The following is a 115,343-nucleotide window of genomic DNA, read 5'->3' on the forward strand; positions in this document are numbered from 1 at the left end:
GGTTCCAACCCAGTTAAAGCCTGGATGGCAATCATACCCAAAGCATAAATATCACTGTTGGGCTGTGTTTCTCCAATAAATTGCTCTGGCGGTATATACCCCAATGAAGTGACAGGAATTCTATGAATGGGCAATTCCGCACCTATGCCAAAATCGATAGACTGGATTGAGCCAAAGTCAATCAAAACTAACTTGCGTTCGGCATCACTATTACGTCTAATCAAGTTTTCCGGTTTGATGTCGCAATGGATTACGCCTTGAGAGTGAACAAATTCCAGAATACCTAAGACATCTATCAGGAATTCTACAACTTCCATTTCACCCCACAGACACCCCCATTCTTGATCGATAGGCAATTCCGCAGCCAACGCATGTCCTTCAATCCACTCTTGGACTAAATAAAATCGCTCGTTTTCTTCAAAGCAGGCGATAAATTCAGGAATTTGGTGATGGCTTCCCAAAAGCTTGAGGGTTTGGGTTTCAGCCTGAAACAGTAACCTCAGCATCTCCAAGTAGTCAGATTCGGAACTACTAACTTTAATCTGCTTAATAACGCATTTGGGATTCTCTGGATAATCTACATCTACAGCTATGTATGTTTGTCCAAATACTCCTGCACCCAGGCTTTGGATAATTTGGTAACGCCCTTGTAGTAATTTACCGATTATGTGGTAGGTCATGACCTGGTTACTCAGTAGTTCTTTTATTTACTTTTCCTGCCATTCCCACCGGTTTCCGGAATACTTTAGAAATAAATGACTAAATTTTTGATACTGGAATATAAGTTTAATTTTTAAGTATTTTTGCTTAATGAAATATAATTTTTTATTAAAATTCGTATCTTTTATTTCATTGATTATTTTCGATGAAATTCAAGCAAAAATGTCTGATGTGCAACCTGAGTTACCCTTGAGTTATGAGCAAATAAGTTTAAATTTTGATTTTGGGATTGAGGACTACTTATGTTCAACTACAATCCGCTAGACTGCCTACCTTCATCGGTAGAATTACCAGATTCTGATGATACACCTGTGGATAACGAACTGCAAATACTAGTTCCTAATTTGTTATTAGCTACTTTAGCTTTAATCTGGCAAAACCGTGATGATTGGTTTTTCGGCATTAACATGGGAATTTATTATACACCGAGTAACCCTGCCATTGTTCCAGATGGATTTCTCAGCTTGGGTGTAGAACGGTTTGTTGGAGAAAATGGGCGTTCTAGTTATGTTCTTTGGGAAGAAGATGGAATTGCGCCAATTTTAGCTTTAGAGGTTGTTTCTCAAACTTACAATGGTGAATACGAACAAAAGAAAATAGATTATGCCAACTTAGGTATTTTATATTATGTAATTTATGCTCCAACACGTCTGCGACGAAAGCGACAACGTTTAGAAGTTTACCGTTTAGTTGAGGGTAAATACATTTTACAACCAGGAGATAAACTCTGGATGCCTGAAATTGGTTTAGGTATTGGAATTGAAAGAGGAACCTATCAAGGAAAAACACGGGAATGGCTATATTGGTATGACGAAAATAATAGTAGGTACTTAACACCAGAAGAACAGTTGCAAAATCTTTTAGCTAAATTACGACAGCAAAAAATTGACCCTAACACGCTTTAAATCTACGTTTTCAAGAGTTGCTGTTTGATTCATATCTTTTTACTTTGACTTTTACCCGCCTAATATTTGAATTTTGAATTATTTAATTATTGATTTCTTCATCATGTTCGACTAATTCAGCTTTATCTTGTAACGGCTTCACTACCCGCGCGATCGCTTCTTGAATAAAAGCCTTAATAAACTCATCTCTGCGATTAATTTGAAACTGTCGCTGCACAACTTCTGTCATGCCACCATCACCCCAATCTTGATCATGACGAAAATATTCGATAAAACTTTTACCAGCAATTCGCGTTAAATAAGCTGCTGTTACGCCTTGAATTGCTCTACCAATAATAAAAGTAGCAACATTGAGTTGCAAAGCTGTAGATAATAATTGAATTGCTCCCTTAACAATGCCCAAACTAGCGATGGTTTTCGCTAAAGAAAGGGCTAACTCTCGTCCCCGTTCCATATTCAATTCACAGCCGTAAACTCTGCCAATTTCCACAACCATTTGAGCATTAACAGCAGCTGTCGCTAGTAAATCTACGACTGGTATCGGCGTGACTGATACCACACCAGCACCAATCCATTGAAAGCGTTCTACTATTTTGTCAGCTTGACGGCGACGCTGACCATCGATGAGTTTTCGCGCTTCGTCTCCCAATCGCAGAGATTGTAAAAGAATGTTATCCGCCACCAAATCTTCACCTTCGGCGCGTAAAACAGCAGCTGTGCGCCGCAGCAAAGGGACAATATCGGGTTCCGGCTGGAAGGTTTCGCCAGTTTCTAATTGTGCAGGTTGGGGATTAGCAGCGATCGCTACCACATCATTAGTAGCAATAAATCCCCGTACCCGTTGACGCAACCTTGCAAGGATGGATTCTTTATCTTCATCTGTATATAAATCAGTTTTGTTGAGAACTAGGAGCGATCGCTTGCCAATTTCTGCTAATCCCCGCAATGGTTCATATTCTGAGCGTCGTAAGTCATTATCTACCACAAACAAGAGTAAATCGGCTTCTGTTGCCAGTTCTCGCGCCATTTGTTCCCGTTCCGTTCCCGCCACCCCTGCTTCTAAAATTCCTGGTGTATCCGTAATTAAAATCTTGCGTTCTAATCCCTTCAACCGCAGACAATAGGTTTCTCCAACCTGAGTTGTACCCATCGGTGCATCCACTTGACCGACCATGCGTCCCATAATCGCATTAACTAGGGAAGTTTTACCAGCGCTCCCCGTACCAAATACCACTACTTGAATTTCACCCCGTGCTAAATTTGCTTCAATCTCCCGCGATTTACTTAATAAAGCTTGGCGTGCAACTTCATCTTGAATTTGCCCTACCTGTTGGCGCACAGCTTGGAGAGTTGTAGATGCAGCATCAGATTTGCCAGCAGGAATTTGCGCCGCAGTTACTCGCTTCGGGTTACGGCGCGATCGCTTTTCCCCAGCTTGAATCACCAATACGTAATAGACAAAAGCGGCAACCAACGCTCCAATGAGGACAATTAGCAGCAATAGCAGCAAATTGCCTAGCAACGGCGAATAGGACAATTGCCAATAGAGGCGCGATAGGGAATCAATTAGCCATAGGGCTAGTCCCAAAATGACAATCAGACCAACAATCAGCGTTACTATGCGTGACAGAGGCATGGCTGGGAAATATTAGTGGATATTCAGTAGGCAGATGCTTCTGATTTTAATAGTTTCAGTATTTTTTACCAGAGTAGTCAGAAGCAGTTTTTGATTCAACCAAGAATTCTCATCTGCTTGACTAACAAAATTCTAAATCTCGCACTGCGTTTCTATCCCGCCTCGGAATGAATTTTGAGTCTCATAGTTGAAGTCCAGAACTTCAGTTCTGGGCGGGATGTCGTTCAGAATACAGATACTTGTAATCTTCATACTTTCAGTATTTTTGACCAGGGTAGAAAAAGCCCTTTTTGATAAACTGAGAGCGCATTTTGTATCAAATGTGTTCTCACCGAAGAGGCAAAGGGGCAGTTCTTGCTCTTAGCTGGGGGAGTACAAGCTCCGTTTCAGCTTTCTCCCCTGCCCCCTGCCCCCTGCTTCTTTTGACTTGCGGCTGGATTTCTTGTTTTTGATAAAAAACCGTCTACTAAAAACATTCAACAGCGAGTTATGCCATGACTGCGACACCTAAATTCAGATACTTTAACTGGATTCAACAAAAATTTCACCAGCTTAGTATTCGGCAAAAAATTTTTTGTGGGTACGGATTGGCTTTGGGAATTGCAGTATTGGGAACAACGGCGGGGTTGATAATAGGCGATCGCTATTTCCAACAAGCTAGACAACAGATGAGCTTGGCAGATGAAGAGGGAAGCTTGTTAAGTAGTTTGCAAGGAGAACTGTTGGAAATACAGATCCGCCAGCAAGAAATACTGCCTTTTTTGCAGCAGCCGCAAGCGTTGCAAAAGAAAATTTCTAATTTCAAAAGTGATTTGGCGGATGCGGAAACGTTACTTTCTCAGGCACAAGAATTTAGCCAAACTAGTTCCCAAGAGGATTTACAGGCTCTGCTCACGAAGCATAACAGCACGATAACCGGATATTTTGAACAACTCAGGTCGCTGATTCGGCAAATTTTACCATTAACTTCACAGCCACAGGGAGTTATAAAAGCACAGCAATTAATCTCGAAATTCAGTCAAAGCCAGGATGCTTTAAAGTTTTATCAATTTGCCCATGAGTTAACTGACTTTGCCAAAACAGTTCAAGAACGTCAAGAGCAAGCTGATCTAGCCCAACAAAAGGCTGCACTCATGCAAGCTCAGATTATTATTGGTATTATGCTGCTGTCAGTGGCGATCGCAGCCATCCTGGCTTTCTACACAAGTAAAATCATCGCCCATCCCATTAACGCGGTGACAAAGATTGCCCAAAGAGTTACCCAAGAAGCCAATTTTGACTTGCAAGCGCCTGTAACCACAGAAGATGAAGTTGGGGCATTAACTAGTTCCCTTAACCAGCTTATCCAACAAGTGAAGCACCTTTTAGAAGAACAACAAGCCGAAGCGCAAGCCCGACTAATTCAAAGTGAGAAAATGTCTAGTTTAGGACGGATGCTGGCTGGTGTCGCTCACGAAATTAATAATCCGATAAATTTCATTTCTGGCAACCTCATACACGCGAAAACTTATACTGACGACCTGTTATTGCTACTACAAACATACAAAGCTGAAGTTCCTCATCCTTCCACTGCTTTGCAAACTTTAACAGAAGAAATTGATTTAGAGTTTCTTGAAGTAGATTTGCCAAAACTCTTCAACTCTATGACAATTGGTACTGACCGCACGCGAGAAATTGTCCGAAGTTTGAAAGATTTCTCTCGTTTAGATGACGGAGAAGCGCACTTAGTAGAGCTACACGCTTGTTTAGATAGTACACTGTTGATTTTAAACAATCGCCTGAAAAATCGTATTAACCTTGTTCGCAGCTATGGAGAAATTCCACCGATTCCAGGCTACACAGGCTTACTTTATCAGGTATTTATGAATATTCTTAGCAATGCCATTGATGCTTTGGAGCAAAAATCGGCTGATAATCCCGAATTTATGCCTGAAATTACCATTATTACAGAATGTTGGCAGAATGAGTTGGTGATAGTGCGAATTGCAGACAACGGCTCTGGTATTTCGCCAGAAAATCAGAAAAAGATATTTGATACATTTTTCACAACCAAACCACGAGGTATTGGTACTGGTTTGGGGCTAGCGATCGCACATCAGATTGTGGTAGAAAAACATCAGGGTAAAATTACTTGCCAATCTGAGTTAAATCGAGGTACAGAGTTTGTATTGGCTCTGCCTAAAGCAGGTATTGCTTAATCGATTTATCATCCTTAAGCTAGTAGCTTTTGAAATTTTATTCGTTCACTATGAAGCTCGCGTGTTCTAATTTATTAGTGGACTTACGCCAGTTTTGGCAACTTTTTTGAGAACAAAGAGAGAAAACTTATGGGACTTTTTGATCAAATTCTTGGTGCCGTTGCTAATCCCAATCAACAGGGCAGCTTAGGTCAACTGGGAAATATTGTTAACAGTGTACAGCAAATGAGCGATCGCACTGGCACAGACCCTTCTACCATCCAATCAGTTTTGTCAATTGTCGGTAGTCAAGTGCGTTCTGCTTTACAACAAAAGCAAGCCATAGATGGTAATGAAGCTGCACAAAGTCTAGTTAATCAATATGCTGGGACTTCACCTAACCCCCAAGCCGTCAATTCGTTGTTTTCTCCTCAGATACAACAACAGGTAGCTCAAGTTGCTGCCGGGCGCACTGGATTGGATGCTGGTATAGTTCAACAATTGCTGCCTTTAGCAGTACCTTTAGTACTAAATTTTTTGCAATCAGGTGCAAATGCTCAAAATCCCCAAGGTGGCGGTAATTCTGTATTAAATTCCTTCTTGGATGCTGACGGCGATGGTGATGTTGATATCGCTGACGCCATCCAAATGGCTAGTCGGTATATGAAACGCTAATACTTCTTAACCCCCACTCCTAACTCCCCACTCCCCACTCCCTTAAACATCAACAGTTAGCCCCTTGCTAGAGTTTTAGCTAAGGCATAATAGGCTGAGAAGATAGAAAAGTAGTAAATATATATCAGACAGTCTATGGCTAAAGTTTTTGACTGTATTACTGAGGAACAGCAAGGCTTTATTGCAGCCCAACACCTTTTTTTTGTTGGCTCTGCACCCTTGAGTCCTACAGGTCATGTTAACCTGTCTCCTAAAGGTTTAGGCTGCTTTCGCGTCCTCTCTCCCAACCGAGTAGCTTATTTAGACCTTACAGGCAGTGGTAACGAAACATCGGCACACTTGCAAGAAAACGGGCGAATAACCTTCATGTTTTGCGCCTTTGAGGAACCTGCTTGTATCCTCCGTCTTTACGGTCAAGGAAAAACGATTTTACCGAGTTCTCCAGATTGGGACTCTCTGTATTCTTTGTTTGTGCCGATGCCTGGAACTCGTCAAATTATCGTCGCTGACATTGAAAAAGTACAGACTTCCTGTGGTTTTGGCGTACCACTTTATGAATATCAAGGTGAGCGCCAGACTTTAGTAAACTGGGCTAGTAAAAAAGGCGAAGAGGGAGTTCGAGAATATCAACAGCAGAAAAATCTCGTCAGCATTGACGGTTTAGCCACACCACTGAGTAAATTATCTTAAATTTTACAAAAGCGGACTTTGGGGCATAAGTTATGGATTATTATATTCGTCCACTCGCACAAGAAGATGAACCTTTTCTTTGGCAAATGCTTTACGAAGCAGCCCATCTGGTAGAAGAAGGTAATTTGACAGTGCAGGATGCAATGAATAATCCTGATTTGGCAAAATATGTTAAAGATTGGGGACTTAAAGATGATAGCGGCTTTGTCGCTATTTTGAAAAGTAGTAATCAACCAGTAGGAGCGGCATGGCTGCGTTTATTGACAGGTGAAAATAAAGGATATGGCTATGTTGATGACGAAATTCCTGAACTAGCTATTGCTATTCTTCCTCAACATAGAAATAAAGGTATAGGAACGCAGTTACTCACACATTTGTTAGCAGCAGCTAAAACATCTTATCCATCGATATCACTTAGTACCAGAGCGACAAATCCAGCCGTGGGTTTATATAAACGATTTGGCTGGGAAGTTCTTGCTAACAGTGAGATAATCAATCGAGTTGGTAGTATCTCTTTTAAGATGAAAATTGATTTTTAAGCTCAAATGCCGCTTGTAGGGAGTGTAAACTAAGAAAGCCGCCAAAGCGATCGCAGCTTGCAAGCGGCTTTTTCGTGTAATATCACAATAGTTGTGAAATTTCTATCTTCATTGGAAATTTTGCATTTATGACCCTTTAGGATCGGTGTCACCACCAATTATTACTTGAAATTAAGTTTCCTAATATAGAGAAAAACGCCGAAACGAACACTATTATCATTAAACTAGCAAGGGCAGCAAAGGGAGAGATGATGAATAAGAGTAAGAGTGCAAGCATCAAAATTGTTAGTAATGTCTTATTCATCTTTTTCACCTTTAATAGTTACTACTCTCAAGCTAACCAGCTAAGTAATGATATTGACCACAGTCAATAGAAGGAATTAGTCTTAGTTCTATGGGAAGATTTTGCAACAAAATTGATTGCCAAAGTCTAATGTCAATTCGCAATTCGCAATTCGCAATTCATAATGGGCTAGCCCCGCTACGCTAACGCAATTAAGAAACTTAGATGCAGTAAGGCTTTCGTGATTTATATCTGTTACCTCTTTTTGGAGAATTGGTATATTTTATAAATCAATAATCGGTGACTTCTGCCCTGTTAGACTTAATCTGTCCGCGCTTAGTTTTGTAGTCAAGGCGCTTTCTTTGAGAACTGCGAGTTGGTTTCGTAGGTTTGCGTTTTATCGTCACTACAACTGCGCTTTGAATGAGTTCTTGAAGTCGTTTCAAAGCTGACTCTCGATTGTTCTCTTGGCTTCGGTGTTCTTGCGCTTTAATTACAACAACTCCGTCCTGAGTGATGCGGCGATCGTTTAGCTTTAAAAGCTGTTCTTTATAATAATTGGGTAATGATGAAGCCGCAATATCAAAGCGCAAGTGAATCGCTGTGGAAACCTTATTCACATTTTGGCCTCCCGCTCCTTGCGAACGAATCGCACTAATTTCAATCTCACTCTGTGGGATAATAACTTTGTTGGAAATTTGCAGCATTAATCACAAGGGAAAAGAAGAACTTGTAAATTTAAGATAACAATTATTTACTCGATTTCTTCGGTAGAATCTATTACTACGTCTTGGTTTTCATTGTTGTCCAAATTCACCTCTAAAGTATTTCCTGCTATTGTCACTTTATCACCCGGCACTAGTCGCCGCCCTCGTCGGGTTTCTAGCATACCGTTGACTTGGACATCACCACCTTGAATCATCAGCTTGGCTTGGCCTCCACTTGGCACTATACCCATCAACTTTAAATATTGATTTAACTTAATTGTGTTGTCTCTGATTTTCTTCATACTAAATAAAACTACTTCATCTTAATTGTATCGTGGCGTTATCAAGCCAAAACGTGAATTATTTGCATAGTCAGGCAATAGGCAACAGTCAAGAAACCTGTTTGAGTTCTACTGAACTTTTTCACGCAATCAAATATGAGTTCTATATTGCAATGCAGTTCAGTTAAACATTTCTTTTTTTCTTTGCGTCCTTGGCGGTAGGCTGCGGCAAGCCGTTCGCGTAGCGTCTCGTAGAGAAGCGTCTACGTTCAAAAAAACTGACTTTGACAAAGGATTTTAGCGTTAACTGAACCGTATTGCCCTATATTGCACCACATAATTACCTAAGTAGAGTATTTCATGAATTTGTAGCGAATTTAGCAATACCTTGTAATGCAATGCCAATGCGTCCCGATGTATTTAAAAATGCTACTGCTTAGGTAAACTTTTAGAACGAAAATCAACGTTTGGGCTGATTTTACTAATTGGAGGTTGTGTAATAGTTTTCGGATAAGCCTAACAATCTTCCTTTTGGTCTGGAAAAAGGTTAAAGAGCAAGGGGGAAAGGAGAATTTAAACCCTTCCCCTTGGGCTATGGCGATCGCTATAACAAAAACTGTGATGCCAGTTTATTATCTATAATGTTGATCGACAAAACTGCCAGATGTAGGCGAACAAACTAGTCTGGAAGGTTCTTTTAGTGTGTTCAGGGGACTGGATCTATGATTAAGCTCGGTTTATTGGTACAGTCCCAGAATAACTATTTGGGTATAGGAAAAGTTACCGAAATATCTGATACCAATGCGAACGTTGAGTATTTCTGCTCGATAGGGCAACGTCTGCAAAAAACTTTACCTTTAAGTTCTCTCTCTCAAGTCAGGCTTGAACCCCAAGCTAGATGCTATATTAAGTCCCAAACGCAGGATAAATGGATAGTTGGCAGAGTTTTCATCTGGGATGATGATACAGAAATGTATCAAATTGATTTACCAGATAAGAAAACTGCGATCGCTACTGAAGAAGACATTTACGTTCGTTGTAATCTCCCAAACACTGACCCCATCGAAACTCTGGCGATGAAGGGTCACGAAACCCCCTACTTCCACGACAAAAGATTGGCTTTCGTCAAATCCTTGATTAAGCAACGCGCTGTCAGTCGCGGGATGACGGGATTGATTTCGGCAAATATCAATCTTTATCCTCACCAAGTTGAAGTTGTGCGGCGGGTACTGGAAGACCCAATTCAACGCTACTTGCTAGCAGATGAGGTGGGACTAGGAAAAACCATCGAAGCGGGGGCGATTCTGCGTCAGTTCCTTCTGGATGAACCGAAAAAAAATGCGGTGGTATTAGTTCCGCAATATTTGCTCAAACAATGGCGGCTTGAGTTAGAAAACAAGTTTTACATTTCCCATTTTGGCAAACGGGTGGCGGTGCTGGCGGTTGAAGATATTCATAAAATCAACCTGAAAGCGAAGATAGGCTGCTTAATTTTAGATGAAGCCCATCATATTGCAGCAATGGCAACCTCTAAGGATGCAGCAGTACGCGAACGTTTTCAGACTTGCAAAGAACTTGCTCATAAAAGCGATCGCTTACTTTTATTATCTGCCACTCCTGTTCTCAATCACGAGCAAGATTTTCTGGCTATGTTGCACTTGCTCGACCCGACAACCTATAAACTTGGTGATTTAGCAGGTTTTCGCGCCAAAGTTGCCAGCCGTCAGCAAATTGGTAAAGTTCTGCTTTCTTTTAAAGAAGGTGCGGAGCCTGCTATCCTCAAAAGCAATTTGCAGCAACTACGAAACCTCTTTGCTGAGGATGAGTATTTACTGAAGCTGGCGGATGATTTAGAAAATTCACCAGCAAATTCAACCGAGCAAGAGCAAATCCTGCAAGCGATTCGCGTCCATGTCAGCGATATCTATCGACTACACCGCCGAATGCTTCGCAACCGTCGCGCTGCGGTGGAAGATGTGATCTTTGACCGCAATTTTACGCCGAAAGAAGAGTATGATTTAGACGAGCGATCGCTTGATATCCACGAGCTGCTCAATCAATGGCGTAGTGTTGCTCCTGGTGAAAAGCAATATCAGCGAATTTTTCTGTTGTTATTTCTAGCTGCTGGTACTTGGTTGGGCATTTTAGAGCAGGTAATTACCGCCCGGTTAACTGGTAAACCCCATGCTAAACTCATCCACGAGTTTAAAGAAGATGATATTCGCCTATTAACTACAACCCCCAAATTTTTAGAGGAAGAAGAGATTCTGCAATCCTTACTAAAAATTGTTCGTCAACCTCAAGAGGACGGACAACGGACGGAAAGTTTGAAAACATTGCTACTGAATCAGTTAGGTACATACTTCAAAATTCCCGCAAACGTTCGGAAGAATCAAAAGGAATTCATCACCAGAATACAGCAGAGAATTAAAAGACCAATTACTGGTGATATTCTGCCCAAATTTATTGTATTTACCAGTTTTGTGCAAACTTGTGGCGAAATCGTCCGGTATTTATCTGATAGCTTTGGTGCAGAGACAGTAGCCAGCCATCAATTTGGAGAATCACCCGATAAAGTTGAGGAAGGCTTAAATAGGTTCAAGAATAACCCAAACTGCTTTATTTTAGTATGCGATCGCTCTGGAGAAGAAGGGCGTAACCTCCAGTTTGCCGATTGGTTAATTCATTTTGACCTTCCTTGGTCGCCTAATCAATTAGAACAGAGAATTGGCAGACTTGACCGCATTGGCAGCAAAATTGGCATCCAATCTAGTGCCTTGATTGGCCCCTACTTGGAAGATAGCCCTCACAATGCTTGGTATAAAGTATTGAAAGATGGGTTTGGTATATTCCAACAATCAATTGCCAGCCTCCAGTTTTATGTAGATGAAAAACTTGCAGAATTAGAAACAGTTTTGTTTCAATCAGGTGCTGCTGGACTGTTAGAGATGATTCCGCCAATTCAAGAGCAAATTGAAGCTGAAATAGCAAAAATTAGCGAACAAAATGCTCTAGATGAAATTGACGCTAACGATGAAATTGCTACCGAGTATTTTCAAGAGCTAGATAATTACGATGCTTGTCATCTAGAAATTAAGAGAGCAATTGAAGGCTGGATTTGTGATGCATTGGGATTTAGAGGACTCAATAATCCAGATTCATCAGAGATGCGACGTTATCAACCGACAACACGGACATTGGTTCCCATAAATGACTTAAAAAACCGTTTTGCTGAGAGTTTTCTAGACCAATTTGGTACTTATAATCGCAGGGTAGCAAACCAAAATCCTGGTATTAAACTCTTTCGAGTTGGGGAAGGATTTATTGAAGCACTCTGGAACTATATAAACTGGGATGACCGAGGTGAAGCCTTTGCAATGTGGCGCACTGATGCATCTTGGGACTCTAAAGAAGGAAAAGAGTGGTTCGGTTTCCAATGCAATTATGTAGTCGAGGCAAATTTAAAACTTGCCAAACAAGTTTTACTAGATAACAAACTAGATAATTCTCAATTCAAAAACTTGCAGCGACGTGTTGATGCTCTATTTCCGCCAATTATAGAAACTATCTATGTTGATGGTCGCAAGGAGCCAATACGCACTGTTGAAGATAAAGCGCTCTTAAGTATTCTGCAACGTCCATATAAAGATAAAAACAACAATCAAGGACGAGATTACAATCTAGCAAAAGAGCGCTTAGGAATTATTGACGATTTTGTTGACCCTAGTAAATGGCAAAATTTCTGCTATCAAGTGCGTAATACTTCTTCAGAATTACTCTCTAATCGTCCCGATTTTATTGACTTATGCCAAAGTTGTGCGAAAGTCGCCGAAAAGAAATTAGCCAATAGAGTCGAACAATTACGGCTGCGTCTGAATCAGCAAAGTTGGGATAATGCATTAGCTGAAGAATTGCAGATAGAAACTGCTTTAAATGCAGCCATTCTAGAGGGAATTCGTCAGCCCCAAATTAGGCTTGATTCTGTCGGTTTTATTGTTGTATCGGGGCGATCGCTTGTGCAATTTGAGTGATATGGTCTCTGGTTAGATACCAACAATACCCGCGCTAACCCCGCCTGCAAATAGGGGTTACGTGGGTTTTCATTCTCGTTATCGTTCGCGCTTGTGGTTAAATGAGCGTAAACAGTTGACAATTACAGCTAAAACTCGTGAGTTAGTTATAATAAATAGCTTAACGCCTTTGCTTATTCCTACTCAGTAAAGTAAAGCAGCATTATGTTGGTCACGCATAAGAGATGGAGATTCAAATAGTTCTTTACATTTATTCATTTCCTTCGTATCTGCGGGAACAGCCACGAGTTAAAATTGGCAGAACTTCTGGCAGTATTGATGCTGAACCTAAAGAATTAGCATTGCAGCGCATACGTGGACAGATTAGAACTTCACATGCAGAAGAACCTAAATTGTTGGGTGCAGTAAAAGTTCCGGGCGAATGGGTAGAAACAACAATTCATTCTCAATTGAAAAATCAGGGATATCATATTTCAGAAGCACCTGGAATCGAATGGTTTAGGTTTCCCAATCAAAAAGAATTACAGTATTTCCTAGATAGGATTTATCGAGCTGTAATTATTGATGATTTCTCAGAATTAGGTGGGGGACGAAAAGATATTGAAGGAGACTCATTCGATTCTATCGTTTCTGCATTTGGGGTAAGAAAGCTTAGTGGTAGCGAGTTTAGGCGTGAGATAAAATTAGTCAAAGTCCTTGATGATGAACTATCTCCGCTTTATCCAGGCTTTCCTCAATGGTTCGATAGAACAATGAGCAGTTCAGATGCTGTTTTTAACGTAGCTTATAGAGATAGACAAGCTATTGGAGTTGCTATTTGGAAGCCGAAAGGGAATGGAATAGCAAAACTATCAACTCTTTTTGTTACTGATAATTACCGACGTAGTGGTATCGGAAGAAACTTAATCTTAACTTGTTTTGAGCAATGGAAATCAGAACGAATTAGAAGAGCCTTTGTTACCACAGCCAGAGTCGAACTCGTTAAATTCTTTGAACGTTACGGGTTCTGGGTAGAAGGCATAGGGAGGGAAATATATGAACGTGAAGCTCATCAACCGGAATGGTTCTTAACAAAACTATTCTTTTATGAATCTGATAAGAGTAGTTTAGACGTAATAAATAAGGCAAAGATTCTATTTCCATCAATAATATCGACTTCTTATAATCCTACGGGTAGAGAAGAAGTTGAACAAATTCAGTATAGCGATGCAACAGTTCGGCTAAGTGCTTATAATGGTAGTTTAATTAACCAATTTTCTCTCCATTCTTGGCTCAACTTGACTTATCCAGCAGAGTCAGTTTACACTCCTCAAACAGCTTATGTTATACCAATTCGCCCTCAATTTTTAATTCAGATATTTCAAGCTGGTAAGACAGTTTACTATGGACGATGTAGTTGTAAACAAGATGACATGAGAGGATCATTAATATTGTTCTATGCCAGCCGTCCTATATCTGGTATAGTAGCGATCGCCAGAATTGTTAATCGATACATTGGAACACCCACTAAACTCTATAGTGATTTAGGTATGAAGGGTGTTCTTACCTTAGAAGAGATCGGTAGTGAGGAACAAGAACGGCACGCTGTTGAATTTGATTTCCTAATGCCGCTTAGTCAAGTAGTTCATCTAAATGACTTACTCAGCAATGGTGTTCTCAATGGCCCACCGCAAACAATGCACAGCCTTCGCATAGAACGTTATAAACTAGCTGTTGAACTTGGAGGTTTTTATGCAGGTTAAATACATTAAAGCTCTAAGCATCAAACGAATGTATGCTGAACGCATTATTGATGGGACTAAAAAAATCGAGTTGCGAAAGCGTTCAATTGGGATGGAATTAGGTGATCTAATTCTTTTGTATGAAACGACACCTGATTCTATTATAAGGGGAGGTTTTATTGCTGATAAAACTATATCCTTACCTGTTTCTAAGATGTGGAGTAAGTATCACCACATTCTGGGAGTAGACAAAGAGTTTTATGATATGTATTTTGAAAACTGTGAATTTGCATACGGCACTTTTATATATGAAAGCTTTCTTTTTCCTTCAATTTCTCTGAAACAAATACACGAAAATTGCCCTAATTTTACTCCACCACAAGCCACAATCAACTGGCGTCAGGATTGGTACATTAAGCCTGAATGGATTGATGCAGTTAACAAGGGAAGAAATCAGTTAATGCAGGAAGGCAGGCTAAGTGAACAGTTGAGTTTATTTGCATTGCAGTAAATAAATTTGATTAATTTTACTCGAATTTCAGCGCCAAATAAAATGATCGTGTGGTCAGGTATGTAGAGTTGACGGGTCAATAAATTGTTGTGTATATTGAGAATTCATCATGTATGTTGTTTTTTATAAATAAACAATATGGTAAAACGGAAAATAATTTTCGTTGGTGGAGTGCATGGTGTTGGTAAAACAACGCTTTGTAAAAATATAGAATCAAGATTTAACATCGAACATTTTTCATCGAGCAATCTGATTGCCAGAGAAAAGACGGAGGAACATCTTCGTAACAAACGAGTTGAGAATATTGCAGGCAATCAAGACATTCTAGTAGAAGCGATAAACAAGTATTTAAATAATGAAAAAACGTATTTAATTGATGGGCATTTTTGTCTCTTAAACAAGGATAATAAAATCACTGAAATTCCATACTCAACATTTGAAGGCATTTGCCCTAGTGCTATTATTGTTTTAGTTGACGAACCTGAAAATATTTATACTCGCTTAAGCTCAAGAGACGGTGTTAAACATGATCTAGCTCTGCTGCGATCTTTTCAAGAACAAGAAATTTATAACGCTGAGTACATCAGGGATAAATTAAACATTCCCTATCTAATGTGTAATGCTGCTAAGAGCGAGGACAAAATATATACTTTCATTGAAGGTTTAATAGCTCAAGCAGTATCGGAATGAGAATTTTCTCAGTCTTAATATAATGAAACGTTCAAATCGCCTTGCTTGGATAGGAGTGATCGCTTGTGCAATTTGAGTGATATTATCTACGGTTAAATAGCTTTAGTCATTGTAACAACCCCACCCTATCTTAGGGGTGGGGTTTTTTAGCAACACATCCTTGGGTAAAGACGCGATGAATCGGGATATAATCGATTGCTTTACATTTTTGCTGAAAGTCAATCAAAGCCAGTTCTGCAATGACTCAAACCGAGCAAATTCCGACTCTAGCTGCCATTGAATCCGGGCGCGATCGCTCTTTTGCAAAAAAGCACTGCACCCTTGAGAAACAGAGGTTTCACCAGGGGTATCGCTTGCACAAGCTGAAACCATTGCCTTAAACTCAGGCGACTTCCAGAGACTATCTCCCGGAGCGAAACTATATTCTAAGCCATTGCGAGCTAGTCGCTTGAGGTCTTTATATCCCAGCTCATATCTTGTTGCTGCTAACAAATACTCATGACTCAAATCGATACGAGAAATGCCTTCATCATCAGAAGCAAGGGTCATTGGTACTCCAGCCTTCCAATACTCCCTAAAAGGATGCTGATCTCCCTGGACATTCAAAATGACCTCATTACTGGTCAGGCAGATTTCGACCAAAACGCCGCGTCGCCGCATTTGCTCCATCAACTCGAAGGGACGCTCTTCAAAAAGTATATCTACGCCATGTCCGATGCGAGATGCCTGCGCCACTTCTACAGCTTGCCGAATATGGAAACGTAAAGCCTCTGTCGGAACCAAACCCAGAGTTAACTCTCCGGCATGGAGCGCGACCTTGACATTGGGATATTGGCGTTTTAAAAATTGCAGCATTTGCATTTGCAGGGTGTAGTCGCGCAGTGCAATCGGGTTGTCTTCTGGAGCGACGAGATTGATGCCAACTACCCGCTTTTGAGATGAAGCTAGTGCAAAGGCATAAGCTAACTGAGCAAACACTTCAACGGGCGACTTTGTTCTTGTCGTTTGCTGCAAATAGCGCACCGTCACTGCACATCCAGGCTGTGCCAATGGAGTGCCGCAACCGAGTGTTTTCGAGACTTCGCGCTCCAACTGTGCTAATTGCTCGCTGCCGAGTGTCACTCGCTCGGTTAATCCTCGTTTGAGCAATTGACGGTACATCTCTTGCAAATCTTTATTCCAACCAACTTCACGCCCTAGCTGTCGAACCTCACTGCCCTGAACGGTAAGCATTAACTCTAAATAGGTAATATGCTGCGATGCTGCCCGATTTGCTACTTCCGCAACCATATCATCCCGACGGCTTGTAGAGTCTGATATTGTCCCAAAACCACTAAAAGCCTCAAAAAATTGGTCGTGTCCTGATTTTCCAGCAAATCGGAGGTTACGAGTAGACCAACGATTTATTAGGGAATCATAAACAGATGTTCGGTTTAACAATTCTGAGGCGGGAAAATAGCTACTGTCCTGACCGCAAGCCTTAGGTTCAACTAAAGTCCCCGCCTGTGGATTTACACAATAGCCATCGGTAGCAGCCCACTCTAGATAGTGTTCTGCATATACAGCCCCGCTTAGATGGCTGTGGATATCTCCTCCCTTCGGCATTCGCTGTACAAATGCTCGTAAAGCGGCTGGCTGGGCGCGATGGGCTTCAAACCAACTAGCAGTTTCAGCTTCACTCCGAGTTGAGGACTGCTGCAAATTAGATGGGACTTGGGCTACTACACTGAAGATAAAACAGCTAGAACTCGTTAGTACTCCTAAAAACAAAGATAACCGCGCTCGTCTATGCATATAGATTTATTTTTTTGTAAAACATGACCAGAATTATCTGAGTTCTCATGCTGTTCAAAACCATCAACTATCAATCTTTATAAGCTAGATAAACTATAGCCTAAGATAGATACGTATTAATAAATTTTCTTATCCGCTCAATAAATTAGGGCAACCTACCAGTTTGGTGCGATCGCATATACTCTAATGTGCATAATTAAAATAACTTGTATGGTTTTTTACCACAGGTGTTTTAATCAGGATTTAAGAAAATTAATAATATTTTTGACTTTCCCTGAAAAATAAGTAAGTATTAACACTACTGATCCTGAAACACAGTGATTATAGTGATCGAAGATGAAACGTTCAAATCGCCTTGCTTGGATGGGAGCGATCGCACTCGCTGCGATCGTTTTACTTAGTTTATTTGCGGCTCCCAATAATACTAAAATTAGCACTGGCTCTACTTATAACCGTGCCTCCGATGGCTATGGTGCTTGGTATGCTTTTATGCAACAACAGGGAACTTCTATCAAACGCTGGCAAAAGCCTTTTAGTGACATTCAGCCAGATAACAACCCTATTACCTTTCTACAAATAGGCGGCGATCCAAAGCAGACAACGCTGGATAGTCAAAAGCGTGAATGGGTAGAAAAAGGAAATACTTTGGTAATTTTAGGTGCGGGAGCGCGGGTTACAGAAGCGCAGTTTAGCACTATGCAAAAATCCCCCCAAGGCAATATTAAAATTGATACACGTAGACGATATAAAAAAGCTAACTCTAAGCAAGTTGATTTAGGCGATCGCTTTGGTGCTGTTGTCTGGGAAGAAAGTTACAAGCAGGGAAAAGTAATTTTTTCTACCACTCCTTATTTAGCCGCCAACGCCTACCAAGATTATTTAAGTAATTTCAAGTATTTAGCTAATTTGGTTATTCAAAAAGGTAACACAGTATTTGTTGATGAATACATCCACGGCTATAAAGATGCCGATGTCAGAAAGAAAGAAAGCGAAGCAGATTTATCTAGTTTCTTTGCTAAAACTCCTGTATTTCCAATAGTGGTACAAGCAAGTATCCTGCTATTAGTATTAATTTGGGCGCAGAATCGCCGCTTTGGCAAGCCAGTAGCTTTAGATACACCAGTTTTAGACAACAGCGAGGCATACATCCAAGCTTTAGCAGGAGTCTTGCAGAAAGCTGATACCACCGACTTTGTTGTAGAGATGGTAGGTAAACAAGAACAACTACAACTCCAAAAAGCCTTGGGATTAGGGCAAATACCTTTAGAACGTGAAGCCTTGATCAATTTCTGGATAGAAAAAACAGGCGCAAGTGCAACAGAACTAGATGCAGTTTTAAAGCTACAATCTCGCAAACAAGCTATCAGTGAACGAGAACTGTTAAGCTGGTTGGGGAAATGGCGGAACATTAAATTAATTCGTAATTCGTAATTCGTAATTAATTTTTGGAATTATGCATAATATTTCTGCGTTAGTTATTTATCAATAAAAAATATGAGCGAAACCCATCCTATCTTAATTCGCCTCGGTCAAGGTCTTAATCAAGTAATTGTCGGACAATCGAGCCTAATACAACAGCTTTTAGTAGGACTGCTAGCGGGTGGACATGTAATTTTAGAAGGAGTACCGGGGACTGGTAAAACTCTGCTAGTAAAAGTATTAGCGCAGTTAATCCAAGGAGAGTTTCGTCGGATTCAACTAACACCAGATGTCTTACCTTCAGATATTACTGGTACAAATATTTTTGATTTGAATAGCCGCAATTTTACTTTAAAAAAAGGGCCAATATTTACCGAAGTGCTGCTAGCAGACGAAATCAACCGTACTCCTCCCAAGACACAAGCAGCGCTATTAGAAGCGATGGAAGAGATGCAGGTAACATTGGATGGTGAAAGTTTACCCTTACCAGATTTATTTTGGGTGATTGCAACCCAAAATCCTTTAGAATTTGAGGGGACTTATCCCTTACCAGAGGCGCAGTTAGACAGATTTTTATTTAAGCTGATAGTAGATTACCCAGATCAAGCTGCCGAAAAGCAAATGTTACTGAATCGTCAAGCGGGTTTTGCAGCACGGCGTTTGGATATTAGCCGTTTGAAACCAATCGCAACAGTAGCCGACATTTTGCAAGCACGACAAGCAGTCAAAGAGGTTAAAGTATCAGAAGCGATCGTTGATTATTTGTTGGCGTTGGTGAGAACATCGCGTCAATATCCTGATTTAACTTTGGGTGCATCGCCTCGTGCTGCCGGTGCTTGGTTGCAGACATCTCAAGCATTGGCGTGGTTAGCTGGAAGAGATTTTGTAACACCAGATGATGTTAAAGCAGTTGCATCGCCACTGCTACGTCATCGTCTCATTTTGAAACCAGAAGCGATGCTGGATGGTTTACAAATGGATGCGGTAATTGCGTCGGTAATTAATCAAGTACCAGTTCCCAGGTAAAAGTAACGCCTGAAAGGAGGGAGGCGACTTAAGTTTCCTCTCTTTAATTAGAAATTATGAATTAATAATTATTTAACCTTTAAACGCTTCTTATTGCTAAGAATACGCCGATTTGGATGCAAATCATTCCGGCGATCGCACTGCCAACCCAATAAATTAATAGCATCGTGATACCTCATTTTTATAAAAAACCTTTTGATTCCAAACCATAGGTAGAAAAAGTACTATATGCGCCACAGAAACCTGTTGTCGTCATCAAGCGAAGTTCAGTTGAGATAATGCGAATATTCTTGACCACTAGAGTCAAAATATAATACCAATTTGAAAAAAGAATGCAACAAATAAACTATTTGTAGAGACGCGATTCATCGTGTCTTTAACCAAGAATGTGTTGCAATCATCAATTGAAATAGTATAAGCAATCAATAGACAGCCAGACACGTTAATTAAGAATGTGCGGAAAAGCCAATACGAAAAGCTTGGCGATCGCTACTCCAACAATCACTGCTCCCAAAGCTAAAATTGCACTCCCAGCCCAATAAAAAGCTGTGGCAACGGTTCGTTTGCTACGCCATAAAGTTAAAGTATCAAACCCATAGGTTGAAAAAGTGGTGTAATAACCTAAAAATCAAGTTCTAATAAGTAAATCCAATTCCTTGGGAAATCGTGAAAAAGAAGCCCATCGCTAAACATCCAATCAAATTAATAGCAAATGTTGCGTAGGGAAATTTTGTCCCCAATTTAGCTTTTGTCCATTCTGTAATATGAAACCGAGATAACGCCCCAGGAACCGCACCTGCCGCGATTGCTAAAACATTAGTTATGTCTGACATTAGTTACTATTTATCCTATGCTAAGGTTTGTTTATTATAAAAATAAAAATAGTGTGTCACAGTTACCTGAAACACACTGAAAATAGGCTTTTGGATCGCAACTTCACGATCGTGATCGCACCCCTACACTTTAGGCTTTTGGAAAGTAGACCAAAAGGAGGCTAAAACTAACTACCTCCACAAGTTATAAAGTATGTGTAGATAAGACAGCAAGTATGTTGAGGAAAAAATCTCTATGACAAGCTACCAAGAAACCGTACCTAGTAACGAATCCATTAATGAGCTAATTGCCGAGACGGCAAGCATTAACCATCTGGAGGTAATTGAGAATGTCATCGATTCTTTGGAACAAGATGACAGTGCGATGGTTAAGCGCACTCCAGAGGGTGGTCATCTCTGGAAGTTTAAGTACGGAAGTGTGGAAGTATTTGTCCAACTCAACGGGACAACCGATGAAGACACCATAACGGTTTGGTCTGCGGTGCTAAATTTACCTGCAAAGGATGAACCTAAGTTAATGCGGTATCTTTTAGAGTTAAACTGCTCTAGTACATTTGAAGCGCGTTTCGGTATTATTGAAAACCAGGTGGTTGTAATATCAACACGCACCTTAGCTGAGTTATCTCCAGGCGAAGTATCTCGACTCATTACCATTGTGGCAACGATCGCTGATAATAACGATGAAGCTTTACAATCTGAATTTGGTGCAACTTAAGGAATTTTGGATTTTAGGTCGCACCTTTGGTGTGCTTTCAGCGCAACTTGGATTTTAGATGGGGTAACTGTTGCATCGGATGCATACTAATCAGGTTTGGCGACTAATTCCTTTGCTAGAGGCAGACGGCAATGTGCAGATGGCGATTGACCGATGGTTGCTAGAACAGCACTATTCGGGAAAGCACCCGCCAACTCTGCGCTTTTATACCTGGTCGCCACCTGCCATTTCTCTCGGCTATCATCAACGCCAATATCCTGAATATTGGCAACATTTAACTTGGCAAGGGCAAAAACTGGATTTAGTGCGGCGTCCCACTGGTGGACGAGCGGTGTTACACCAAGGTGATTTAACTTACGCTGTAGTCACATCTGGATTTACAGGTAGTCGCCTCCAAGTGTACGAAAAAATTTGTGAGTTTTTGATTCAAGGATGGCGATCGCTCAACGTAGAATTACATTACGGTACAGAAGGGCGAGGTTACATCCATAACCCTAATTGTTTTGGTACTGCTACCAGTGCAGATTTAGTTTTGCCAGATAGTACCAAACTCATTGGTAGCGCTCAACTGCGGCGTGGTGCGGTAATTTTGCAACATGGTTCTATCCGTTTGCAACCCGATGCTGAACTGTTTGCTCAAGTATTTGGCGCAGAATCTTTTACAACTGTACAACTGCCTCAAAGTCTGAGTGTGGAAAATATTATTGCAGCTTTAGTTGCCGCAGCTAGCGATTGTTTTGATATGCAAATAGAGTTGAAACCCCTCTCGCAATCTGAGTGGGAAGCAATTTTGGCGCATCAGCCCTAAATCTTGAGAGTAGAAGTTTCTTTAAGATATCCTGCTGTCACACAATCATCAATCAGTTGTAAAACAAACGGCCACAGTTCTGGCGCACCTGTTTCTACTGGCGCTACTCGTTTCATCACCTGATCGCGCCTAATGCCATGAATGCGCCAACTGCCGCCCTGAGTTTTTTGATTGTGCAGCAAAGGCTGTATACGGTCTAGGGCTGCGGCAAACTTGGCAGTAGTTGTTTCTCCCGCTTCAAACTCATCCCAGAGTAAACGCAACTCCTTACCTTGATCTGCTGGCAAAAGTCCAAATAAGCGTAACGCTGCTTGTGCTTCTCGTTCTGCCTTGCTGTCATTACCCTGCACATCGTAGCAGAAGGTATCACCTGCATCAATTTCTACCAAATCGTGAATTAGCAGCATTTTGATGGCATGGAATATATCAACACCCTCCGGGGCATATTCTGCTAATACACTTGTCATCACCGCTAAATGCCAAGAATGTTCTGCACTATTTTCTCGGCGTGATCCATCAGTGAGTAGGGTTTGGCGCATCACCTGTTTCAATTGGTCAATCTCGATGATGAACTGAATTTGTTGAGTCAGCCGACTATTTTGCACCTAGATTTCTTATTGGGGTGGGGTTGATTAGATTTTGGACTGTAGGTGATTATCTCAATAATTCTGGCGAATCTGCAAGGACTTTTTTTTGCATACCAATTAAAAAGCGCCTGGGAGTGTTGCCGTGTTTCCACCCCAAACGCTTTTTATTTTTAACTTGCTCCTCACACAATTAGATAATATCACTGTTTCTATCAAAAGGCGAGTATATTGAGTGACACTTTCAAAACTGCACCTACAATCCAATTTTTATATTTGTATATATAAATTAAAAAATGCCTGGGAGTGTTGCCGTGTTTCCACCCCAGGCATTTTTTATTCTTAACTTGCTCCTCACACACAAATAAACATTATCACTACTTCTATCAAATGGCAAGTATATTGAGTGAAATTTTTTGACAAATTAAAAAGCGCTTGGGAGTGTTGCCGTGTTTCCACCCCAGGCGCTTTTTACTTTTAACTTGCTCCTCACACACGACTAAAACATATCATTAATTCAATCAGAAAGCAAGCATCTTATGTGACACTTTCTAAAGTGTACATTTTACTGTGACTGTTTTAGTGTAAAAAGTGACGTATACCAGTTAATACCATCACTAAACCCAGTTCGTTAGCAGCTTTGATTGAATCTTTATCGCGTACACTTCCCCCTGGTTGGACAATGGCTGTAATTCCTGCTGCTGCGGCTGTTTTCACAGAATCATCGAAGGGGAAAAATCCATCGCTGGCGAGAATTGCACCTTTGGCTTTTTCTCCAGCTTGTTCTAGGGCAATTTTAACCGAGCCGACGCGGTTCATTTGACCAGCACCTACTCCTAGTGTAGTGCGATCGCTTGTTACAACAATGGCATTAGATTTAACGTGTTTGCAAACTTTCCAAGCAAACAGTAATTCGGCTAATTCGCTGTCGGTGGGTTGACGTTCGGTAACTATTTGCCATTGACTGGTGTCAGCAATAATGTCATCGCTAGCTTGGACAAGAAAACCACCTGCGATCGCTTTCACTGTATCCTTAGGGCCACTGCTCAAATCAGCTAGAGTCAAAACCCGCACGTTAGATTTCTTAGCCAAGATTTCTTGAGCTTCTGCATCACAACTTGGTGCAACCACACACTCTAAAAATGTTTTGGTTAACTCGCTGGCTGTAGCCGCATCTATAGGACGGTTGAGTGCGACAATACCACCAAAAGCAGAAGTAGAATCAGCATTAAAAGCTTTTTGGTAAGCTTCTGAAATATTGCTTCCCAATGCCGTACCACAGGGATTTGTATGTTTAATTATCGTTGCAGCTGGAGTATCAGTGAACTCAGCAATAATTCGGCGTGCGGCTTCTAAATCCACTAAGTTATTGTAACTAAGTTCTTTGCCTTGCAGTTTTGTTGCAGATGTCCATCCTGTTGGAGTAGTACCAGGTTGATACCAGGTGGCGGGTTGATGAGGGTTTTCACCGTAACGCAGAGATTGCAATTGTGTGCCGCTAAGAGTATATTGCTGTGCTTCTGAGAGGTAAGATGCTATCGCGCGATCGTAACTAGCAGTGTGCGAAAATCCTTTTAATGCCGCCTTTTGCCGAAACTCTAGGGATGCTTCGCCGTTATTTTGCCGCAATTCCTGTAAATACTCGCCATACTGTGCTGGATCGCATAATACAGCCAGATGAGCGAAGTTTTTCGATGATGCCCGCAGCATAGCAGGCCCGCCGATATCAATTTGTTCTACAGCTTCTAATAATGTCACCCCTGGTTTAGCGATGGTTTCCTCAAAAGGATATAGATTCACCACCACTAAATCAATCGGGCGAATTTGGTTATTTTCTAAATCTGTAATATCTTGGGGAACATCTCGCCGCGCCAAAATTCCGCCATGAATTCGGGGATGTAGCGTTTTAACTCGACCACCTAAAATTTCTGGTGAACCTGTATAATCTGCAACTTTGGTGACAGGGAGTCCCGCATCTTTGAGTGCTTGGGCTGTTCCCCCACTGCTGATTAAATCAAAGTCGAATTCTTCAACCAAGCTACGGGCTAGGTCAATTAAACCAGTTTTGTTAGATACACTCAGCAGGGCTAGACGCGCCATTGATCGATTCCTTAAAAGTAGGCTGTGAAGCAAAGGATCTCAAGTTTTGCATAAGCCTTGGTTCACTTCAAGACCATGAGGAATAATATTGACTTGTGTAATTTATATGGTTACATCCCTCAGAGTCAGAACTGTCGAAAATGCTGGAAATAAGGAATAAGTAGGCTTAGTCTCTAATATTTGCGATCGCCTAAACTAAAAGTAAGCATCTTTTACCCACATAACACCTATGGTTCAGTCTTCTAATCAACGCCTCACCCTAGAAGAATTTCTTGCACTTCCCGAAGGAGATATTACATACGAGTTTGTTAACGGTGAAGCTGTACCCAAATATAAAGATAATGAGATGTCACCAAAATTTTTTCATGGCTCGACTACTGGTGCTTTATTTATACTACTGTCTACATGGGCACAAGCAAAAGGTCGGGTTGTGATTGAATGGGCAATTAAACTAACACGAAATCAACAAGATTGGATGCCTGTGGCCGATCTGATCTATATTTCTTATAACCGTCTTCCTGCTGATTGGCTATTAGACGAAGCTTGTCCTGTCGCACCTGAATTAATCATCGAAATCATTTCACCTGGTCAAACTTTTGGTGAAATTGCCGAAAAATCGACTGATTATCTGAAAGCTGATGTTTCTCGTGTTTGGGTGGTTGATACAAAAGCTAGAACTGTAACTGTATTTGCGCCATCTTCCTTACCGATTACTTATCGATCTCATCAAATAATTACTGATGATTTGCTACCAGAATTGGAAATTACCCCGCATGCAATCTTTCAACAGGCTGGATTAAATTCATAAATTTTTATTAAGAATCAGAAGAATCTAAATTAGTTAGTAAGGAAAAAACAATTTATAATCTGAATTTAATGGCACTAACAAAAGCATAAAAACTTAATTTTTAATAGATAAACTTGGTAAATATTTCTTAGTGAAATAGCATTTTTATTTATTGTATATTAAGTTAGTTATTATTTAAAAACTTTTCTTATCTATTTTAAGAGGATGCCTGAAAAGTTTTAGATAGGTAATTTTAATTACGCAAGTTGCTTCAACATCAAAGGAATCATAGCTACCTATTCAACCGAGGATCGCCCACAATCTAGTTTCTGCATTTATTTTCTAGTATCGGATGGAAGAGTTAGCAATATTAACTGGACTGAACGCGCTCATCAGCATTTGATAAATCCCGAACAAAAGTCTCATATTCATGACTGCTTAGTGCGCTAGGACGTTCTCTAACTCCTCAAGCCTTAATCATACCTGTAGGGCTACAATCGGTAAACCACAAAGGCGTACTGGCTTCTCTGTAAGTCAAAGAGACAATCTTCAAAGAAAAATTTGTAACTCTCAAGGTTGACATGAAAGAACGTCTAAATGTCAACATTCGGCTAATTTTTGTGCTATACAGCCTTAACTGCAACTTGAGAACTTAATTTACTCGAAAAATCGATTCAGGTAGGAAAAAATTATGGCAAATATCATTAGAATCAAGGGGAATGATACCCTAGTCGGCACTAACAGCGCAGATACAATTAATGGTAATGGTAATGGTAACGACTCATTTGTTGATCAGGATAACGATAGTCTGACTGGTGGCGGTGGCAAGGATAAATTTGTCTACAACTTAAACTATTACTCTAATAGCAACACCGATATTATTACTGATTTTGGTGGCGTAGGTAAGGGTATAACTCCCTCAGCAGCAGTCATTGCCGAAGTGGATACCATCCAATTCCAAGGCTATTATTATACTCCTCAATATCTGCTGCTTACTCAAAACGGCAGCAATCTGGAAATCACCTTTGAAGGGCAGGCTTTTTCAAAAGTTATCCTTCAAAACTTCCAATTAGAAAACCTGGATAATCTGCCAGCAACTTCTTCACAACCTGCTATTGGCAATATCCTGTTTAATGGACAAACCAGCATCACCGACAGTTTTGATGTGTTTAATGCCAACTCCACTCAAACTAACCTGTTCAATAAGAACACAGTGACATTCCTCAATGACCTTGACAACAAGATTACAGGTTTCGACAACCCAAATGATGTGGTGAATGGTCAAGGGGGTAATGACAAAATCGATGGCTTGAGTGGTGACGACCTGCTGCGTGGTGGTACGGGCAATGATACTCTCATTGGTGGTGAAGGGGATGATCTCCTCAACGGTGGTACGGGCAATGATTCCCTCAACGGCGGTGAAGGAGATGACTATTGCTTTCAATAGTTTCAATGAAGGCATTGATAGACTGTATAACTTCGATGCAACTAATGAACTTATTCAAGTATCGGCTGCTGGCTTTGGTGGCGGGTTATCACCAGGTTCACTTCAGACAAATCAGTTTAGCATCGGAGCATCTGCAACCACTAGCACTCAGCGATTTATTTACAACGATGCTACAGGTGCATTGTTCTTTGATCAAGATGGCAGTGCAAGTGCCTTTACTCAGGTACAATTTGGACAACTTTCGAGTGGGTTGGTACTAACCACAAACAATTTTGTGGTTGTTTAATTGTGATTAGCGCTCTATCACTCTAAGCAGAGAAAAGAGAAAATGGTCGGATTGTGAGGTGTCTAAAATAGCAACTCGCATCCGATTTATCAATGCAATTATAACAAGCGATCGCGCGTGGAATTCTTTACCGGAGGGAGTTTACAAACAATATTGGTACTCCTTTTTGATTTATGCAAGAGGTTTATTCTTTAGGCAGGCAACAAATACTGCTAAATACTAAGTCCACTTGAAGAGATAGGATCTATGTACAAAAAGATAATTTTAGGAGTAAACCTCTGTCTTTACAAGCTATCACCGTTAAGAGAGATTCTCAACCCCCCTCCGGCTTAATTGTCACCTTGCATGGTTGGGGTGCTAATGCTGAGGATGTAGCATCTTTGTTACCTTTGCTCAACTTACCCGATTACCAATTCGTATTACCCAATGCACCTTATCCTTATCCCTATTCTCCAATAGGGAGGGCATGGTATGACCTACGGGTGGAGAATATGTATCAAGGATTGCCAGAAAGTCGGCAACTGCTAATAGATTTTTTGCAATCTTTAGAAAGTACCACTGGCGTACCTTTGTCACGCACCATTTTAAGTGGGTTTTCTCAAGGCGGGGCAATGACTTTAGATGTCGGTTCAAAATTGCCTTTAGCAGGTTTGGCTGTTATGAGTGGGTATTTACATCCTGATGCAGTAACGGCAGATCAAAAAGGGATTCCGCCAACTTTAATCACTCATGGGAGATATGATGAAGTTGTGCCCCTGCAAGCTGCTTTGAAGGCACAAGAAACCCTCAAGTCTCTAAAAGTGGCAGTAGAATACCACGAATTTGATATGGGGCATGAAATAAATCCACAAACGTTAGAGGTGCTACGAAATTTCGTTGTAAATACAATTGCTTAGTCAGGATTACGAATTTTTTATAAATTATGGTACAAATTCTGACAATTTTCACGAAATTAATGACTTCTAATGAGTAATATATATTGGGTGGCTGCGAAAGAGCGCAACTTAACCCATGCTGAAGGCGAGTGCTGCATAAGGGAGGGGCAAGCATTATGACAACTCTAAGCATTTCCAGGAAAGAAATTGCTGCCATGACTGTGGCAGAAGTAGAAGAACTGGCTACACGTCTGGAGCTAGATAATTATAGTAATGCTTTTGAGGGTTTAAATGATTGGCATTTATTGCGAGCGATCGCATTTCAGCGTCCAGAGTTAGTTGAACCCTATATCTACCTCTTAGACTTGGAACCTTACGATGAAGCGTAACAATTTTGGATTTTAGATTTTAGATTTTAGATTGGGGTCAACTGGCTAAAATCGAAGATTATCAGGGTTAATGTATTACCTGGTTGCTTTGAGAGTTACAATGCCCTTACCACTTAATCCAAAATTCAAAATTCAAAATCCAAAATTGAACAGAGTTCTAATTGCTGTAGGTGGCGGTATCGCCGCCTACAAAATCTGTGCATTAGTTTCGACGCTGTTTAAAACTGGGGTGGAGGTTCGAGTTATCCTCACCCGTTCGGCGCAAGAATTTATCACACCTCTGACAATAGCCACACTATCTCGTCATCCCGCCTACACAGATGATGATTTTTGGCAACCAACTCACTCTCGCCCGTTGCATATTGAGTTGGGTGAATGGGCGGATGTCATGGTAATTGCCCCCTTAACAGCTAATACATTAGCAAAGCTAGCCTACGGAATGGCGGATAATTTGCTCACAAATACCGTGCTGGCTTCTACTTGTCCCGTGTTATTAGCACCCGCAATGAATACGGATATGTGGGAACAGTTATCAGTGCAGCGAAATTGGCAACAGCTATTGACAGATAGCCGATATCATGGAATGAATACAGCATCAGGATTATTAGCGTGCGATCGCGTCGGTGCTGGTAGATTAGCAGAACCTCCAGAAATTTTGGCTCACATCCAATCGCTGTTACACACTCAAGGTAAACGAGATTTAGTAGGGAAACGAGTATTAATTAGCGCTGGAGGAACGCGAGAATATCTTGACCCAGTGAGGTTTATTGGTAATCCTTCCACAGGTAAAATGGGATTAGCTTTAGCACAAGCGGCACTTCACCGAGGCGCAAGTGTCACGCTAGTACATGGCCCAGCTAATTGGGATGTACCATTAGGAGTCCAAGCAATTCCCGTTATTAGTGCCGAGCAAATGCAGCAGGCTATGCTGGAATATTTACCCAACGCTGATGTCATTGTGATGTCAGCAGCCGTTGCAGATGTGAAGCCACGAGATTATAGTACAGAGAAATTACCCAAGCGATCGCTCCCCCAAGCTTTACCCCTAGAACCTGTACCCGATATAGTCGCCCAATTAGCAAAACTTAAACAGCCGCATCAGATATTAATTGGTTTTGCAGCACAAACTGGGGATATTATCAAGCCTGCATTAGAAAAATTACAGAGTAAAAAACTTGATGCTATTGTTGCTAATCCCATCGATCAACCTGATAGTGGTTTTGGGAGTGATAATAATCAAGCAATATTTTTAGATAATCAAGCTAATAAGCTTGCAATTGCACCTTGTTCTAAATTAGAAATGGCCCATCATTTATTTGATTTTGTCCTATTTTGATCAACAAGTTCCCTAATCCCTAGTACTGCGCCAAGACACAAAAATAAATTTATTTTTGCGTCTTACAGATAGATTGACATTTTAAATTACATCATTTAATGTAACTAGAAATTGATGTAAGAAGTCAAGCTTTATATATCAAGCTTTTAATCAGCTTGATTGTTCAAAAATCAAATAGGAACCTTATATAAATAGTTCACAAAATCTTGATTTATTAGATTATAGCGCAGTTAACAACATGATAATAGAATCCCCTTTAGTTTCTGTTATTGTACCGGCCTACAATGCTGATACTTTTATTGAACGGACATTGAATTCTATACTCACTCAGACGTATATAAATATTGAAGTGTTAGTTGTTGATGACGGATCTGAAGACAGAACTGGTGAAATCGTAAAATCTTTTATTGAGAAAGACAATCGTGTAATTCTATTGAAACAGAAAAATGCAGGGGTAGCCGCTGCTCGCAATTTAGCAATTGAAAAGTCTAGGGGTGAATATATAGCACCAATTGACGCCGATGATATTTGGTATCCCCAAAAACTAGAAAAGCAAGTGCAATACATGTTGGAAGCAGACCAATCTCTAGGATTAGTCTACGCCTGGTCACTGAGGATTGATGAAAACGATTTAATTTTTGGGATAAGTAATATTGAAGATTATAAAAATTTCCTTACTGTGGAGGGAATTGTTTATCCTGCGCTAGTTTACACCAACTTTATAGGCAATTCTAGTGCACCTCTGATACGGCGCTCTTGTTTAGAAAAAGTCGGTTTTTACAACTGCAAGTTTAAGGCGTATAATGCTCAAGGTTGCGAAGATTGGCATCTTTATCTGCGTATTGCTGAACATTATAAGTTTGGGGTAGTAAGAGAATTTTTGATTGGTTACCGTCACGTAAAGGGAAGTATGTCTTGTAATTATCTTTCAATGGAAAAATCTTACAATCTGTTGATAGCAGAATTTCGACAAAGGCATCCACAAATTCCTAATTATATTTACAATTTGTCTGCTAGTAATTTTTATTTCTACTTATTAAGAGCAAGTCAGGAGTGTGGAGATTATTGGAATACTCTGATTTTTGGATATAAAGGCATAAAATTAGACTATATTCAAGTTTTTACATTATTCAAATACCAGTTTTGGATTAAAGTTGTTTTAAAAATTGTACTTGAACCAATTATGTCTTTCATGGGTCTTAAACATGACTATTTGTATAAATATTTCAAAATTAGAAAATATCATAAAATATCATATGTAGATTTTGTAATTGCAATTACAGAGAATCAGATAGAAATTAACAAACAGCAAAACTCGGCGAAGCAATACGATAAAATTAAATTGCAAAGATGGTTGCAAATTTTGCGGTTTTCTCAAGCATTTGAATTATCAATCAATTAAGAATAGGGTTCCTCAAAAAGATTTTGAGTAAAAAACTTCAAATTCCAGAAATTAAGTTAATTAAAAGGCTATTGCCTTTACTGAAAAATTATCCTATGGCAATAGTGATCGTTGTCATTTTAGGGATACTATCATCTTTTTTTGAAGGACTGGGAATCAGCTTATTTATTCCACTGTTGCAAAGTGTGGTTCAGACAAGTTCATCAGTTGCAAGCAGCAATTTTTTTGTAGATTTTCTCAATCGAATATTTATTCATGTTTCAACGAATAACCGTTTTATAATTATTACTCTTTGTATTTTAGGCAGTATTTTTTTTAAAAACTGCTTGGTTTATGGTAATTCAATATTATTTGCTTGGTTAAATGCACAAATTAGACATCGGTTGCGATCAGGAATTTTCCAACAATTGTTGACTTTAAGCTATAGCTTCTTAGAAAAGAATGAATCAAGCGAGTTGATGAACACGCTGGCTAGTGAAACTTGGCGAACTGGGCAGGCTTTATCTACCCTAATTGGGATCATCATCACTAACTGTACAGTTGTTGTTTATACAATTATATTGCTGCTGATTTCATGGCAATTAACTTTGTTAGTATCTGTCTTAATAATTTTGGTTTCTCTTGGGATTAGGTTCGTTACACGTCAGGTAAAATATCTGGGAGAACAAGCAGTAGAGGCTAATTCTGCTCTGGCAAAACGGATGTGGGAAGGGTATTCAGGGATGAAAGTTATCAGAGCTTTTGGGCGTGAAGCTTATGAACAAGAGCTTTTTGATACTGCATCAAATAAGGTAGTCAATACATTTTTTAAACTTGATATTGTATCAGGAATAGTAGAACCGATATCTGAAATTTTATCGGCAGTTATACTAATGTTAATCCTCGTGATTGCACTGTTGATAGACCGGAATGCATTACCTAATTTACTAACTTTTATATTTATTCTCTATCGCCTACAACCTCGGGTACAGCAATTAGATAGCTCTCGTGTCAGTCTACTGGCTTTAAGTAGTTCTGTAGATGAAGTAATGTCCCTTTTAGAATCCTCTGATAAACCTTATATTCATTCTGGTAGTATTCCTTTTAAAAGTTTGGAGCAAGGAATTTATTTTGAATCTGTTGAGTTTCGCTATAATCCTCAGGACAAACTTGCAATTCAAGATATTTCAATTTGTATTCCCAGAGGTAAAACCACTGCTATAGTAGGCCCTTCGGGAGCAGGTAAATCCACAATCATTGGCTTGATATGCCGATTTTATGATACTAGCTCAGGAGAAATTTATATCGACAATTTCCCCATAAAAGAATTGAATTTAACTGACTGGCGTAATCAAATTGCCATTGTCAGTCAGGATATCTACATGTTTAGTACAACGGTGCTGGAGAACATTGCCTATGGTCGGTTAGATGCGACAAAAAAGGAAATTATCGCAGCTGCAAAACTTGCCAATGCCCATGAATTTATTAGTCAACTACCTCAAGGTTACGACACTAAGGTAGGCGATCGCGGAATTCGCCTCTCAGGAGGACAAAGACAGCGCATAGCCTTAGCTCGTGCTATTGTCCGCAACCCAGAGATTCTGATTTTGGATGAGGCGACGAATGCTCTCGATAGTATTGCCGAACACTTAATCCAAGATGCTCTCAATACCCTCAGTCAAGATCGCACAGTTATTGTCATCGCCCACCGCCTATCTACTATTGAACAAGCAGATCAGATCGTTGTGTTGGATGAGGGACGGGTGATGGAACAGGGTAATCTTCAACAGTTACTTAAGATCAACGGACTATTTGCCCAGCTTTATCACTTGCAATACCGCAATGCTAGCAATTAAGGAAACAACCTTAACTTTACTATGTCCTATAGCATCATAGAAATCGAAGTAACACAACCTTTACCTACCATATCGCTCTCAAACAGAGATACAGGTATTGCTATAATTTTGCGACGCAAAGATCGGCCTATCGGTTTTTTGATGAAAGCACTACCAGCAAGTAGTCAAATCACCCCAGAAAACCTAAGTCAATTTATCGCCGAAGAGGCAGGAGCTAAACTACTTCAGGAGAGTATTCGGGAAGAATTGACGGCTTTAGAGCATCAACAAGAAGAGGCGGGGATACAGGTACACGGGGACACTACCCCTGCGAGTCTCTTCTTTAAAATACCTTTGCCTTCTTTAACGGTGGCAATTTGTACCAAAGATCGCCCAGAAAATTTAGCTCGGTGCTTGCAATCTTTACTAAATTTGCAACCATCTGCGTGGAAATGGGAAATTTTGGTAATTGATAATGCTCCTAGTGATGAACGCACCAAAGAACTAGTAGCCTCATTCCCTAAAGTCCGTTATGTTCGAGAACTAAAACCTGGTTTAAACTTTGCCCGAAATTGCGCTTTGCATTCAGCAATGGGAGAGCTTGTGGCTTACTTAGATGATGATGTTCTTGTAGACCGAAAATGGCTAGAAGGTTTGATGGAAGCATGGACAGAAAATCCTGATGCTGCCGCTTTTACCGGACTGGTACTGCCTTACGAGTTAGTTGCAGACGCTCAAATTCTCTTTGAACAAAGAGGCGGCTTTCGTCGCGGTTTTGAAAAAATTCGCTACGGTCAAATTTTACCAGGTAATCCGCTACACCCTTGTGGAGCAGGAATCTTTGGAGCAGGTTGCAATATGAGTTTGCGCCGGAATATTTTATTAGAAATCGGCTGCTTTGATGAGGCTTTGGATACAGGAGCAACTTTGCCAGGTGGTGGGGATTTGGATATTTTTTATCGGGTGATTCGAGCAGGTTATCCACTGGTATACGAACCCAAATATTTGGTGTTTCACCAGCACCGTCGGAAATATACCCAACTGCGTCGCCAATATTGGACTTGGGGATTAGGATTCATGGCTTTTGTAGTTAAATGTTACCAAAGTGACCCTCCCCAACGTTCCAAATTGCGCCGTCTTGTCTGGTGGTGGTTTAGGGATCAATTGAAGCAATTAAAAAATAGTTTGAGGGGTCGTCATGTCTTACCGCCAAACATGATTTTAGCAGAATTGTGGGGGGGAATTGTAGGCATTCTAGGAGAATATTCCCGCTCTTTAAGGCGTATTGAGCAGATTCGCAGGTAATTTTCTTAAATCTTAATTAATCATGTCTAAAAATGAGATAAAGATAGATTTCACCAAGCCAGCTAATGTCGATTTCCTCCAAAACCTACTGGTTTGTCCATTATGTCAAGCCAGACTAAATTTTTATCCTGATGCGATCGCTTGTACCTCATGCGCTCAAAAATTTCCTCAGGTTCAGAAAAATTGTATCGACCTTCTCCCCCATCATTTAGTAGAAAATGAATGGAATCAGTGGGGAGAGCGTCAGCAGGAGATGGAGCAATGGTACAGTGACTTGATAGCTATCCCCCTCCATGCAGAATGGTGCTTTGCCAACGATTACACCCCCTATGCTCCCCTTTTAGCCACACTATCAGGACTTGTCTTAGATATTGGTGGAGGAAATGGAGTTGTGCGTCACTTTCTACCTAAAGATGTGCAATATATCCTGCTGGAACCGAGCTTAGAATGGCTCGGTACTGAGTGGACATTAATCGCCAAGCGTTATCCCTGCATGGAGACGAAACCCTTGTTTGTCCGGGGCATCGGAGAGTATCTACCATTCCCTGAGCAATCGTTCGATGCCGTACTGTCCTTCTGGAGCATGAATCATGCCCATCAGCCAGAACAAGTTTTTCATGAGGTTTATCGAGTACTGCGAGCAGGAGGTCGTTTCCTAGTTATTTTGGAGGATATGGAACCACTTTGGCGCGATTTCGTGGCTCGAAGCTATATAAATCTGGGTGTAACTCATTGGGCACGCACATTTGTTCAGAAACTCTCTTGTCTCGGTAGACAAAAATGGCCTTTACAAAGCGATCATGTCCGGATTCGAGAATCAGAAATTCAGCAATGGATAGCGGGAAATTTTCAGATTGTGCGGCGATCGTGGATTGGACAATACCTGACATTTGAACTGCAAAAAATTTAAATAAGTTGGAATTTGAGAATTTGCTAACTTTCTATTCACATTAGGCGTTAGTCATGCATTTTGTTATTACTGGTGGTGCTGGTTTTATTGGTTCTCACCTCGTAGAAGAGCTTTTATTAGAAGGTCATAGCATAACTGTGGTAGATAATTTGACTACAGGTAGCCAACTCAATCTGCCTAAGCATCCTCGTTTAGAGCTGTTGGAAAAAGATATCTTAACTTGCCAGCCCAAAGATTTTGTCAGTCGTATTGATGGAATTGCCCACCTGGCAGCAACTTCATCTGTTAGAGAATCTTGGTTGCGACCACTAGAGACTCATCACAATAATCTCTCGACAACAATAGCTGTCATTCAACTGTGCGAAGCCTTAAATATCCCTAGATTCGTCTTTACTAGCTCGGCTGCTGTATATGGAAATGTATCAAAGCCCTTAATTACCGAAGAACTAGACTCTTATCCTACTTCTCCTTACGGTTTGCACAAACTAGTTAGTGAGCAATATGGCAATTTATTTACCAAAAAACTTAACTTTAGCTTTGTAGCACTACGCTTATTCAACGTATTTGGCCCACGACAAAAACCAGATTCTCATTACGCTGGTGTTATTTCCTTATTTGCTACAGCAATGCAGCAGAATCTTCCCATTACCATTTATGGCGATGGTTCTCAAACGAGAGACTTTGTTTATGTTAGAGATGCAGCGATCGCATTGACCAATGCCTTAACTATTCCCTTGTCTCCTGGCACAAGCTTAACTTGTAATGTTGGTACAGGAAAGTCAACTTCTATTATCAAACTTATGGATATTTTGAAAACTTACTTCCCCCAATGGAAAGCAAAAATTAATTATGCTTCACCCCGTTTAGGAGAAATTCAGGATTCACAGGCTGATATATCAAGAGCCACATCGACTCTGGGTTTTAGACCTCAATGGTCTATTGAGTCTGGGTGTCATCTTTTAATCGAATCAATGCATAAAGAAAGAATGACATGAAAAATCTAATCAAGCTGATAGCACGGCGGACATTGCCTGCTGCCTACAGTTGGCTAGCGGCTCAAAGGCAAGATGATCGCTATCCTCCATCAGTGGGGAAGGTGAAATTCGGAAGCCTGCGGCGGGTAGAACCTATCAGCCAAGAGTTTGGCTTTGACCGAGGAGATCCGGTTGACCGTTACTACATTGAAAATTTTCTCGCTGATTATGCTGAAGACATTCACGGGCGCGTCTTGGAGATTAAAGACAACTCCTATACCCAAAAGTTTGGCGGCGATCGCGTTGTCAAAAGCGATGTGCTTGATGTCATCGAGGGCAATCTAGAGGCGACAATTATAGCAGACTTGACCTGTGCCGACCAGATTCCATCAGACAGCTTCGACTGTTTAGTAGTGACGCAGACGCTGCAAATGATTTACGATACCAAGGCAGCACTCAAAACGATCCACCGCATCCTCAAACCAGGTGGAGTAGTGCTGGCTACCTTTCCTGGCATCAGTCAGATCAACAACGATGACGACGAGTACAACGGTTCTTGGTATTGGAGCTTTACAAGCTTATCAGCACAACGGCTATTCGAAGAAGTCTTCCCTAAATCTAATGTCAAAGTCGAGAGTTATGGAAATGTACTAGCAGCAATTTCCTTTCTCCAGGGGCTGGCAGTAGAAGAACTACGCCGAGAAGAACTAGATCACCGCGATCGCCATTATGAAGTCATTATCACAGTTAGAGCCGTGAAATCGGAGGTGATATGATTAGCTTACCTGGTTTAAGTAAACTGCGGCAGACTGCTCGGCGGATCAGAAAACGACTCACACCAGGCGGACTCATCCTGCTTTATCACCGCGTTGCTCAAGTGGATTCTGACCCGTGGTCGCTATGCGTTAGCCCAAGTCACTTCGCCGAACACTTGGAAGTTTTACACAGATTTGGTCGCGTGGTACAGTTGCAGCAATTGACCCAGACTCTTGAGCAGGGAAAGCATCCACATCGACAGTTTGTGATCACCTTTGATGATGGTTATGCCGATAATCTTGATAACGCTAAACCATTATTAGAACACTATGACAAACCAGCAACGGTCTTTGTGACTAGTGGGCATATAGGGAGTCAGCATGAATTTTGGTGGGATCAACTAGAAAGGCTGTTGCTGCAACCAGGGACATTACCAGAAAAACTTGTTCTCACGATTAATGGCAGCAGCTATGAATGGGAATTAGGCGCATCGACCTACTACAGCAAGGAGTCCTATCAACACCATCATTCTTGGCGTGCTTCAAGACAGGATAGTCCCACTCCTCGCCATTCTCTTTACTGCTCGCTTTATCCTTTACTGCGCCCTTTGCTGGAAAACGAACGACAAAAGATTCTCGATCAACTACTGGTATGGACAGGCGCGAAGCCGTCAAACCGCCTGACTCACCGCTCTTTAACACCAACCGAATTATCTGTTCTAGAGCAAGGAGGACTCATAGAAGTTGGCGCTCATACAGTAACACATCCGTTTCTCTCTGCCCTACCAGCGCCTTTACAACAAGAGGAAATCCAGCGTGGCAAAGCAGAGTTAGAGGAGATTTTAGGACACTCAGTATCTAGTTTCGCTTATCCCTATGGGGATTATACGGCCGAAACAATCCCCATTGTGCGAGCAGCCGGATTTGCCCGCGCCTGCTCCACTACTATTGCTTATAGTATCGGGCGACACGCCGACTGTTTTCAGCTACCTCGTGTTGTAGTCGAAGATTGGGATGGAGATGAGTTTGCTCGTCAGCTAAAGGGGTGGTTGTTTGATGAGTGAGCGATCGCTCGATACTGCTTCAACAAATATGAATTTATACAAGGGTGGAAATCTAATGATTCACAAGCCATTAGTCTCCGGCATCATTATCTTCTTAAATGGTGAGAAATTCATCCAGGAAGCGATCGAAAGCGTGTTTGCTCAGACCTATAAAAATTGGGAACTTTTGCTAGTAGACGACGGCTCAACCGACAGCAGCACTGCTATTGCTCTAGGTTTTGCCCAACAGTACCCTGGTAAAGTACGCTACCTGGAGCATGAAGGACACCAGAATTGCGGTATGAGTGCGGCGCGCAATCTAGGTATCAGCAATGCTAAAGGTGAATATATCGCCTTCGTAGATGCTGATGATGTCTGGTTGCCGCACAAACTAGAACAACAGGTGGCAATCCTAGACTTACAACCTGAGACAGGCATGGTTTATGGGTCTACTCAGTTTTGGTTTAGCTGGACAGGAAATCCAGAAGACCTTCAGCACGACAGTCTACGAAGAGTTGGCATTCCGTCCAATACGCTGATGCAACCGCCAGATTTGCTCGTTCTTGTCTTGCAAGACGAATTCCAGACACCAACACCAGGAATATGTAGTGTTCTCATCCGAAAGCAGGTAATCGAAGATATAGGTGGATTTGAGGACACATTCCGAGGTATGTATGAGGATCAAGCCTTTTTCGCCAAAATTTATCTCAAGTCACCCGTCTTCGTGCTAGGTGATTCCTACGACAGCAGATATCGGCAGCATCCAGATCAATGCTGCTCTGTTGCTACAAAAACAGGACAATGGCATGGCTCACAACCTAATCTAGCACGCCTGACTTACCTCAACTGGCTAGCAGATTATTTGTCTGTACAAGGAATTGAGGATACCGAAGTCTGGCAGGTTCTCCAACACGCGCTCTGGCCGTATCACCATCCTATCTTGTACCGCCTGTTAGAACTGAATCAATATTTGGCAATGCTGATACAAGAAGGATTCCAGTATATGCTGAGGCAGATGAAAGATTTATTGAAACTAATAGGACGGTGGATATTGCCCGTACCCACGCGTCGTTGGTTACAGGCACAACGGCAGCGTAATAGTGTGATTAAGTAATGCTTGTTTAATTTTCCATGAGTAAGAAACATTTCTATCCTACTGCCATTACACCCGTTCCAGATGGAATGACCCGCCCTCTGTGGTCGGTAATGATTCCTACCTTTAATTGTGCCAATTATTTGCGCCAGACATTGGCTAGCGTGTTAGCTCAAGATCCTGGAGCTGAAGTCATGCAGATTGAGGTGATTGATGATGGCTCTACTCAGGACGATCCAGCTACAGTTGTTGAAGAATTGGGACAAGGCCGTGTTGGTTTCTACCGACAGAAAGCAAACGTAGGCTATATCAGAAATTTTGCAACCTGCTTGCAGCGATCGCGTGGCAAATTGATTCATCTGCTACATGGAGATGATTATGTACGTGATGGCTTTTATCGCAAGCTGCAACAAGCTTTTGAGCAGAAACCAGAGATAGGCGCTGCCTTCTGTCGCAGCCTTTACATTGATGAGCAAGGACACTGGCAAAGCATTTCCCTCTTAGAGCTACCTGAAAGTGGCATTCTCAGTAATTGGTTGGAGCAAATTGCTGCTGGACAACGCCTAACCACGCCTTCAATTGTGGTACGACGCGATGTCTATGAAAAACTCGGCGGATTCAACCCTTGTTTTTCCTGTGCTGGTGAAGACTGGGAAATGTGGGTGAGAATTGCTGCCCATTACCCAGTCTGGTTTGAAGTCGAGCCACTAGCGGCATATCGCGTCAAGCGCTCTGGCTCTCTGACTGGAAATTCTGCGGCTACTGGTGAGTTAGTTCGAGATATGCGTATAGCAACTGAGATTATTGAATCCTACTTGAGCGCCTATTTGCCTAAACGCCACGCTCAGGAACTTTTAAATAAAGCAAGAAAGGAATATGCTCGCTGGGCCATTGAAATAGCACGGCAAATGTTGATTGTGGGTAACTTGAGTAGGGCGATCGCTCAGATTCAAGAAGCGTTTAAATGTAATTCCTCCTTGAGAATTATCTGTTCAGTTATAAAGTTTTTCTTACTGGAAGGAGGACGTTGCAGTTGGCGGTATTTACGCAAGGGTATGCCATCTCGCCAAAAAAAGACATAGTTTTTTAGCATATTGTTATATCAAGTCTAGTAGATTGAAATGAAGAAGAATTCAGAAGTCAGAAGTCAGGAGTCAGAACAAGAAAGTGGGGGATTCAGACCCGCCACTACGAAAGTTGACCACCAAATCTATGATTTGGAGGGGGTGCAAAAACGCCGCTTATTCATCCACTTTTTCGTGACGCTCGTAGACTCGCTATCGCTGCGCTATCAGAATTCAATTCTGAATTCTGGCTCCTAACTCCTGAATTCTGTTTGATAACTTCGTCTCGCTTAAGGGAATTGGTTGTGGAAGTTAACGGCGCGTTGAGCAAATGAGTGAAGGTGATGCTTATGAAGCCCTTTAGGCCTTGGCAGGTTCTACACCTAGAACTGAGTCAAAAATTCTCCAAGTTACCCTTAATACCTGAGCTTGGGGGACTTTATGTGGTGTTTTGGTGGCAAGGCGTTCCTCTTGGTCATCAAGAGATATTAGCTGCCCAGTTACCAATGCCTGCTACGCAACTAGCTAATCTGGCTGTACAAACCATCGCTTTGGCAGTTGGCGATCGCCTTTTTAGCTCCAGTAGCAAAACATCTAAATTGTCTAAACTGGAAAACTTCCAGTTTCTGATGGCATTAAAGCAACCTCTCAAAGAACTCCAGGAAACTTGTTCGCAACCTGTAAGTGCTACTGTTTCTGTAGTCGTCTGTACGCACAACCGACCAGAGGAGTTGGCAAGATGTTTGCGATCGCTGCAAAATTTATCCCCGGTTCCCCAACAGATTATAGTTGTAGATAATGTTCCAAATTCCGATGTTACACATCAACTAGTTGCTCAATTCTCCGATATTCAATATGTCTTAGAACCACGTCCTGGGCTGAGTGTAGCCCGCAATACTGGCATTTCCCACAGTATCGGCGACATCATAGCCTTTACCGATGATGATGTCGTGGTTCATCCTAATTGGATTGCACGATTGCAGCAAGGCTTTCAAAACCCAAAAGTCATGGTAGTCACTGGGTTAATGCTACCCGCGGAACTAGAAACAGAGGCACAATTAATTTTTCATAGAGGTGCTGGTGGTCCAAGTTGGGGATACCGCACTGTTACCTTTGATCCTCAGTTCTTCACCGAGATGAAATCTCAAGGTGTCCCGGTTTGGCAAATTGGTGCTGGAGCTAACATGGCATTTCGACGTCAGGCTTTTGATCTGGTAGGGTACTTTGACGAACGTCTTGGAGCAGGAGCTTCTGGATGTAGCGAAGATTCCGAATTCTGGTACAGAATTCTTGCAGAAGGCTGGCTTTGTCGCTACGAACCAACGGCTGTGATTTATCATTACCATCGCCGAGACATTGATAGCTTAAAAGACCAAGCATATCAGTATATGCGGGGACATGTTGCAGCGCTTTTAGTGCAGTTTGCTAACTACAAACACTGGGGCAATATCCGCCGTCTTTTTTTAGTTTTGCCAATTTACTATTACCAGCGGTTTTTACAAGAACTTAAAACAGGCTTTCAATTCAGACACAGTTCCCTCTTCGCAGAAATTTCTGGATGTTTAGCAGGGGTCAAATTTTATATGGATAACCGTAAGGTTGCAGCTTTTCAAGCCCTCCCCAGTCAGCCAAAACATAACCACATAACAAAAAAAGTTAAGTTATAAATATAACCATGTCAAATTCTTATTTAACTTGGTTGTTTGAGTTTATTAATTCTACTTTTTATTCTTCAGTAGATGTGTTTAAGCAAGCTTTAAAATTTGCACTTAGACGCGGCAATCTGAAATTTGCAGATATCGCCATCACCTGGGCTTTTGTGCGCGGTAAATGGGTAGGAAAAGCTTGAATGCTCTGCATGGAAGTTCAAGAGCGGCAAGCTTTATTAGAATGTGCCAAATTAGCTAATGCAAAAAATTAAAAATATCGTTTATTAATTACCAATTCTAATTATGTTAACTTTATCATCCAAGCAAAATAAAGCTGATAAAACACCTTTAGAAAAGTTTCTCGCACATAATCCTTTCCCCGAACCACTCACCCAAGGCTTTTTTTATCGGGAAAAAATGCGTGCTATTCATAACATTGCTCCCAACCAACCATTACAAATAATTCTCGAAATAGGTGGTGGACAAAGTGGCTTAAGTGCCTTGTTATATCCACAAGCACAAATTACCAACTTAGACTTAAATCCCGAGTATGCTCAAGCTCCCTGCAACCAACAAGAACGGGTATGCTTTGTCTGTGGAGATGCAACTGCTTTACCTTTTGAAAATAACTCCTTTGATGCGGTGACAATGTTCGACCTTTTAGAACACGTCCCAGATCATCAAAAGGCAATAACAGAGGCTTTGCGAGTGCTGCGACCAGGTGGTTTTATTTTGATTAGTACTCCCAATGAAAATTGGCGGTTTCCCTACTACAAATTTATGAAATCCATCTGTCCTAGTGAGGCAGAAATTATGGCAGAATGGGGTCATGTCCGGCGTAGCTATACTTTGACAGAACTTCAGGTTTTGATAAGTTTACCTTGTCAGGAGTATGCCACGTTTATCAATCCCCTCACAGTACTCGGTCATGATATTTCATTTTCACGGTTATCTCACCGTCAGCGTCAATTTTTGTGTAAGATGCTTAGTCCTCTGACATGGCTAAGTTATTACCTGCACCAGCCGCACTCAATGGGTACAGAAACCGCATCGGTTTGGCAAAAGCATGAATAATCAGTTACAATCGACAATCGCTTTGCTACACTGGGGCGATTTAATCGAAGACTTTTTGGACACCATCGGGGTTTCGTTTGAGGCTTTTTGCAACGAGATGACAGGTGGCTGGATGTTTGGTTACATCAGTGCTTTGAAACTAGCTGGTGTGGGGACGGTGCTGTTCTGTATTTCTGCTCGTGTTACTGAACCTATGCGCTATACCCACAAGGTTACAGGTGCAACTATTTGTGTGTTGCCTGCTCCCAAAATTTACCACGTTGCTCGGCATCATATACCCAATCCTTATGCTTGGAATCTCAACGAAGCAATTGGAGAAATTCATGGTATCCACCGCATCCTCTTAGCAATCCTCAAAGACATATCACCTTATCTGGCAACACCTCTAGTCGGACTGGCGCGGGAACTGCGGCACCAAGGTTGCCAAGCAATTCTCTGCCAAGAGTACGAATATGCTCGTTTTGATGTATGCGTACTCTTGGGAAAGTTAATCGGTTTGCCTGTATTTGCAACTTTCCAGGGAGGTGACTTTCAATTATCACGATGGGAACGTCCTTTGCGCCCTCTGACAGTGCGACTTTGTGCTGGTTTGATTGTGGCAACTCAAACCGAGGTGCAGCGAGTGCAGTCCTCCTACGGCATCCCGTCTGCAAAGCTAGCACGAATTTTCAACCCATTGGATGTCATAAATTGGCAGGCTATAGATCGTAGTGAAGCTAGAACGGCGTTGGATATCCCCCTTAATGCTCAGGTGGTAGTGTGTCACGGGCGTATTGATATACACCGCAAGGGTCTGGATATTCTCTTGGATGCTTGGAAGCAGGTATTGAGCGATCGCCCTGAAAGAGACTTGTGGTTGCTACTTGTAGGAACAGGCAGCGATGCCGCCAAGTTACATCAACTGATTGGCGAAATGCAACTACATAGGGTGCTGTGGGTAGATGAATATGTGCGCGATCGCACTGTAATTCAACGTTACCTGTCGGCTGCTGATGTTTATACTCTCCCCTCCAGACACGAAGGCTTTCCCGTAGCTCTTATCGAAGCCATGTCCTGTAGCTTACCTGTGGTAGCGACTGACGCGCCCGGAGTGCCTGATATCCTAGAGGGCGGTGAGGCATCGGGTGGGTTGGTAGTGCCGCGTGGCGATGCTATGGCACTGGCTTTAACTCTAGGTCGTATCTTAGACAACCAGGCTTGGGGGCGCGAACTAGGTAAGCTTGCCCGATGTCGGGTGGTGGAGTGCTTTTCTTTGGAGGCAATTGGTAAGCAATTGCGTGACTTTTTGTTCAGTTGATAATCTATCTTACCTCTTAGGGACTTCCAACTAAAAAAATATTCTATTGTGGTGTAGGCAGTTCTTGCTGGGAGCAAGGGGGAAAACCGAGACGGAAGCTCAGACTCTGCCCCGGTCAAGCTCCGTGAAGAGCGGGGCGGAGTACCCATGTTCCGCTCCGCTCTACTTCTAGTGTTGGGCTTGCTCCCCCAGCAAGAACTGCTCCCTTCCCCCCTGCCTCTTCCGGTCAAACTCCAGAACAAGCCCAAAAGCTGGGAAAGGAAACTACTACTTTGAATTGGGTATAACCCGTATGCTCTATGGCTTCAAGTCACTTTTCTAGATTTTACAATATAAGTAAGAGATAAAGATAACGCTTCAATTATATGAAAATACTCTCATCAGAACTAGTCCATTTGGGATTTGGCAAATATGTGCGTTCTGACCAAGTGACAGCAGTTATACCAATAGAAGAGGAGCGGGGCCCAGGGCGACGAACCTTTGTTCATGTTCAAGGGCAAAATGATCCAATTATCGCCTCTCGCGCTGAAGATACCATCGTGCGTGATTTGGTACAGGAACCACGCGAAGTTACCCAAGCTCGTCAGCAGCAGGAAATTCTTCAAGATTTATTGGTTAATTTAGCTAATGTTAATTCAACTGTGCGCCGAATTAACCGTGATGAAGGCAGTTTGGATCTTGATTTGTTAGAGCGACGAATTAAGCAAGTCCTGGAAAATTAATTGCAGAAGTCAGCAAACTAAATAACGGAGAAAGATATTGCTGAATACCATTACAGACCAAGTTTCAGTATTAGAGACACAAACAAGATCACCAAGGTTGTGGATACCTGAACGGGTACTGTTTACACCTGCTGCCCTAGATGAGGATTGGGGGCAGCAGATTCTTAAACGTGTGCAGTCACTCAACTTACCAATAGAAGAACTATCACAGAACCGTCTGAAGGGTCTGCGCGGTGAATCTGAGCGGGATACTTACAACATCGCCAAGCGTACCTTAGCGGTAGTTACTGCACCACCCAGTTCTTTTAAATTGAGTCCCATCCCACCCTCTGCGGATTGGCAGTTTCACCTTGCCGAAGGTTGTCCAGCTCACTGTCAATACTGCTACCTAGCGGGTAGCCTGTCGGGGCCACCTGTCATCCGCGCTTTTGCCAATTTACCGCAGATATTAGAGAACTTAGCTAACTACGAGCAACAGGGTAAAAACACAAGTTTTGAAGTTAGCTGTTACACAGACCCATTGGGTATTGAGCATTTAACTGGAAGTCTTGCCGAATGTATCCGTTACTTTGGCACTCGTAGCAATGCACATCTACGTTGGGTATCGAAGTTTGATGCTGTGGATGGATTACTCGACTTACCGCACAATGGGAATACTCGCTGTCGGATGAGTGTTAATGCAGCACCAATTTCTGGGAAGTTTGAAGGTGGCACGGCATCCGTAGCATCTAGACTGAATGCGTTACGACGGTTGGCGCTACCACAAGAGCGTGGCGGTGGAGGTTATCCAATAGGTTTGGTGATCGCGCCAATTATGCCGATAGACGATTGGCAGATACACTATAGTCGTTTGTTTGACCAGATAAACGAGGCACTAGATTTTGACTGTAACCTTACCTTTGAGTTAATCTCTCATCGGTTTACACCTGGGTCAAAAGAAGTGTTACAAACTTGGTATCCGCAATCCAAATTAGAGATGGATGAGGCAAAACGCAGCGTCAAGCGTAATAAGTTTGGCGGGACTAAATACGTTTATGAAAAAGACACAATGAAGGCGTTGCGTAGCTTTTTTGAGGGTGAGATTAGTAGGCGCTTTCCAAATGCTGAAATTCTTTATTGGACTTAGAAGAATACTTCGCTTAAATACAGTTTGAACTCTTAACCTACTCATTTGAAGGGCTGCCAGATCCCCGACTTCTTAAGAGCAGCCCTCCCGTAGTAAAGCTACGCTGTACACACAAGTCTCTTGACCTGCACCTTTGTTGCATCGACCTGCACCTTTGTTGCATTGACCTGCACCTTTGTTACATCGACCTGCACCTTTGTTACATCGACCTGCACTTTTGTTACATCGACCTGCACCTTTGTTGCATCGACCTGCAAAGATTAACCTACCCTATGTTAAGCAGTAACTTTAAAAGATTTGTGTGTACACAGTAGACATCTCCGAAAATGAATTGTTTTGACGTTGCAATGCAATGAATGTAGAGACGTTGCATTGCAACGTCTCTACAAGGGTTTCAGGTAACGCATAATTAATTTCACCAGATGTCTAGTAGCCCACCCAAAGCAGGATAATTTGGGCAGATTACAGGCGGCGTTATACATTAATAAGTGTATCTGCAATACCGGACTTGTTCTGGCTTAGTCTCAATAGCAAAGGTTTGGAGATGTTTACTTTATCAGAAACTTCTATCCTGGCGGCAATCCTACTGGTAGCTTTAGGCATTTTGGGCTGGGGCTTTTATCGCGCCAGACCTTTTGGTAAACTGGGAATCTTAGCCTGGTTACAGTCGGTGGTGTTGATGACTCCCTGGCTCCTGTTTTTTGGATTGTTTGCCGCAGGGATTTATATCAATATAGCGGGTATATTGTTCTTAGTGGTAACTTCCGCCGGATTGTACATCTACTTGGGCAGACAGTTACGCCAAGCTGGGCAAGATGCCATCCTCAAGCAACGCGCCACAGAAAGACTTGCTGCTGTTTCCTCACTTGAAGCAAATTCCCCACAACCAAAAGTAGCAGAACTGAAACCGGAGATCCCACCGATACCAGAAGAAGACTTGAATGCAGTTAAAAGAATTTTCGGTATCGATACGTTTTTTGCTACAGAAACCATCGCTTACCAAGATGGAGCCATTTTCAAAGGTAATTTGCGGGGAGAACCAGAAGAGACTCACAACCGTCTAACTGCAAGTTTACAGCAACGCCTTGGCGATCAATATCGCCTGTTTTTAGTCGAAAATACAGACGGCAAACCAGTGGTAATCGTTCTGCCGAGTCGCAATGATCCCCGGCCGATTAGCTTATCGCAAAAAGCTTTTGCAGGTATTCTGTTGATAGCGACCATTGCCACGAGTTTAGAAGCTGCGGGATTACTGCTGAATTTTGATTTCTTTGACAATCCAGGGCGATTTCAAGAAGCTTTGCCCATAGGCACTGGGATATTTGCGATTTTAGTAGCTCACGAAATCGGTCATTGGTTACTTGCTCGGCGTCACCAAATTCGCCTTAGCTGGCCTTTCTTTCTGCCGGCTGTGCAAATTGGTTCTTTTGGTGCAATTACCCGCTTTGAGTCTCTATTGCCCAACCGCAAGGTATTATTTGATATCGCCTTGGCAGGGCCAGCCGCAGGTGGTATTGTTTCTTTGTTAATGCTGGTGACGGGCTTGGTGCTTTCTGGCCCGGGTAGTTTATTTCAATTGCCAAATCAGTTTTTCCAAGGGTCAATTTTGGTGGGAAGCTTGGCGCGAGTTGTCCTCGGTTCGGCGTTGCAATCATCCCTAGTAAGTGTTCATCCCTTAGTGATAATTGGTTGGCTGGGGTTAGTAATTAACGCTTTGAACTTAATGCCCGCCGGACAACTTGATGGTGGACGCATTGTTCAGGCGATTTATGGACGCAAAACCGCAGGACGAGCAACAGTAGCAACTTTAATTTTACTAGCGCTAGTGTCTCTCGGTAATACTCTAGCCATGTACTGGGCGATCGTGATTTTCTTCTTGCAACGGGATCAAGAACGCCCCAGTTTGAATGAAATCACTGAACCCGATGATGCTAGAGCCGCTTTAGGGCTTTTGGCTCTATTCTTGATGATTACTACGCTTCTACCCTTAACTCCCGGCTTGGCTGGGCGTTTGGGAATAGGATAGAGAGACGCGATTAATCGCGTCTGTACAAGAGTTGGAAGAATTCTGCCCATCTCCCCACTCCTCACTCCCCACATTTCTACGGTTTCCAACCTGCTAGTAAATTCGGGTAAGCCGTTGGTGTGGGGAAAATTTTCTGGAAGGCAGTTTGACGCTCTTGGGGCTTTTCTTTGCTCATGTTCCAGAGGGTTTCATAGAAAAAGAAAGAGACTCCAGCGAAATTGCGATCGCGTACTTTTTGCACTTGTGTCTGAATCTGCTGCATTGGCACAGATCGATTTTTTAACCCAGCCAAAATGCCTATACTCACAGGAATATGGCTCTTGGCTGCTTTCACTTCTGGATACTCTAATTCGCTGATAAAAACATTCAAGTCATCACGATATATCTGCAAAACTAAGTCTTCAATAATTCCCATCCGTTCCCACTTCTGCCAGTCTGCTAAAGAGAAGTCATAGGAAAAACGTTGAGGATTAGGAGCAACGGAAACCAAGCAATCTTTTTTATTAGCTTTAATAGCTGTAAATACCCGCTTCATAAACTCGGTGATTTTATTAGCTCTCCAGCGTACCCATTCTGGATCTTGAGGGTTTTTCGAGGGAGCTTTACCACCGTGTTCTTTTTTGTAAAGTGCCACTGTATAGGCATCGTAACCTAATTCTGATGGTAAGCCAAAATGGTCATCAACTTGAATACCATCGATATTATAGTTTCTAACAATTTCAACGATTAAATCTTGAATAAACTGTTGTACTTCTGGGCGAAAGGGATTTAGCCAAACGCGATTATATATGCCTTCTTTGACAATCCTAGTTCCATCGCTGCGACTGGTGAGCCATTGGGGACGATTTTTAGCTAATAGAGAATCTGCTGGTGCCATGAAGCCAAATTCAAACCAGGGAATTACTGTTAAGCCTTTTTGATGTCCCACATCGACAATTTCTTTCAGCATATCTCGCCCTTTTAATCCCGGTGTGGGATCGAGCGATCGCCCAATAACTTTGGCTGCAACTTTGCTAGGATACAATGTATATCCCCAATTCCAAACCGCCGGATATATGGTGTTAAAATTGAGTTCATCAAGGCGTTGCAAAGATCCCTTGAGGCGATCGCGCTCAAATAACACATCACTATCAATATTTGTTAACCACACTCCCCTTAACTCAGATTTTGGCGTTTGCGGCAGATTAATTTGAGCGTTTAAAGGGAACGATAGCATCACCGTAGCAACTACACTCAAGCTAGCTATAACGGCAAAAAAAAGAGATTTTCTGCTTTGGTGAATATTCCACCAAGAATGAAACTCAACACACCACTTTATAAACCTTTTTATCATTTGGTTACAAACATGATCAAATTATGAGCAATCAGCATGAATAGCGATCGTTTCGATTGTAAGCGCTAAAACAATCACTATTCATACACAGGTTTCTTATTTGGCGCTAGCTATGAGATCATTCCAGGCTTTGACTGATGCTTGTAAATTCTTTGGTAGGTTATTTCGAGAAATATCGTTATACTGAACCGTACCCTCAAGGCTTGTAAGAGTATAAGTGATAAAGTCAGCAGAACCACTGGGGGCTGGGTAACTCAGATTCTTGAATTTACTAAATTGAAAACGTTCTAGCGATCGCACAAATTGTTGCACCTGTTGCACAGAAACGCGGCGAACACTACGCTCAGAATCATTTGCATCACCAATCCGCACCCGAATCAATTGTCCATCTTTGAGTAAAACAGTCTCGTAAGTTCTACCAGCAAAACCACCACTGGAAATTTGCCGAAATACTATATGTCCAGCTAATGGTGGTGGTAACTCGCTGGCTGGAATTCGTACCGGGGTTAGTGGACTTGAGCTAGCCTTTTCATTTAGCCTGAGTGTGGAACCTGTTTGATTGGTATGATAAACCAAGGTTTGTTCATCTTTGCCTACAACCACTCGCCAACCTGGTACCAAAGCTTCGGTACAGAATTCATCAGCATTAGCTAATTCTAAACAGCCATTTTTCCAAGTTTGCTGTTGAAATTCAATGATTCTTAGCTGAGAAATTGGCTGTTGCAAACGTTTGGAGGCGGCTTGCAAAACAGCATTTTTTACAGATGTGGGTAATTTATTTTGTAGATTGTTTGCTAAAGCTAAACGTAGCGATCGCTCATTGTTACGGTCTAAATCTTGCAGGACTGCGTTAGCTACTGGACGTGGCAAATGGTTTAGTTTAATATTGTCTTTGAAAATTTCATTGCTTGTTTCTAGCGATAACTTTGCAGTAGCGCCTGTAGCACTTTTGATAAATGTTAAACTGCTAGGAACAAACAAAATTCCAGTCAAAATCAAAATAGTGAAAATTCGGGCTTGATTGGGGTTAAAGTAGTCTTTCAACATTAATTTCATAGTAAGATTTAGTAAAGAGTTATAGAACTCATAAATATTATCTAGCCAATAATATATAATAGAGTATAGAATTCTAAAATTTCATAAGTTAGAATTAATTTAGTACCTGTCTTCTAAAACAGATATAAAGACAGACGTTGATGTAGTGATTGTTTGTTCCTTATAGCGATTCTCATTTGAATTAGGGACACACCATTTGCGTGTCTCTACGAGTATCTGTGTTCATCTCTGGTTAATTATTCTTTCTGTAGCTTACCCATGCGGAAAGCGTTATACAGCAGATTGTAAACTTGGTGAAGTATAGATAATCGTAATGGGCACAAAGTTTTGTCACCCTAGCCGTGTACTTCATTTACCTGAAATACGCTTTATACAAATTTTGGATAAAAATACACTTAATCAAAATGCCCTATAGCGCTACGGCAATCAAGTAAGAATTTAGAACCTTCAGACTTCGTTAAATTAGGATTTACACACAGGTAACGGAAAATCGAACCACAGAGGAAGCAGAGGAATAAGAGTTTGAGGTTTTTTTGCGTAAGTCCTATGATGAGAAGTTTTTTGGAAAAGATAACCTACACCTCTAGCTGGTAAAATAGGTTGCGAGAAAAGCTTGCAATACTTTTGCCTCACTTTCGTAAGCGAGAGTTCAATAAAAGTAATTTTAGATAAAGAATACTATAGAACCGTAGTGGAGATTTTGCTCAACTCAAACTTACCGGATACAAGATTTTGCAAGTAATCTCAGGCAATATTAAGCGCTAATCGCTTGTTGTTCAGCTTCAACGAACTGATTTTGAGGTACATCAAATCTAATAGTACTAGCTGCCCAGTCTTTTAAATCGGGTGCTAGCCAAACTAGCTTACGCAGAATTTCATCATTGATCCACAACACCAACGGAAACTGGAACTCTTTCCGAAACTGATTTCGCATAATATTGGTACTGATGATTAGTTGGTTAATTTCTATTACAGATTCTAAACCCCGTACCATCAAAGCTTCGGGTTGAGTAGCACCAATCGCAGTTGTAATAGCTGTATACAATGTGTTAGTTGCAGGTGAAAGCAGGATTTCGTGGATATCTGTTGATGAAAATTCTGTTAACACATTCAGCACTTGCTGCTGCCTTTCAATACTGTTACAACAAGCTAATATCAGTGAGAACTCCCCACCTGAAACCATTATTGACCTTGCCAGCCTTTTAGTGGCTGCTGTGCTGTTAGCGCCGTTTTCCGAATTACTTAAGCTGATCATAAAAAAAATCCTACTTTGAATTTTAAAAATATCTGACCAATATTCAGTTATTTTACCCTGTGTACTTTTATTCAAAAGTGTTAAAGCAGTAATTTCCCTAAGGTTTTTGTTTAATATCAATCATAATACTACGTATTATCTTCTAAGGATATAGGATATTCTGTATTATCCCACACTTAATAATTAAAGGATAATGTAAAGGTAGTACTAAAATCATGTAAGTAAAAGATAATGCAAGCATAAAGAAGCAATTGGCAAATTAAAATTGTAATTATCACTGTATTCATAGATTTTGGCATCTTCCGATAGTTAAGTAATTATATTTTAATATAAAGTTAAAAAACTGCTCAGTATAAGCTTAACAATAAACATTGGGAAGTGGGAAAAAGTTAACTAGCAACTGGTTTACTGTCGCTTATAGTAAGCTTTTTCCGTTGCTAAACCATTTCGGGGCGGGTGTAGAGTGGGGAGTAGCGAAATGGGAGCAGCCCAAAATGCGAAAATCTTCCTCTGTAAAGATTAACTCATCCGTTTGATAGAACTGTAAATTGAAGATGTCGCTTCGTTAGTCAGAGGGCACGGAATTGTTAGCTTTCTAAAATCAGTTCAGAACTAAAAAAAGTCAAGGGCAAAACCATGTAAACACTTAATTTTTTTGTAAACTAATCAGGAGTGCCACATCATGCAATTCAAAGACCGGAAGTTTGCAGGTCAAGTTTTGGCTAAGAAGTTAGCCGCTTATACTAACCGCCCAGATGTTTTGGTATTAGGGCTACCAAGGGGTGGTGTACCTGTTGCCTTTGAAATTGCCAAAGCATTAAATGCTCCAATAGATGTTTTGGTGGTACGTAAATTGGGTGTGCCCGCTCAAGAAGAACTAGCTATGGGAGCGATCGCTTCTGGTGGAGTGCGGATAGTCAATGAATATATAATCAGCTTGGTGAAGATATCCGATGAAGTAATTGCTAGGGTGGCAGTGCAAGAAGAACGGGAGTTAGAGCGGCGAGAACGGCTTTATCGTTCAAATCGCCCCTTGCCAAATTTACAAGGACACACGATTATTTTAGTAGATGATGGTTTAGCCACGGGTTCAACTATGTGGGCTGCTGTGGTGGCTGTGCGAAAGCAGCAACCCGCTCAGATTGTGATTGCTGTACCTGTCGGCGCACCCGAAACTTGTCATGAGTTAGAAGCTAAGGTAGATAAAATTGTTTGTATCTTGACACCTAGCCCTTTCCAAAGCGTTGGTCTTTGGTACGAAAACTTTCCCCAAACTACGGATGAAGAAGTCTGCGACTTACTCGCAAAAGCGCCAGGGGGTACTTCTTGCTGGGGAGAGAACCCCATCCATACATATTAGACCTCTTGGCAAAAGTGCTTTTTGCACTCTTGGGGAAAAGGGTTCATGTTAAAGGGGAAAAGGACGATACAGAAGTTTTTCCCCTTCCCCCCGCCCCTTATCCTCAGAGGGGGCCCCACCTTCCCCTTTTCCCGACTTATGCAAGAAGTCTATTGGGGAATTCTTCGAGAGTGAGAAACCAAAGAGTTGCTGTAGTCATCGCCATGAGTTTAGTATCATTCCCACTCTGCTACAATTTCTATCTTTTATATTTTCTGCTGAGATAAATCCATTAAATTTGCCAGCTTGTAAACTACCCGCGCTCCAACATTACCATCCCACTCACCATCACCGACTTCGCAGATATCAAAACCAATAATTTTTCTCCCACTATTGACTAATTCCCGGAATAGACAAAATGTTTGCTCTAATTCCAACCCACCTGGAACAGGAGTACCTGTACTTGGACAAAGTTTGGGATCTAGACCATCTGCATCAAAGCTAATGTAAACAAACTCAGGTAAATGACTGATAATTTCTCGGCATAAATCAATCCAAGTTGTTCCAGAGTAAAGCTTTTGTTTAATGGCTGGGTCGTAATATGCAATAATGCGACTATCAGATTGGTCAATCATTTGCACTTCATCATGACTAATATCGCGCAAAGCTACCTGCACTAGCTTGGAAATTTGCGGTATTTTCATCGCATTAAACATAATAGATGCATGAGAAAACTCAAATCCCTCATACGCATCACGTAAATCTGCGTGGGCATCAAGGTGCAAAATGCCATAGTTTGTGTACTTAGCTGCTAATGCTTGGAAATAACCTAACGGCGAACTGTGATCCCCACCAATGACTGCAACTCGCTTACCATTATTAATTGCTTGCTGGCAATTTTCAAACAGCCATTGATTTACCTGTTGACAAACTTGATTAATTTCTCTGAGAACAGGTGTTAAATCTGGTGTATCTGAGAGTTCTTTACCTTGGGCTAATCGTTCAATAATTTTTGCTGCCAAAGCGCGGTAATATGTATTTTTCTCTAAAATATCTTGGGGAATTTCCACCATGAAAATTCCCTGCTTCCAACCATCAGGGTTATCAAAATCGAACAAATCTAGTTGAGTCGAAGCATCGAGAATTCGTTGTGGACCATTAACAGTGCCTGCGCCATAAGAAACAGTGACTTCCCACGGCACACCAAAGACAATCAGGTTTGCAGACTCATAATCGCAGGGCAAACCCAAGAGGTTGCCATTTACTTCACCGATGCCGCTAGGATTGTAGTCTTTTAGTTGATTACTCATCGATTATCTTCTGGATTTACGTGGATAGACAGCACGCCGCCTAGTGGACATCTGCATTGTAATAAAAATTTTTCCCAGACGGTAAACTACAGCGCCTTTATTACTTGGTCGTAATTGCGGCGATACACTTGTTGGGTGTACTCCTGCCATTCTTTGTCTGATGAGTGGGGCGATCGCTTTAATGTTGCCTGTTGCACGTATGCCATCAAAGGGCGACGAAGACACTCATATTTCTCAAAGGCTTTGGCTATAGCTTGGAGATCATCCCAGTTATTCTCCTCAGCAATTTTAGTGATGAGTGTTGTAACTACTAATGCATCTTCAAATCCTTGATTAGCTCCTTGAGCCATGAAGGGAGGCATTCCATGTGCTGCATCGCCAACTAATACGATTCGCCCCATACTCCAGGCTGGTGGAATTTTGGCAGGATCAGCTTCAGTATTAAGGTCAATTGGGTTAGAAACTTGTAGAGAATCCGAAATAGTAGCGCGGTGAATGTAGTATGGACGCTGCTGCATCTTGTCAAAAGGAGATATACGCACTAATTGCTTGAGCGCATCAGGAAAACCTGCTTTCTCCAATTCCTGCAAAGCTAAGTCAATTAAAGAACTTCCAGACTTTCCTTGCAATGAGTCTAAAGGCAAAGCAAGATGTATTATGTACCCAAGTTCACCCGTTGGTCTGCGAAATAATATTATCCTGATGTTATTTATACAAACAGAGTTTTCAGATATTTCATCATTAGTGATTGTTACAAGTGGTGAGTTTTGAAAGAAATCTTCTTCTAGTTTCGTGCATAGTTCCTTTTGTACTTCAGATATTTCTCTACAAAATATAGCTGCAAACCCAGAGTATTCAGGTCGGGCAAAATCATGATATTGAGTATCTGTGTAAAGCAGCCTACGAACTGTAGAATTAATCCCGTCTGCTGCAACAACTAATTTAGCTTTAATCGATTTTGTTTCTAATTCTTGGGAGGTAATATCTGAGTTTTGGGGCTGTATATCATTATTTTTCTGCCCCTCTGCCCAATACGCGTAGGGGTTGGTTTCTATTCGTGTGTCACCTACACAATCTATGCGGATACAACCTTTTTCCGGCTCATTCACAACATTAATACAACGGTGATTAGCTTTAACTCGGTCTTCTGAAATTAGCTGTCTGAGGGCTGTCTGCAAATTATACCAAGAAATTGACACTCGACCCTCGCCATATTCTTTAAACCAGTCATCAAAACTAAGCGAAATTGAATTAATTATCTTCCCCTGTAAATTTTTATAAATCCATTGAGGTGAAACCTTTGCAGGTTGTTGCTTTTGAACAGATTCTACAGTTTCGTGGTCATTCGACTGCTTGGGATTCAATAAGCCAAGTCCAGTTTTTTTGACTTCTTCGTAAGCATTAGGATCTAAGTATTTGAGAGCTTGTAATCCATTGGGGAGAAGATCCACTGTTTGTCCAACTTGACGAAAGGCGCGAGTTTGATCGATGACAAGGACATTTTCAATACCACGTTTACGTAAGCCAATAGCAGTTGCTAACCCAACAGGCCCAGCACCAACTACTACAACATCGTAGATTTCTTGAGGATTAGAAGAGGAGATAACAGACGCGGCTAAGGTATCAGCTTTAGTTGATGTGTTTGTATGTGTATGAGGACTTGATTTAGTTTCTAGCATATTTTTATATACAATAATCTTGGATAGAAGCTGGGCAAAATGGAAACCTATAACCCTTAATTTACATAGGATCAGACAACGATATTAAAATTAAATACAAAAAGTTAGATATTTTGCCGTGTTGAATGCGATCGCAGTCTGTCTAGATGAGTGTCAAAAATAATTTCATTTTTTTGGCAATGGTCTTGAAGCACGTTAAACTCTTAAGAAGTTAAACTACTAAAAAATTCAAGTTAAGGATGGATTTATATGCGCTTACCAATTGCAATTACTGCCATTTTAGTCGCGTCTCTAGGTTTGAGTACACCTGTAATATCTCAACCTCCTATACAGGTAGCTCAAAAACCAGCGTCTAATAGTTTCGCTTTAGAACAATTTAAGACTAATTCTCGATTATGGAGAAATAAAAGAATCTATAACTATCGCTATGAATTTACTAGAAGTTGCTTCTGTTTCCCCAAAGCCACAGAACCAGTGATTATTGAAGTGCGTAATGGAGTCACCACTTCCATTACTTATAAATATAGTAAAAATCCAGTAGATACAGGGTTATTTGAAAAATACAATACAATTCCTAAACTCTTTAATATCATTAGAAATGCGTTCATTCAAAGAGCAGACAATTTGACTGTACAATATAACCCGACACTTGGCTATCCTACTCAAATTAACATTGATTATGATAAGCAAAAAACTGATGATGAAATATTCATTATAATTAGTAATCTGCAACAAATCAAGTAAATATAGCTAACGAAAACATTCATATAATAGTAATAGAAAATTATTGATTTGTCGAAAAAGGCTAGTTCAGCCATTTTCTATCTAAAAGTTGGGGCAGCAAAATCAAAAATATTGAAATATAACAACCTGCCCCTTAATTTAACTAGTTTTCCATCAGCAAATATTTAGGGGGGTTGCTTTTGTTATTTTGTAGAAGTAATATCAGGTTCATTGGTATCAACTTAAGTTCAAACTTTTAATCCACCTCTCAATCCCTCCGTGGTTGCGGGGAATTCGGGGCCCCCTCTGGGGATTAGGGGCAAGGAGACATGTCATTAACAAACAGAGTTATGAAATTTTCTTAGTGGGGATTTATTGGATTGTCAAAAACAGTGTCATCGCTTTATGTATGAACCCTAATAAAGTACTTCAAAATTGCTAATTGTAGTAAATACTCCAGCATCGGCAGCTAGATTACCGATATTAATTTGGGTTGGATAACCAAGTTGTGGGTTGTACACTACAGTTAACTCGGATTCTCCACTATTAATTGTATTCCGAATCAAAGTAAAGAGTTTAGAAGTTGTACTATATTGTTGTAATAGCTTTGGATCTACTCGCTTACCAGTTTGAGCATTCGTGATAGATTTTGTGATGCCGTTACGTACTTCAATGATTACTGGCCCTCTAAAATCGGGAAGACAAAAACAATTATTGCTAAGTGTATAGCGATAGTTGTTAATTTTTTTCTGGTTCCACAATTGGCGATTAATTCTTAGCTGTGTTAAGTTCGAGTTATTAATCTCTGCTTTTGCTCCATTCGTAGGAGGCACAGACATTACTGGAGCGTTCAAACTCAAAAATGCTACTAAGATTGCACCAATAGCAATAGGTAAGCGCATATCAATCCTTTGTTGATTAACGTTGAGTTATAGTTTCAGTGTGACTAAATAGGATTCCAGAGAGTTGAAATCACTTTTATTTGACACAGTTTATTTATATAGAGAATCCCCAAGCGCTCGTAACAGCAGGAATATTCTCTACTACAAACTGAAAAAATCCCATAAAACCATACAATACTATTCACCTCAAATTTTGTGTTTTATGCAAAAAACAAATAATTAACTTAGAAGCCAGGATCAGGTAAACTCCAAAACCTTAGACTAGATAAAATTTTCAGGAAATTAAATGTTCATTTATATAGTAATGATAATCATTTTAAGGCATAAGTGAGAGACGGATACAGCCGAAGATAAGCTAATTTATATTTTGTGAAAAGAATTAATTTATTTTATCATTACATCAAATTTTACAATTATCTAGTAAGAATAGCTATACCCATATAGTAATTGCTCTAGTAAGAGCAACTACTTATAAAATGCTGTTAGAAATTGAAATTCTATGAGAAAAATTATCGTTGGGGTGATGGGGCCTGGAAAAAATGCGACAGTAAATGATTTACAAAATGCTTATACACTAGGTCAACTTATTGCCAAACAAGGATGGATTTTACTCACAGGTGGTAGAAATGTAGGTGTAATGGATGCAGTAAGTAAAGGTGCAAAATCTGCTGAGGGTTTAACTATTGGTATTCTTCCTAGCGATAATCAAGATAGTATTTCTTCTTCAGTAGATATTGCTATTTTCACAGACATGGGAAATGCTAGAAATAATATTAATGTTCTCACTAGTGATGTGGTAATTGCCTGCGGTATGGGTGCAGGAACTGCTTCAGAAGTCGCCTTAGCTTTGAAAGGAAATAAGCAAGTAATTTTGTTGACTAATGATGAAGAAAGTAAGATTTTCTTTAAAAAGCTATCAACAGAGAATGTTTATATTGTGGAGAGTGTGGAGCAGGCGATCGCTACTGCCAAAACAATCTTATACTAATTCGTAATTTGTAATGTTTAAGTCCAGTTAGTTAAGCTAATTGAATTGTTGTTCTAGAGCGCATACGGCTTGCTCACCAGACCAAAAAAGGCCATGCACAGTAGCTGGATTGGTTGGATGTTAAGCCCCGCCAGCAAAGTATACTCTTTCTGTGCCGACCACCAACGCGATCGCTAGCTTCCAATACCGTAACATTGTATCCCTTAGTTTTTAATAGCCGTGCAGCACCTAACCTCTCTGTAACACCCTGCAATAACGCACTTCTGCCTTCTGAATGACAGTTTTACTAAACAGATATAAATCACGAAAGTCTTACTGCATCTAAGTTTCTTAATTGCGAATGGGCGAAAAAGCGAATTGGTATAACTGGCGACCAGTCTTTTATCATTGGTAGACTTTGTTTTTATCTCCCGACAAAATGACCGAACCGGGAATATTATGCGCTGTTATAACTTGCATCATACTATGTGGTCTATTTATTTAAAGATTTAATGTATAAATGACTGAAAATTATATTTTTTTTGCTAAGATTTCTTCTTTATGTAATATTTCAAAAAATTTACACGAAAATAGGCATAAACATATTCAAACTTTAAGTTAATCAGTGTAAGCTAAGTAGGTAGACATAAATAAACCTAACTATGTAACTAAATACAAAAAGCTTTAAGCTCTTGTCATTGCTTGGCTTTGTTGCGTACCCTTATCTACGAGAGGCTGCGCCAACGGGAACGCCAGGGGCGAACGCGAGGACACATAAGTTATAAATTTTCTTACCCACTTAATGTAAATATGTTTCTCGCAAAACCATTTTAACCACTCGCACTAATTCCGTTCTAGGAGGTGTAATAAATTTAATGTACTTGTTTAAATAGGTGTTTAAAGAGACTAAACATGACTGTAAAAAGATTGAGTTTAGTAGCTTCTAAACAAGCCAAGCAATATTGTTGAAGTGAGATTTTTATTGACTAGTAAAATCTCAAGAAATCATGATGTACTTTATAGTTTTTCTCACTTTTTGACTGTAGCCTGCCCAAAGCCAGCTTTTTAATCTTAAAGGCTACGGGCTGTAGACTGAAGCATAACCTACTAAATTGATTTTAATACCTTGCTTGGCAAAGGTGTAGATGCTTTACTTCAAAATTATTTTTCAACCTTTTGCTAAAAGCATGAATCTTGTCGCGTCCGAAGACACCTCAAGGGTTGATGCTTTGCGAACATTAAGGCTTGGTTAGGCAAACATCTAGCTAAAAAACATAGCATTCACATTAGTAATTGTTAAATAAAAATACCTTTTGATCAAAAAAACTCTTTTCTTCTAGGAAGTTTAGAGTTTCTTCGCACAATAAAAAAGTATCAACGAATACTTATTGTTAATTTTTTCAATTTAGACCAATAGCTAAATTTCGTCTTGGAGGTTAGAAAATGCCACCCGTGCTTTCTAGGGAAGATGTAGGCGAAAGGCTCTTGTACACCTTGGGTGCAAAGCTTTCAGACAAAGAATTACAAAACTTCTTGGCAACAATGGAAATTGTGGAGCCACCACTAGCAAAGCAGTTCTGGCAATCTGCACAGACGAATCCTGGTATCTATATTATCCTTACAGGTAAAGTCCGACTGTTAGATAGCTCTGAGAATTTAATCACTACCTTTGGTGCATGGTCTGTTTTCGGTGAATTGACTCTTTTTCCTGAAGCTGACTTTAATCCTTATGTAGTCAGAGCTTCGACAAACTTAAAGCTTGGCTATTTTAAGCAAGATGCATTGCAAACATTGATAGATAAGTATCCTAATATTCGCGATCGCCTTTTTGCCCGTGCAGAACTTTGGGATTTACTATTGTTATGTCGCCAAACCTCACAATTACCGTGCCATACTTCACTTGTACCAGGGATGCTCAAAGCTTTATCTCTCTTTGAGCGACAGCATTTAGAAACTGGTCTAACTACGCAAGTATCGCAAGATTCTGAGTTATGGCTATTGTACAGAGGCCAACTGCGGCATTCTGAAGGTCATTTTTTGACACCAGGCAGAATCTTTGCCCAACCAAAACAAGGTAATTGGCAGGCAACTCAACCAACAATTGCTTACATTCTGAAAAAGGACTATTGGCAAACAGCACTAGAATACTTGCCGGAGTTAGGGAATTGGGGACTAGGGAGTGGGGAGTCGGGAGAGACGCGATTAATCCCGTCTGTAGTAAAAAGTAGGGAAAAAACTTCCCAATCTCCAAAATCCAAAATCATTCCTTTTCCCCAACAAGATCAGCAGTCACAACAACCAAAAAAAGCACGTTTTTACTTTCCCAGTCCACAGGTGCAAGTGGGGCATTGGTGGAGACGCCTGACTAAGAGCTATCCCTTCTATGCACAACAAAGCGCTGCCGATTGTGGCTCTGCTTGCTTGGTGATGATTGGTAACTATTGGGGCAAGCATTTTAGTATCAATCGCCTGCGGGATATGACCAACGTCAACCGCAGTGGTGCATCTCTAAAGGCTATGGCAGCAGCAGCAGAAAACTTGGGTTTTGCCACCCGTCCGGTGAAAGCCACTCTTGATAAATTAGCAGAACAACCTTTACCTGCAATTGTCCACTGGAAAGGCAACCACTTCATCGTTGTCTATGAAATCACTCCTAAGCGGGTGATTGTATGCGATCCGGCTCTTGGTCAACGCAGCCTGACAAAAGCTGGATTTCAAGCAGGTTGGAGTGGTTATGCATTGTTACTGGAACCTACAGCTTTATTACAAAATACTAAAAACGAAAGTACAAGCTTCTGGAAATTTTTTGAGTTAATCAAACCTCACTATCGGACACTATTAGAAATCTTTATAGCTTCGGTATTAATCCAATTATTTGGACTGATAACACCAGTATTCACTCAGTTGTTGCTCGATAGAGTACTTGTGCAACGTAGCGTTACAACCCTAAACGCTATTGGTTTGGGGATGATTATTTTTGGGTTATTTGGTGTGGCTGTCAACGCTGTACGGCAATATCTTCTATTTCATACTGCTAACCGCGTTAGTATCGCCTTACTCGTAGGTTTTATCAAACATACCTTCCGCTTGCCTCTTTCTTATTTTGAGTCGCGTTTTGTTGGGGATATAGTCTCACGTATCCAAGAAAACCAAAAGATTCAGCAATTCCTCACCGGTCAAACACTCTCCATCTTGTTGGATATGCTGACATTGGTGGTTTATTTGGCCTTGATGTTCTCTTATAGCTGGCGGATGTCATTATTCGTGCTATGTACTATACCACCATTTTTTATCTTGGCGCTGGCTAGCACAAGTATTTTGCGCCGCATCTCCAGAGAAGTTTTTAATGCAGGCGCTAAAGAGCAAAGCTATCTTATAGAATCCCTAAATGGAATTCGTACCGTCCGCTCATTGTCAATTGAACAGACTGTGCGCTGGCGTTGGGAGGAACTACTGAATGATTTGGTCAAAAAAGGCTTTAATGCTCAAATAATTGGAAATCATCTGCAAATTATTAGTGGCGTTATCCAAACTTTTGTAAATACTGCATTGCTATGGTATGGAGCGACCCAGGTAATTAATGGCGAACTAACGATTGGACAATTAGTTGCTTTCAATATGTTGGTGGGTAACGTCTTGAGTCCTTTCCAGAGGCTATCTATGCTGTGGAATCAATTGCAAGAAATCGTGATTTCCACCGAACGCATAAATGATGTGTTGGAAGCGGAACCAGAAGAAAACTTAGCAACTAAACCCCGGAAGGCGTTGGGTAAGCTGCGCGGTCACATTAACTTTCATAATGTCACCTTTCGCTATCACTCAGAAAGTGAGACTAACGTCTTAGAAAATCTTAACTTTGAAATCCAGCCGGAACAGATGGTTGCAGTGGTGGGGCGCAGTGGTTCTGGAAAAACAACTCTAAGTAAATTGATTTTGGGTTTATATCCACCAACAGATGGCAAAGTACTCATTGATGGTCGTGACATCACTAGTATTTCGTTGCGATCGCTCCGTTCTCAAATCGGCGTTGTAGACCAAGATACCTTTCTCTTTGGTGGGACTATTCGGGAAAACATTGCGATCGCTCATCCAAATGCCTCTTTAGAAGAAATTATCCAAGCAGCAAAATACGCTGGAGCCGATGAATTTATTCAAAAACTACCGATGGGTTACGAATCCGAAATTGGTGAAGGCGGCGGTATGCTTTCTGGTGGACAACGCCAACGCCTAGCGATCGCTCGTGCTTTGCTCGGAAATCCTCGGTTATTACTGTTTGATGAAGCCACCAGCCACCTAGATTCTGAATCAGAACGAATTATTCAAAACAACCTCAAAACAATTCTTCAAGGACGCACAAGTGTAATCATTGCCCATCGCCTCTCTACAGTCCGCAACGCTGATTTGATTCTAGTTTTAGATCAAGGCGTTTTGGTAGAAAGCGGTACTCACGACGAATTAATCGCTAAAAAAGGTCATTATTACTACCTGAATCAACAACAACTGACTCAAGTCAGTTGAGATGGAATATTGGGCATTGGGAAAGACTTGTTGGAAGTTCTAAACTTTTGTCACCTTGTCCCCTTGTCCCCTCTGCCCCCCTGCCCCCCTGCTCCCCCACTCCCTACTCCCCACTTACTATTATCGGAACTAAAACTATGCCATCTCCCAATAGATCATCCCCACTTCCTCAAGATCAGATAGATAAGTATCAAAATCACACACAGCAAGAGGAATCTGTAGAGTCTAACGAGCAGACAGAGGTAGAAAATGACAGTCAAGATTTGTACTACGGTACTGAAGCATTACTCAATGCTTTACCTCGGATTTGGACTCGTGGTTTGTTGTATGTACTCATAGCATTTGCTGGTTTGTTCTTACCTTGGGCAACTCTCTCGAAAGTAGATGAGACTGGTAGTGCTAGAGGACGTATAGAACCTAAAGGGGCAACTCAAAAATTAGACGCTCAAGCTGGTGGGACTGTCAAAGCAGTTATGGTCAAAGAAGGAGATACAGTTAGAGCCGGCCAAGTTCTAGTAGAACTAGAGTCTGAAGTTTTGCAAACAGAACTACAACAAGTCCAGAGTAAATTGCAAGGGCTACAAAATCAGCGATCGCAATTAGAACTGCTCAAAAATCAACTCTTAATTTCAACTAACCTCTTAGAGCAACAAAATAAATCCCAAGAATTAGAAAAAATGGCTCAAGTTAACCAGGCGCAGCAAAACCTGGATGCCAAACTGAGTAGCTATAACCTCCAAAAGTTAGAAAAGCAAGCATTAGTTAAGCAAGCACAGCAGCAAATTTCTACCAATCGAGACGATCAAGAATCGGCTAAAAGCCGTTTGAGTATAGATTCTAAGCAAGTTCAACGTTTTAGCAAACTCGTTCATGATGGGGCAGTTTCTGATACCCAAATTGATGAACTCAAAAAACAAGAACAAGAAAGCAAACGACTTTATAAAAAGTCTGTATCAGATATTAAACAAGCTCAATTGCGTTTAACCCAAGAGCTAAATAATTATCAAGTAACTATCAATACGTTGGAATCTGATATCAAACAAGCAAAACTCCGACTGCAAGAGGAACAAAGTAGTTATAAAAGTTTGATGCAAGCCGGGGAACTGGCTGTAATGAAAAATCAGGAACAGCTAAAAGACCTAGAAGCGCAAATAACAGCAGTACAATCAGAAATCGCTCAGACTAGAAGCCAGATTACATCTATAAAAGTTCAGATACAGCAACGAGTGGTGCGATCGCCACTTAATGGGGTGATTTTTGAATTACCCACCACGAAGCCGGGAGCAGTAGTACAACTCGGTCAAAGGATTGCCCAAGTCGCACCCAAGAATGCAGACTTCATACTCAGAGCTAATATGCCTAATCAGGATAGTGGTTTTTTGAAGCTAGGAATGCCAGTTAAAGTCAAGTTTGATGCCTATCCCTTCCAGGAGTATGGCATCGTACCAGGGAAAGTTACTTGGATCTCTCCTGACTCGAAAATTACCCAAACTCCCCAAGGGAACATTGAAAACTATGAGTTAGAAATCACCTTAGATCAGCAGTATGTCGAAAATGGCAACAAACGTATCCCATTAGGTGCCGGTCAGACAGCAAATGCTGAAGTGATCATTCGCCAACGGCGCGTGATTGATTTTGTCTTAGATCCGTTCAAGAAACTGCAAAAAGGCGGTTTAGAGATTTAGTCAGAATGCCCAATGCCCTTAATTAAATTATTGGAGATATCGTGTTATGCCCCATAGTCTGACAATTTCTAGTTCAGATATCATTCACAGCCTCAAACTTTCCTGTCAGATACCTGATGTAGTCGAAGCGATCGCATCGCAAAGCATTATTACCGAAGCAGCCAAAGAGTTGGGAATCACAGTCACACCAGAAGAACTACAGCAAGAAGGAGATAGCTTAAGGTTTGCTAAGAAGCTTGTTAAAGCTAAAGACACCTGGACATGGCTAGAAAAACACCACCTGTCTGTGAATGAGTTTGAAGAATTAGCCTACAACAATATCCTTTCGCGGAAGTTAGCAAATCATCTATTTTCTGCTCAACTCGAAAAGCACTTTTATGAACACCAGCTAGATTATGTCGCCGCCGTTACCTACGAAGTCATTTTCGAGGATCGAGACTTAGCTTTAGAACTTTTTTATGCTTTAGAAGAAGGCGAAATCACTTTTCCTGAAATTGCCCGTTTATATATTCCAGAACCAGAACTCCGCCGTGCTTATGGATATCAAGGACTTCGATATCGCAAAGATTTTCGCCCAGAGATTGCAGCAGCTGTATTTGCTGCTGTACCACCAAATGCCCTCAAACCGATTACGACTCCCAAGGGAGTGAATTTAATTTGGGTAGAAGAAATTATTCAACCCCAATTAGATGAACAATTGCGCCAAAAAATCATTACAGAATCATTTTCTAATTGGTTAAAGCAACAAATCAACGCAATGAAAATTATCACTCAGATAGACTTGGATACAAATGTGCGATCGCAGGAAGAATTGCCAGATATGTCATTCACCAAAACTAAATAGGTTATGAAATTCCAAATCTTTTCGCATCTAAATATTTTCTCTAACTTAAGATAGATGTCTATATCTTGACAAAATAATATATATCTAAGTATTGTTTGCTTAAAAATTAAATAATTTTCTAATTTAAGAGTCTTGTCAATACGTCTGAAGACAGATTATTTTTACGTATAAATAATAATTAAAATAGTTAAAAAACTTGGTAGACAGTAATAATTTCAATCAGTGCCTAGATTTGTTTGCTATTTTTGATAATTTTAATTAATGCAAATTCTCACAATTGTTCGTCTGATAGATTAATTATTTTAATCAGACTACTTTCAAAATAGTATTGTTTTTCTTTTAAGAATAAAGTATAGTAATTGAGCGTCAGGAAGTAACAATATTTTATGTCAAAAAAACTCAAAAAAATTCTCAGTTCCAGGAGAGACTCAAATGATTATTTCTGATCTAAACTACTTGGGAAATTCCTTTGATGAAATTTTTGGTGGTCGTGGTAGTAACATCGCCAACGCCTACACTGCAACCCCGACAGTTACAGCTAATGTTAATGAAAACTTCACCAACACAATTACCACTAACTTAGCTGGTTTAACAGGAAATGTTGCTGAATTAGTTGTTAGTGCTGATGCTACTGGAAACAGAACCTTCACCAGCGTTATTGGTGGTGTACAAACCGAAGCAAATCGCTCTGAAAGTTTCGTTAATGCTATTTCTGCTACCACTCCGAATCCTACTACCAGCCAAGGGGTTGCAGGGATAACTACCCACAAACACTACTGGTACTAACCCAAGTTTTTAAACGTGGAATTGAAAACTTGAAAACCGCAATTCTTACGCTACATGTCTCGAAAAACATCTTTTTTTGAGTGAGCTTCAGACTCACAGCTAAAGTTTAAAAATTCCTTCTTGTTCCCTGTTAAGACTTTCTTTACCTTTTCTGGTGAAATAAGTCATTGAACTCTAACTAGATGAACAGTTGCACTAAACAAATCATTACAGAATCATTTTTTGATTGGTTAAAGCAACAAATCAAGGCTATGAAACAGTTACTCAGATAGCAACACCCTTGGGTTAAAGCTAAAATACTTTACCAAAGTTAGTTTTTTAAGGTAGATGCATACTCCTACGGAGAAGCAAGCTACGCACAGCGTCTGTCGGCTACACGCTATATGTAAGCCTCCCGCAGGGAACGTAGAGAAGCAGCTTGCTGCATGTCCTGTCTGTTAAGACTGGTAAGCTAAAACACATCTAATTTGCATATCAATATTTTGTAGAGCGGGCTTTCCGGCCCACCCTAAAGAATGCAATTTGAATGCTGATAAGCTTATTTGACGTTGATATGTTATTTACCAAACTAAATAGGTTATTAGGTTCCAAATGTTTTTTAGTTAACTATTTTCTCTGAATTAAGGTAGATATCTCTAGTGTTAGAAAATGTTAGCAATGCTGGTATTGGTTTCTTAAAAATTTAATATTTTTCGCTTTATCTATTTTGTAAATACATTTGCAAAACGCTAAATTAGTGCGATTAAAAACTTAAATTAAATCGCTACAAAACTTGCTAGACAGTAATTTGATTTATTGCTGTCTAATTTTAGTATGATTTTTTTAAATTTCAACAATGTATGTAAAAGCGTTTTTAAGCTATAAAAATATTGTTTTTTAAATAGGTTTTTATAAAAAAGCTATTGACTTTTTTGATAAATAAATTATAGTAATTATGTGGCTAACAAAAACAACTTTGTAACGCCAAACATTCCGCCCAAAAACTAACACTTTCAGGAGAAACTCAAATGATTATTTCTGATCTAAACTACTTGGAAAATACTTCAGAGGAAATTTTTGGTGGTCGTGGTACTAACATTGCCAACGTCTACACAGCCGACAAGAGAGTTACAGCTGTTGTTAATGAAAGCTTTACCAAGACAGTTAACACTAACTTGGCTGGTATCCAAGGCAACACTGCTGAATTAGTTGCTAGTGCTGATGCTACCGGAAACAGAACCTTCAGCAGCGTTATTGGTGGTGTACAAGTTGAAGACAATCGCTCTGAAACTTTCGTTAACGCCATTGCTGCTACCGTATAGTAATTATCTGTCTAACAAAGACAACTTTGTAACGCCAAAGATTCCGCCCAAAAACTAAACTTTTCAGGAGAAACTCAAATGATTATTTCTGACCTAAACTACTTGGAAAATACCTCTGAAGAAATTCTTGGTGGTCGTGGTACTAACATTGCCAACGTCTATACAGCAGACAAGACAGTTAGAGCTGTTGTTAATGAAAGCTTCACCAAGACAGTTAGCACTAACTTGGCTGGTATCCAAGGCAACACTGCTGAATTAGTTGCTAGTGCTGATGCTACCGGAAACAGAACCTTCAGCAGCGTTATTGGTGGTGTTCAAGTCGAAGACGATCGCTCTGAGACTTTCGTTAACGCTATTGCTGCTACCGTTCGTAATCCTGGAACTTAATCCAACTGGATTAGTTAAGCTGAAGCCTAAAAATAAAAGCAGGTTAGAGCGAGCATGAAAACCAACACTCCATAGCAATTGTTTTGTTGATTTATCTTATACTCTACTCAACCTACTGTTTGGATGTTCAAAAATTGCTGAAAACTATAAGTAAAAATAGTTTTCAGCAGTTTTCTAAATTCGGTTTAATGTTAACACAGTTAATTAGAAAGCTGCAAGACTTCCCACTTTATTCAACGCCCTCTTTGTTAATGTAGGAAGTCTATTGTCAAGTCAAGTAGGTTAGGGCCTTCAAAGTTCAGTATCTAACAACTGCCACACTTGAGCTTTAATATCATAACTATCTGTCAAATTAACAGGAAAGAGGGCAGGGAGCAGAAAGCTTGGGGGAGAACCCCATACTTCGGCTACGCAGTTCGACTGCGCTCACTGTAAACTCAGTAAATATAAATAAATTTAGGGCTGCTGAAAGCTTAGACGCATTATTTATTATGCTCTGCATCTTGAAATAAGTATCTAACATTAAGCATAAATAAATTTATTTGCCCTAAAACCCTCTATTGCTGACAAATCATACCATTTTATTCCCTGCTCCCTGCCTCTTTTGGTCAAGTGCATATTGTATATCTAACAAGATCAAGAGGAAATCTAATGAGCAGTATTTTTGTCACAGCTCTATCCTACCTCACTAGGAGGGGTGCCGGTGGTAATATTAAAGTTAGGAATACTTCCCCTAAAGGTTTAACAATTAATACGAATGAAGAAGTTTTCGTACCCGGAGGAACATCGAATAGAAGTACTGTGATAGCCACCAATGCCTTCACTAAAAGTAACACAAGCGATTTGCTATCGGTAGGTCAAAATGACGGTACTTTCCTCAGCAACTTAGGCACTGATACACTTACCAGGGGTGCTGATGGTAGTTTATTTCTTGGTACAACAACTTCTGCTTCAGGGCGTTCTAATGTAAGGACTGATTTTAACACATCTTCAGATGATGGGATTGGGATAGTAGCAACTAATAACCTGTTAAACAACTTCGGATTTACAGGCTTAAATTCGATGCTTGATAGTTTCCTGTGAGGGACTCAATTAGCCTATCTTTAGGGCAGTTTTTACAAATCGAAATATTTTTGGATAAAACAATAATTGTAGCAATGAATCTAGCGCTCAAAAATAGCTAAAAGGATGTTTTAAAAGTTATATCATTAGTATAAAAACCTTTTAAATCCTCCTAAATTCCTCTTTTTTAAGAGGATTTTGATTCCGGTTACTCATTTTAAAAGGGTAGCCATCATGGAAACAGGGCTTTCCATGCTACTTCCTTTTTATGTTTAAAGACCCTGCATGTAGCTTGCTTATTTGTAGAATACAACGGTGGAACCGTACACCAGTAGGCATGGGTTAGGGAGATCGATAAAGTGCCTCTAAATTACAGCCAAATACTTTTAAAACATCCTCTTCTACCATTTCACTAAAATCCTGATACAAATTCTTTCCTCTCTGCTCCCCTGCTTGCCTAAATGTATCAACCTTAAAGTGAAACGGTATTCGATAATTATCCACTACACATTGGCAACTTCAACTAAGAATTTGCGAGGTAAACAATATGGTATCTATACAAACAAGTGGCAGCAACGATATAGGAAACATTAATAATGATAAGATAGCGAATCTTTTTAATCGTACTAACGATATCTTAACAGGGGGAAGCCTTAATAACAATACATCAGGAGGTCTGAGTGGCATTTTACAAGGAACTAACGACAACGATCGATTAAATGTTCCAAGAGGAAATGCTAATACTAAGAATTACACGATTTTTGGTCTTGGTGGTAACGATACTTTGACCGGGGGAGGCGGTAATGACAAAATATTTGCAGGTATCAGTGGTAATTCCCTATTGAATGGGGGAGATGGGAATGACAAATTGTTTGGCAACCTGGGTGACGATACCCTAAATGGGGGTAGCGGTAATGATGAACTGAGTGGAAGTCTTGGTGATGATTTGCTAAATGGCGATAGTGGCAATGATACGCTTCTTGGAAGTCTCGGCAATGACACCCTAAATGGGGGTAGCGGTAATGATGAACTGAGTGGAAGTGCAGGGGATGACCTTGTGTTTGGGGATGCTGGCAATGACACCCTCGATGGAGGTCAGGGTAGTGACGTAATATTTGGGGGCGCTGGTGATGATATTCTGCTTGGAGGCCCTAGCGGCTCTCCTGATGCTCCTGAAGGATTCTTTGAGGACTTTCTCGTAGGGGGTGCTGGTAGTGACACTCTGAATGGATTTGGCGTTAGTGGAGGAACATCAAAAGGTGATGGGACAGCAAAATTATTTGAAAGAGATGTGTTAGTAGGTGGCGGTGCGGTTGACGCAAGCGGCAATGTCACAAATGTTTCTGGCGATGGCGTGAAAGATGTATTTGTGCTTGGGGATGCGAAAGGCGCTTTTTATACAGATGCTGGCGAGAAAGACTATGCTACTATTTTGGGCTTTGAGAAGGGTATCGATCAGTTGCAACTTAGTCCAGCTGTGACTTATAAACTTCAAACAGCCTCTGTGATAGACAAGCTTGATACTTTGATTTTTGCCCAACTTCCTGGGGGTGCTGACCTAATTGCAATTGTAGCAAACGTTGACCTAACTAGATAGGTATGGCTAATCATCAATAGAATACGAGATTAGCAAGACCTTGTTTTTGGTCAAGAGTAGTATATATGCGATCGCCCTACTTGAACCAAAAATCTAAACAATATTTAAGCAGCACAGATACACAGAGAATAGTACAATCTACAACTTTGTGAGATAAAAATATGGCAACCTTACAAGGAACTAGCGCCGATGATACCCTGAATGGGGGTAGCGGTAACGATAGCCTGAATGGAGGTCTTGGTAATGACTTGCTTTTTGGGAATGCTGGCAATGACACCCTCAATGGAGCTGACGGTAGTGACGTAATATTTGGAGGCGCTGGTAATGATAACCTGATTGGAGGTCGTAGCGGCTCTCCAAATGCTCCCCAAGGATTCTTTGAGGATTTTCTTGTAGGAGGTGCTGGTAGTGACACCCTCAATGGATTCGCCCTTGGTAGAGGAACATCATTTGAGAGAGATGTCTTAGTTGGTGGCGGTTTGGTTGACAATAAGGGGGACATCACAAATATTTCTGGCGATGGCGTGAAAGATTTATTTGTGCTTGGGGATGCGAAAAGCTCTTATTATATATCTGCTGGCGAGAAGGACTTTGCTACTATTTTGGGCTTTGAGAAGGGTATCGATCAGTTGCAACTTAGTCCAACTGTAAATTATAAACTTCAAACAGCCTCTGTGATAACTAAGCTTGATACTTTAATTTTCGCCGAACTTCCTGGCGGTAATGAGCTAATTGCGATTGTAGCAAACGTTGACCTGACTACTAAATAGGTATGGCTCGTCATTAATAGAAAATATTAGCAATACCTTGTTTGTGGTCAAGATTAATATAGATGCGATCGCCCTAGAGAACCGCCATTACTGCTGAATGATGAGATAGTGCGATCGCTACACCCAAAATTCCATAAAGTAGGATTGCATACACTCATACAGCTTCGTAGACATAGTACTTAACAGGATAAACAGAAAATATTATGCGACCACAGACACTATTTTTACAGCCAATTGTAGATCCAATTCCTAATCCCAACCCTAACTTTGCTAACGCTACAGGGATTGCTTCTTTCTCAAATTATAGTCAAAAGCCCTCAGGAACTTTGACTACCACTCAGATCAAGACGTTGGTTGACAGTGGCATTGCTATTGCTACAGTTCAAGGCGCAGCTGTTTTTAACAATGACCCGACTTTTTCTTCACTCTTTAGTGACATTAGTGGTATTGGATTAGATGGTTCTTTCTCAGGAAGTGCCAAGACTGACATGCAAGTTATTGCTAGTTTTAAAGTTGCTGCTAATAAAAAATTATCTTTCAATTTCTCCGCAGACTTAGCATTAACAGCTAAAGAAATTGAAAACTCTGCTACTGAATATAACCAGTCTAAGGGAAAAATTAGTTTCTTAGCATTAGATACCACAAATCCTGATAAACCTAAAGTATTAGATTATTTCGGTATCCAAGGTAAGTTAATTTCCTCTGAGTATATTGCTAATTTAGAATATAGTAAAAGTAGTAACGTTACTATCAAGAGTCGTCCAGAAACTACTGATATTGATGGCAATAATGGCAAGGACTCCATTACAGGAAAAGCCATTGGTAGTTATCAAAAAACCTTTAAGCATAATACCAACATAACAATAGTACAAATAAATGCCAATAATATTAATTTTTTCGGAGATACTTTAATTAACAATTTAGGTAAAGATGTTATTTATGGCACGATTGGAAAAGATAATCTGAAAGGAACTAACAGTAAAGATAAAATTTATGCCAGCTTAGGGGATGACAAACTGGACGGAAGGGAAGGCGATGATATCCTCGAAGGTGGCGAAGGAAATGATACCCTAGATGGAGGACAAGGCAATGATAGCCTAAATGGTGGTTCGGGTAATGACGTTCTGATTGGTGGTACTGGAAATGATGTTTTAGTTGGTGGCGACGGCCATGACAAATTTGTTTTCAATGTTGGCGAAAGCTTCTTGGCAAGTAAGCTTGGTGCTGTTCAAAATTTACTAGTTGGTATTGGTATCAATCTCGGTCTTGATAATCTCTTCAACGTTAGCGATAAATTATTAAAAAGTGAGTTTGATGTCATTCAAGATTTTAAAATTGGTACCGATAAGATTGAATTCAAGGGTTGGGGTGATATTAATGCTGACAGTTGGTTACATGAGATGTTTTCTCAAGGAAATATAATCAATACTAAAGATGGCCTCCTTTTGAATTTTTATTCTGGAGAGACTCAAGAAACATTACTGTTATCAAATGTAAATTCTAAGCAGTTTAGCTCTAATTCGCTCATATTTTCTTAGAGTTATTAATAATGCTTTGTGTAATTTTTAATCTCTGTTTCCTAGAGTTTTTAGACAATAACTACTAAGATGAAATCAGATATGTAAAAACGATACGAATGACACTACAAGACGCACGAGAATACGCACCAGCAACCGAGCGCAATCGTGAACCAATTTTAGAAGTACTTTTACAAGTATTGCCTAAGACTGGCACGATCTTAGAAATCGCTAGTGGTACTGGTGAACACGCAGTCTTTTTTGCATCCAGACTCAGAGATTGTATGTGGTTACCAACAGATACAAATCCACAAAGAAGAGCCAGCATTATTGCATGGACTGAACACCTTGGATGTAATAATATCTATCCACCGCTTGAACTTGATGTTAGAGAACCAGTTTGGGCAGTGGAAGAAAGAACAGTAACCCAGTGGCTAGATACCTCGCCAATTACCGCCATCGTCAACATCAATATGATTCACATTTCACCTTGGTCAGCCTGTCTGGGACTAATGGCAGGAGCAGGTCGTATCCTGAAAGCAGGAGGTATCCTCTATTTGTATGGGCCCTTCAAACAAGGTGGAGAACATACAGCACCGAGTAATGCAGCTTTTGACAACTCTTTACGCGCCCAAAACCCAGAGTGGGGTATACGTAACTTGGATGATGTTGTAGCAGCAGCTAGCGCACAAAATCTCACCTTGAAACAAACTTACCAAATGCCAGCTAATAATCTTTCAGTAGTGTTTCAACGAAAATCGGCGGGAATCTCATCTCCACAATAGGATAACAAGAATAGCCATATCAAAAAAGATGTGAGTAATGGATACCCCCCAAAGATAGAAGTACGGAATACGGCGCTGTGCGCCTGTTCCTCAAGAGTTTTCAGTTAGCTATCCTTATAAAACAACTGAAAATTTCCGAAGTGTGAATCTTAAAATTGATTATGACTAATCCTACAGAATTACTGCGATCGCGCTACGGTGAAATTCCTTTCAATCCCGAAATTGAATGGAATGATTCGCTAACAGCACTACTATCTCACCGTTCAATCCGGTCTTATCTATCCGATCCCTTACCGCCGGGAACTCTAGAGTTGCTAATTACAGCCGCCCAATCTGCATCTACTTCTTCTAATTTGCAAACTTGGAGTGTAGTAGCAGTTGAAGATCAACAACGCAAAGAGGAGTTATCTAAGTTAGCGGGGAATCAAGCACATATTAAGCAGGTTCCTTTATTTTTGGTTTGGTTAGCAGACTTAGCGCGTTTAAGTTACGTTGCAGATAGTCGCAGCATATCTCATGATGCGCTGGAATACCTGGAAATGTTTGTGATGGCAACAATTGATGCAAGTTTGGCAGCGCAAAACGCAACAGTAGCAGCCGAGTCACTCGGTTTAGGAACAGTATATATCGGTGGAATCCGCAACCACCCGCAAGAGGTAGCAGAGATATTGAATTTGCCTTCCTCTGTGTATGCTGTATTTGGGCTGTGTGTAGGCTATCCGAATCCAGAAGTAGAAGCAGCAATTAAGCCACGATTGCCACAATCAGCTGTGCTGCACCGCGAAACTTATAAATTGGCAGATCAAGAAGAAGCGATCGCTCATTACAACCAGATCATTAAAGAATTCTATACTGAACAAAAGATGAATGTCCCTGGCGATTGGTCAGAACACTCAGCCCAAAGAATCGCAACCGTAGAATCACTGAGAGGACGCGATCGCTTGCGGGAAGTTCTCAATCACCTTGGCTTCAAATTGCTGTAAACAAAAAGAATCAAAATTATGGATTTGCAACTCCGTGGCAAAATCGCCTTAGTGACTGCTGCTAGTAAAGGTTTGGGCAAAGCTACAGCGAAGCAATTTGCCCGTGAGGGTGCAAAAGTTGCCATCTGCGCCCGCAGTGAATTAATTGACAAAACTGCTGCGGAGATTGCAAGCGAAACAGGCACAGAAGTGCTATCTCTGCGTGCAGATGTTACCAGTAAAGCAGATATTGAGCGGGTAATAAATGCCACAGTAGAGAAATTCGGCGGGTTAGATATCCTCGTTACCAATGCCGGAGGGCCACCCGCAGGCACTTTTGATGATATTGATTTGGCAACTTGGGAAACTTCTATCAATTTGACTTTGCTCAGTACAGTCCGCTTGGTAAAATTCGCTTTACCTCACTTACGCCAATCTACAACACCAGCGATTCTCACCATCACCTCAACCTCAACTAAACAACCAGTGCAAAATCTCGTGTTGTCTAATTCCATTAGATTAGCAGTGATTGGTTTAACTAAAACTCTTAGCCAAGAACTGGGTAGCGATAAAATTCGCGTCAACAGCATTCTACCAGGCTGGACATATACAGAACGGGTAGAAGAATTAATCAACGCGCGGATTGCTAAAAGTGGTGAAACAAAAGAAGCAGAAATAAAGAGAGTCAGTGCGACAGTTCCTTTAGGTCGAATTGGGACACCAGAAGAGTTTGCTAATGTTGCTGTCTTTCTGAGTTCACCAGCCGCATCATTTGTGAATGGAGTCATGCTGCAAGTAGATGGCGGAGCTATTCAGGGCACATTTTGAGCTTTGACAACTAATTTTATGATGAGGTTGGTATTAGCCTCAAGCGTATCTGTATATAATTGATGCAAGAAATGGTGCTTTTGCTTGGAAGTATATACAATCAAAATTTTTAGATTAATTGTTGTTTCTCCATTCTTTAGCCGACAAATGATCGTAAAGCATAAGGGAATGGGAGCTAAACACGTTAATATGATAGACTTACGATCTGGCTTTATTCCCTTTCCTTCGCTTGCAGAACAAAAAGCGATCGTTGAAAAGGTCGATTATCTCATGAAAAGAATTGACCAACTGAAAGAACAAATCAAACGCCGAAAATAACTTGCAGAAGAACTCATGCAAACTATCCTCCGCCAAGCCTTTGAATAACCTTACACCTATAGGTGTTTTCGAGAAATTAGACCCAATTTTCTAACGAAAATTCCCTAACCTGACGCATCCGTTCAAAATCACTATCACAAGACACAACAATCAGTGAATGACGTAACGCTGTAGAAGCTATCCATAAGTCATTCTCACTAATACCAATTTCTACTAATTTAATAGTTTGACGTTTGCGCTTTTCTTTAGGGCCGAATCGCCTGATAATCTCTGATTTGAAATCCCCGTAAATTTCAGCCGTTTGCTTATCAATTGAATAGATATCAATCCTTTGTAGAAACGCCTCAATTTTCATAAGATTAGCTGTTCTCTGTTGAGAATTTTGCGCCATAAATCTTAGTTCACCTACAACTATAGCACTAGTAACTATTCTCACCTCACTTCTTTCACGAAAGTTATTGACAACTTTTAAGTCACCTTCAATCAAGAAAGAACAGTGATTAGTATCCAGCAAATACATATTTATGGTTGTAGAGGCATACGGGTATCATGGACAAGTTGAAGGCATTCTCTAATATCATCTCCTGACCAAGAACCTGCAAATTCTAGCAAATCCTTGGCTTTTGAACCCCTCAATGTATCTGTATCCAAGTTTGCTTCCGGTTTCGACTGCCTTTGTAGATGACTAGCTTTAATGAAGCGAATAAAATCTAATGCTTCAGTTACTAACTCTGGCGGTAAAGACTCGATTTCTTGAGCTAATAATTCTCTATTCAGCATTTGACACCAAACTTAACTATTTTAATCCTAGCAGTATGATTGTATTTTACACAAACAAAATGGCTCTACTGCTCCCTTTATGGAATCAAATAATAAATCAAACTGGATTTTGCTTAATCACGCATACAATCTTACAATCAATCATAAACAACTATTAAAATTCAAATTTTTTGTAGATACTCAGGTGGCACACGATCCACTAACCAAACACCATTAGCAGAACAATAGAAGATGTAACCTGCCTGATGCATTGCCGCACTATCTACTGCAAAAACTACTGGTTTTCCATGTCTTGTACCAACAGTTTGTGCTGTTATAATATCCTTTGATAAATGGACATGATGTCGTGACATTTTACAAAGTCCTATTTGCAGAATTGACTCTACAGATTTACGCCCCGTGCCATGATAAAGCTGATCTGGGGGAACAACAGGTTCTAATTGTAAATCGACTTTTATACTGTGTCCTTGGTTTGCACGAATCAGAGTACCTGTAGAATCAAAAGAAAAGCGTTGTTTATCGTTGGATTCAACTACTGCCTCTAATTCCTGACGCGTAATCGTAAACTTGTTTTTAGCACAAGCAGTAAGTAATTCATCAACAGCAACCCAACCACTGGGAGCAAGTTTAATTCCAATTGCATCCGGTGTGTGTCGCAAATATTTGCTGAGATATTTACTAATTTTGACGAGGCGAGAATCACTCATAAGATTGTGGTTGGCACAAAATATACTACAAAAATATATTTGTAATGTTACATCAGAATTTTCATTGATGGTTTTAGTTTGTGTAAATTAACAAAATTTGCCTGCCTATCATGGCTAATGCCACTCCAATCATGATAATGAGTGTTACCTTACCACCAGGAACGAGTGGTTGATTTATACTATCTGAGTTTTCTTGTCCTTGACGTTGCTTCCAACTCATTAATGCTGGAATAATGCCACCTAGAATTGAAATACTAAATGTTCCAGTGTAATCTAGGGCAGTAAAAAAGATGCTGGGATTGAGGGTTCCGAGAGTCATTGGAGGGAAAAGAGCTAGCGAATAGAGGGGTAGGCGACTAAAAAGTTTGCCCTGTGCAATTAGGAAAATATCTTTGAGCAAATCCAGCAAACCGTACACAAATCCAATGAATGATGTAGCGATCGCAAACTCTGAAAAAATGGATACTAGCACTCCTAACCATTCCCCCGCACCACCTGCTCGGAGAACTTGCAATGGGTCAAAAATACTTCTACCGTTAGATGTGCCATGTAGCATATCGGGACTGACGCTTCCTAAAATTACGGCATTCCACGCCAAGAACATAATTAGAGGAATCACAGAACCAATAAAAATGGACTGACGAATTTTGCGAGCATCTCCTTCGAGTTGCGTCACAACTAACGGCACAACGTTTTGAAAAAATAGCGCCACAGACATCACTGAAATTGCACTACCAAGGGCACTCCAGTTCTGAAATAACAGTTGCGTACTCTGAATGTGTCCTCCTGCCAAAAGCAATAGTCCTAAAAAAGAAACAATGACAATTCCGACAAAGGCGCTGTTCAATTTCTCAATAAACTTTTCTCGCCCAAGATACATAATGCCACCAAATAAGAGCGTGAAAGTCGTTGTGCCCACCCACGTAGGTAATATCTGCACACTCCAGATTTTTGCCGTCGCAGCTCCTAAAATCTCTCCACCTTGGGCGATGTATGCTACCAAGAGAGCATAGTGCATGAATAAATATGCCCCACCTGCAAGTCGTCCTCCCACCTTACCAAGGATCTTCTCAACAACTGCCAAAAAACCTATACTCGGATGCCCTTCTGTTCGTATTATGTTTAAAGTTGCTTCTGCAACCAGTAACCCTGAAACTAAAGCGTAGAGCCAAACAGCAATCAGCCCAGATGTAGATGGCACAATCCCAGACGGCAGAGTAACGGCTGGTAAAGCGAGAATCCCAGCCCCAACGGTGGTTCCCGCAATCAATGCAGTATTTCCCAATACACTACCCGGTTGATGATTGAAGTTTTTTCCATCAAATTCGAGATGAGAAAACAACCGAGTCACTTGTTCTGAATTCTTTACAACGGTCTTTATGGGAACCATACTGAATATTCGTACTCAAACCCAAAAGTTAATATTAACATCTGTAAATATTCTTTACAAAACCCTGATATTCCTGGTTTTTCAGGCAAAGGACTGTAAATGTCATTTCTAGCACTTGATTGATTTTTACTTCAGTATTTGGGGCGATCGCCTTACAGTTTCCACTAACTATACTCTGTAATGTATTAAAACTTTTTATACCAGTGCTAATTATTAATTGTGTTGGTGCGATGAAGACTTGACAGTTAACGGTTGCAGCAACTGCATATATCTGGATGTTCACAAGTGCGATCGCGCCCTTTCCCCTAAACCATCGAAAGCCCTTCTGACATTGGCTATTAGGTGCGAATCGTTGGCGGTTTATCACCAACGATTCCCTATCTGAGCAATTTGTTAGAAAAGCCAGTGTAAAGGGAACACTTCAAACAAGGCCTTGTGCTGAAATTACCCAAAACCTTATGAACACCAACAACCCTTTGCAGACAATACAAACAAGTATCCATACGGCTTTAGGTGCTGTCAGTGAATTTACTGCCCTCCTTCAAGAACCCCAAAAATTCACAAATTACCTTACCCAAATACAACAAAAACCGGATCAATTGTTCCAAGATTTAGCGGAAAAAGGCAAAAATATGGAACAAGATATGACTAGTTTTTTCAAAAATTACTTTTGGGGAGATGGTAAAAAATTACCATACGCCAAATATATAGAACGAGCAGATGGGCAGGCATTTAATCAACCCTACGAAATCAAAGGGACAAAAATGTACGGCTTTGTCGTTGAAGGTTCAATGGCGAAGTTACAAGAGGTGTGTGATAAATATCTCAACATTCCCAATAACGGAGAGATTGAATATCGCCCAGCGACGAACTATCTCCTCTTGACTTTCAACAAGATAGATTCTTTAAGTTCTATTTATCCACCTGACTATGATAAAGGAACTGTACATGAAGAAGAAGCCATCTTTTGGATGTTAACAGTGGTAGGTAAAAGAGTCGGGCCTTTATTCATTGCCGAACGCCTAGCTTTCTTTATGCCTTACTTGTACGTGAATAATTCTCCCATTCTAGTTTCTGGTAGAGAAGTCTACGGCTTCTTTAAACAACTTGGCACATTTCAGATTCCTGACTTAAATCAAGAACCGGATTTATTAACCGTAGATACCTTAGTATTTAAAGACTTTTCTCCTACAAGTCAATCTCTAGATGCACGCTTGCTAGAAGTTCAACGCATCAGTACAGGAGCTAAACACCAAGCTATCAAAACATGGGACACTTTTGAAGAAGCAATAAGAGCGATCGCTAGCTTATTATTTAACAATAACGAGATTGCTATTCCTGGCTTACAATTACCCTTTAATATCCTCGAATATCTCATAAACAGAGTTGTCCCCCTCGTTACCCTTAAACAAATCCGCGATGTAGAAAACAGCAAAAAGGCCTGCTATCAAGCACTAATTGAATCGCCCATGCAACTACAAACCTTCTATGGGGGAAAACTCTTTGGTTTTGATAGTTTTGGCGATCAATTTCAATTAAAAATCAATAATTTCGCTAACCAACCAATTGTTCAAGACTTAGGACTAGGCAAAGGTTATCCCGCAGGTAGCGAATCAGTAAATATCCCCATAAAGCTTGGTTTCGTCCTGCATTTCGACTTCACTCTCAAAGATGGAAAAGCCGTATGGCAAGCACCACAGAAAAATTAGTGAGTGCTGTTAGCGCTAGCGGGCCGTTGAGTCAGTACTGAGTAATACTAATTCTCCAAAAGGAGGCAACAGATATAAATCACGAAAGTCTTACTGCATCTAAGTTTCTTAATTGCGTACAGCCCTGCGGGCATGAAAACAGCAAAGCGGGGCATTAGCCCATTGCGTTAGCGTAGCGGGGCAAAGCCCATTGCAAATTGGTATAAATTATCTCTTTTGTCTTCTCTTTCTTCTTTACCCTTACCACGCAAAGAAAAACAAACATGTCCAAAACCTTTAAGCCAAAAAAGATCGCTATCTTAGGCGGTGGAATGGCCTCATTAACCACCGCTTATGAATTAACCAGTCAACCAGGATGGGAGAGTCTCTACGACATTACTATTTATCAAACAGGTTGGCGTTTGGGTGGTAAATGTGCAACTGGACGTAACATCAAACCCCATGCACCTGATTGTGAACCAGACTACCGCATCGAAGAACATGGACTGCACATTTTTTTTGGATTCTATGAAAATGCCTTTCGTCTACTCAACCAATGCTACGATGAACTTGGTGGCAACGGGCCTTTCAACACCATAGAAGACGCCTTCAAACCCCATAGTCTGATTGTCTTAGAAGAATACATCAATCAAAATTGGGTAAATCTGCCCTTTAACTTTCCTACCAATTCTCTAGTTCCCTGGAAAGGTGGCGGCACTTCTTCTCTTTGGGAACATATCTGCACAACTATCAAATTCGTCATTCAGACTTACGCAGAAATTGAGAATTACTACCAGTTGCATCCTGACAAAAACTCTTCAGCATCTGTTGCTAAACAAATAGCAATAGGCAAAGAGGTAATGGAATTTTTATCAGATAGTAGCCTCTTGCAATTTCCTAGCCAGTTGATTCAGTTATTTTTTCAAAAACCTATTTTTTGGGGAAAATGGCTTAACAATATTAACCAATACATTGGCGATATCTTCCAAAACCTAGACTTGACTTCTGAAAAAACGTTCATAAAGCTTGCCTACAATTTAGCTCAATCACTGCCTGAAAATCCTAAAACTCATAGACGTGAGCATCACCAGTTAATTCTCAAGCTAATAGACCGTTTTAAAGAACACTTGAGCAGTCATATAGAATCTAAAAACTGGCAAAATCCTGACATATTTTGGCGTTTCACACTCATCGATTTAGCATTAGCAAACATCCGGGGTTTATTTGTAGATGAGGTAATAGATTTCCGTTCCCTAGACAGTTTAGATGAGTACAACTACAAAGATTGGCTAAGAAAACACGGAGCTAGGGAATCAAGCGTTAAATCAGCATTTATTCGCGTCTTATACGATTTAGTGTATGGTTTTCCAGAGGGCAATGCCAATAAACCGCAACTAGCAGCAGGAACAGCCATTCGTATCCTCACCACTATCTTGTTCAAATACAATGGCGCAATCATGTGGAAAATGCAATCAGGGATGGCGGAGGTAGTCGTCACTCCACTATATGAAGTGCTAAAGAGTCGCGGTGTAAAATTCAAATTCTTCCATGTTGCCAAGCAGTTACACTTGGATAAAGATCAACAATCAATTGCAAGTATCACTTTGGCTCGGCAAGTAAATTTAAAAAACCCAGAGCAAGAATATCAACCACTTATTAAAGTTAAAGACATTCGTTGCTGGCCTAGTGAACCTCTTTACGATCAGATTGTCGATGAAGAAGCCCAAAAACTCCAAGATAAAGAAATTAACCTTGAGTCATATTGGACACCTTGGCAAAATGTAGACAAAATTACCCTCACCAAAGGCGATGATTTTGATATTGTGTTGCTGGGAATTTCTATAGCCGCCTTACCCTCTATTTGCGGTGAACTAGTCGATGCCAAAAAAAATCCAGCTCATCAAAAATGGCACGATATGTTAACTCAAGTTAAGACAGTAACTACTCAAGGCGGACAAATATGGCTTAAGCCTACCTTACCGCAATTAGGATGGCAACAATCTAGTCCCGTGATCGGAGCTTATGTTGAACCACTCGATGTCTATGCAGATATGAGCGAGTTACTACAACGAGAAAATTGGCCTTCTCAGCATTATCCTTATAACGTAGCTTATTTCACCGGTGTAATTGCAGATCCAGGTATTCCTCCCCACACAGAATATGATTTTCCAGATAAAGCTCAGAAAAAAGTAGACCAACAAGCAATTAACTTCCTTAACAATTACATCGGACACCTTTGGCCTGATGCTACTCACCCTAAAAACCCCCAAGGTTTGAATTGGGATTTACTAGTAGATTTTCAAAACCGTCGAGGAGTAGAACGCTTTAAAGCTCAATACTGGCGAATTAACATTAACCCATCAGAACGCTATGTACTTTCTGTACCTGGAAGTACCAAGTATCGACTCAAAACTGATGAATCTGGATTTGATAACCTTTACCTAGCTGGCGACTGGATTAACAACGGTTACAATTCTGGTTGCGTGGAAGCTACAGTAATTTCTGCAATGCAAGCAACACGAGCTATTCTACACCAATGCTTCCATATAAAATACACCAAACAAATTATTGGTGAGTGGGATTCTTGGTTATAAAAGTATATCTAATTTAAGGAGGTACATTTTGACAAACTCAATAAAATTTGGCATTATATAGGTTTTCTCAACCTAGATAACTCGGTAGAATAATACATTTTTAATGTCTGGCATGACACAAACATTAAAAATGTATTTGCTATCCTATGAATAATAAAATAATTATTTCAAACTTTTGAAAATTTGTCTAAGGTATTAATATAAACTATGATTACATTACCAAATTACCAAATTATAGAATTAATTGATGAAGGAGCAAAAACTTCTGTTTATCGAGCCAGTAGAAATAAAGATAATAAACTAGTGGTTATTAAACTTCTAAAAACAGAATATCCTGAGCTAAAAGATATAGCAGCCTTAAAACATGAATATGAGCTAATCAAAAATTTAGATATCTCAGGAGTTATTCAAGCTTATAGCTTAGAAAAATACAACAATGGTTTTGCCATTGTATTAGAAAACTTTAATAGTAGTTCTCTCGACAAAATTATCCAAACAGAAAAAATTGAGTTAGTTGATTTTTTAAAGATAGGTATTCAAATTACCCAAGCTATAGGTGAATTACACCAAAATTATATTATTCATAAAGATATTAAACCACAGAATATTATTGTTAATTTACAAACTCATCAAGTTAAAATTATTGATTTTTCTATCTCATCACTACTTTTACAAGAAAAACCCAAACTCAGTAATCCTGATTTGCTTGAAGGAACTTTAGCCTATATGTCTCCAGAGCAAACAGGAAGAATGAATCGAACAGTTGATTACCGTACAGACTTCTATTCGTTGGGTGTAACTTTTTATGAAATGCTTACAGGTCAGTTACCGTTTCAAGTAATTGATCCAATGGAGTTAGTTCATTGTCATATTGCCAGACAACCTATAACAGTATCTCAGCTAATCCCAAAAATCCCTCAAGTAATTTCTGCAATTATTATGAAATTACTAAGTAAAACCGCTGAAGAAAGATATCAGAATGCTTTTGGGATTAAAGCTGATTTAGAAAACTGTCTCAATCAGTTAGAGCAAACTAATTCTATAATGGAATTTCCTATTGGTCAACAGGATCAATCTAGCCAACTACAAATTCCTGAAAAGTTGTATGGACGCGAAGCAGAAATAGATATCTTAATGTCTGCTTTTGAAAGAGTTAATCAAGGAAATAAAGAATTAATATTAGTTGCAGGCTATTCAGGTATTGGTAAATCAGCATTAGTGAATGAAATTCATAAACCTGTTATCAAAAACAGAGGCTATTTTATTGCTGGTAAATTTGAGCAATTTCAACGCAATATTCCTTATGCCTCGCTAATTCAAGCATTTCAAGAGCTAATGCAGCAATTACTAACAGAAAATGAAGCAAAATTAGCAACTTGGAAAGAAAAAATTTTAGAAGTTCTAGTTCCAAATGCTCAAATTATTATTGATGTTATTCCTGAACTAGAATTCATTATCGGTAAACAACCAGAAGTACCACAACTATCTTCAGCAGAATCACAAAACCGATTTAACTTAGTTTTTCAAAAATTTATCAATTTGTTTGCTCAAAAAGACCATCCATTAGTGATATTTCTAGATGATTTACAATGGGCAGACTTAGCTTCATTAAAATTAATTCAGTTATTAACTACAGATACAGAAATTCAATATTTATTAATAATTGGAGCATATCGAGATAATGAAGTTAATCCCAGTCATCCTTTAATGTTAGCTTTGCGGAAAATTGAAAGAAATACTAGCTATATCAAGATTATTCATTGTCAAAATTTAAAAATTACTGATGTTTGTCAGTTAGTTAGCGACAGCCTAAAATCTAATTTAAAAGAATCTAAAGAGTTAGCAAAATTGATTTTTAATAAAACTGCTGGCAATCCGTTTTTTATCAATCAATTACTCAAGTTTATTCATCAAGAAAACTTGCTTTCTTTTAACTTAATTACTAGTCAATGGCAATGGGATATTCAGCGCATTCAGATGCTAGGAATTACTGATAATGTTGTTGAATTAATGATCGGTAAAATTCAAAAACTTAAAGGTACTACACAAAAGATTTTAAAAATAGCTGCCTGTATTGGTAATCGATTTAATTTTAATATACTGGCTTATATTAATGAAAATTCTCAGAATGATACAGCATCAGATATTTGGGAAGCACTACAAGCTGGTTTAGTCATACCTTTAAGTGATAGCTATAAACAACCACATTTATTAAATCATCTTGATGTTTTTGTAATTGATTATAAATTTATTCACGATCGCGTGCAACAAGCGGCTTACGCGTTAATACCTGATGAAGAAAAAAAAGAGATTCATTTAAATATTGGTAGACTACTATTAAATAATATAAAAGAAGGCTTACTAGAAGAAAAAATCTTCGATATTGTTAACCAGTTGAATATTGGTAGTGAGTTAATTAATTCTTCCGAAGAAAGATATAAACTAGCTGAGTTAAATCTTATTTCGGGACGTAAAGCTAAAGATTCTGCTGCTTACGAATCTGCTGTAAGGTTTTTAAAGCAAGGTCTAAACTTACTTGCTATCGATTGTTGGCAAAACTATTATGATTTAACTCTTGAACTTCATGTAGAAACAGTAGAAGCAGAATACTTAAATACAAATTTTGAGCAAGCAGAAGCATTGTTTACTAGCGTTATAAGTAATACTAAAAATATTCTTGATGCTGTGAAAGTATATGAGAAAAAAATTCAGTTTTATGTTGCTCAAAATCGAATGCGAGAAGCATTAGATTTAGATTTGCAGGTGCTAGAGATGCTGGGAGTTTCATTGTCTCAAACTCCACCAGCAGAGTTAACAATTGAAGAATTAGTCAACTTGCCAGAAATGACTGATGCTCATAAGCTAGCTGCCATGAGGATACTAATGACAGCCATGCCTCCCGCTTATTTAGCAGATCCCGCACTTTTACCACTGATTGCTTTTACGATGGTTGATTTATGTGTGCAGTATGGCAATTCATCTTTTGCAGCTTATGCCTATGGTTTTTATGGGCTAATTTTATGTGGGCCTCTTAAGGATATTGAATCAGGATATCGTTTTGGGAAATTATCTTTACAAATATTAGACCAATTCAATGCTAGTGAAATTAAATCTAAAGTGTATGCACTATTTAATATTTTTGTTAGACATTGGAAAGAACATATTCAATCAACTATAGAACCTTTAGAGCATGGTGTCCAAAGTGGTTTGGATACAGGGGATATTGAGTATGTGGGTTATAATGGGTTGTTAGTTTGTTGGCATCCTTTTTGGATTGGAGAAAATTTAGACATTCTTCAACAAAGATTAGAACAATATATTAATTTAGCGCAAAAAATACAGCAAGAGCATTTTACAATTTGTTTACTTATATTAAAACAGATGGTCATCGAGCTAGTTCAAAGACAGCATAATAAATCTTGTTTAGATGGTGATAGTTTTAATGAAACAGTAATGCAGAGAATGGCAGGAAATATTACAGCCATATTTTATGCTTATCTTGCCAAAAGTATTTTAAGTTATTTCTTTAAAGATTATAGTCAGGCTGTTAAAAATGCTCAATTAGCACAACAGTATGAAGTTGCAGCTAGTGGAACTACTTATTTACCTCAATATAAGTTTTATTACTCTTTAGCATTGTTGGCTCTCTGTTCAAAGACTACTTCCCAAACAGAAATAAAAACTGCTATGGATAAAGTAGAAGAAAACCAAAAACAATTAAAAGAATGGGCGGCTCATGCACCTGTCAATAATCAGCACAAATATGAATTAGTAGAAGCAGAAAAAGCACGATTTTTAGGACAAGCATTAGTAGCGATGGAACACTACGATCGCGCTATTCAAGGCGCTCATAAGTCTGGATATCTTCATGAAGAGGCGCTAGCTTATGAATGTGCGGCAGAATTTTATCTCAGTCTAGGAAGAAATGAATTTGCTTCGTTATACATGACAAAGGCACACTATGGTTATCGTCGTTGGGGAGCAAGTGCTAAATTTAAGGATTTGGAATTAAAATATCCAGAGTTAATTACTCAGGTTTCTACTCCCTCTCAAGTAGGGTTTACAAGTAATACTATTACTACTTCCACTGCTAATGAAAAATCAAGCGGGCTAGATTTAATCACAGTTATTAAAGCATCACAAGCTTTATCAGAAGTAATTTTATTAGAAAATTTGTTAGAAAAATTAATGACAATTGTGATTGAGAATGCTGGTGCTCAAACTGGTATTTTGCTTCTCGAGAAAGAAGGAAAATTATTTATTGAAGCTCAAGCGAGTGTAGAGAAAGATGATTTAACCGTTGGTCAATCACTACCATTAAAAAATAGTCAGCAATTACCTATATCTGTAATTGACTATGTGACACGAACGCAAAAAGATGTAATTTTATCTGATGCTAGCAGTGAAGGAAATTTTACAAGAGATCCATATATTATTGACCATCAAATTAAATCGCTGATGTGTACTTGTATCGTTAATCAAGGTAAATTGATTGGGTTGCTTTATTTAGAAAATAATTTAACAGTAGGAGCATTTACTTCTGATAGAATACGAATATTAAAGATTCTTTTTTCGCAAGCGGCTATTTCTTTAGAAAATGCCCGACTCTACGCTAACTTAGAAGATAAGATAGAGGAAAGAACTAGAGAGTTAAATGAAAATAATGTGCGATTAAAGCAAACACTACACGAATTAAAACTAACTCAAACCCAGCTTATTCAGACAGAAAAAATGTCCAGTTTGGGACAAATGATTGCTGGTATTGCTCATGAAATTAATAATCCTGTAAGCTTTATTCATGGCAACCTAGATTACATTGATAATTATACACAAGATTTACTGAACTTAATTAATATTTATCAAAATACTTATCCAGACTTAACACCAGAAATAAAAGAGTTTTTAAAGAATATTGATGTCGATTTTATTAAAGAAGATATCCCTAAAACTTTATCTTCTATGAGAATTGGCACGGAACGTATTCGGGAAATTGTGCTGACATTGCGTAATTTCTCTCGCTTAGATGAGGCTGACATGAAACCTGTTAACATTCATGAGGGAATTGAGAGTACCTTACTAATTTTGCAAAGCCGTCTCCAAGTTAATCCAGGTAAGCCTGCAATTGAAGTTATCAAAAATTACGGTGATTTGCCAAAAATAGAATGTTATGCTGGGCAACTTAATCAGGTATTTATGAATATTCTGAATAATGCAATTGATGCTTTGCAAAAATTAAATCAGGAAAGAAACGCAGAGGAAATTAAGAGTAATTATAGTGCGATCGCTATTCGTACCCAAGTAGTCAATTCTGATTTAGTCCTCATTTCTATTAAGGATAATGGGATAGGTATGAGTGAAAGTGTTAGACAAAAAATATTTGATCCTTTTTTCACCACTAAACCTGTAGGACAAGGTACTGGTTTAGGATTATCAATCACTTATCAAATCGTAGTAGACAAACATCACGGTACAATAGAGTGCATTTCTGCACCCGGAGAGGGCGCAGAGTTTATCATTCAAATTCCCTGTAGGCAAAAGCAGGTAATCTAGCAACCTCGATGTGGACTAACAGAGATTTGATGATTTGGGCGGGGTACACTGTGTTCAATCTAATCCCACAGAAAACAATTTACCAACTTGTGTTAAATCTACATTTCCACCGCTAATGATGACACCAATCCTCGCTTCTGGTGCTGTCACCACACCTTCGAGTAAGGCTGCTGCTGCAAGTACTCCGGTAGGTTCAACGACAATTTTCAAACGTTCCCACAAGAAAAACATGGTACGAAGAATCGCTTCTTCCGATACTGTCACCATATCATCGACGTAATGCAGCACTAAGGGGAAAGTAATTTTACCAAGGCTGGGAGTTCGCGCACCATCAGCGATGGTATTAGGATTTTTGACAGTTTGCAGAGTTTTGGTGTGAAAAGAACGGGTAGCATCGTCGGCAAGGGCTGGCTCTACGCCGATTACTTTACAATTTGGTAAAAGTGCTTTGGCTGCGATCGCACACCCTGAAAGTAATCCGCCACCGCCACAACAAACTAATAATAAGTCCAATTCACCAACTTCTTGGATCAGTTCTAAAGCAGTTGTCCCCTGTCCAGCGACTACATTAGGATGATCGTAAGGGGGAATCAGAGTGAGATTGCAACCGCTTGCTAAATCTTGGGCTAATTCTTCCCGGTTTATTTCTTGGCGATTGTATAAAATTATCTCTGCACCATAGCCACGAGTGGCAGTTTGTTTAACAGCAGGTGCATCATCAGGCATGATAATGGTGGTGGGAATATTGAGTAATTGCCCAGCTAAAGCGATCGCTTGGGCGTGATTTCCCGATGAATAGGTGATAACGCCTGTTTGTTTTTGTGCTGTCGATAGTTGGGCTAGGGCATTGTATGCACCTCTAAATTTAAATGCTCCCGTGCGTTGAAAATTTTCGCACTTAAAGAATACTTGGCTATTAGTGCGATCGTTAACAATTCTAGAAGTCAGTACAGGCGTGTGGTTGGCAATCCCTAAAATTCGCTCTTGTGCTGCTTGCACGTCAGTTATGGCAACGGAATTGTGCTGTGGCATTGATGACGATATTAAATATTTTTGCTCTTGTTTATATAGATACAGATTTTTATATTTGTGCCAAATATGCTTGATTGAAACATACTCATTTCAGGTGGATAGCATCATTTATTGTCTGCATAAAAATTACTACAGCAAATATTATATATTACTGTAGTAATTTTTATAAAACTTAAATTAACAAACTTACAATTGCCATTTTTTTTAGCATGAATAAAATATCTGAAAGTCGGCAAAAAAAAACTGCTCTAATTACAGGAGCGGCTAGTGGAATAGGCTATCAATTAACTCAAATTTTTGCTCGTCATAGTTATAATCTTGTGTTAGTAGATAAAGATGAACAAAAACTTACTGAAATTCTAGATGAATTTCCGCAAAAGTTTGGCATTTTTGTGAAAATTTTTGCTCAGGATTTATCTATCCCAACATCTCCAAAAGAAATTTTCACAGAATTACAGCAAGCATCGATAAAAATTGATGTGCTGATTAACAATGCTGGCTTTGGTACTTATGGAGAATTTAACGAAACAGACCTCGCCACTGAACTGAAAATGCTCCAGGTAAATATAGTGAGTCTGACTCATTTAACTAAGTTATTGCTCAAGGATATGGTAAAGCAAAACTATGGAAAAATATTAAATGTGGCCTCATCTGCTGCTTTTCAACCAGGGCCTTTAAGGGCAGTTTATTTTGCTACTGAAGCCTATGTATTATCATTTTCTGAAGCGATCGCTAATGAATTAGAGGGTACAGGTGTCAGCGTGACTGTTCTTTGTCCAGGGCTAACAGCATCGGAATTTCAACAACCATCAGCAATGGAAGATTCAAAGATTCCTAACGTTAACAGAATGATGGATATGCAAACCGTTGCTAAGATTGGTTATCGGGGCTTAATGAAAAACAAAACTGTTATCGTTCCTGGGATGAGAAATAAGATATTAACTGAAAGCGTAAGATTTACACCCAGAAATTTAGTAACAAAGGTCGTAAGAAGTATACACGAACTCAAAAAAAATAGGTAGCCTTGCGGCTGGGGGAGATTTTGGAAGTTGCTAAATCATCGCGCTTTCTCTGTAACCGTCCTATTTCTACTCAATTGTGGGAGTACTTTTCCTCAACGCAACGAAGTAGAGTTATACCAATTCGCAATTAAGAAACTTAGATGCAGCAAGACTTTTCTGATTTACATCTATTGTCTCATTTTGAAGAATTGGTATTAGGAGGTGGACAAAGGCATCCACCGAAAACCAGTATATAGGCCAGCCGCCTAACACTCCTGCCAATATTTAATTTCACCAGATATCTAATATATGCCACAAGATAGCTGCTTTCTGAATATATATATGCATCTAAAATTAGGCAGAACTACCTGGAGCATAAAAATAGTTCAAGACTACAGATAAAAAGATTTTGTGACTTACGTATAAACATTTGTATGTTCAGGCAACACTGCCTGAACAACTATGTCGAATAAAAACGCCTATAGAATAATCTGTAATCTCTAGTGGAGTCTTCAGAGCAAATAAAAAAAGTGGGCTTTTAGAAGTTAGTTATACTAAGTGAATTTTCATAAATTAGCTTACATATTTGGCATTTAATTTAGTCGGATTATCTATAAATAATCTCAGCAATTGTTTAAGCATAGCTATTTTTCATTACTATCTTTAGGATTCCCAATTCCCTGACTATAGTAAGATGTGCGCTCACTATCTCAACCGTTATTATACTTATTAAAGAAAAATCCAGTTGACGGAAAGAGGTAAGTAATGGCAATTAAATTGAAAGTTCCAGATATTAAAGGTGATGAATGCGCCAAGAAAATCACTAAATCTATTCAAACGATGGAATCTGATGCCAAAGTAGATGTGGACGTTAATGCAAAAACCGTAGCTGTAGACACTGCGGCTTCTGAAGAGACAATTAAACAGATAGTTCAATCTGCTGGTTATACTATCGAAGGCTATTAATTAGATTTCTAAATTTCTGAAGAGATTTAGATCGAGTAATTTAGCTAGCATAATTGCTGAGTCATATATTCGCCGGGTTTACGGGTTGAGTATTATTAATTACTCTACTTAATAGAGAATTGAAAGCGCAGGTAGTTTATAAAAACCCGATCAACAGATTCTTTCGTCTAAAAAATTCGTTGATCGGGTTGAACCATTTGCAAAAAATCGTCTAAGATTAGGCTCTATCTCAATACTGCTCGGGTTTTGGATTTTCAATTCGGAATTAGGTTTGGGGAAAAGGTTAAAGGGTAAAGGTTAAAGGTTTTTTATTTCCCATTTCCCCCGCCCCTTATCCCCAGAGGGGACCCCACCTTCCCCTTTTCCCCTTAACCGACAAGTATTGGGTTTTATCTACTTTGAGAGTTCTGGCGTCAAGAGAACGCGGCTTTCACCAACCCTACCAAATACAGGTGTAGACCAGCGATCAACTACTTTGCCCAGAACTGACATGTCTTGAACTAAGCGGTCAAATTTATCAGGGGTGAGAGATTGGGGCCCATCAGATAAAGCTTTTGCGGGATTGGGATGAACTTCAATCATTAAGGCATCTGTACCAGCTGCGATCGCAGCCATTGCCATAGATGGAACATATTCAGACCTACCAGTACCATGACTAGGATCGATCATAATTGGTAAGTGGGTAAGCGATCGCAAGACTGGAAGCACTGATAAATCTAAAGTATTCCGGGCATATTTGCCATCAAAGGTTCTGATTCCGCGCTCACACAGAATCACATTTGGATTTCCAGATGCCAAAATATATTCTGCCGCCATCAACCACTCGTCAATTGTGGCAGACATCCCGCGCTTAAGTAATACTGGTTTATCTTGAGCGCCTACCTTTTTGAGCAACGAAAAGTTGTGCATATTTCGCGCTCCGATTTGGATTATGTCAGCTGTTCTTGCCACTGCTGATAAATCGGCAGCATCCATGAGTTCTGTGACGATACCCAAACCAGTAGCTTCTCGCGCTGCTGCTAGTAAATCTAAAGCGCTTTCACCATAACCTTGAAAGGCATAAGGTGAAGTGCGGGGTTTGTAAGCTCCGCCACGTAGAAACTGCGCTCCTGCTGCCTTCACGCGCTTTGCTGTTTCGACAATCATCGCTTCATTTTCAACGGAACAAGGCCCGGCTACTACTACGATGGGGTGAAGTTCGCCGAAATAGACATCACCGTTAGGTGTAGGTACAACAACCTCGCTGGCTTCTCCATGTCGGAATTCTCGGCTTACCCGCTTGAAAGGTTGTTGCACTCGTAATACTTGCTCAATCCAAGGGCTGAATTCCTGAACTTGTAATTTATCGATGCTAGTGGTATCACCAATTAGCCCCAATACAGCTTTATGGGTGCCAACGCTTTTTTCTACCGTGACTCCCCAAGTCTCACTCACTTCTTGGCTGATGCGAGTAATTTCTTCAACAGGCGTACCGCTTTTAAGTATGATAATCATCTATTTTTCCTTCCGTATAGTTTGAGTAGGCTAATCTTTGCAGGTCGATGTATTGTTATTGCAGGTCGATGCATTGGCATTGCAGGTTGAAGTGTAGGGCAACCTTAGAAGACTTGGTGTACACGTAGCTCCTCGTAGGGGAGGGTAGTCTAGCGCAAAAATTCCGCAAGTTGTTCTAGTTTTGTCCAAGCTACGCCGCTTTGTAGAATATCCTTGGCAAGGGCAATACCTTTAACACAACTTGCTAAAACATCAGTTTCCCCGTGAATAGCTTCACCAACTTGCAGTGCAAGGGCTGTATTTAAAGCGACTACATCTTGCTGTGCTTGAGTGCCTTTACCTTGGAGAACTGCCTTCAAGATTTCGGCATTTTCTTGGACATCTCCACCGCATAACGCCGCAGTCGATGCAAAACTCAAACCAAGTTCTTGAGGATTGAGGGTTAGAGAACGGACTTTTTTATCTTGAAGTACAGCTAAGTCAGTGACATCTGCCAAACCAGCTTCATCTAAACGTTCCCGTCCGTGGACTGCGATCGCTTGCTGACATCCCAGTTGGGATAAAGCTTGAACAATCTCCTCTAGTAAAAGCGGATCGTTGACACCAATAATTTGCCCTGTCGGCCGCATGGGATTTACTAGCGGGCCGAGTAAGTTAAAAATAGTCCGCACCTTCAAAGTTTTTCGCAAAGTAGCGATCGCTTTAAGTGCAGGATGCCAACCTGGAGCGAACAAAAAGGTGATTCCGACTTCACCCACTGCGGCTTGCACTTTTTCTGGAGTGGCGTTGAGATTTATACCCAAAGCTTCCAACACATCAGCCGAACCAGTCTTGCTGGATGCGGAACGATTGCCATGTTTGGCAACTTTTACTCCGGCGGCAGCGGCAACAAAGGCAACAGCAGTGGAAATATTAAAGGTTGAAGCGCCATCTCCACCAGTTCCGCAGGTGTCAATTAGGGGAGTGGGGAATGGGGAGTGGAGAGTGGGGAGTGGGGATTGTGATTGTAGGACACTGGCCATGCCTACTAATTCTTCGGCGGATACGCCTTTAGCTTGAATTGCGGCTAAAATCGCTCCTGATAGGACATGAGGAATGGCATCGGTGAGCCAACCTTGCATCAAATCCGCAGCTTGGGAAACTGTCAAGGATTGCCGATTTAATAACTGTTGCAATAAAGCTGGCCAGTTGTAGAACTCAGGAGGGATAGAGATGTTGTCAAGTGGAGTTTGAGTTACAGCTATCATATTTGTCGTTAGTCATTGGTCATTAGTCATTGGTCATTAGTCATTCACGAAGGACAAATGACTAATGACAAAGGACAAAAAGAGAAAATTAAGGAATAAGGACTTTGGCAACTGTTTGCACATCTTTGTCACCTCTGCCGGAACAGTTGATGACGATGCGGGGGTTGCCTTGTAATTGAGGACAAAGGGTTTCGAGATATGCGATCGCATGAGCAGTTTCTAAGGCTGGGATAATTCCTTCGAGTTGCGAAAGCCTTTGCAACGCTTCTAGTGCCTGTTTATCGGTAACACTGTAATATTCGGCGCGACCAAGATCCTTTAAATAACTATGCTCAGGGCCAACACCGGGATAATCTAATCCGGCACTAATTGAATGGGCTTCGATGACTTGACCATCATCATCTTGCAGTAAATAGCTCATTGCACCGTGCAATACACCTATTCTTCCTTTTGTCAAGGTAGCAGCGTGTTTTTCTGTATCTACACCTTCACCCGCCGCTTCTACTCCGATTAGGCGCACCGAAGGTTCATGCATAAACTCATGAAACAAGCCGATCGCATTGGAACCTCCACCCACGCAAGCCAGTAGAATATCTGGTAATCCTCCCCATTTATCCTGAGCTTGAGCGCGAGTTTCTATACCAATTATCGCGTGGAAGTCACGGACAATCATTGGGTAGGGATGAGGCCCAGCAACAGAACCCAGGATGTAATGGGTTGTTTCTACATTCGTCACCCAATCCCGAATTGCTTCAGAAGTTGCATCCTTGAGAGTTCCCGTACCTGCTTCCACTGGGCAAACTTCTGCACCCATTAATTTCATGCGGAACACGTTCAGGGCTTGGCGTTCCATATCCTGGACGCCCATGTAAATTACACATTTCAACCCAAACCTAGCACATACAGTTGCAGTTGCTACGCCGTGTTGTCCTGCACCTGTCTCTGCAATAATCCTTTGCTTACCCATGCGTTTAGCTAGCAACACTTGAGCTAAAGCATTATTAATTTTGTGAGCGCCTGTATGATTTAAATCTTCGCGCTTTAAATAGATTTGTGGCCCCGTACCATCAGGTTTAGCATAGTTTGTTGTCAAGCGTTCAGCAAAATATAATGGGCTGGGTCGTCCTACATAATCGCGCAGTAAGTTTTGCAGTTCTGCTTGGAAACTTGGCTCATTGCAATATTGATTAAATGCCGCTTCTAACTCAGTTAATGCAGGCATCAAGGTTTCGGGGACATACTTACCGCCGAATTTTCCAAACCTGCCTAAAAGGTCAGGTAGCACAGGCGTAGTTGAAATGATAGCGTTGATGTCTTGGATGCTTACCACAGTTGAAAATCCTTTATGTTCAAATATTTTTTACTTTCGTTCTAATTTTTTAGAACTTATCCCACAGATAAAATTCTTTTCGCGTTTCCTGTTCACGGGTTTCGTAGGTATAGCCCAATTTCCTATGATTCAAAACCTCTATAGGGCGCACCAAATCTTTAGAGTCAAAATTTGGTAACAGGGATACTAAATCTCCTAATGCGGTAGCTTTGGGGGTAGACATACCGCCGTCCCAAGGCCACATTAGGTCTTTAAGGTTGTGTCCGTAAGGCTGACTATGACCATCGGGAGGAAAAAAATCACTACCTTGATGACCATTTTCTTGCCATTGGGCCCAGAGGCGGTCTACATTTGCATGATGCAACCAAAACACTGGGTCATAAGGTGAACTTGGTATATTGCTCATAGTACCCAAGCCTTTAAACTTTACAGGTCTTGTACTTGCATCTATCTGCACCCCACCAACTAAACCATGAATGTAGTTGTGGATAAATCCTCCTGAGGTGACTTTACCCTGCTCATCTACAGAGATAAATCCTTCCATAGCAGCGCGAAATAGAGAATAATCATTAAGAGCTAGGGCACGCTCAACATCTTTTTTAGGCACAGGGTAATCGGTGGCAGGAGGTAGCCGTAGAAAGCGGACAAGTGATGTACCTAATGATGTGTTGGTATCTAGGTCAATGTTTAATACTGGATTCATAACCCAGCCATTTGCAGCAGAAAAAGCCCCAGGTACAGGCCCGCCTGTAAAAGTTCCTTGATTGGGAATTTTGATGGTTACTCCTTGACCGTTAGAACCAAGAAAATCATCGTTAAAAACTACATCGAGTGATTTGGGGTCAGTCCAATCCCAGTATGGGAGAGTAACATTTGGGTCTACTGCTTGCAGAGCTTGTTCAAATCTGCGAATATATTCTCGATGCCAAGGGAAAAATGCGGCATTTTCATGAGCAAGTTCTTGAACGGAACCATTGGAATGTCCTTTATGGTTATGAATCAAGCGTGTTGCCCCTATATGTATGGCAACGAATTGGTCGTAAATACTGAGCTTGCTACCTGCGGGAATTGTAGTTTTTAAGGTTTTGATTGCCTTGACGAAGGCTGTTTTCTCTGCTGATGTCAGGTCAGTTACGTTCTTTCTTACAGCTGGGCGAGCGTATTGTCCAACATTGTGATTCCAATGGTATTGGTATTGTCCGTGGTCAATGCGATCGTGGGCGAAGACTGTAATAGCACAAGTGCTAACTAGAAGTAAGCTATAAATTAGTATGTTGACAGATTTCAGCAGGAGTTTCATAGCTAAGATTTCCTTTATATTTCTTCCTTTGCGATCTTTGCGCCTTTGCGGTTCGTTATTCTTTATCGAACCGCCAAGACGCCAAGGACGCAGAGAAAGAAAAAATAGAGCTTTTTTATTTTGCGGAAACAACTTGTTGCAGGGATACTGGAGTAATTGCTGCTTTCAATTCCTGACACAATTCTTCTACAGCTTGCAGTCCTTCATTTGGGCTACCTTCAGCTAAACGTTTCACAAACGCACTACCAACAATTACTGCATCTGCACCCCATTCTTTTACTTGATGTGCTTGTTCTGGCCCTGAGATGCCAAAACCAACGCCGATGGGTTTATCGGTAACGCTTCGCAAATCTTTTAATAAATACTTTACGCGGTCTTGAATTTCAGCGCGGATACCTGTAACGCCTGTAACACTCACCAGGTAAATAAAACCCTGAGATTGATGAGCGATCGCTTCAATTCTATCTCTAGAACTGGTAGGAGCTACGAGTAAAATTACCTCAATTCCAAAAGATGCAGCAGTCTGGATTAATTCTTCTGCTTCTTCTAAAGGTAAGTCTGGTACTACCAACCCTTGCACTCCAGCAGTGGCAATTTGCGCCAAAAACGATTTAATACCCCGGTGCAAAATGGGATTGTAGTAAGTAAATAGAATTATCGGCGCTTTTAAGCTAGGAATCACTATGTGCAACATCTCTAGCACTTGCTCTAATTTTGTGCCTTTTTGCAAAGCGCGGGTTGCTGCTGCTTGAATCACAGGCCCATCTGCTAGAGGGTCGGAGTAGGGAACGCCCAACTCGATGAAGTCTGCACCATTACGATCTAAGATACGTAAAGCCTCGGCGGTGGTTTCTAAGTTAGGATCGCCTGCTGTGATAAAGGGGATTAAAGCACACTGTTGGCGATCGCGTAAAGTTTGAAAGGAAGCTGAGATAGAAGTCATGTTGAAAATTAGTTAATGATTGGTTAATAGTTTTGGAATAATTTACACTTAGCAATTAGCGATACCCAGGCTAGATTTTTTGTCGTCGAGTCTTTTATACTCGTTAACGAGTCTTTGATACTCGTGAATGAGTCTTTTATCTCCGTTAACGAGTCTTTGATACTCGTGAACGAGTCTTTTATCTCCGTCAACGAGTCTTTGATACTTGTGAATGAGTCTTTTATCTCCGTTAACGAGTCTTTGATACTCGTGAATGAGGCTTTTATCTCCGTCAACGAGTCTTTGATACTCGTGAACGAGTCTTTTATCTCCGTCAACGAGTCTTTGATACTTGTGAATGAGTCTTTTATCTCCGTTAACGAGTCTTTGATACTCGTGAATGAGGCTTTTATCTCCGTTAACGAGTCTTTGATACTCGTGAATGAGGCTTTTATCTCCGTTAACGAGTCTTTGATACTCGTGAATGAGTCTTTTATCTCCGTTAACGAGTCTTTGATACTCGTGAATGAGTCTTTTAGCTCCGTTAGGGAATAAGGAAAGGGTTAAGGGGAAAGGGAAAAGGGAATTTTGCCCCTGAAATGTCCCCTTTACCCGCATTCTGCAAGAAACCTATTTTCCCAAACATCCACTCAACCGCCTTAGAAAGACTTGCTTTAATTTTTCAGTAAGGTTAGGGAGCATCAAGTCTTAGCATACGCACAGCTTGTTCTACATCGCTTTGTTTAACTAAAGATTCTCCAATCAAAACCGCACGCGCACCAGCTTCAGCGACAAGAGATAAGTCAGCAGGTGTATACAATCCAGACTCGCTGACGACGGTGATATCCAAACTTTGTAACTGTTGTTGGCGCTGTGCTAAAAGTTGCTGTGTTGTGCCTATATCAAGGGTAAAATCTTCTAAATTGCGATTATTGATTCCTACTAAATGTAAATCGTCAAGCTTTAACACTCGATCCAGTTCATCCAAGGTGTGAACTTCTACCAGCGCATTCATGCCTAAATCATGAATTAGTTGCAAAAAACCCTGAAGTTCTTGATCTGATAAAATGGCAGCAATCAATAAGACTGCATCTGCACCTGCTGTTCGTGCTAAATATATTTGATAGGGGTTAATGATAAACTCCTTGCACAGTAGGGGTAATGCTACTTGCGATCGCACCCTTCGCAGATTATCAAAACTGCCTTGAAAGAACTTTTGGTCAGTTAAAACTGATAAACAAGCTGCACCACCTCGTTCATAAGCTTGAGCAACAGCTACTGCATCAAAATCTGCGCGGATAATGCCACGGCTAGGTGATGCCTTTTTTACCTCGGCAATTAAGCTAGGTTGGTTAGGATTTTCTTGCAAAGCATTCAAGAAATTTCGCACAGTCGGGGCTGAATTTAACTGTTGTCGCAAGGCGGCTAAAGGCAATTCTTGCTGCATTTGTGCAACTTCTTGCCTTTTATGCAACACAATTTCTTCAAGAATATGGCGGGGAGGGGCAACTTGTTTAGTCATAAAATGCTAGGGGAATAAGGAGTGGGGAGTAAGAATTTTAGATTTTAGATTTTGGATTTTGGATTAAATTTCAATCTAAAATTGTCAATCCAAAATCTAAAATTGAATTGCCCAATGACTAATGACCAATGACTAATGACTCTTTGGTTGTATATGCACGCACCACATTTTTAATGATTTCTAGACCGACTTCTCCGGCTAGAGTCATGATTGACTCTGGATGAAACTGAACGGCGGCGATGGGAAGTGTCTGATGTTCAATGCCCATAATTACGTCGTCATCAGAAATCGCTGTCACCTTAAGTTCTTTTGGCAAACGTTGCGGTAGGGCAAATAATGAATGATATCTACCGACTGGAAAAGATTGTGGTAAATTTTTGAAGGTTACGGAATTAGAATCAGTGACAAAAATCCTTGAGGATTTACCATGTTGGGGATAGTTGAGGACTCCCAATTCTCCATCAAAAGCTTCAACAATGCCTTGCAATCCCAGGCAAACTCCGAAAATAGGAATTTTGCGATGAAGAAGGGCACCGACGGTCTGAGGAACGCGAAAATCACTTGGTCTACCAGGGCCAGGAGATAATACAACTAAGTCAGGGCGTTCTGTATCGAATAGCGATTCTGAGAAACCATGACGCAGTGTAGTAACGGTTGCACCAGTTTGGCGAATGTAGTTGGCTAGGGTATGAACAAATGAGTCTTCATAGTCTATTAGCAAGATGCGTTTGCCATCTGCCCCACTTGGAAGGATTTTAGTTGATTTTATAGAACTAGATTCATCAATTTTTTGACTGGTTTCCTTTACACGGCGAATTGTTTCAAATAAAGCAGCAGCTTTGGTAATTGTTTCTTGTTCTTCTGCTTGCGGTATCGAATCATAAAGGACAGTAGCGCCAACTCGCACTTCAGCGATACAGTCTTTTAATCGGATTGTCCGCAGAATTAATCCAGTATTTAAATTCCCATTGAAATTTAAATAACCAACTGCGCCACCATACCAACGTCGGGCGCTACGTTCATGCTGTTCAATAAAATCTATTGCAGCTCTTTTGGGTGCGCCGGTGACTGTAACGGCCCATGTATGCGATAGAAAGGCATCTAAAGCATCAAATTGCGATCGCAGTGTCCCCTCAACATGATCTACTGTATGTATCAGGTGGCTATATAATTCAATTTGACGACGACCAATCACTTGTACTGAACCAGGTTCGCAGATTCGGGATTTGTCATTGCGATCGACATCAGTACACATGGTCAACTCAGCTTCATCTTTGTGGGAGTTGAGTAACTGACGAATTTGCACGGCATCGTCAAGAGCATCTTGTCCTCGGCTAATAGTGCCACTAATGGGACAGGTTTCTACCCGCCTACCTTCAACCCGCACAAACATTTCTGGAGATGCGCCAATCAGATATTCTCCACCTAAATTAAAAATAAACCCATAAGGACTAGGATTTATTTCTTTTAAAGTTTCAAATAGTTTACTAGGTTCCTCTTCATATCCTTCAAAAAAGTTTTGACTAGGAACTACTTCAAATAAATCGCCTCGGCGGAAATAATCGAGCGCACCCTCAACTTTTTTGGCATACTCACCTACTTTATGGTCAGCAGTTTGATTTGGCAGAAGATGTTTTCCCCGATAGTCTACAGATTCACCAGTTCGAGGCAGATCATTAGTCTTGCCATGCGCTGTTTCAAATTCATATTGTAGACGAAATGCCCGTTGCTGATAGTAGTCAACAACTATCAAATCATCAGGTAGATAAAGTACTAAATCCCGTTGGTCTGTTGGACGTTCTAGACGTTGAGTAATTGGTTCAAACTGAAAAACTAAGTCATAACCAAAAGCACCATACAATCCTAAATGCTCGTCTTCTTGACTAGAAAAAGTGTGTAAAATTTCACGGACAACTGTAAATGCTGAAGGTTGTTTACTGCGTTCTTCTTCAGCAAATAGTTTTTTTGTAGTTTTAACAAAGCCTATAACACTATTATTGTCTAGGCTAACTTTCTCAAGTTGTATTGAGTTAGATAAGCACTCTAAGAGTAATGGTAAAAGTACCCGACCGCGTTCATTCAACGCTATCAAAGTAAAAGCATTATCTTGTGTAGTCAATTCCAATGGTGGATTGACAAACCCGATCGCCCATCTTTTATATCTGCCTGGATATTCGTAGCTACTCCTTAACAAACCTCCACGCTGAGAATTTAAGTGGAATAGAATGTCTTCGAGAGCAGTGTCCATCTTCATTTCTGTGATGGAGCGAGAAACAAGTACACCGCCAAGAGTTTTGTAGGAACGGGAATCAAAGATCATGGGAAAATTCTCTGGAAGAGTTATTAGTCAAAAGCTAATCATTATTGATAACTATCTTCAAATTAAAAACAAATCCAGATAATCCGATGTCAATTTAATTCAAACTATCCAAATCTGCGTATTCTTTTAAAAGATGTAATGAAAAACTTTTTCGCTTCTTGTTTAAGAATACTAGATATCAAGCAGAGAAGACATTGAATAATTTTTCGATTAAATGTCAATTTATTCGCTTTTTATACTGCTTCTCTAGTACATTTCCTGATAGCCATATTTCAAAACAACCGCCTCCCTCAAAAGTAGTAAATCCTCTTACAACCTCAGTGTTCCTCCGCGCTTCCCTCAGCGTCTCTCTGCGTTTCAAATCCCATCCTAAAACCCCTGCAATAGCGATATTGCTTGCCTATACAAAAACAAATCCACCTCATGAACCTCAACTCCTTTCCCAATCCTTTGTAACAGCATCAAAGTCAACTCTCCCCCCAGATGTTCACGGAACTCAGTTAAACCCCGGAACAAACAATTAGGATGTTCCAGTTGTGATAACTTCTCAACCAGTTCTGGCACATACAACGTAAAACCCAACGCCGACAAAGTACTTAATATCCTTTGCCATTGTGAGCAATCCAGCAATCTTATCAAATAGGAATAAGTGCTATCCAAAGCAATACCGATCGCAACTGCTTCGCCATGACGCAAGCGATAATTTGTCAAATGCTCCAGTTTATGAGCCGCCCAATGTCCAAAATCCAGGGGACGAGACGAACCCATTTCAAAAGGATCGCCGCTATTGGCAATATGTTCTAGGTGCAATTGGGCGCAACGATAAATAACTTGTTGCATAGTATCCATGTCTCGTTGTGCTAGGGCTGCGCTGTGAGAGTGGATATAATCAAAAAAGCTAGCATCCTTAATTAGTGCCACTTTGACTGCTTCTGCGATTCCAGAACGCCAATCGCGATCGTCTAAGGTTGTCAAAAAGGCAGAATCATTGATAACTGCATAAGGTGGCGCAAATGTACCAAGAAAGTTCTTTTTACCAAAAGCGTTGATGCCATTTTTGACGCCAACCCCGGAATCATTTTGTGCTAACACCGTCGTCGGAATCCGAATCAGGCGAATACCCCGGTGAGCAGTTGCGGCTGCATATCCTACCAAATCCAACACAGCCCCGCCCCCGATCGCTAACACATAAGAATGGCGACATAATCCGGCTGCTTCAATCTGTTGCTGGATTTGCTCTACTAAAGTGCCATCATTTTTAGCAGCTTCTCCTCCCGAAATTATCATTGGTTCGGCTGCGATCGCTAATATCTCTGCATAAAACTTGGTATACGCTACTAATTGCTTAACCAATTCCGGGTGATGCTGCAATATACCTGCATCTACTATCGCTACAACTTTCTTCGGCTTTGTCTCCCCATCTGCTGTAATTACTTGGGCTAAAGTGGGGTTTTTTAACTCAAATAAGTTTTTGGTGAAGTAAACCTCATAGTTGAAAGTAACCGAAACACGTTGATGAATTGGTTGTAGACTGAATCTACTTTTTTGCTTAATGTCAACTACCATGTTTTTGCTGATATATTTACAAGTGTGGCTCGATTCAAAGCTTGAAGAAATGTTTCTACTGAGTGACAACCATTGATCTTGACTTTATTATTGATGATGAAGAATGGCACGCTGTTGATATCATTGGGACGAGTAAATATTGATTCAGCTACAAAAGCTTTAATCGCAGCATCATCACTCAATTGCAGCCGTAATTCCCTAGAATCCATTTGGTAAGCTCTACCTATGGCAATCAGAACTTCAATATCTCCAATGTTCAAACCGTCTTCAAAATAAGCTTTATAAATGGCTTCTACGACATCGTTTTTTACCTTTGCTGGTGCAAGTGCAATCAGTCGGTGCGAAAGTTTAGTATTAACAGCCAAACGGATTTTTTCAAAATTTAGCTTGACTCCAGCAGCTTTACCTACATATTGCGTAGATTCAAACAGATATTGCAGTTCTTGGGCTTTTATACCCTTTCTATTTTGCATAAAGCTGTGAAATTCGTATCCGTCAGCAGGAATAGTATTGTCGAGAATAAAGGGATGCCACCGGATATCTACTTCTTTTTCTGCCCATTTTGCCAATGCATCAAACAGATGCTTTTTACCGATTCTGCACCAGGGACAAACGGGATCGTGAAAGATGTCTATCAGCATAGTTTTTGTCATTTAAATGCTAATATTTGTGTGCATTTGTGGCTTAAAATCTCGTTGAAGAGCCGTTTTATTTAAAGGCTGGAGAAAAGCATTGGTTTTTTCTTCAAAAAATCTTTGAGTAGTTTCAAATTCCTTAATTAATGCGTCTCTATCTTTCCTAGCTACCAGTTTCGCCAAGCGATTGTAAGTATTAGCCAAATAGCTAATTGCATTACACCTTTCTTCTGTAGCTAGCATAATATCAACACATAAATTAGGATTTTGAGAAAACAAACGTTTAACAATATCAATTTCTTGACGATAGTTAGGTGTTGACATTGTTAAGCTCTGCTCTATATCGACTTTTAATTGTGCTAAGAAAACACCAAGACTAAATCTACAAAAATGCTGCGTTGCTTGAATTATCACCATCATTTGATCGTGTTCTTCAGGCGTACAAAAAATTAATTCTCCACCTTTACTTTTAAGAAAGTCTAATAACCATTGAAATGATTCATCATTCCGACCTGGACACACTACCACCTTTTGTCCCAAAAACGATTTGATATTTGGCCCAAACATTGGATGTAAACCTATGACTGGGCCGGAATGATGTTCGAGCATCGCCTGAGTTGGCTGAGTTTTTACGCTCGTGATGTCACACAAAGCTGTATTGGAGCCAAGGTATTTCGCTGCACGTTTGATAACATCAACTGTATATTCAATAGGAACGCTTACTAATACTAATTCTGCCTGACTTAACAATTTATCTGCGTATTCCCAATCTTCATGTTCGAGAACGCTAACATTGTGACCTACTAGGGAAAGCTGCTCTTTAAATAATCTTCCCATCCTGCCGCGTCCACCGATGATAGTAATTTGTCGGGAACTGACATGATTTGTTGCAGCTTTAGGAATCAGAGTAGCATGGCAACTATTTACTACACTTGCCCAAACAGACTCAGGAATACCAGCTTCGGCGAGTAGAGGAGCTACATCAGCCAGTTGTTTATCTAAAGAAGGTTGTTCTGATGCTGCTAATAATGATATGCGATCGCTAAGTAGGGCGATCAAGCTTTGGTCAGTTTTTTTAAGCTGATCTGAATTTGTCATTTGTCATTTGTCATTTGTCATTTGTCCTTGAGAGACTACGCGCACAAGGGACATGGTTTTAATTAGTCCGATATGATTAGTTTTTTCGCCTACAAGGGGTAAGGTATGTACCAAAAAGTCTTGATCAACAAGTGATTCCTTAGAACTCAATTCGGGTAAGAGATCCAAATTTGTTGCTTTTTTGGCGATCGCATCATAAAATAACTCTTCATAACGGTCTAGTGCTTGCTCAAAGGAATAGTTTTCTACTGCAAACTTTCTTCCTTTGCGCCCTAATTGCGCTGCTAATTCCGGCTGTTTATATAAATCTAATATCGCACTTGCTAAAGCATTTGCTGACTCTGGCTCAACGATAAGACCGCCACCACTTTCTTTGATAGCTTTGGCAGCAGTCCCAGTTGCGGGAACTGAAGCAACAATTGGGCGACCACTAGCTAACAGCAGTGGTATTTTAGAAGGCATATTGAAAGAAATCACATTGCTTTTTTGCACAATCAACCCCACATCCGCGCCTGCTAACATTTGTGGGAGTTCTTCTCGCGGTTGCAATGGTAAGAGCAAAACGTTATCTGCACCACAAGCAAGACAATGTTTTTGCAATCTTTCAAGAGCTTGAGATTCACCTGCGATCGCAAAGACAATATCATTAATATGACGCAACCGAGATGCTGCTTCGATTACTGTCTCTAAACCTTGGGTCAGAGCAATATTACCTGAATAAAGCACTACAAATTTATCATCAAGTTGATGGGTAGCTCTCCAAGAGTTATTTTCTTTCGGCAAAGGGCGAATAAAATTTAGATTCACCCAATTTGGAATGCAGGCAATTTTCTTAGCAGGTACACCTTTATTTTTTAAATTATCTACAAAGCCATCGGCAATCACGCTAATGGTATGTGCAGTTCGGTAGGCAAATTTTTCTAAAGCTTCCAGAGCTTGAATCATCAACTTATTTTTAATTAGCCCAACACGCACAGCAGCTTCCGGGAGGATATCTTGCACATTCAGCACTACTGGGCAATTATATAGCCAAGCTATTAAGGTTGCAGGTAAACAAACTAGTAAAGGCGGCACTGTTAAGAGTATTACATCAGGTCGCTCGCCCTTAAGGGCTTGTGGCAAGCTCGTAAAAACAAAGCTCAACTCTAGCAGTAGCCTGTCTACAAGGTTAGGTTTAGACTTAATCCGCAGGTAACTACGCTGAATTTTGACACCATTTTTATGTTCAGTAACGTATAGCTTACCTCGATAGCGATCGTAAATCTGACGCTGAGGGTAGTTAGGCATACCTGTGATTACCCGTACTTGATGCCCTCGCTTCACCAGCCCTTCTGCTAGTTCAGTCATCAAAGGTGCAATACCAATTGGCTCTGGATGATAATTGTATGAATAAATCAAAATTTGCATGAACTCTTAATGTCCTGAAAGCACCTTAATAATATTGACTTTATTAGTGTTATCCAGTTTTTATCTCCCTTGTTCCGGATTTAATAACCTGAAATTTTCGTAGAAACTTTCGTAGGGTATGTTACCGCCGAGAATACGGTATCGAATTTATCGAGATGGTGCGTTATGCCCTTGGCTAACGCACCCGACGAAACTGTTACTCAAGCATCAGAACTCAGCACTGTTTTTGCAGTTACTTCTCTAAACTCAAGACTGGCTTTTGTTGTCTACGTTTCCGCAATGTGATGGTAACAGCTCCAAGTCCGAGCAATGCTAAACTCAATGCTGAACTAGGTTCAGGTACTTTAGTTGTGCCTTCTACGTTTAACACTTGGACGCGACCTTGGAAGAAATCACCCACATACAGCTTGCCATCTTTGAGGCTTGTGCCACCCGTCCAGTTAAATCTGCCTGGTGTGAGGTCGAGGGGATTGCCAAAAGGAGGGCCAGTTAATGCTGGAGGCGGTACAGGATTGGCTGATGCATCTAGGGCTGGTTTACCGTAAGAAGTCAAGAATTTACCGTTTTTATCAAATACCTGAACACGGCTGTTGATAGAATCAGCTACATAAACATTCTCTTGGTCGTCCACTTCAATGCCAATTGGCTGAAGAAGTTGTCCAGGCCCGCTACCTGCTGAACCAAATGTGTACAGAGGTTTTCCATTTGGATCGAGTACTTTAACGCGGTTGTTATACTGGTCAGCTAGAAAGATATTTCCACTGACTGGGGAAATTCTGATACCTGCTACACCTTGAGTTTCTCCAAGTCCAGTGCCCACAGTGCCACCAATCACACCAATTTGCTTTCCGTCAGGTGTGAATTTAAGGATTCTTTCGCCGTTAAAATCACCAACGTAAACATTGCCAGTTTTGTCAAATGTTACACCAGATGGCCCAAAGAAAAGCCTATCATTTATACGAGGGGTAAATTCTCCATTTGCAAAGGATCTAATAAAGTTACCCTGAGAATCGAATTGATTGATGCGGTTGTTGTAAACATCACCTGCATACAAATCCCCTGTTACGGGATTAAAGTCTACAGTTGTTGGCTCGTCAAACTGTCCAGGCCCTTTGCCGCCGGAGCCAATTGCTCCAATATACTGACCGCTTGGACTAAATTTTTCAATTTTATCACCGAGGTTGTAGTTAGGAGTACCATCCGGGTTAACACCGCGTCCGTTAGATATAAGAGTATTCCCTTGGCTATCCACCGCTATCCCTTGGGGAACAAACAGTTGCCCAGGGCCGAAGCCTGGTTCGCCGATACTTCTGTCGTAAGTTAATGTTACAGCCTTGGCTTGGGCTGCTGCTGCCAACACCATGAACCCAGTACCAAGAATGCCGATTGAGAAATTTTTGACTAATCCCATGAGTTTGAAGTCCTGGTTGTATGAGTGTATACTCTTTCCTAGACTAATTTTGTTCCCAGTCCTAGTTCGGGAACCCTAAGATTTGGGCTGCTGCCTCCTGTTTGAAATGCAACTTTCTGTGTGAGGCAGCAGCCTATTTTGTAAGTACCTGATACCAGGTAAAGAGGAATTAGACTATCTCTGCTTTGGGTAGCAATTCACCCGACCTGTCTTGGCGTTTGCGTTTGGTGAAAGCAGCAGTTGCGCCTACACTAGCAAGTGCTATTAGGCCAACTATTGAACCAGGTTCGGGGACTTTTTGAACAAGACCATCTACCCGAACAACCTCCCCTCGTCCTGGGCCGACACCGCGATTGGTAATATAAATCTTGCCATCAGAACTAACATCAATTCCATCAGCCGAATCTAGCCCTTGACCTGCTGCAACAAGTGTTGTGCGAGTGCCGTCAGGAGCAACTTGGATCAGAGAACCAGGTAGATTTGTGATGTCACCCCCTAACTGGGACTTATCGCTAAACTGTAAGACGAGCAAATCGCCTTTTTGATCAAAGGTTAGGTCTGTGATGTGCGTAAATCCATCCAGAAAAACTTCTGGTTTGAGATCATCGCCAATGCGGAAAATCCGTGATTTACCTGCTGGATAAGGAAAACCTGTATATTCGCCAACGTATAAAGCTCCATCAGGGCCAATTGCGCCACCTGTGGGTACTGATTGAATTGCTATTTTTCCTCCTGGAAGCTCCTGTAATAGCCCAGGAGGTAATTGTAATCCTGGTGGCAAATCTGACTTACTAATAATATTTTTAGGAATTGCGATCGCCTCGGACTTACTTCCGTCAAGCTTGATTTTGTAAGCAGTGTTTCCGCCCCCGTCAACCACATAAGCATTATCGCCACTAATAGCCAGATCATAAGGATTGGTAACTACATCCCCTTTGTCTGGATTTTTGGTGATTTCATTCTTAGCAAAGTCAAAAATACTGGTCAGAGATCCCGTCTTCAAGTCAGCTTTGTACAGTTGTGCTAGAAGCGGAGTATTTAAAACTTTATCGGGTGTTGATGGCGGGAAAGTTGCAAGTTGCTGTGGTGGGAGTGTGGATTTAGAACCAAGGTTAAGTGTTGCTAAATCGCGGTTTCCTGGATAACCAGCAAAGCCAGTCAGAAGATAAGCATTCCCTTGAGAATCAAATTGTATATCTTCAATACCAGCGCCTTGGTTGCCAGTAGGTTGTTCTGCTAGAGACTCAAAGTTATTAAATAGACGCTGTTTGGTGCCATCTGGTGCAACTTTGACCAGTGAACTAGTATTACCAGCACAGATAGGCTGAAATAGGGTACTCGGAGATGGTTGGCAATTTCCGTTTCCTCCAATACCTGGCTCTGCTACGTAGAGACTGCCGTCAGGGCCAAAGCTAACACCCCGTGCATTACTAACTCCATCGACAATTGGCGTTAGGCTTGCAGCTTGTGCAGATGCTGTTCCACAAATAGCAGTAAAACAAAATGTAAGAGATGTAAGAGCAAATGACTTGAGTTTCATACCTTTAGAGATTGAGAATTAAGTTAAGTGGAAAACTTTATGGTTTTAAAGACAACGAATTGCAGTCTTTGAGGAAGGCAGGATTGGTTTGAAACTCTTTACTTGAGCGCCACGGCTCCATTTATAGGAGGTTTAATAGCTCTCTTTTTGTGCAAGCAACCAACGCCAAAGGCAGCGATCGCTAATACGCCGAAAGCAGAATTAGGTTCAGGGACAGATTTGATATTTTCAATTCTGAGAACTTGTCCATCTCCAGGGCGATCGCCTCGGTTTGTGACGTATACCGCACCATCAGCACCAATAGTCAAGGCGCTAGGCGACTCTAATCCATCCCCACTCAAAAGAGTTGTGCGTGTCCCATCGGGAGCTATTTTGATCACAGAACCATCAAAATCACCCTTCCAAGCTGACTGATTGGCGTACTGCAAAGCATACAAATTGCCCTTGGTATCAAATTCCAAGTCTGTCAGTTGGGTAAAGCCATCTGCATATACTGTTGGCTTGCCATCAGCACCAACTCGATAGATTTTTGCCCCATTTTCTGGGAATGGAAAACCTGTAAATTGGCTGATGTAATAAGCGCCATCAGGGCCTTTTGCCACACTTGAAGGTACTGCTTGGCTTGCAAACTGCGATCGCACCACTTCACCTTCAGATGGCACTTGTGCTGGTTCATTGGATGGTGTTCCAGAAGGTGGAAAGACTGGATTAGTCAATACATCTTTAGAGAATGCGGTAATAGATTGCAGATTTCTACCATCAGTATTAACGCTGAGTAAGTCATTTGCACCGGCATCAACTGCAACTAATTTATTGCCATCTATCAGGAAACCTAAAGGATTGCTATCGACATCACCACCATCGGGATTGTTGGCGAGTTCATAGTTACCTAAATCGGCAACACTCTTCCAGGAATTGGTGTTAAAGTCGGGAGCGATGATTTTACCGAGGTCTGTGTTACCTAAATTGCGATCGCGAAAGGTCGGATTAGCGCCATACCCAATCAGAATATAAGGTTTACCTTGAGCATCAAATTTGATATCACGAGGCCCGGCGGCTCCAGTACCATCTGGTAATGCTAAGGAAGGAAGTCCTGTAAGTATGCGTTCGGTTTTACCATTCTCAATTTTGGTAACTGCCCCACTTTTGCCATAGCATAATGAATCACCTTGACCGCTTGACGGTGGAACACAACCTCCACTTCCCCCTATTCCCGCCTCTGTGACATAGAGATTACCATCAGGGCTAAAGCTTAGACCTCCAGGGCTATATAGACCGTCGGCGATTACTGAAAAGGATGCGGCTGAGGCAGCTTTGATTCCAGAAAAAGCGGCAACACAAAAAGTGAGGAAGGTAATGGTAAGTTGTTTCAGTTTCATGTGTTGCAGGGAATTGAGGTAAGAATTTTCAACGCAGAGGAACGCAAAGGGACGCTGAGATTTTAGTTGGTAACTAGTGCTTCTGGAGTTTTTGGGAGGTAGCTCATTCCTCGGTCAAATGATTTGAGGTTGCCAGCTTTGGCTTCTAGTAAACGTTTGATGTTCATGCTCTCAGCGCCAAAGTCTTCAATTTGAAGTTTGCCGTGAGTGACGGTTCCATCTGTTTTCCAGAATGTGATTCGATGTAGGATGAAACCTGAAGCTTCGGGGTCAGCGAATGAGTATGCGGTTGGAATGAGTAACGCTACAGAACGCTGATAATATTCGTAGTCTGGATAAAAGTGTTCTTGTTCTAGTAAGTAGTATTTGCTCAGACTATGAACCCGGACGGAAACTTTTACTTTCTGGTCATATTCATCTTTGAATTCACCTGATTCAGAAGTAATATCACCATTTGGGCGCAGTAAATGTGCCCACTCATCTATGTTCCGTAGGTCTTTTAAGTATTCAATGCCGATTTCAATTGGGGCATCAACATAGATGGTATCTGTATCGATAAAGTAGCGACCTTTGGCTGCTGAGGTTAGACCAGCTTTGCGTTCCAAATTACCTTTGAGAGAACGACACTCGGAAGTATGTACCGTGTGAATTCCCTGCATAATCATCTGAGTTTGTCGTTTGGGATCGACAAAGCTCAACCAATGGAAGTATACACCTTTTTCATCTGTTCCCGGCTCAATGTAGTCAGTGGGAAATAACAAAACAGGGTAAACCTGAAAATATTTCTGATACTCTAATCCACAATGCCACTCAATACCGTAGAAAAGCGGATTTTCTAATTTCTTAACATGATAATAGAGGTTTTTGTGATAACCAGACGCAGTTCCAAGCCAGGTATCTTCGTCAATTTGCTCTTTCATCCGGCTATAAAGCGTCCATTCGTCTAAGTTCTTTAAACTACAAAGATACTCAAAGGCGCTCTCTGGTGAAGTAGCAATATAAGCTGATGTTGCAAAGGTATTCTTTTCCACTTATTACTCCTTAAGATAATAATTAAGCTGCGATCGCTGCTTTAGTCTTGTTTCGCTTACCGCTCTGAATCCGGTCTTCTGCTAATCGTTTAGCAGCATCGTTGGTAGTAATTCCCTGCTCTTTAGAAATATTAAAAATTGCTAGTAGGGTGTCATAAATGTTATGCACTTGCTTAAAAGCTTTATCTTCGTCATAGCCAATCATTTCGTTGTAAACGTTGATTAGCCCTCCAGCATTAATTACATAGTCAGGGCTATAAATAATCCCTTTTTTGGCAAGCATTTGACTATGTAGTTGCTCATTCTCTAACTGATTATTCGCTGCACCAGCAATAATAGAAGCTTTTAAGAAAGGAATTGTATGACTATTAAGAATTCCTCCTAAAGCGCAAGGAGAAAAGATATCTACATCAAGAGAGTAAATCTCGGCGGGTTCTACAATAGTTGCGCCAAAAAGCCGTTTTACTTCTTCTGCTTTTACTGGATCTACATCACTTACAAAAAGCTTGACATCATGCTCATGTAAGTGCCGACAGAGATTTTTACCTACATTTCCAAGACCTTGAACTGCAACTTTCATGCCATCAAGTCTTTTGCTTTGCCAACGCGACTCTACAGCAGCTTTAATTCCGAGAAAAACTCCTAGTGATGTTATGGGAGCAGGGCCGCCAGATTTTTCTGATACCCCAACAACATGTTTAGTTTCTTGACTGATTGTCCGTACATCGTCAGGGGTAATATTAACATCTTGTCCGGTAATAAAACGCCCATTTAGACTATCAACAAAACGTCCGTAAGCTCTTAAGAGATCATCTGTTTTATTTTCAGGATTAGCAATAATAACTGCTTTTCCGCCACCAGCCGGAATGTTGGCACAGGCGGCTTTATATGTCATCCCACGACTCAGACGAAGCGCATCTTTTAAAGCAGCTTCTTCGTTAAGATAAGGTAAAATTCTTGTAGCTCCCATCGCTGGACCCAAGGTCGTGTCATGGATAGCAATAATCGCTTTAATTTCAGGATTCTTACCATGACAAAAGAGAACTTGTTCGTGACCCATTTCTCTAACAGTTTCAAATAACAGCATTTTCACCTCTCGATATTGTTTGGTATTGGTTAGAGAAAGTAATTTGCATTACAAAATGTAAAGATATAGACACAAAAACATTCTCGAATATTAATATTGGATGAAGTTAAGAAAAGACTTAAGGTTTAAAAAGCAAAATTTCCAGTTGATTGGGTATAGTTTTTTAGCTGGAATTGAAGTCTTTGCCATTTCTAGATTCATCCTTATGTCTTTTACTAAATGGACTAATCCAAAATGGATTGGAAAGTCTACTTTATTGAGATGTTTTCGTGTCTATAACAATTGAAAGAAATTGTCAGGTTTAACTTTTAAACCATTGGAAATGAGATTTGCTTGGCTGGATTTTTAGCCGAATTTGATTTGACTCCTTGTGCTGCTAAACTTTTATTACGTGCACCAGAGGGTGCTGGTCGATCAGCATCAATCACGACATCGAGCAGAAAGGGAACGTTTGATGCGATCGCTTGTTGTAATGCTGCTTCGATCTCTGACTCTCTGACGACTACAAGCGCTTCTGCTCCCATACCACGAGCAATCATGGCGAAGTTTGTTGGTGGAAGTGTTGCATCTGCGCCTTTTAATCCCAAGATTTTCATCCCTTGATGGCACATGTTGTAACGCGCATCGTTGAGTACAATCCAGATTGCAGGAATTTTGTATTTCACAGCTGTGCTGATTTCGTTATTCATCAGCATTGCTCCATCGCCAACAATACCTACAGCTTTGCTCTTGCTCGCCAATGCTGCACCCAATACTCCGGTGACGGCGTGACCCATTGCGCCAACTCCGGTGCTGACTCGGTAACGATTGGCTTCGGAAAATTGCAATAGATGAGTTGACCAAGTAAAGGAGTTACCACACTCCGCCATGACTATGGCATCGGTATCTTCAACAATCATCTTTTGAATTGCTGCCATCAATACTTCTGGCCGCACTGGATAATCTACCTCTGGTGCAGGTTCAATTGCTTTGGGTTGTGGACGAGGTAGTGGCATTGTGGAATCAGGAGCATCTGGTAATTGCTGCAATAACTCTTCCACAAAAGCTTTGATATCAGACCGAACTGCGAAAGTTTCAACGTGGGGATAGGCTACACCTGGCACTTCAGGATCAATATCTACATGGATAAAACCTTCTTTTGGAACTAGCGCCGAACTCCAGAAGGAAGTCGGTTCACCAAGGCGAGTTCCTAATACGAGTGTGCGTAGTGGAGGTTGTTGTTCCATATAAGTTAAGACGGAAGCATGACCGCCTAAACCTGTGACACCGACAAACTGGGGATGATCTTCCGGGAAGATACCTTTAGCACGAGGTGAACACATAACGGCTGCTCCCGTTCTTTCAGCGAGTTCAAGGATTTCCTCTGCTGCGTCACGCGCACCGAAACCAACCCAGATGGCAAAGGGACCAGATGATAATAACTCTACAGATTTCGCGATCGCTTCTTTAGAAGCAGTCATCCCAAATGGAGTAACATCTAGTTGAGGCAAGGATATATTCTCATCAACTAAACTTGTCTGCACTGCGGTAGGGACGCTCAAATGGGCAACAAATCCGCCTGGTTGCGCCATAGCTAAAGCAAGTTTGCGGAAAATCTGCGGTAGTTGAGCCGCAGATTCAATAGTGATTGCATAGTTGAATAAGGCTCCTGGGGTAAAAATTCCCCCACTGGGCAATGTGTAAGTGCTGGTTTCTTGAATTGCCCAACGTCCACGCTGCGGTGCTGAGGTGCAAGCCGACAACAAAATCACCTTTGCACCTTCACCACGAGCCGCAAATAATCCGGTGAGAGCATTAGTGATCCCCGGCCCTGCTGTGGTAAAAACTACAGCAGGGCGATTATTGGCAAAGTATGCTTCGGTTGCTGCAAATGCTGCTCCTGATTCATGGCGGAAGTTCAACACGTCGATGTTGCTATTTGATAGCGCCCCCCAAAGGCTTGCCATCGCCCCACCTGCGACACCAAAGGCGTTGCTTACTCCCAAATTTACCAGCATCTGAGCGATCGCATCGGCAACTGAGAGCGCTGCGGGTGTTTCGTCATTTAAGAAAGGCTGAATTTCGTTGTTATCCTCCGATTTATCAACCTGACGAGAAACGTCAGACACAGATTCTACATATCTGTTTGCTGGATATTCTTTGTATGGCTCAGTAGTGATTAGAGGAGAGTTTGAACCAGTATAGTTTTGACTCATTAGTTTCA

General features: G+C 40.6%; 98 protein-coding genes (1 of these 98 only partly in view). 58 read left to right on the forward strand and 40 right to left on the reverse strand.

Features of this window, described 5'->3' with window-relative positions; translation table 11 throughout:
* Nucleotides 1-680, reverse strand: the beginning of a protein-coding gene (locus RMZ43_RS17260; RefSeq protein ID WP_322656076.1) for a serine/threonine-protein kinase. The gene continues 1,084 nt to the left of window position 1, outside the view; the window shows 680 of its 1,764 coding nt (coding positions 1-680); its start codon is at nucleotides 678-680; the stop codon falls past the left edge of the window.
* A gap of 282 nt (nucleotides 681-962) precedes the next feature.
* On the opposite strand from RMZ43_RS17260, the gene RMZ43_RS17265 reads away from it, so the two are divergent.
* On the forward strand, nucleotides 963-1,625 hold the full coding sequence (locus RMZ43_RS17265) for a Uma2 family endonuclease (RefSeq protein WP_322656077.1): 663 nt from the start codon (nucleotides 963-965) through the stop codon (nucleotides 1,623-1,625).
* Between the two features lie 82 nt (nucleotides 1,626-1,707).
* Here RMZ43_RS17265 and RMZ43_RS17270 read toward each other — a convergent pair whose 3' ends face one another.
* Nucleotides 1,708-3,261 carry a YcjF family protein gene (locus RMZ43_RS17270; RefSeq protein ID WP_322647270.1) on the reverse strand — a complete coding sequence of 518 codons (1,554 nt, stop codon included), beginning with the start codon at nucleotides 3,259-3,261 and terminating at the stop codon, nucleotides 1,708-1,710.
* 494 nt (nucleotides 3,262-3,755) lie between these two features.
* Between RMZ43_RS17270 and RMZ43_RS17275 the strand changes: the two genes are divergently transcribed.
* The 4 genes from RMZ43_RS17275 (at nucleotide 3,756) to RMZ43_RS17290 (ending at nucleotide 7,342) form a co-directional block, all read left to right on the forward strand.
* Nucleotides 3,756-5,459, forward strand: coding sequence for a sensor histidine kinase (locus RMZ43_RS17275; protein WP_322656078.1), 1,704 nt, complete (start codon nucleotides 3,756-3,758; stop codon nucleotides 5,457-5,459).
* A gap of 129 nt (nucleotides 5,460-5,588) precedes the next feature.
* Nucleotides 5,589-6,113, forward strand: coding sequence for a DUF937 domain-containing protein (locus tag RMZ43_RS17280; protein ID WP_322656079.1), 525 nt, complete (start codon nucleotides 5,589-5,591; stop codon nucleotides 6,111-6,113).
* Between the two features lie 135 nt (nucleotides 6,114-6,248).
* A complete protein-coding gene (locus tag RMZ43_RS17285) occupies nucleotides 6,249-6,803 on the forward strand; it encodes a pyridoxamine 5'-phosphate oxidase family protein (protein ID WP_322656080.1) in 555 nt (184 codons plus the stop codon).
* A gap of 32 nt (nucleotides 6,804-6,835) precedes the next feature.
* Nucleotides 6,836-7,342 carry a GNAT family N-acetyltransferase gene (locus RMZ43_RS17290; protein ID WP_322656081.1) on the forward strand — a complete coding sequence of 169 codons (507 nt, stop codon included), beginning with the start codon at nucleotides 6,836-6,838 and terminating at the stop codon, nucleotides 7,340-7,342.
* A 573-nt stretch (nucleotides 7,343-7,915) separates the two neighbouring features.
* On the opposite strand, the gene arfB is transcribed toward RMZ43_RS17290, so the two are convergent.
* Together arfB and RMZ43_RS17300 are read right to left on the reverse strand one after the other, a co-directional pair.
* Nucleotides 7,916-8,332: an alternative ribosome rescue aminoacyl-tRNA hydrolase ArfB gene (gene arfB / locus RMZ43_RS17295; RefSeq protein ID WP_322647276.1), complete on the reverse strand. Its 417-nt coding sequence runs from the start codon at nucleotides 8,330-8,332 to the stop codon at nucleotides 7,916-7,918.
* Between the two features lie 47 nt (nucleotides 8,333-8,379).
* A complete protein-coding gene (locus RMZ43_RS17300) occupies nucleotides 8,380-8,634 on the reverse strand; it encodes an RNA-binding S4 domain-containing protein (RefSeq protein ID WP_322656082.1) in 255 nt (84 codons plus the stop codon).
* Between the two features lie 701 nt (nucleotides 8,635-9,335).
* On the opposite strand from RMZ43_RS17300, the gene dpdE reads away from it, so the two are divergent.
* The 4 genes from dpdE (at nucleotide 9,336) to RMZ43_RS17320 (ending at nucleotide 15,566) form a co-directional block, all read left to right on the forward strand.
* The gene (gene dpdE, locus RMZ43_RS17305; protein WP_322656083.1) at nucleotides 9,336-12,644 is read left to right on the forward strand and encodes a protein DpdE; all 3,309 of its coding nucleotides are present in this window, start codon (nucleotides 9,336-9,338) and stop codon (nucleotides 12,642-12,644) included.
* A 224-nt stretch (nucleotides 12,645-12,868) separates the two neighbouring features.
* Complete coding sequence (locus RMZ43_RS17310; RefSeq protein WP_322656084.1) at nucleotides 12,869-14,386, forward strand: GNAT family N-acetyltransferase; 1,518 nt, start codon at nucleotides 12,869-12,871, stop codon at nucleotides 14,384-14,386.
* Nucleotides 14,376-14,876 (forward strand): DUF3850 domain-containing protein, encoded by a 501-nt coding sequence (locus RMZ43_RS17315; protein WP_322656085.1) that lies wholly within the window; start codon nucleotides 14,376-14,378, stop codon nucleotides 14,874-14,876. Before RMZ43_RS17310 ends, RMZ43_RS17315 begins: the two co-directional genes overlap by 11 nt.
* 138 nt (nucleotides 14,877-15,014) lie before the next feature.
* Complete coding sequence (locus RMZ43_RS17320) at nucleotides 15,015-15,566, forward strand: ATP-binding protein (RefSeq protein ID WP_322656086.1); 552 nt, start codon at nucleotides 15,015-15,017, stop codon at nucleotides 15,564-15,566.
* Nucleotides 15,567-15,788: 222 nt separating this feature from the next.
* Here RMZ43_RS17320 and RMZ43_RS17325 read toward each other — a convergent pair whose 3' ends face one another.
* Entirely contained in the window at nucleotides 15,789-17,360 is a 1,572-nt protein-coding gene (locus RMZ43_RS17325) for an adenosine deaminase (RefSeq protein ID WP_322656087.1), read from the reverse strand.
* Nucleotides 17,361-17,696: 336 nt separating this feature from the next.
* On the opposite strand from RMZ43_RS17325, the gene RMZ43_RS17330 reads away from it, so the two are divergent.
* The gene (locus RMZ43_RS17330; protein WP_322656088.1) at nucleotides 17,697-18,791 is read left to right on the forward strand and encodes a DUF4350 domain-containing protein; all 1,095 of its coding nucleotides are present in this window, start codon (nucleotides 17,697-17,699) and stop codon (nucleotides 18,789-18,791) included.
* A gap of 63 nt (nucleotides 18,792-18,854) precedes the next feature.
* Entirely contained in the window at nucleotides 18,855-19,805 is a 951-nt protein-coding gene (locus RMZ43_RS17335; RefSeq protein WP_322656089.1) for an AAA family ATPase, read from the forward strand.
* 635 nt (nucleotides 19,806-20,440) lie between these two features.
* Here RMZ43_RS17335 and RMZ43_RS17340 read toward each other — a convergent pair.
* Nucleotides 20,441-20,638 (reverse strand): fluoride efflux transporter FluC, encoded by a 198-nt coding sequence (locus RMZ43_RS17340; RefSeq protein WP_322656090.1) that lies wholly within the window; start codon nucleotides 20,636-20,638, stop codon nucleotides 20,441-20,443.
* A 235-nt stretch (nucleotides 20,639-20,873) separates the two neighbouring features.
* Here RMZ43_RS17340 and RMZ43_RS17345 point away from each other — a divergent pair, with 235 nt between their 5' ends.
* The gene (locus RMZ43_RS17345; RefSeq protein ID WP_322647283.1) at nucleotides 20,874-21,353 is read left to right on the forward strand and encodes a YbjN domain-containing protein; all 480 of its coding nucleotides are present in this window, start codon (nucleotides 20,874-20,876) and stop codon (nucleotides 21,351-21,353) included.
* Between the two features lie 79 nt (nucleotides 21,354-21,432).
* A complete protein-coding gene (locus RMZ43_RS17350) occupies nucleotides 21,433-22,161 on the forward strand; it encodes a lipoate--protein ligase family protein (RefSeq protein WP_322647284.1) in 729 nt (242 codons plus the stop codon).
* Here the strand turns inward: RMZ43_RS17350 and RMZ43_RS17355 are convergent.
* Both RMZ43_RS17355 and purH read right to left on the reverse strand, forming a co-directional pair.
* Nucleotides 22,158-22,766: an HD domain-containing protein gene (locus tag RMZ43_RS17355; RefSeq protein WP_322656091.1), complete on the reverse strand. Its 609-nt coding sequence runs from the start codon at nucleotides 22,764-22,766 to the stop codon at nucleotides 22,158-22,160. The genes RMZ43_RS17350 and RMZ43_RS17355 overlap by 4 nt on opposite strands.
* Nucleotides 22,767-23,324: 558 nt before the next feature.
* A complete protein-coding gene (gene purH / locus RMZ43_RS17360; protein WP_322656092.1) occupies nucleotides 23,325-24,845 on the reverse strand; it encodes a bifunctional phosphoribosylaminoimidazolecarboxamide formyltransferase/IMP cyclohydrolase in 1,521 nt (506 codons plus the stop codon).
* A gap of 229 nt (nucleotides 24,846-25,074) precedes the next feature.
* Between purH and RMZ43_RS17365 the strand changes: the two genes are divergently transcribed.
* The 22 genes from RMZ43_RS17365 to RMZ43_RS17470 all read left to right on the forward strand — a co-directional run bounded on the left by RMZ43_RS17365 (nucleotide 25,075) and on the right by RMZ43_RS17470 (nucleotide 46,193).
* The gene (locus RMZ43_RS17365; RefSeq protein ID WP_322656093.1) at nucleotides 25,075-25,653 is read left to right on the forward strand and encodes a Uma2 family endonuclease; all 579 of its coding nucleotides are present in this window, start codon (nucleotides 25,075-25,077) and stop codon (nucleotides 25,651-25,653) included.
* Nucleotides 25,654-26,323: 670 nt separating this feature from the next.
* A complete protein-coding gene (locus RMZ43_RS17370; protein WP_322656094.1) occupies nucleotides 26,324-27,079 on the forward strand; it encodes a calcium-binding protein in 756 nt (251 codons plus the stop codon).
* Nucleotides 27,060-27,365, forward strand: a complete 306-nt coding sequence (locus RMZ43_RS17375) for a hypothetical protein (RefSeq protein WP_322656095.1) — start codon at nucleotides 27,060-27,062, stop codon at nucleotides 27,363-27,365. The genes RMZ43_RS17370 and RMZ43_RS17375 overlap by 20 nt, the downstream gene beginning before the upstream one ends.
* 293 nt (nucleotides 27,366-27,658) lie before the next feature.
* Nucleotides 27,659-28,261, forward strand: a complete 603-nt coding sequence (locus RMZ43_RS17380) for an alpha/beta hydrolase (protein WP_322647385.1) — start codon at nucleotides 27,659-27,661, stop codon at nucleotides 28,259-28,261.
* Between the two features lie 155 nt (nucleotides 28,262-28,416).
* The gene (gene isiD, locus RMZ43_RS17385) at nucleotides 28,417-28,629 is read left to right on the forward strand and encodes a protein IsiD (protein WP_100897932.1); all 213 of its coding nucleotides are present in this window, start codon (nucleotides 28,417-28,419) and stop codon (nucleotides 28,627-28,629) included.
* A gap of 100 nt (nucleotides 28,630-28,729) precedes the next feature.
* Complete coding sequence (gene coaBC, locus RMZ43_RS17390; RefSeq protein WP_322656096.1) at nucleotides 28,730-29,965, forward strand: bifunctional phosphopantothenoylcysteine decarboxylase/phosphopantothenate--cysteine ligase CoaBC; 1,236 nt, start codon at nucleotides 28,730-28,732, stop codon at nucleotides 29,963-29,965.
* Between the two features lie 238 nt (nucleotides 29,966-30,203).
* On the forward strand, nucleotides 30,204-31,367 hold the full coding sequence (locus RMZ43_RS17395) for a glycosyltransferase family 2 protein (RefSeq protein WP_322656097.1): 1,164 nt from the start codon (nucleotides 30,204-30,206) through the stop codon (nucleotides 31,365-31,367).
* Between the two features lie 95 nt (nucleotides 31,368-31,462).
* Complete coding sequence (locus tag RMZ43_RS17400; protein WP_322656098.1) at nucleotides 31,463-33,202, forward strand: ABC transporter ATP-binding protein; 1,740 nt, start codon at nucleotides 31,463-31,465, stop codon at nucleotides 33,200-33,202.
* A gap of 21 nt (nucleotides 33,203-33,223) precedes the next feature.
* Nucleotides 33,224-34,486: a glycosyltransferase family 2 protein gene (locus RMZ43_RS17405; RefSeq protein ID WP_322656099.1), complete on the forward strand. Its 1,263-nt coding sequence runs from the start codon at nucleotides 33,224-33,226 to the stop codon at nucleotides 34,484-34,486.
* A gap of 22 nt (nucleotides 34,487-34,508) precedes the next feature.
* Nucleotides 34,509-35,396: a class I SAM-dependent methyltransferase gene (locus RMZ43_RS17410; protein ID WP_322656100.1), complete on the forward strand. Its 888-nt coding sequence runs from the start codon at nucleotides 34,509-34,511 to the stop codon at nucleotides 35,394-35,396.
* 53 nt (nucleotides 35,397-35,449) lie between these two features.
* On the forward strand, nucleotides 35,450-36,391 hold the full coding sequence (locus RMZ43_RS17415) for an NAD-dependent epimerase/dehydratase family protein (protein WP_322656101.1): 942 nt from the start codon (nucleotides 35,450-35,452) through the stop codon (nucleotides 36,389-36,391).
* Nucleotides 36,388-37,146 (forward strand): methyltransferase domain-containing protein, encoded by a 759-nt coding sequence (locus RMZ43_RS17420; protein WP_322656102.1) that lies wholly within the window; start codon nucleotides 36,388-36,390, stop codon nucleotides 37,144-37,146. Before RMZ43_RS17415 ends, RMZ43_RS17420 begins: the two co-directional genes overlap by 4 nt.
* Nucleotides 37,143-38,189 (forward strand): polysaccharide deacetylase family protein, encoded by a 1,047-nt coding sequence (locus tag RMZ43_RS17425; protein WP_322656103.1) that lies wholly within the window; start codon nucleotides 37,143-37,145, stop codon nucleotides 38,187-38,189. The genes RMZ43_RS17420 and RMZ43_RS17425 overlap by 4 nt, the downstream gene beginning before the upstream one ends.
* Complete coding sequence (locus RMZ43_RS17430) at nucleotides 38,182-39,282, forward strand: glycosyltransferase family 2 protein (RefSeq protein ID WP_322656104.1); 1,101 nt, start codon at nucleotides 38,182-38,184, stop codon at nucleotides 39,280-39,282. Before RMZ43_RS17425 ends, RMZ43_RS17430 begins: the two co-directional genes overlap by 8 nt.
* 17 nt (nucleotides 39,283-39,299) lie before the next feature.
* Nucleotides 39,300-40,343 (forward strand): glycosyltransferase family 2 protein, encoded by a 1,044-nt coding sequence (locus RMZ43_RS17435; protein WP_322656105.1) that lies wholly within the window; start codon nucleotides 39,300-39,302, stop codon nucleotides 40,341-40,343.
* Between the two features lie 39 nt (nucleotides 40,344-40,382).
* On the forward strand, nucleotides 40,383-40,583 hold the full coding sequence (locus RMZ43_RS17440) for a hypothetical protein (RefSeq protein WP_322647300.1): 201 nt from the start codon (nucleotides 40,383-40,385) through the stop codon (nucleotides 40,581-40,583).
* A gap of 92 nt (nucleotides 40,584-40,675) precedes the next feature.
* Complete coding sequence (locus RMZ43_RS17445; RefSeq protein ID WP_322656106.1) at nucleotides 40,676-41,992, forward strand: glycosyltransferase family 2 protein; 1,317 nt, start codon at nucleotides 40,676-40,678, stop codon at nucleotides 41,990-41,992.
* Nucleotides 41,993-42,000: 8 nt separating this feature from the next.
* Nucleotides 42,001-42,174: a hypothetical protein gene (locus RMZ43_RS17450; RefSeq protein ID WP_322656107.1), complete on the forward strand. Its 174-nt coding sequence runs from the start codon at nucleotides 42,001-42,003 to the stop codon at nucleotides 42,172-42,174.
* Nucleotides 42,175-42,277: 103 nt separating this feature from the next.
* Nucleotides 42,278-43,048, forward strand: a complete 771-nt coding sequence (locus RMZ43_RS17455) for a class I SAM-dependent methyltransferase (protein WP_322656108.1) — start codon at nucleotides 42,278-42,280, stop codon at nucleotides 43,046-43,048.
* A complete protein-coding gene (locus RMZ43_RS17460; RefSeq protein WP_322647304.1) occupies nucleotides 43,041-44,345 on the forward strand; it encodes a glycosyltransferase family 4 protein in 1,305 nt (434 codons plus the stop codon). Before RMZ43_RS17455 ends, RMZ43_RS17460 begins: the two co-directional genes overlap by 8 nt.
* Nucleotides 44,346-44,710: 365 nt before the next feature.
* Nucleotides 44,711-45,067, forward strand: coding sequence for a hypothetical protein (locus tag RMZ43_RS17465; protein ID WP_104900334.1), 357 nt, complete (start codon nucleotides 44,711-44,713; stop codon nucleotides 45,065-45,067).
* A gap of 103 nt (nucleotides 45,068-45,170) precedes the next feature.
* Complete coding sequence (locus RMZ43_RS17470) at nucleotides 45,171-46,193, forward strand: spore photoproduct lyase family protein (RefSeq protein WP_322656127.1); 1,023 nt, start codon at nucleotides 45,171-45,173, stop codon at nucleotides 46,191-46,193.
* 98 nt (nucleotides 46,194-46,291) lie between these two features.
* Here RMZ43_RS17470 and RMZ43_RS17475 read toward each other — a convergent pair whose 3' ends face one another.
* Nucleotides 46,292-46,450, reverse strand: a complete 159-nt coding sequence (locus tag RMZ43_RS17475; protein ID WP_322656109.1) for a hypothetical protein — start codon at nucleotides 46,448-46,450, stop codon at nucleotides 46,292-46,294.
* 287 nt (nucleotides 46,451-46,737) lie between these two features.
* On the opposite strand from RMZ43_RS17475, the gene RMZ43_RS17480 reads away from it, so the two are divergent.
* A complete protein-coding gene (locus RMZ43_RS17480) occupies nucleotides 46,738-48,219 on the forward strand; it encodes a site-2 protease family protein (protein WP_322656110.1) in 1,482 nt (493 codons plus the stop codon).
* 76 nt (nucleotides 48,220-48,295) lie between these two features.
* Here the strand turns inward: RMZ43_RS17480 and RMZ43_RS17485 are convergent, their stop codons facing one another.
* From RMZ43_RS17485 to RMZ43_RS17495, 3 genes are all read right to left on the reverse strand, one after another.
* Nucleotides 48,296-49,552 (reverse strand): glycoside hydrolase family 10 protein, encoded by a 1,257-nt coding sequence (locus RMZ43_RS17485; RefSeq protein WP_322656111.1) that lies wholly within the window; start codon nucleotides 49,550-49,552, stop codon nucleotides 48,296-48,298.
* 96 nt (nucleotides 49,553-49,648) lie between these two features.
* On the reverse strand, nucleotides 49,649-50,608 hold the full coding sequence (locus RMZ43_RS17490) for a hypothetical protein (RefSeq protein WP_322656112.1): 960 nt from the start codon (nucleotides 50,606-50,608) through the stop codon (nucleotides 49,649-49,651).
* A 754-nt stretch (nucleotides 50,609-51,362) separates the two neighbouring features.
* On the reverse strand, nucleotides 51,363-51,863 hold the full coding sequence (locus RMZ43_RS17495) for a hypothetical protein (RefSeq protein WP_322656113.1): 501 nt from the start codon (nucleotides 51,861-51,863) through the stop codon (nucleotides 51,363-51,365).
* Between the two features lie 682 nt (nucleotides 51,864-52,545).
* Here RMZ43_RS17495 and RMZ43_RS17500 point away from each other — a divergent pair.
* Nucleotides 52,546-53,223, forward strand: coding sequence for a phosphoribosyltransferase (locus RMZ43_RS17500; RefSeq protein WP_322656114.1), 678 nt, complete (start codon nucleotides 52,546-52,548; stop codon nucleotides 53,221-53,223).
* 245 nt (nucleotides 53,224-53,468) lie between these two features.
* Here RMZ43_RS17500 and speB read toward each other — a convergent pair whose 3' ends face one another.
* On the reverse strand, nucleotides 53,469-54,512 hold the full coding sequence (gene speB / locus RMZ43_RS17505) for an agmatinase SpeB (protein WP_322656115.1): 1,044 nt from the start codon (nucleotides 54,510-54,512) through the stop codon (nucleotides 53,469-53,471).
* A gap of 86 nt (nucleotides 54,513-54,598) precedes the next feature.
* Nucleotides 54,599-56,191 carry an FAD-dependent oxidoreductase gene (locus RMZ43_RS17510; RefSeq protein ID WP_322656116.1) on the reverse strand — a complete coding sequence of 531 codons (1,593 nt, stop codon included), beginning with the start codon at nucleotides 56,189-56,191 and terminating at the stop codon, nucleotides 54,599-54,601.
* Between the two features lie 249 nt (nucleotides 56,192-56,440).
* Here RMZ43_RS17510 and RMZ43_RS17515 point away from each other — a divergent pair, with 249 nt between their 5' ends.
* On the forward strand, nucleotides 56,441-56,935 hold the full coding sequence (locus tag RMZ43_RS17515; RefSeq protein WP_322656117.1) for a DUF6174 domain-containing protein: 495 nt from the start codon (nucleotides 56,441-56,443) through the stop codon (nucleotides 56,933-56,935).
* Between the two features lie 395 nt (nucleotides 56,936-57,330).
* Here RMZ43_RS17515 and RMZ43_RS17520 read toward each other — a convergent pair whose 3' ends face one another.
* Nucleotides 57,331-57,816: a DUF6174 domain-containing protein gene (locus RMZ43_RS17520; RefSeq protein ID WP_322647313.1), complete on the reverse strand. Its 486-nt coding sequence runs from the start codon at nucleotides 57,814-57,816 to the stop codon at nucleotides 57,331-57,333.
* 499 nt (nucleotides 57,817-58,315) lie between these two features.
* On the opposite strand from RMZ43_RS17520, the gene RMZ43_RS17525 reads away from it, so the two are divergent.
* Complete coding sequence (locus RMZ43_RS17525; RefSeq protein WP_322656118.1) at nucleotides 58,316-58,804, forward strand: TIGR00725 family protein; 489 nt, start codon at nucleotides 58,316-58,318, stop codon at nucleotides 58,802-58,804.
* A 73-nt stretch (nucleotides 58,805-58,877) separates the two neighbouring features.
* Here the strand turns inward: RMZ43_RS17525 and RMZ43_RS17530 are convergent, their stop codons facing one another.
* Nucleotides 58,878-59,057, reverse strand: coding sequence for an FAD-dependent oxidoreductase (locus RMZ43_RS17530; RefSeq protein WP_416212473.1), 180 nt, complete (start codon nucleotides 59,055-59,057; stop codon nucleotides 58,878-58,880).
* Nucleotides 59,058-60,226: 1,169 nt separating this feature from the next.
* On the opposite strand from RMZ43_RS17530, the gene RMZ43_RS17535 reads away from it, so the two are divergent.
* The 14 genes from RMZ43_RS17535 (at nucleotide 60,227) to RMZ43_RS17600 (ending at nucleotide 76,143) form a co-directional block, all read left to right on the forward strand.
* Nucleotides 60,227-63,301, forward strand: a complete 3,075-nt coding sequence (locus RMZ43_RS17535) for a peptidase domain-containing ABC transporter (RefSeq protein WP_322656119.1) — start codon at nucleotides 60,227-60,229, stop codon at nucleotides 63,299-63,301.
* Between the two features lie 137 nt (nucleotides 63,302-63,438).
* Nucleotides 63,439-64,986 carry an HlyD family efflux transporter periplasmic adaptor subunit gene (locus RMZ43_RS17540; protein WP_322656120.1) on the forward strand — a complete coding sequence of 516 codons (1,548 nt, stop codon included), beginning with the start codon at nucleotides 63,439-63,441 and terminating at the stop codon, nucleotides 64,984-64,986.
* Between the two features lie 46 nt (nucleotides 64,987-65,032).
* Complete coding sequence (locus RMZ43_RS17545; protein WP_322656121.1) at nucleotides 65,033-65,830, forward strand: peptidylprolyl isomerase; 798 nt, start codon at nucleotides 65,033-65,035, stop codon at nucleotides 65,828-65,830.
* Between the two features lie 432 nt (nucleotides 65,831-66,262).
* The gene (locus RMZ43_RS17550; protein ID WP_322656122.1) at nucleotides 66,263-66,616 is read left to right on the forward strand and encodes a hypothetical protein; all 354 of its coding nucleotides are present in this window, start codon (nucleotides 66,263-66,265) and stop codon (nucleotides 66,614-66,616) included.
* A gap of 1,007 nt (nucleotides 66,617-67,623) precedes the next feature.
* Entirely contained in the window at nucleotides 67,624-67,917 is a 294-nt protein-coding gene (locus RMZ43_RS17555; RefSeq protein WP_322656123.1) for a hypothetical protein, read from the forward strand.
* Between the two features lie 78 nt (nucleotides 67,918-67,995).
* Nucleotides 67,996-68,304 carry a hypothetical protein gene (locus tag RMZ43_RS17560; protein ID WP_428850747.1) on the forward strand — a complete coding sequence of 103 codons (309 nt, stop codon included), beginning with the start codon at nucleotides 67,996-67,998 and terminating at the stop codon, nucleotides 68,302-68,304.
* A 651-nt stretch (nucleotides 68,305-68,955) separates the two neighbouring features.
* A complete protein-coding gene (locus RMZ43_RS17565; RefSeq protein ID WP_322654460.1) occupies nucleotides 68,956-69,387 on the forward strand; it encodes a hypothetical protein in 432 nt (143 codons plus the stop codon).
* A gap of 526 nt (nucleotides 69,388-69,913) precedes the next feature.
* Nucleotides 69,914-70,963 (forward strand): calcium-binding protein, encoded by a 1,050-nt coding sequence (locus RMZ43_RS17570; protein WP_322654459.1) that lies wholly within the window; start codon nucleotides 69,914-69,916, stop codon nucleotides 70,961-70,963.
* A 161-nt stretch (nucleotides 70,964-71,124) separates the two neighbouring features.
* Nucleotides 71,125-71,733, forward strand: coding sequence for a calcium-binding protein (locus RMZ43_RS17575; RefSeq protein WP_322654458.1), 609 nt, complete (start codon nucleotides 71,125-71,127; stop codon nucleotides 71,731-71,733).
* Between the two features lie 203 nt (nucleotides 71,734-71,936).
* Nucleotides 71,937-73,271 carry a calcium-binding protein gene (locus RMZ43_RS17580; protein WP_322654457.1) on the forward strand — a complete coding sequence of 445 codons (1,335 nt, stop codon included), beginning with the start codon at nucleotides 71,937-71,939 and terminating at the stop codon, nucleotides 73,269-73,271.
* 98 nt (nucleotides 73,272-73,369) lie between these two features.
* The gene (locus RMZ43_RS17585) at nucleotides 73,370-74,035 is read left to right on the forward strand and encodes a DUF938 domain-containing protein (RefSeq protein ID WP_322647324.1); all 666 of its coding nucleotides are present in this window, start codon (nucleotides 73,370-73,372) and stop codon (nucleotides 74,033-74,035) included.
* Between the two features lie 161 nt (nucleotides 74,036-74,196).
* Nucleotides 74,197-75,018 carry an NADPH-dependent oxidoreductase gene (locus RMZ43_RS17590; RefSeq protein ID WP_322647325.1) on the forward strand — a complete coding sequence of 274 codons (822 nt, stop codon included), beginning with the start codon at nucleotides 74,197-74,199 and terminating at the stop codon, nucleotides 75,016-75,018.
* Between the two features lie 18 nt (nucleotides 75,019-75,036).
* Complete coding sequence (locus RMZ43_RS17595; RefSeq protein WP_322654456.1) at nucleotides 75,037-75,825, forward strand: SDR family oxidoreductase; 789 nt, start codon at nucleotides 75,037-75,039, stop codon at nucleotides 75,823-75,825.
* An 84-nt stretch (nucleotides 75,826-75,909) separates the two neighbouring features.
* Nucleotides 75,910-76,143: a restriction endonuclease subunit S gene (locus tag RMZ43_RS17600; protein WP_322647327.1), complete on the forward strand. Its 234-nt coding sequence runs from the start codon at nucleotides 75,910-75,912 to the stop codon at nucleotides 76,141-76,143.
* Between the two features lie 76 nt (nucleotides 76,144-76,219).
* On the opposite strand, the gene RMZ43_RS17605 is transcribed toward RMZ43_RS17600, so the two are convergent.
* The 5 genes from RMZ43_RS17605 to RMZ43_RS17625 all read right to left on the reverse strand — a co-directional run bounded on the left by RMZ43_RS17605 (nucleotide 76,220) and on the right by RMZ43_RS17625 (nucleotide 79,387).
* The gene (locus tag RMZ43_RS17605; protein ID WP_322654455.1) at nucleotides 76,220-76,663 is read right to left on the reverse strand and encodes a type II toxin-antitoxin system VapC family toxin; all 444 of its coding nucleotides are present in this window, start codon (nucleotides 76,661-76,663) and stop codon (nucleotides 76,220-76,222) included.
* A gap of 2 nt (nucleotides 76,664-76,665) precedes the next feature.
* The gene (locus tag RMZ43_RS17610; RefSeq protein WP_322654454.1) at nucleotides 76,666-76,923 is read right to left on the reverse strand and encodes a DUF2281 domain-containing protein; all 258 of its coding nucleotides are present in this window, start codon (nucleotides 76,921-76,923) and stop codon (nucleotides 76,666-76,668) included.
* 161 nt (nucleotides 76,924-77,084) lie between these two features.
* Nucleotides 77,085-77,630 (reverse strand): RNA 2'-phosphotransferase, encoded by a 546-nt coding sequence (locus tag RMZ43_RS17615; RefSeq protein WP_322654453.1) that lies wholly within the window; start codon nucleotides 77,628-77,630, stop codon nucleotides 77,085-77,087.
* Between the two features lie 73 nt (nucleotides 77,631-77,703).
* The gene (locus RMZ43_RS17620; RefSeq protein ID WP_322654452.1) at nucleotides 77,704-79,020 is read right to left on the reverse strand and encodes an amino acid permease; all 1,317 of its coding nucleotides are present in this window, start codon (nucleotides 79,018-79,020) and stop codon (nucleotides 77,704-77,706) included.
* Nucleotides 79,021-79,054: 34 nt separating this feature from the next.
* Complete coding sequence (locus RMZ43_RS17625) at nucleotides 79,055-79,387, reverse strand: hypothetical protein (RefSeq protein WP_322654451.1); 333 nt, start codon at nucleotides 79,385-79,387, stop codon at nucleotides 79,055-79,057.
* Nucleotides 79,388-79,478: 91 nt separating this feature from the next.
* Between RMZ43_RS17625 and RMZ43_RS17630 the strand changes: the two genes are divergently transcribed.
* From RMZ43_RS17630 to RMZ43_RS17640, 3 genes are all read left to right on the forward strand, one after another.
* Nucleotides 79,479-80,729 carry a hypothetical protein gene (locus RMZ43_RS17630; protein ID WP_322654450.1) on the forward strand — a complete coding sequence of 417 codons (1,251 nt, stop codon included), beginning with the start codon at nucleotides 79,479-79,481 and terminating at the stop codon, nucleotides 80,727-80,729.
* A gap of 263 nt (nucleotides 80,730-80,992) precedes the next feature.
* Entirely contained in the window at nucleotides 80,993-83,302 is a 2,310-nt protein-coding gene (locus RMZ43_RS17635; protein WP_322654449.1) for an NAD(P)-binding protein, read from the forward strand.
* Between the two features lie 207 nt (nucleotides 83,303-83,509).
* Entirely contained in the window at nucleotides 83,510-88,852 is a 5,343-nt protein-coding gene (locus tag RMZ43_RS17640) for a trifunctional serine/threonine-protein kinase/ATP-binding protein/sensor histidine kinase (protein ID WP_322654448.1), read from the forward strand.
* A 54-nt stretch (nucleotides 88,853-88,906) separates the two neighbouring features.
* Here the strand turns inward: RMZ43_RS17640 and RMZ43_RS17645 are convergent, their stop codons facing one another.
* Nucleotides 88,907-89,884: a threo-3-hydroxy-L-aspartate ammonia-lyase gene (locus RMZ43_RS17645; RefSeq protein ID WP_322654447.1), complete on the reverse strand. Its 978-nt coding sequence runs from the start codon at nucleotides 89,882-89,884 to the stop codon at nucleotides 88,907-88,909.
* Nucleotides 89,885-90,093: 209 nt separating this feature from the next.
* Here RMZ43_RS17645 and RMZ43_RS17650 point away from each other — a divergent pair, with 209 nt between their 5' ends.
* Both RMZ43_RS17650 and RMZ43_RS17655 read left to right on the forward strand, forming a co-directional pair.
* Nucleotides 90,094-90,906, forward strand: coding sequence for an SDR family NAD(P)-dependent oxidoreductase (locus RMZ43_RS17650; RefSeq protein WP_322654446.1), 813 nt, complete (start codon nucleotides 90,094-90,096; stop codon nucleotides 90,904-90,906).
* A 744-nt stretch (nucleotides 90,907-91,650) separates the two neighbouring features.
* Complete coding sequence (locus tag RMZ43_RS17655) at nucleotides 91,651-91,851, forward strand: heavy-metal-associated domain-containing protein (protein ID WP_109008297.1); 201 nt, start codon at nucleotides 91,651-91,653, stop codon at nucleotides 91,849-91,851.
* A 393-nt stretch (nucleotides 91,852-92,244) separates the two neighbouring features.
* Here RMZ43_RS17655 and aroF read toward each other — a convergent pair whose 3' ends face one another.
* From aroF to scyA, 18 genes are all read right to left on the reverse strand, one after another.
* Complete coding sequence (gene aroF, locus RMZ43_RS17660; RefSeq protein WP_322654445.1) at nucleotides 92,245-93,345, reverse strand: 3-deoxy-7-phosphoheptulonate synthase; 1,101 nt, start codon at nucleotides 93,343-93,345, stop codon at nucleotides 92,245-92,247.
* A 149-nt stretch (nucleotides 93,346-93,494) separates the two neighbouring features.
* Nucleotides 93,495-94,592, reverse strand: a complete 1,098-nt coding sequence (gene trpD, locus RMZ43_RS17665; protein ID WP_322654444.1) for an anthranilate phosphoribosyltransferase — start codon at nucleotides 94,590-94,592, stop codon at nucleotides 93,495-93,497.
* Between the two features lie 88 nt (nucleotides 94,593-94,680).
* Nucleotides 94,681-95,913, reverse strand: a complete 1,233-nt coding sequence (gene trpB / locus RMZ43_RS17670) for a tryptophan synthase subunit beta (RefSeq protein ID WP_322654463.1) — start codon at nucleotides 95,911-95,913, stop codon at nucleotides 94,681-94,683.
* Between the two features lie 58 nt (nucleotides 95,914-95,971).
* A complete protein-coding gene (locus RMZ43_RS17675) occupies nucleotides 95,972-97,222 on the reverse strand; it encodes a tyrosinase family protein (protein ID WP_322654443.1) in 1,251 nt (416 codons plus the stop codon).
* 115 nt (nucleotides 97,223-97,337) lie between these two features.
* Nucleotides 97,338-98,165: a tryptophan synthase subunit alpha gene (gene trpA / locus RMZ43_RS17680; protein WP_322654442.1), complete on the reverse strand. Its 828-nt coding sequence runs from the start codon at nucleotides 98,163-98,165 to the stop codon at nucleotides 97,338-97,340.
* A 48-nt stretch (nucleotides 98,166-98,213) separates the two neighbouring features.
* Nucleotides 98,214-98,762, reverse strand: a complete 549-nt coding sequence (locus tag RMZ43_RS17685; RefSeq protein WP_322654441.1) for a hypothetical protein — start codon at nucleotides 98,760-98,762, stop codon at nucleotides 98,214-98,216.
* Between the two features lie 73 nt (nucleotides 98,763-98,835).
* Complete coding sequence (gene trpC, locus RMZ43_RS17690; protein ID WP_322654440.1) at nucleotides 98,836-99,666, reverse strand: indole-3-glycerol phosphate synthase TrpC; 831 nt, start codon at nucleotides 99,664-99,666, stop codon at nucleotides 98,836-98,838.
* A 118-nt stretch (nucleotides 99,667-99,784) separates the two neighbouring features.
* Nucleotides 99,785-101,986, reverse strand: a complete 2,202-nt coding sequence (locus RMZ43_RS17695) for an anthranilate synthase (protein ID WP_322654439.1) — start codon at nucleotides 101,984-101,986, stop codon at nucleotides 99,785-99,787.
* 369 nt (nucleotides 101,987-102,355) lie between these two features.
* Nucleotides 102,356-103,552 carry a 3-dehydroquinate synthase gene (locus RMZ43_RS17700; protein ID WP_322654438.1) on the reverse strand — a complete coding sequence of 399 codons (1,197 nt, stop codon included), beginning with the start codon at nucleotides 103,550-103,552 and terminating at the stop codon, nucleotides 102,356-102,358.
* Nucleotides 103,546-104,193: a DsbA family oxidoreductase gene (locus tag RMZ43_RS17705; RefSeq protein WP_322654437.1), complete on the reverse strand. Its 648-nt coding sequence runs from the start codon at nucleotides 104,191-104,193 to the stop codon at nucleotides 103,546-103,548. The genes RMZ43_RS17700 and RMZ43_RS17705 overlap by 7 nt, the downstream gene beginning before the upstream one ends.
* A 12-nt stretch (nucleotides 104,194-104,205) precedes the next feature.
* Complete coding sequence (tyrA, locus tag RMZ43_RS17710) at nucleotides 104,206-105,285, reverse strand: bifunctional chorismate mutase/prephenate dehydrogenase (RefSeq protein WP_322654436.1); 1,080 nt, start codon at nucleotides 105,283-105,285, stop codon at nucleotides 104,206-104,208.
* 3 nt (nucleotides 105,286-105,288) lie between these two features.
* The gene (locus RMZ43_RS17715; protein ID WP_322654435.1) at nucleotides 105,289-106,692 is read right to left on the reverse strand and encodes a glycosyltransferase family 4 protein; all 1,404 of its coding nucleotides are present in this window, start codon (nucleotides 106,690-106,692) and stop codon (nucleotides 105,289-105,291) included.
* 232 nt (nucleotides 106,693-106,924) lie between these two features.
* On the reverse strand, nucleotides 106,925-108,103 hold the full coding sequence (gene scyF / locus RMZ43_RS17720) for a scytonemin biosynthesis PEP-CTERM protein ScyF (RefSeq protein WP_322654434.1): 1,179 nt from the start codon (nucleotides 108,101-108,103) through the stop codon (nucleotides 106,925-106,927).
* Between the two features lie 169 nt (nucleotides 108,104-108,272).
* Entirely contained in the window at nucleotides 108,273-109,643 is a 1,371-nt protein-coding gene (locus tag RMZ43_RS17725) for a ScyD/ScyE family protein (protein WP_322654433.1), read from the reverse strand.
* Between the two features lie 98 nt (nucleotides 109,644-109,741).
* Nucleotides 109,742-111,022 (reverse strand): ScyD/ScyE family protein, encoded by a 1,281-nt coding sequence (locus RMZ43_RS17730; RefSeq protein ID WP_322654432.1) that lies wholly within the window; start codon nucleotides 111,020-111,022, stop codon nucleotides 109,742-109,744.
* A gap of 62 nt (nucleotides 111,023-111,084) precedes the next feature.
* On the reverse strand, nucleotides 111,085-112,053 hold the full coding sequence (gene scyC / locus RMZ43_RS17735; protein WP_322647348.1) for a scytonemin biosynthesis cyclase/decarboxylase ScyC: 969 nt from the start codon (nucleotides 112,051-112,053) through the stop codon (nucleotides 111,085-111,087).
* 22 nt (nucleotides 112,054-112,075) lie between these two features.
* Nucleotides 112,076-113,140, reverse strand: a complete 1,065-nt coding sequence (scyB, locus tag RMZ43_RS17740) for a tryptophan dehydrogenase ScyB (protein ID WP_322647349.1) — start codon at nucleotides 113,138-113,140, stop codon at nucleotides 112,076-112,078.
* Nucleotides 113,141-113,448: 308 nt separating this feature from the next.
* Nucleotides 113,449-115,335 carry a scytonemin biosynthesis protein ScyA gene (scyA, locus tag RMZ43_RS17745; RefSeq protein ID WP_322647350.1) on the reverse strand — a complete coding sequence of 629 codons (1,887 nt, stop codon included), beginning with the start codon at nucleotides 115,333-115,335 and terminating at the stop codon, nucleotides 113,449-113,451.
* Between the last annotated feature and the right edge of the window lie 8 nt (nucleotides 115,336-115,343).

Origin of the sequence: Nostoc sp. CmiVER01 (genome assembly GCF_034531135.2) — a bacterium.
Lineage (GTDB): Bacteria > Cyanobacteriota > Cyanobacteriia > Cyanobacteriales > Nostocaceae > Nostoc.

Excerpts from the sequence above, each read along its gene's own strand:
- RMZ43_RS17725 (WP_322654433.1), bottom strand. The coding sequence starts at position 109,643 with ATGAAACTCAAGTCATTTGCTCTTACATCTCTTACATTTTGTTTTACT.
- RMZ43_RS17275 (WP_322656078.1), top strand. The coding sequence starts at position 3,756 with ATGACTGCGACACCTAAATTCAGATACTTTAACTGGATTCAACAAAAA.
- coaBC (WP_322656096.1), top strand. The coding sequence starts at position 28,730 with ATGCCCTTACCACTTAATCCAAAATTCAAAATTCAAAATCCAAAATTG.
- RMZ43_RS17685 (WP_322654441.1), bottom strand. The coding sequence starts at position 98,762 with ATGCGGGTAAAGGGGACATTTCAGGGGCAAAATTCCCTTTTCCCTTTC.
- RMZ43_RS17435 (WP_322656105.1), top strand. The coding sequence starts at position 39,300 with ATGAGTAAGAAACATTTCTATCCTACTGCCATTACACCCGTTCCAGAT.
- RMZ43_RS17420 (WP_322656102.1), top strand. The coding sequence starts at position 36,388 with ATGAAAAATCTAATCAAGCTGATAGCACGGCGGACATTGCCTGCTGCC.
- RMZ43_RS17465 (WP_104900334.1), top strand. The coding sequence starts at position 44,711 with ATGAAAATACTCTCATCAGAACTAGTCCATTTGGGATTTGGCAAATAT.
- RMZ43_RS17510 (WP_322656116.1), bottom strand. The coding sequence starts at position 56,191 with ATGCTAGAAACTAAATCAAGTCCTCATACACATACAAACACATCAACT.
- RMZ43_RS17650 (WP_322654446.1), top strand. The coding sequence starts at position 90,094 with ATGAATAAAATATCTGAAAGTCGGCAAAAAAAAACTGCTCTAATTACA.
- scyF (WP_322654434.1), bottom strand. The coding sequence starts at position 108,103 with ATGGGATTAGTCAAAAATTTCTCAATCGGCATTCTTGGTACTGGGTTC.
- RMZ43_RS17705 (WP_322654437.1), bottom strand. The coding sequence starts at position 104,193 with ATGCTGATAGACATCTTTCACGATCCCGTTTGTCCCTGGTGCAGAATC.
- RMZ43_RS17485 (WP_322656111.1), bottom strand. The coding sequence starts at position 49,552 with ATGATAAAAAGGTTTATAAAGTGGTGTGTTGAGTTTCATTCTTGGTGG.
- RMZ43_RS17645 (WP_322654447.1), bottom strand. The coding sequence starts at position 89,884 with ATGCCACAGCACAATTCCGTTGCCATAACTGACGTGCAAGCAGCACAA.
- RMZ43_RS17515 (WP_322656117.1), top strand. The coding sequence starts at position 56,441 with ATGCGCTTACCAATTGCAATTACTGCCATTTTAGTCGCGTCTCTAGGT.
- arfB (WP_322647276.1), bottom strand. The coding sequence starts at position 8,332 with ATGCTGCAAATTTCCAACAAAGTTATTATCCCACAGAGTGAGATTGAA.
- RMZ43_RS17405 (WP_322656099.1), top strand. The coding sequence starts at position 33,224 with ATGTCCTATAGCATCATAGAAATCGAAGTAACACAACCTTTACCTACC.
- RMZ43_RS17490 (WP_322656112.1), bottom strand. The coding sequence starts at position 50,608 with ATGAAATTAATGTTGAAAGACTACTTTAACCCCAATCAAGCCCGAATT.
- RMZ43_RS17570 (WP_322654459.1), top strand. The coding sequence starts at position 69,914 with ATGGTATCTATACAAACAAGTGGCAGCAACGATATAGGAAACATTAAT.
- RMZ43_RS17365 (WP_322656093.1), top strand. The coding sequence starts at position 25,075 with ATGGTTCAGTCTTCTAATCAACGCCTCACCCTAGAAGAATTTCTTGCA.
- RMZ43_RS17310 (WP_322656084.1), top strand. The coding sequence starts at position 12,869 with ATGGAGATTCAAATAGTTCTTTACATTTATTCATTTCCTTCGTATCTG.
- RMZ43_RS17700 (WP_322654438.1), bottom strand. The coding sequence starts at position 103,552 with ATGGTAGTTGACATTAAGCAAAAAAGTAGATTCAGTCTACAACCAATT.
- dpdE (WP_322656083.1), top strand. The coding sequence starts at position 9,336 with ATGATTAAGCTCGGTTTATTGGTACAGTCCCAGAATAACTATTTGGGT.
- RMZ43_RS17555 (WP_322656123.1), top strand. The coding sequence starts at position 67,624 with ATGATTATTTCTGATCTAAACTACTTGGAAAATACTTCAGAGGAAATT.
- RMZ43_RS17330 (WP_322656088.1), top strand. The coding sequence starts at position 17,697 with ATGAAACGTTCAAATCGCCTTGCTTGGATGGGAGCGATCGCACTCGCT.
- RMZ43_RS17290 (WP_322656081.1), top strand. The coding sequence starts at position 6,836 with ATGGATTATTATATTCGTCCACTCGCACAAGAAGATGAACCTTTTCTT.
- purH (WP_322656092.1), bottom strand. The coding sequence starts at position 24,845 with ATGGCGCGTCTAGCCCTGCTGAGTGTATCTAACAAAACTGGTTTAATT.
- RMZ43_RS17630 (WP_322654450.1), top strand. The coding sequence starts at position 79,479 with ATGAACACCAACAACCCTTTGCAGACAATACAAACAAGTATCCATACG.
- trpC (WP_322654440.1), bottom strand. The coding sequence starts at position 99,666 with ATGACTAAACAAGTTGCCCCTCCCCGCCATATTCTTGAAGAAATTGTG.
- RMZ43_RS17635 (WP_322654449.1), top strand. The coding sequence starts at position 80,993 with ATGTCCAAAACCTTTAAGCCAAAAAAGATCGCTATCTTAGGCGGTGGA.
- RMZ43_RS17335 (WP_322656089.1), top strand. The coding sequence starts at position 18,855 with ATGAGCGAAACCCATCCTATCTTAATTCGCCTCGGTCAAGGTCTTAAT.
- RMZ43_RS17375 (WP_322656095.1), top strand. The coding sequence starts at position 27,060 with ATGACTATTGCTTTCAATAGTTTCAATGAAGGCATTGATAGACTGTAT.
- RMZ43_RS17655 (WP_109008297.1), top strand. The coding sequence starts at position 91,651 with ATGGCAATTAAATTGAAAGTTCCAGATATTAAAGGTGATGAATGCGCC.
- RMZ43_RS17285 (WP_322656080.1), top strand. The coding sequence starts at position 6,249 with ATGGCTAAAGTTTTTGACTGTATTACTGAGGAACAGCAAGGCTTTATT.
- RMZ43_RS17450 (WP_322656107.1), top strand. The coding sequence starts at position 42,001 with ATGTCAAATTCTTATTTAACTTGGTTGTTTGAGTTTATTAATTCTACT.
- RMZ43_RS17730 (WP_322654432.1), bottom strand. The coding sequence starts at position 111,022 with ATGAAACTGAAACAACTTACCATTACCTTCCTCACTTTTTGTGTTGCC.
- trpA (WP_322654442.1), bottom strand. The coding sequence starts at position 98,165 with ATGACTTCTATCTCAGCTTCCTTTCAAACTTTACGCGATCGCCAACAG.
- RMZ43_RS17525 (WP_322656118.1), top strand. The coding sequence starts at position 58,316 with ATGAGAAAAATTATCGTTGGGGTGATGGGGCCTGGAAAAAATGCGACA.
- RMZ43_RS17270 (WP_322647270.1), bottom strand. The coding sequence starts at position 3,261 with ATGCCTCTGTCACGCATAGTAACGCTGATTGTTGGTCTGATTGTCATT.
- RMZ43_RS17325 (WP_322656087.1), bottom strand. The coding sequence starts at position 17,360 with ATGCATAGACGAGCGCGGTTATCTTTGTTTTTAGGAGTACTAACGAGT.
- RMZ43_RS17395 (WP_322656097.1), top strand. The coding sequence starts at position 30,204 with ATGATAATAGAATCCCCTTTAGTTTCTGTTATTGTACCGGCCTACAAT.
- scyB (WP_322647349.1), bottom strand. The coding sequence starts at position 113,140 with ATGCTGTTATTTGAAACTGTTAGAGAAATGGGTCACGAACAAGTTCTC.
- RMZ43_RS17300 (WP_322656082.1), bottom strand. The coding sequence starts at position 8,634 with ATGAAGAAAATCAGAGACAACACAATTAAGTTAAATCAATATTTAAAG.
- RMZ43_RS17550 (WP_322656122.1), top strand. The coding sequence starts at position 66,263 with ATGATTATTTCTGATCTAAACTACTTGGGAAATTCCTTTGATGAAATT.
- aroF (WP_322654445.1), bottom strand. The coding sequence starts at position 93,345 with ATGATTATCATACTTAAAAGCGGTACGCCTGTTGAAGAAATTACTCGC.
- RMZ43_RS17480 (WP_322656110.1), top strand. The coding sequence starts at position 46,738 with ATGTTTACTTTATCAGAAACTTCTATCCTGGCGGCAATCCTACTGGTA.
- RMZ43_RS17430 (WP_322656104.1), top strand. The coding sequence starts at position 38,182 with ATGAGTGAGCGATCGCTCGATACTGCTTCAACAAATATGAATTTATAC.
- RMZ43_RS17565 (WP_322654460.1), top strand. The coding sequence starts at position 68,956 with ATGAGCAGTATTTTTGTCACAGCTCTATCCTACCTCACTAGGAGGGGT.
- RMZ43_RS17455 (WP_322656108.1), top strand. The coding sequence starts at position 42,278 with ATGTTAACTTTATCATCCAAGCAAAATAAAGCTGATAAAACACCTTTA.
- RMZ43_RS17315 (WP_322656085.1), top strand. The coding sequence starts at position 14,376 with ATGCAGGTTAAATACATTAAAGCTCTAAGCATCAAACGAATGTATGCT.
- RMZ43_RS17350 (WP_322647284.1), top strand. The coding sequence starts at position 21,433 with ATGCATACTAATCAGGTTTGGCGACTAATTCCTTTGCTAGAGGCAGAC.
- RMZ43_RS17345 (WP_322647283.1), top strand. The coding sequence starts at position 20,874 with ATGACAAGCTACCAAGAAACCGTACCTAGTAACGAATCCATTAATGAG.
- RMZ43_RS17445 (WP_322656106.1), top strand. The coding sequence starts at position 40,676 with ATGAAGCCCTTTAGGCCTTGGCAGGTTCTACACCTAGAACTGAGTCAA.
- RMZ43_RS17410 (WP_322656100.1), top strand. The coding sequence starts at position 34,509 with ATGTCTAAAAATGAGATAAAGATAGATTTCACCAAGCCAGCTAATGTC.
- scyA (WP_322647350.1), bottom strand. The coding sequence starts at position 115,335 with ATGAGTCAAAACTATACTGGTTCAAACTCTCCTCTAATCACTACTGAG.
- RMZ43_RS17520 (WP_322647313.1), bottom strand. The coding sequence starts at position 57,816 with ATGCGCTTACCTATTGCTATTGGTGCAATCTTAGTAGCATTTTTGAGT.
- RMZ43_RS17605 (WP_322654455.1), bottom strand. The coding sequence starts at position 76,663 with ATGTATTTGCTGGATACTAATCACTGTTCTTTCTTGATTGAAGGTGAC.
- RMZ43_RS17615 (WP_322654453.1), bottom strand. The coding sequence starts at position 77,630 with ATGAGTGATTCTCGCCTCGTCAAAATTAGTAAATATCTCAGCAAATAT.
- RMZ43_RS17595 (WP_322654456.1), top strand. The coding sequence starts at position 75,037 with ATGGATTTGCAACTCCGTGGCAAAATCGCCTTAGTGACTGCTGCTAGT.
- RMZ43_RS17370 (WP_322656094.1), top strand. The coding sequence starts at position 26,324 with ATGGCAAATATCATTAGAATCAAGGGGAATGATACCCTAGTCGGCACT.
- RMZ43_RS17460 (WP_322647304.1), top strand. The coding sequence starts at position 43,041 with ATGAATAATCAGTTACAATCGACAATCGCTTTGCTACACTGGGGCGAT.
- RMZ43_RS17560 (WP_428850747.1), top strand. The coding sequence starts at position 67,996 with ATGATTATTTCTGACCTAAACTACTTGGAAAATACCTCTGAAGAAATT.
- RMZ43_RS17495 (WP_322656113.1), bottom strand. The coding sequence starts at position 51,863 with ATGATCAGCTTAAGTAATTCGGAAAACGGCGCTAACAGCACAGCAGCC.
- RMZ43_RS17590 (WP_322647325.1), top strand. The coding sequence starts at position 74,197 with ATGACTAATCCTACAGAATTACTGCGATCGCGCTACGGTGAAATTCCT.
- speB (WP_322656115.1), bottom strand. The coding sequence starts at position 54,512 with ATGAGTAATCAACTAAAAGACTACAATCCTAGCGGCATCGGTGAAGTA.
- RMZ43_RS17320 (WP_322656086.1), top strand. The coding sequence starts at position 15,015 with ATGGTAAAACGGAAAATAATTTTCGTTGGTGGAGTGCATGGTGTTGGT.
- RMZ43_RS17535 (WP_322656119.1), top strand. The coding sequence starts at position 60,227 with ATGCCACCCGTGCTTTCTAGGGAAGATGTAGGCGAAAGGCTCTTGTAC.
- RMZ43_RS17620 (WP_322654452.1), bottom strand. The coding sequence starts at position 79,020 with ATGGTTCCCATAAAGACCGTTGTAAAGAATTCAGAACAAGTGACTCGG.
- RMZ43_RS17545 (WP_322656121.1), top strand. The coding sequence starts at position 65,033 with ATGCCCCATAGTCTGACAATTTCTAGTTCAGATATCATTCACAGCCTC.
- RMZ43_RS17585 (WP_322647324.1), top strand. The coding sequence starts at position 73,370 with ATGACACTACAAGACGCACGAGAATACGCACCAGCAACCGAGCGCAAT.
- RMZ43_RS17695 (WP_322654439.1), bottom strand. The coding sequence starts at position 101,986 with ATGATCTTTGATTCCCGTTCCTACAAAACTCTTGGCGGTGTACTTGTT.
- RMZ43_RS17265 (WP_322656077.1), top strand. The coding sequence starts at position 963 with ATGTTCAACTACAATCCGCTAGACTGCCTACCTTCATCGGTAGAATTA.
- trpD (WP_322654444.1), bottom strand. The coding sequence starts at position 94,592 with ATGATAGCTGTAACTCAAACTCCACTTGACAACATCTCTATCCCTCCT.
- RMZ43_RS17715 (WP_322654435.1), bottom strand. The coding sequence starts at position 106,692 with ATGCAAATTTTGATTTATTCATACAATTATCATCCAGAGCCAATTGGT.
- RMZ43_RS17400 (WP_322656098.1), top strand. The coding sequence starts at position 31,463 with ATGGCAATAGTGATCGTTGTCATTTTAGGGATACTATCATCTTTTTTT.
- RMZ43_RS17425 (WP_322656103.1), top strand. The coding sequence starts at position 37,143 with ATGATTAGCTTACCTGGTTTAAGTAAACTGCGGCAGACTGCTCGGCGG.
- RMZ43_RS17280 (WP_322656079.1), top strand. The coding sequence starts at position 5,589 with ATGGGACTTTTTGATCAAATTCTTGGTGCCGTTGCTAATCCCAATCAA.
- RMZ43_RS17500 (WP_322656114.1), top strand. The coding sequence starts at position 52,546 with ATGCAATTCAAAGACCGGAAGTTTGCAGGTCAAGTTTTGGCTAAGAAG.
- RMZ43_RS17575 (WP_322654458.1), top strand. The coding sequence starts at position 71,125 with ATGGCAACCTTACAAGGAACTAGCGCCGATGATACCCTGAATGGGGGT.
- RMZ43_RS17540 (WP_322656120.1), top strand. The coding sequence starts at position 63,439 with ATGCCATCTCCCAATAGATCATCCCCACTTCCTCAAGATCAGATAGAT.
- RMZ43_RS17610 (WP_322654454.1), bottom strand. The coding sequence starts at position 76,923 with ATGCTGAATAGAGAATTATTAGCTCAAGAAATCGAGTCTTTACCGCCA.
- tyrA (WP_322654436.1), bottom strand. The coding sequence starts at position 105,285 with ATGACAAATTCAGATCAGCTTAAAAAAACTGACCAAAGCTTGATCGCC.
- RMZ43_RS17580 (WP_322654457.1), top strand. The coding sequence starts at position 71,937 with ATGCGACCACAGACACTATTTTTACAGCCAATTGTAGATCCAATTCCT.
- RMZ43_RS17415 (WP_322656101.1), top strand. The coding sequence starts at position 35,450 with ATGCATTTTGTTATTACTGGTGGTGCTGGTTTTATTGGTTCTCACCTC.
- RMZ43_RS17640 (WP_322654448.1), top strand. The coding sequence starts at position 83,510 with ATGATTACATTACCAAATTACCAAATTATAGAATTAATTGATGAAGGA.
- isiD (WP_100897932.1), top strand. The coding sequence starts at position 28,417 with ATGACAACTCTAAGCATTTCCAGGAAAGAAATTGCTGCCATGACTGTG.
- RMZ43_RS17340 (WP_322656090.1), bottom strand. The coding sequence starts at position 20,638 with ATGTCAGACATAACTAATGTTTTAGCAATCGCGGCAGGTGCGGTTCCT.
- RMZ43_RS17675 (WP_322654443.1), bottom strand. The coding sequence starts at position 97,222 with ATGAAACTCCTGCTGAAATCTGTCAACATACTAATTTATAGCTTACTT.
- RMZ43_RS17440 (WP_322647300.1), top strand. The coding sequence starts at position 40,383 with ATGAAGAAGAATTCAGAAGTCAGAAGTCAGGAGTCAGAACAAGAAAGT.